The sequence below is a fragment of the Fulvivirga ulvae genome, assembly GCF_021389975.1.
In the GTDB taxonomy this organism is placed as follows: domain Bacteria; phylum Bacteroidota; class Bacteroidia; order Cytophagales; family Cyclobacteriaceae; genus Fulvivirga; species Fulvivirga ulvae.
Genome location: NZ_CP089981.1, coordinates 1,637,501 through 1,752,843, shown reverse-complemented (window position 1 = coordinate 1,752,843; position 115,343 = coordinate 1,637,501). Strand labels below are relative to the sequence as shown.

The 115,343-nt window shown below is 42.5% G+C and carries 71 protein-coding genes, 1 tRNA gene and 1 pseudogene (2 of these 73 running past the window's edge); 47 read left to right on the top strand and 26 right to left on the bottom strand.

Annotated features, from left to right (window positions below; translation table 11 throughout):
• The 12 genes from LVD17_RS07270 to LVD17_RS07215 form a co-directional block, all read left to right on the top strand.
• Positions 1-45 carry the 3' portion of a fatty acid desaturase family protein gene (locus LVD17_RS07270; protein ID WP_233765769.1) on the top strand. Its footprint begins 1,038 nt before the window's first position, so only the last 45 of its 1,083 coding nucleotides appear in the window; its start codon lies beyond the left edge, outside the window; the stop codon is at positions 43-45.
• Positions 46-60: 15 nt separating this feature from the next.
• Positions 61-11,994, top strand: a complete 11,934-nt coding sequence (locus tag LVD17_RS07265; protein ID WP_233765767.1) for a non-ribosomal peptide synthetase — start codon at positions 61-63, stop codon at positions 11,992-11,994.
• Complete coding sequence (locus LVD17_RS07260) at positions 11,991-17,636, top strand: non-ribosomal peptide synthetase (protein WP_233765765.1); 5,646 nt, start codon at positions 11,991-11,993, stop codon at positions 17,634-17,636. The genes LVD17_RS07265 and LVD17_RS07260 overlap by 4 nt, the downstream gene beginning before the upstream one ends.
• Positions 17,637-17,722: 86 nt before the next feature.
• Positions 17,723-20,773 (top strand): cyclic peptide export ABC transporter, encoded by a 3,051-nt coding sequence (locus LVD17_RS07255; RefSeq protein ID WP_233765764.1) that lies wholly within the window; start codon positions 17,723-17,725, stop codon positions 20,771-20,773.
• A 32-nt stretch (positions 20,774-20,805) separates the two neighbouring features.
• A complete protein-coding gene (locus tag LVD17_RS07250) occupies positions 20,806-22,128 on the top strand; it encodes a serine hydrolase domain-containing protein (protein WP_233765763.1) in 1,323 nt (440 codons plus the stop codon).
• 187 nt (positions 22,129-22,315) lie between these two features.
• Complete coding sequence (locus LVD17_RS07245) at positions 22,316-32,083, top strand: non-ribosomal peptide synthetase (RefSeq protein ID WP_233765762.1); 9,768 nt, start codon at positions 22,316-22,318, stop codon at positions 32,081-32,083.
• Positions 32,084-32,114: 31 nt separating this feature from the next.
• A complete protein-coding gene (locus tag LVD17_RS07240; protein WP_233765761.1) occupies positions 32,115-34,106 on the top strand; it encodes a glycoside hydrolase family 13 protein in 1,992 nt (663 codons plus the stop codon).
• On the top strand, positions 34,103-35,620 hold the full coding sequence (locus LVD17_RS07235) for a glycogen/starch synthase (RefSeq protein ID WP_233765759.1): 1,518 nt from the start codon (positions 34,103-34,105) through the stop codon (positions 35,618-35,620). Before LVD17_RS07240 ends, LVD17_RS07235 begins: the two co-directional genes overlap by 4 nt.
• Before the next feature lie 154 nt (positions 35,621-35,774).
• Entirely contained in the window at positions 35,775-36,491 is a 717-nt protein-coding gene (locus LVD17_RS07230; RefSeq protein ID WP_233765757.1) for a hypothetical protein, read from the top strand.
• A 170-nt stretch (positions 36,492-36,661) separates the two neighbouring features.
• Positions 36,662-38,419, top strand: coding sequence for a carbamoyltransferase family protein (locus LVD17_RS07225; RefSeq protein ID WP_233765755.1), 1,758 nt, complete (start codon positions 36,662-36,664; stop codon positions 38,417-38,419).
• 20 nt (positions 38,420-38,439) lie between these two features.
• Positions 38,440-40,518, top strand: coding sequence for an SGNH/GDSL hydrolase family protein (locus tag LVD17_RS07220; protein ID WP_233765754.1), 2,079 nt, complete (start codon positions 38,440-38,442; stop codon positions 40,516-40,518).
• Positions 40,519-40,526: 8 nt separating this feature from the next.
• Positions 40,527-40,904 carry a thioesterase II family protein gene (locus LVD17_RS07215; protein WP_233765753.1) on the top strand — a complete coding sequence of 126 codons (378 nt, stop codon included), beginning with the start codon at positions 40,527-40,529 and terminating at the stop codon, positions 40,902-40,904.
• 365 nt (positions 40,905-41,269) lie between these two features.
• Here LVD17_RS07215 and LVD17_RS07210 read toward each other — a convergent pair whose 3' ends face one another.
• Together LVD17_RS07210 and LVD17_RS07205 are read right to left on the bottom strand one after the other, a co-directional pair.
• Positions 41,270-41,494, bottom strand: coding sequence for a sensor histidine kinase (locus tag LVD17_RS07210; protein WP_233765752.1), 225 nt, complete (start codon positions 41,492-41,494; stop codon positions 41,270-41,272).
• 132 nt (positions 41,495-41,626) lie between these two features.
• Positions 41,627-41,869, bottom strand: a complete 243-nt coding sequence (locus tag LVD17_RS07205) for a hypothetical protein (RefSeq protein ID WP_233765751.1) — start codon at positions 41,867-41,869, stop codon at positions 41,627-41,629.
• 30 nt (positions 41,870-41,899) lie between these two features.
• Between LVD17_RS07205 and LVD17_RS07200 the strand changes: the two genes are divergently transcribed.
• The 7 genes from LVD17_RS07200 to LVD17_RS07170 all read left to right on the top strand — a co-directional run bounded on the left by LVD17_RS07200 (position 41,900) and on the right by LVD17_RS07170 (position 47,456).
• The gene (locus tag LVD17_RS07200) at positions 41,900-42,484 is read left to right on the top strand and encodes a hypothetical protein (RefSeq protein ID WP_233765749.1); all 585 of its coding nucleotides are present in this window, start codon (positions 41,900-41,902) and stop codon (positions 42,482-42,484) included.
• Positions 42,485-42,691: 207 nt separating this feature from the next.
• Positions 42,692-43,102 carry a hypothetical protein gene (locus tag LVD17_RS07195; RefSeq protein WP_233765747.1) on the top strand — a complete coding sequence of 137 codons (411 nt, stop codon included), beginning with the start codon at positions 42,692-42,694 and terminating at the stop codon, positions 43,100-43,102.
• Positions 43,103-43,118: 16 nt separating this feature from the next.
• On the top strand, positions 43,119-44,111 hold the full coding sequence (locus LVD17_RS07190; protein WP_233765745.1) for a multicopper oxidase domain-containing protein: 993 nt from the start codon (positions 43,119-43,121) through the stop codon (positions 44,109-44,111).
• A 61-nt stretch (positions 44,112-44,172) separates the two neighbouring features.
• Positions 44,173-44,835, top strand: a complete 663-nt coding sequence (locus tag LVD17_RS07185) for a multicopper oxidase domain-containing protein (protein ID WP_233765743.1) — start codon at positions 44,173-44,175, stop codon at positions 44,833-44,835.
• Between the two features lie 13 nt (positions 44,836-44,848).
• Positions 44,849-45,490: a DJ-1/PfpI family protein gene (locus LVD17_RS07180; protein ID WP_233765742.1), complete on the top strand. Its 642-nt coding sequence runs from the start codon at positions 44,849-44,851 to the stop codon at positions 45,488-45,490.
• Positions 45,491-45,520: 30 nt separating this feature from the next.
• The gene (locus LVD17_RS07175; protein ID WP_233765741.1) at positions 45,521-47,050 is read left to right on the top strand and encodes a tyrosinase family protein; all 1,530 of its coding nucleotides are present in this window, start codon (positions 45,521-45,523) and stop codon (positions 47,048-47,050) included.
• A 46-nt stretch (positions 47,051-47,096) separates the two neighbouring features.
• Positions 47,097-47,456, top strand: a complete 360-nt coding sequence (locus LVD17_RS07170; RefSeq protein WP_233765739.1) for a hypothetical protein — start codon at positions 47,097-47,099, stop codon at positions 47,454-47,456.
• 54 nt (positions 47,457-47,510) lie between these two features.
• Here LVD17_RS07170 and LVD17_RS07165 read toward each other — a convergent pair whose 3' ends face one another.
• The 4 genes and pseudogenes from LVD17_RS07165 to LVD17_RS07155 form a co-directional block, all read right to left on the bottom strand.
• Positions 47,511-47,756, bottom strand: coding sequence for a hypothetical protein (locus LVD17_RS07165; RefSeq protein ID WP_233765737.1), 246 nt, complete (start codon positions 47,754-47,756; stop codon positions 47,511-47,513).
• 290 nt (positions 47,757-48,046) lie between these two features.
• Positions 48,047-48,229, bottom strand: a pseudogene (locus LVD17_RS28665) (recombinase XerD); the annotation flags it as partial.
• 681 nt (positions 48,230-48,910) lie between these two features.
• Positions 48,911-49,909 (bottom strand): SMP-30/gluconolactonase/LRE family protein, encoded by a 999-nt coding sequence (locus LVD17_RS07160; RefSeq protein ID WP_233765735.1) that lies wholly within the window; start codon positions 49,907-49,909, stop codon positions 48,911-48,913.
• The gene (locus tag LVD17_RS07155) at positions 49,909-52,203 is read right to left on the bottom strand and encodes a glycoside hydrolase family 3 N-terminal domain-containing protein (RefSeq protein ID WP_233765734.1); all 2,295 of its coding nucleotides are present in this window, start codon (positions 52,201-52,203) and stop codon (positions 49,909-49,911) included. The genes LVD17_RS07160 and LVD17_RS07155 overlap by 1 nt, the downstream gene beginning before the upstream one ends.
• Before the next feature lie 146 nt (positions 52,204-52,349).
• Here LVD17_RS07155 and LVD17_RS07150 point away from each other — a divergent pair, with 146 nt between their 5' ends.
• The 4 genes from LVD17_RS07150 (at position 52,350) to LVD17_RS07135 (ending at position 62,237) form a co-directional block, all read left to right on the top strand.
• Complete coding sequence (locus LVD17_RS07150; RefSeq protein WP_233765733.1) at positions 52,350-56,480, top strand: two-component regulator propeller domain-containing protein; 4,131 nt, start codon at positions 52,350-52,352, stop codon at positions 56,478-56,480.
• Positions 56,481-56,674: 194 nt separating this feature from the next.
• On the top strand, positions 56,675-57,073 hold the full coding sequence (locus tag LVD17_RS07145; protein ID WP_233765730.1) for a hypothetical protein: 399 nt from the start codon (positions 56,675-56,677) through the stop codon (positions 57,071-57,073).
• Positions 57,074-57,599: 526 nt separating this feature from the next.
• Positions 57,600-60,692, top strand: coding sequence for a SusC/RagA family TonB-linked outer membrane protein (locus LVD17_RS07140; RefSeq protein WP_233765728.1), 3,093 nt, complete (start codon positions 57,600-57,602; stop codon positions 60,690-60,692).
• Between the two features lie 18 nt (positions 60,693-60,710).
• A complete protein-coding gene (locus LVD17_RS07135; RefSeq protein ID WP_233765727.1) occupies positions 60,711-62,237 on the top strand; it encodes a RagB/SusD family nutrient uptake outer membrane protein in 1,527 nt (508 codons plus the stop codon).
• A gap of 191 nt (positions 62,238-62,428) precedes the next feature.
• Here the strand turns inward: LVD17_RS07135 and LVD17_RS07130 are convergent, their stop codons facing one another.
• From LVD17_RS07130 to LVD17_RS07120, 3 genes are all read right to left on the bottom strand, one after another.
• Entirely contained in the window at positions 62,429-62,596 is a 168-nt protein-coding gene (locus tag LVD17_RS07130) for a hypothetical protein (RefSeq protein ID WP_185156077.1), read from the bottom strand.
• Between the two features lie 178 nt (positions 62,597-62,774).
• Complete coding sequence (locus LVD17_RS07125; RefSeq protein WP_233765725.1) at positions 62,775-63,185, bottom strand: hypothetical protein; 411 nt, start codon at positions 63,183-63,185, stop codon at positions 62,775-62,777.
• Between the two features lie 206 nt (positions 63,186-63,391).
• Positions 63,392-64,087 carry an aspartyl/asparaginyl beta-hydroxylase domain-containing protein gene (locus tag LVD17_RS07120; RefSeq protein ID WP_233765723.1) on the bottom strand — a complete coding sequence of 232 codons (696 nt, stop codon included), beginning with the start codon at positions 64,085-64,087 and terminating at the stop codon, positions 63,392-63,394.
• A gap of 109 nt (positions 64,088-64,196) precedes the next feature.
• Here LVD17_RS07120 and LVD17_RS07115 point away from each other — a divergent pair, with 109 nt between their 5' ends.
• Complete coding sequence (locus LVD17_RS07115; RefSeq protein ID WP_233765721.1) at positions 64,197-65,123, top strand: sulfotransferase family protein; 927 nt, start codon at positions 64,197-64,199, stop codon at positions 65,121-65,123.
• A 392-nt stretch (positions 65,124-65,515) separates the two neighbouring features.
• Positions 65,516-66,274, top strand: a complete 759-nt coding sequence (locus tag LVD17_RS07110; RefSeq protein ID WP_233765719.1) for a DUF4386 domain-containing protein — start codon at positions 65,516-65,518, stop codon at positions 66,272-66,274.
• Positions 66,275-66,328: 54 nt separating this feature from the next.
• Here the strand turns inward: LVD17_RS07110 and LVD17_RS07105 are convergent, their stop codons facing one another.
• From LVD17_RS07105 to LVD17_RS07065, 9 genes are all read right to left on the bottom strand, one after another.
• A complete protein-coding gene (locus LVD17_RS07105) occupies positions 66,329-67,252 on the bottom strand; it encodes a DUF808 domain-containing protein (protein WP_233765717.1) in 924 nt (307 codons plus the stop codon).
• Between the two features lie 275 nt (positions 67,253-67,527).
• Positions 67,528-67,758 carry a hypothetical protein gene (locus LVD17_RS07100; RefSeq protein ID WP_233765715.1) on the bottom strand — a complete coding sequence of 77 codons (231 nt, stop codon included), beginning with the start codon at positions 67,756-67,758 and terminating at the stop codon, positions 67,528-67,530.
• A 197-nt stretch (positions 67,759-67,955) separates the two neighbouring features.
• Entirely contained in the window at positions 67,956-68,291 is a 336-nt protein-coding gene (locus LVD17_RS07095; protein WP_370688791.1) for a DUF6686 family protein, read from the bottom strand.
• A gap of 25 nt (positions 68,292-68,316) precedes the next feature.
• Positions 68,317-68,859, bottom strand: coding sequence for a flavodoxin (locus LVD17_RS07090; RefSeq protein ID WP_233765711.1), 543 nt, complete (start codon positions 68,857-68,859; stop codon positions 68,317-68,319).
• 58 nt (positions 68,860-68,917) lie between these two features.
• On the bottom strand, positions 68,918-69,244 hold the full coding sequence (locus LVD17_RS07085; RefSeq protein ID WP_233765709.1) for a DUF6686 family protein: 327 nt from the start codon (positions 69,242-69,244) through the stop codon (positions 68,918-68,920).
• Positions 69,245-69,485: 241 nt separating this feature from the next.
• Positions 69,486-71,696 (bottom strand): PepSY domain-containing protein, encoded by a 2,211-nt coding sequence (locus tag LVD17_RS07080; RefSeq protein WP_233765708.1) that lies wholly within the window; start codon positions 71,694-71,696, stop codon positions 69,486-69,488.
• 10 nt (positions 71,697-71,706) lie between these two features.
• On the bottom strand, positions 71,707-72,198 hold the full coding sequence (locus LVD17_RS07075; RefSeq protein WP_233765707.1) for a DUF2271 domain-containing protein: 492 nt from the start codon (positions 72,196-72,198) through the stop codon (positions 71,707-71,709).
• Between the two features lie 7 nt (positions 72,199-72,205).
• Entirely contained in the window at positions 72,206-73,705 is a 1,500-nt protein-coding gene (locus LVD17_RS07070; protein ID WP_233765706.1) for an ankyrin repeat domain-containing protein, read from the bottom strand.
• Positions 73,706-74,196: 491 nt separating this feature from the next.
• Positions 74,197-75,771 (bottom strand): hypothetical protein, encoded by a 1,575-nt coding sequence (locus LVD17_RS07065; protein WP_233764647.1) that lies wholly within the window; start codon positions 75,769-75,771, stop codon positions 74,197-74,199.
• A gap of 225 nt (positions 75,772-75,996) precedes the next feature.
• Between LVD17_RS07065 and LVD17_RS07060 the strand changes: the two genes are divergently transcribed.
• From LVD17_RS07060 to LVD17_RS07045, 4 genes are read left to right on the top strand one after another with little or no spacing between them, the layout of a single operon-like run.
• Positions 75,997-76,566, top strand: coding sequence for a hypothetical protein (locus tag LVD17_RS07060; protein ID WP_233764648.1), 570 nt, complete (start codon positions 75,997-75,999; stop codon positions 76,564-76,566).
• On the top strand, positions 76,563-77,192 hold the full coding sequence (locus LVD17_RS07055; protein WP_233764649.1) for a hypothetical protein: 630 nt from the start codon (positions 76,563-76,565) through the stop codon (positions 77,190-77,192). The genes LVD17_RS07060 and LVD17_RS07055 overlap by 4 nt, the downstream gene beginning before the upstream one ends.
• The gene (locus LVD17_RS07050) at positions 77,171-77,971 is read left to right on the top strand and encodes a sensor histidine kinase (RefSeq protein ID WP_233764650.1); all 801 of its coding nucleotides are present in this window, start codon (positions 77,171-77,173) and stop codon (positions 77,969-77,971) included. The genes LVD17_RS07055 and LVD17_RS07050 overlap by 22 nt, the downstream gene beginning before the upstream one ends.
• Positions 77,958-78,593, top strand: a complete 636-nt coding sequence (locus tag LVD17_RS07045; RefSeq protein WP_233764651.1) for a response regulator transcription factor — start codon at positions 77,958-77,960, stop codon at positions 78,591-78,593. The genes LVD17_RS07050 and LVD17_RS07045 overlap by 14 nt, the downstream gene beginning before the upstream one ends.
• A gap of 106 nt (positions 78,594-78,699) precedes the next feature.
• Here the strand turns inward: LVD17_RS07045 and LVD17_RS07040 are convergent.
• A tRNA-Val gene (locus LVD17_RS07040) sits at positions 78,700-78,774 on the bottom strand.
• Positions 78,775-78,964: 190 nt separating this feature from the next.
• Between LVD17_RS07040 and LVD17_RS07035 the strand changes: the two genes are divergently transcribed.
• Positions 78,965-80,581 (top strand): tetratricopeptide repeat protein, encoded by a 1,617-nt coding sequence (locus LVD17_RS07035; protein WP_233765704.1) that lies wholly within the window; start codon positions 78,965-78,967, stop codon positions 80,579-80,581.
• Between the two features lie 3 nt (positions 80,582-80,584).
• On the opposite strand, the gene LVD17_RS07030 is transcribed toward LVD17_RS07035, so the two are convergent.
• The 3 genes from LVD17_RS07030 to LVD17_RS07020 all read right to left on the bottom strand — a co-directional run bounded on the left by LVD17_RS07030 (position 80,585) and on the right by LVD17_RS07020 (position 83,180).
• Positions 80,585-81,829, bottom strand: coding sequence for an NAD(P)/FAD-dependent oxidoreductase (locus tag LVD17_RS07030; protein ID WP_233765702.1), 1,245 nt, complete (start codon positions 81,827-81,829; stop codon positions 80,585-80,587).
• A 113-nt stretch (positions 81,830-81,942) separates the two neighbouring features.
• Entirely contained in the window at positions 81,943-82,161 is a 219-nt protein-coding gene (locus tag LVD17_RS07025; protein ID WP_233765701.1) for a DUF4287 domain-containing protein, read from the bottom strand.
• Between the two features lie 350 nt (positions 82,162-82,511).
• Complete coding sequence (locus LVD17_RS07020; RefSeq protein WP_233765700.1) at positions 82,512-83,180, bottom strand: class I SAM-dependent methyltransferase; 669 nt, start codon at positions 83,178-83,180, stop codon at positions 82,512-82,514.
• Between the two features lie 440 nt (positions 83,181-83,620).
• Between LVD17_RS07020 and LVD17_RS07015 the strand changes: the two genes are divergently transcribed.
• From LVD17_RS07015 to LVD17_RS06965, 11 genes are all read left to right on the top strand, one after another.
• Positions 83,621-86,665: a SusC/RagA family TonB-linked outer membrane protein gene (locus tag LVD17_RS07015; protein WP_233765699.1), complete on the top strand. Its 3,045-nt coding sequence runs from the start codon at positions 83,621-83,623 to the stop codon at positions 86,663-86,665.
• Between the two features lie 19 nt (positions 86,666-86,684).
• On the top strand, positions 86,685-88,238 hold the full coding sequence (locus LVD17_RS07010; RefSeq protein WP_233765698.1) for a RagB/SusD family nutrient uptake outer membrane protein: 1,554 nt from the start codon (positions 86,685-86,687) through the stop codon (positions 88,236-88,238).
• A gap of 12 nt (positions 88,239-88,250) precedes the next feature.
• The gene (locus LVD17_RS07005; RefSeq protein WP_233765696.1) at positions 88,251-89,372 is read left to right on the top strand and encodes a LamG domain-containing protein; all 1,122 of its coding nucleotides are present in this window, start codon (positions 88,251-88,253) and stop codon (positions 89,370-89,372) included.
• 43 nt (positions 89,373-89,415) lie between these two features.
• Entirely contained in the window at positions 89,416-91,377 is a 1,962-nt protein-coding gene (locus LVD17_RS07000; RefSeq protein ID WP_233765694.1) for a glucoamylase family protein, read from the top strand.
• A 7-nt stretch (positions 91,378-91,384) separates the two neighbouring features.
• On the top strand, positions 91,385-92,746 hold the full coding sequence (locus tag LVD17_RS06995; protein WP_233765692.1) for a glucoamylase family protein: 1,362 nt from the start codon (positions 91,385-91,387) through the stop codon (positions 92,744-92,746).
• Positions 92,730-93,515 (top strand): carboxylesterase family protein, encoded by a 786-nt coding sequence (locus LVD17_RS06990; RefSeq protein ID WP_233765690.1) that lies wholly within the window; start codon positions 92,730-92,732, stop codon positions 93,513-93,515. The genes LVD17_RS06995 and LVD17_RS06990 overlap by 17 nt, the downstream gene beginning before the upstream one ends.
• Before the next feature lie 2 nt (positions 93,516-93,517).
• Positions 93,518-95,749 (top strand): beta-glucosidase BglX, encoded by a 2,232-nt coding sequence (bglX, locus tag LVD17_RS06985; protein WP_233765688.1) that lies wholly within the window; start codon positions 93,518-93,520, stop codon positions 95,747-95,749.
• A gap of 138 nt (positions 95,750-95,887) precedes the next feature.
• Complete coding sequence (locus tag LVD17_RS06980; RefSeq protein WP_233765687.1) at positions 95,888-96,991, top strand: sulfatase-like hydrolase/transferase; 1,104 nt, start codon at positions 95,888-95,890, stop codon at positions 96,989-96,991.
• Positions 96,988-97,413: a sulfatase/phosphatase domain-containing protein gene (locus LVD17_RS06975; RefSeq protein WP_233765686.1), complete on the top strand. Its 426-nt coding sequence runs from the start codon at positions 96,988-96,990 to the stop codon at positions 97,411-97,413. Before LVD17_RS06980 ends, LVD17_RS06975 begins: the two co-directional genes overlap by 4 nt.
• An 11-nt stretch (positions 97,414-97,424) precedes the next feature.
• Complete coding sequence (locus tag LVD17_RS06970) at positions 97,425-98,327, top strand: formylglycine-generating enzyme family protein (RefSeq protein ID WP_233765685.1); 903 nt, start codon at positions 97,425-97,427, stop codon at positions 98,325-98,327.
• A gap of 107 nt (positions 98,328-98,434) precedes the next feature.
• Positions 98,435-99,316, top strand: a complete 882-nt coding sequence (locus LVD17_RS06965; RefSeq protein ID WP_233765684.1) for a glycerophosphodiester phosphodiesterase — start codon at positions 98,435-98,437, stop codon at positions 99,314-99,316.
• 84 nt (positions 99,317-99,400) lie between these two features.
• On the opposite strand, the gene LVD17_RS06960 is transcribed toward LVD17_RS06965, so the two are convergent.
• From LVD17_RS06960 to LVD17_RS06950, 3 genes are all read right to left on the bottom strand, one after another.
• Positions 99,401-101,614 (bottom strand): OmpA family protein, encoded by a 2,214-nt coding sequence (locus LVD17_RS06960; RefSeq protein ID WP_233765682.1) that lies wholly within the window; start codon positions 101,612-101,614, stop codon positions 99,401-99,403.
• Positions 101,615-101,708: 94 nt separating this feature from the next.
• On the bottom strand, positions 101,709-102,617 hold the full coding sequence (locus tag LVD17_RS06955) for a PorP/SprF family type IX secretion system membrane protein (RefSeq protein ID WP_233765680.1): 909 nt from the start codon (positions 102,615-102,617) through the stop codon (positions 101,709-101,711).
• Positions 102,618-102,631: 14 nt separating this feature from the next.
• On the bottom strand, positions 102,632-106,168 hold the full coding sequence (locus LVD17_RS06950) for a cadherin-like domain-containing protein (protein WP_233765679.1): 3,537 nt from the start codon (positions 106,166-106,168) through the stop codon (positions 102,632-102,634).
• A 489-nt stretch (positions 106,169-106,657) separates the two neighbouring features.
• Here LVD17_RS06950 and LVD17_RS06945 point away from each other — a divergent pair, with 489 nt between their 5' ends.
• From LVD17_RS06945 to LVD17_RS06935, 3 genes are read left to right on the top strand one after another with little or no spacing between them, the layout of a single operon-like run.
• Complete coding sequence (locus LVD17_RS06945; RefSeq protein ID WP_233765678.1) at positions 106,658-107,656, top strand: adenosine kinase; 999 nt, start codon at positions 106,658-106,660, stop codon at positions 107,654-107,656.
• 38 nt (positions 107,657-107,694) lie between these two features.
• Positions 107,695-109,056: a M16 family metallopeptidase gene (locus LVD17_RS06940; RefSeq protein WP_233765677.1), complete on the top strand. Its 1,362-nt coding sequence runs from the start codon at positions 107,695-107,697 to the stop codon at positions 109,054-109,056.
• Position 109,057: 1 nt separating this feature from the next.
• Positions 109,058-111,130 (top strand): insulinase family protein, encoded by a 2,073-nt coding sequence (locus tag LVD17_RS06935; protein ID WP_233765676.1) that lies wholly within the window; start codon positions 109,058-109,060, stop codon positions 111,128-111,130.
• Positions 111,131-111,204: 74 nt separating this feature from the next.
• Here LVD17_RS06935 and LVD17_RS06930 read toward each other — a convergent pair whose 3' ends face one another.
• Entirely contained in the window at positions 111,205-112,917 is a 1,713-nt protein-coding gene (locus LVD17_RS06930; RefSeq protein ID WP_233765675.1) for a M61 family metallopeptidase, read from the bottom strand.
• 232 nt (positions 112,918-113,149) lie between these two features.
• On the opposite strand from LVD17_RS06930, the gene rpmH reads away from it, so the two are divergent.
• The 3 genes from rpmH to LVD17_RS06915 form a co-directional block, all read left to right on the top strand.
• Positions 113,150-113,305 carry a 50S ribosomal protein L34 gene (gene rpmH, locus LVD17_RS06925; RefSeq protein ID WP_155170611.1) on the top strand — a complete coding sequence of 52 codons (156 nt, stop codon included), beginning with the start codon at positions 113,150-113,152 and terminating at the stop codon, positions 113,303-113,305.
• Between the two features lie 83 nt (positions 113,306-113,388).
• The gene (gene rnpA, locus LVD17_RS06920; RefSeq protein ID WP_233765674.1) at positions 113,389-113,763 is read left to right on the top strand and encodes a ribonuclease P protein component; all 375 of its coding nucleotides are present in this window, start codon (positions 113,389-113,391) and stop codon (positions 113,761-113,763) included.
• Between the two features lies 1 nt (position 113,764).
• Positions 113,765-115,343: the 5' portion of a S41 family peptidase gene (locus tag LVD17_RS06915; RefSeq protein WP_233765673.1), read on the top strand. Its footprint extends 77 nt past the window's final position; 1,579 of the gene's 1,656 nt are visible here — the first part of the coding sequence; its start codon is at positions 113,765-113,767; its stop codon lies off the right edge, out of view.

The following is a 115,343-nucleotide window of genomic DNA, read 5'->3' as shown; positions in this document are numbered from 1 at the left end:
TTGGGTGAATACCGGGGTCTTGTAAATAAAGGCGGACTGAGATAAGAAAAGGGGGTATTTATGTCAAAAGATAATAAGATAAATATGGTTGACCGTGGTTATTTTACAGGTCAGCTGGATCGTTGGGAATGCACGGATTATTTTGGTGATTATGAGGAGCGTCATCATGAAGGTTACGAATCAGGAAGTATAGAGATTGAAGTTTCAGAAGCTTTACTATCGTGTCTGAATAATGTATCAGACTCATTGCGTTCACAGCATATGGTATTGCTATGCGGATTACAGGTTTTAGCGAGCCGGTTATGCGGCAGTAGTCAGGCGCTGGTATTTACGGGTGCATATAACGATATAGACACATCAGTAGCGGCAGGTTACGTTATTCCCGTGATCAGTGAAGTTAGCACCAGCACCACTTTCCGGGACATTTTGTTCCAGGTAAAGACGAGAGTACTGGAGAGTCTCAGTCACCCCCATTGTAATGTTACCCTATTGCTTCGAGATCGTATAACAGGCATTTCATCAGGCAGCCTGTTGGGGTTAACCAGTGCAGGTATTCATCAGCCAAGTGACCTGTCAGGCTTATTATGTGATCTTCATTACCATTTTGAAGGATCGCAGGTACAGATTAGTTATAACAAGCTAAAATACAGAGAAGATAGCATTTTGAAGCTGTATGGTTTTTACGAGCGGTTGCTGTTGAACCTTTTAGCATTTCCTGACCAGCATTACAGTAAAGTGGAGCTGACCAGTGAGCTTGAGCGTGAACATCTGTTGAGTCAGTTTGATCACCGTTCGGTAAGCTATCCTGAATCGTCGACAATCGTTAGCCTTTTTGCCAGTCAGGTATCGTTGTATCCAGAACAAACGGCGATAGTTTACGGGGAAGTTCATATGAGCTATTCATCGCTTGACCAGGCATCAAACCGTGTAGCCCATATGCTGATGGCTCATGGCGGGCGTCCTGGCGACCTGATCGGATTGTTGACAGGTCGTAGTCATGAGACGATCATTGGAATACTGGGTATTTTGAAGATGGGAGGTGTTTACGTTCCCGTAGATGTAAACTATCCGGCTAAACGTATTCAATACATACTTGAAGACAGCGGCGTTGATCTGGTACTGTCCACGGAGCCAGTCGATGGCTTGGCTTATAAACATCAGATCATCCCGATAAGCAGATCGACAGACTATAGTGATTTACCAGTCGGGGTATGTCCGAAACCTGAAGACCTGTGCTATATCATCTATACCTCGGGTACAACCGGTAACCCCAAGGGTGTCATGATCCCTCACCGGAATGTGGTTCGCCTGCTCTACAATGACTCACTTGATTTTGAGTTCAGGAGCAGTGATATATGGGTAATGTTCCACAGCCCCTGTTTTGACATGAGCGTATGGGAGATCTTCGGAGCGTTGCTTTATGGAGGCGAGCTGATCGTTCTTTCTCGGGAGACCTCGATGGATACGCTTGCATTCATAGAGCTATTGAAAGAATCAGGCGTAACATGCCTATGTCAGACCCCTAGTGCCTTCTATAACCTGATTCGTCATAAAGATCACCATCCCGAAGCTGATTTTAAATTACGCTATATCACTTTAGGGGGCGAAGCCTTTAACCCCTCCCTGATGCGATCCTGGTATGAAAGCTACCCTGAGACAAAGGTTATCAATATGTACGGGATCACCGAGACGACGGTCCACAATACGTTTAAACATATAACAAGAGAAGATATAGAAAGGGGATCTAGTAACATCGGACGACCATTACCAACCCTTTCGATCTATATACTTGATGAACACAATTGTCTTGTTCCGAACGGAATGATCGGGGAACTTCATGTAGGAGGGATCGGCTTAGCCGATGGTTACTATGGCAAGGCTGAGTTAACGTGCAGTCGTTTTATAGAACACCCATATATAGAGGGGGAGCGCATTTACAAGTCGGGAGACCTTGTGCGCGTCATGGAAAACGGGGAGTTGGAATACCTGAGCCGGAAAGACAACCAGGTACAGCTTCGAGGCTACCGTATAGAGTTGGGATCTTTGGAGAACCACCTTCAGAACTACGAGGATATCAGACAGGCGGTGGTATTGGTACAGGAGCAGCAAGAGCATAAGATGCTGGCAGCCTTTTATGTGAGTGCTACTCCCTATAAAGAGTCGACCCTTCGAGCGTATCTATCCAGCCAGGTGCCGGATTATATGATACCCTCGGTATTTATCCATGTCCCGGTACTCCCTCTAACCCCTAATGGTAAGACTGATAAGCGGGCACTTCTGGCGTTATGTTCTGCTCCCAACCGCACATCCAGAGCGAGTAACCCAGAGAACGAAGAGGAGTTATACCTTCAAAATTTATGGAGTCAGGTACTATCCCAACCTGCGGATAGCCTGGGTACCCATACCAGCTTTTTCAGTGTAGGGGGCAACTCGCTGACCGTTGTTATGCTGAAGCACAGCATCTTAAAAGACTACCATGTCAATGTGAGTATATCCGCCTTATTTGAAAGAGACACCATATCCTCCCAGGCAACCCTGTTAAAGGAATCTGACCGGACCACACATAGCCAGATCCAACGAACAGCGCCCTGCTTGTCCTACCCATTATCTCCAGCCCAGCGTCGGTTGTATTTTGTACAACACCTGGAAGAAGATAATACGGCTTATAACATGCCCTTTGCCGTTAGGTTGCCCGTGATTCTGGAAGAAGATCGTTTGCGGAAAGCCTGCGAGGATTTGGTTGAGCGTCATGAGATCCTGCGTACTACATTTGACCTGGAGCAGGGGGATCCAGTTCAGAAAGTGCATGAAGAAGGGGCTGTATCCGTAAGGTTTTATCAACCAGATGAAGGAACAGATGAAGCACACCTTCTACAAGAGTTCAGGGAATCATTTTCTTTGAATAGCCTTCCATTGTTTCGGATAGGCGTAGTACCCGGCGATACAAGTAGCCTTTTGCTGTTTGATATCCACCATATCATCAGTGATGGCGTCACCCAGCGTCTTCTGGTCAAAGAGCTTTTGTCACTTTACCAGGGTGTTACCCTTGATCCGGTTCCATTGCAGTACCGTGATTATGTGATTTGGTACCACAGTTCAGAGAGGCAGGCAGAGCTTGTTAAACAAAGACAATTCTGGGAGAGAGAGTATGTGTCCCTTCCTTCCCCCCTGGAACTTCCCGGAGACTTTCCTCGTCCCCATTTCAGGAGTTTTGCAGGAGATACGCTTTCCCTGGAATTAGCGGATACAACTACCCAGGGGTTAAGAAATTATGCAGAGGAACACAGCAGTTCGGTTTACACCGTCATCTATGCCGCCTATTACCTTTTAGTCGGGAAACTGTCCGGCAGCGATGACCTGGTGATAGGTACCGTCACCAATGGCCGTAACCACCCCGACCTGTCAGACCTTTTCGGGATGCTGGCGAGTACCCTTCCGATCCGGATGCTATTAGACCGCAACCTGAGTTTTGAAGCGTTCCATGCTCAGGTAAAAGAGCGTGTATTGCAATGCATGGACCACCAGGACTTTCCCTACGAAGATTTACTGGAAAGCCTTGACGTAGCCCGTGATACCAGCCGGAACCCGCTGTTTGATATCTGTCTGGTTTATGAGCACCTGGAATCTGATCCTGAAGCCAGAGAGGAATACAAAGCAGTTCCGGTTCAACTGGACCACAAGCTGTCAAAATTTGACCTGACCCTGATTGTAAAAGAAACGCCAGAAGGTCTGTTGCTGGAGATGGAATACAGCACGGCACTATTTAAACCAGCGACCATACAGGTTTTTATGGAAGCCTACCAATACATATTGAATAGCGTCCTTTCCGATCCGGGGCAGTCCCTCCGTTCGGTTAGCCTTCAGGCAGAAGGTCCTGAGGTATATTTAAATTACCCCCTGACAGAGCCATGTTTTGCTCCTGATCAGACAGTAATAGATGCCTTTGAGATGCAGGTGTTAGCGCATGCGGATAAGTTAGCCGTTAGCTACGGAGAAGATAGATTGAGCTACAGCGCACTTAATGCGCGAAGCAACCGTTTGGCACGGCACCTTCAGATGTCAGGTGCCGGTCCGGGACAGTGCATCGGGCTATATTATAACCGATCGGTGGAGATGATCGTGGCGATTCTTGCGGTATTGAAAACCGGTTCGACCTATGTGCCGATCGATGACGAAGCCTCATCAGAACGGATCATGGAGATACTTTCAGACAGTCAGGCCCTGGTGTTACTGACCCATTCGGAGAAGGCATTGACTGGGTTAAACATTGAAGTAATAAGTTCGGACACCATTGATCTTGCAAGCTATAGTTCAGAGAACCCGGGTGTATCGATACCCTCCGAAACCCTGGCCTATATCATCTATACTTCCGGTACGACAGGGAAGTCCAAAGGAGTGATGATCAGCCATGAGAACCTGAAGAACCTGGTACTAAACCGGGATACCCCATTTGCCTTTAGCTCATCAGATACCTGGACAATGTTCCATCGTTATTGTTTTGATTTTAGTGTTTGGGAGATCTTCAGTCCCCTAACTACGGGAGGCCGTTTACTGGTGGTTTCACGAGAAGAACTTCTTGACCCGGCCCTGTTTTTGAGTCGAATAGTTAGCGATCAGGTAACGGTTTTGAACCAGACGCCGACCGCCTTTTATAACCTTATGCGTGTAGCTTTACAGGCACCTTCAGCAATAAAGCTCCGTTACATTATTTTTGGTGGCGAAAAGCTTCAGCCGGGAATGCTTTCAGACTGGAACGACACCTACCCAGGCGTGAAACTGGTGAACATGTATGGAATAACCGAGACGACGGTACATGTAACCTACAAAGAGATCACCCGCCCGATTATATCCAGGAATGAGAGCAATGTAGGAATTCCATTAGCAGGATACTTTGCGTGCGTGGTCAATAGCGACGGAAACATAGTTCCCCATGGCTTGCCAGGCGAACTGTATGTAGGCGGTTATGGCGTATCCCAGGGATATATTGGAAATGCTGATCTGACCGGCGAGAAATTTATCAGTCGTCCTGAGGTCTCCCCCTGGAAACTATACAGGAGCGGCGACCTTGTCCGTGTTGACGCTCATGGCGAGTTGATCTACTATCGTCGTATGGACCACCAGGTACAGCTAAAAGGTTTCCGGGTAGAGCTACAGGCCATAGAGAACATCCTGTCCACTTACAAGTTTATTGAAGAAGTAAAGGTAGTGTTCCGGGAGCGGTCACAGGATCAATACCTGGTAGCCTACTATATAGGGCCGGAAGAGATAGATGTAGTACAATTTCGCAGGCTTCTGGCTAATAAGCTACCCCTGTATATGATACCGTCATACTTTGTTCGCATAGATCACTTAAAAGTAACAGCTAATGGTAAGCTGGATGAGCAGTACCTGCCAGATCCTGTTCATCAGGTACATAGAGGTACACGATTAGCCCAGAGCTATTTAGAAAAGAAAGCCACATCTATTTGGAGTGCTACACTAGGTCTTGAAACAGTTGGTCTTGAAGACAACTACTTCAGTATTGGCGGGGATTCGATCACAGCGATTCGTCTGATCAGCCGAATGAATGACACGCTTCATACCAGGCTAAAAGTATCAGATCTATATAAATATCAGACGCTGGAAGAGCTGCTTGCCTATGCCCGTTCAGAAGATAGCCGAGGTCATGAGCGTTATTACCAGGAGGTACAGACCGAGCTGGCAGAGTTTTCAGCATCCTATCGCTCGAAGCATGCTGACCCGTCCATAGAGTCAGTTTATCCGATGTCCAATATAGAGCGAGGGATGAGCTTTATCCAGCTTCGGAACGAAGAAGCCCTGATCTATTTTGAACAACTGGTATGGGAGGTTACCTATGAGGACTTTGATATCCATGTTCTGGAACAAGCCTTAACCCTATTAACAGAAAAACAGACTGCCCTGCGTACCGCTCTTGATGTCGGGGAGAATGCCCATGTGATCTATAAACCCTTTTCAATAGAGGTTCCCTATGCGGATTTGAGAGGAAAACCAAAGCAGGAGCAGGAAGGGCATATCCGATCCTATATGGAGCACTCCCAAGAGCACCCCTTCGCCCTTGATAAGGCCCCCTTATGGCGGTTGAGTGCTTTTCGTCTTCAGGAAGACTTTCATGTACTGATCTTTGAGATCCACCATGCCATTTCCGATGGCTGGAGTATAGCCACCTTTATGACGGAGCTGAACAGGACCTATCGAGCCCTTCAGGAAGATAATGCATATCGTCCATCTCCATTAAGTACCGGCTACCGGGAGTTCATCATAGAAGAGATGGTTTATGACCGGATGGAAGAGAGCCTTGATTTTTGGAAAACGGAGCTATCGGGCTTTACCAAGTTCAGTTTGAATACCCCAGTGGAGGATAGTTCGTTCCGTTCGATAAAGGTTCCTTTTGACCAGGATCTTTTCGGGTCTTTGGAAGACCTGGCGTCCAGCCGAGGCACGACCGTCAAGAACCTGTTCTTTGCGGCGTATATGAGCAGCCTGAATATGATGAGCTACAGTTCAGACATCGTAGCCGGTTTGGTGACCTTCAACCGGTTGATCGGGGAGGAAGGTGTGGATGTATTCGGGAACTTTCTAAATACGATCCCGGTGCGTCTGGATCTGACAGAAGAGCTGACCGGCGAATTACTGTTGACAAAAGTAGAGGATAAGCTTCAAGAGATCAAAGCATATGACCGCACCTCCCTGTTCCGTATAGCGCGTGCGATGGGGGTAACCAATTTCACGGAAAACCCGATCACCGACCTGCTGTTCAACTTTACGAGCTTTCATGTGATCTATGAACTATCGATGGACCACTCGCGGTCGGTTACCGAAGAGGAGCGTGTAGCCATTGATAACTTCATCCGGGGTCATGGTTTGTTTGAAGTAAGTGTTAACGGCGTACGAAGCAACTGTTTTATCCAGTATGATTATGTGACCACCTTTATCTCTGATACAGATTTCAGGAGATTTACCCAAATCTATGAGAATACGCTTCGCCTGTTGGCTTACTCCCCTGACCGGAAGATCAACCTATCAACCGTATTGCCGGAAGACAATGTTTCTCTTCAGGGACTTCAGGGTGCTCATAGAGATATTCCCGAAGACTTTTCCATCCTTCCCCTGTTTGCCAGTCATGTATCATCAACCCCCGATGGCGTGGCGTTGATTTATGAGGGCGAAGAGATAAGCTACCGGGATTTGGATGCACGCTCAGACCAAATCGCATCGTCATTGCAGTCCTCCGGCGTTGTAGGTGGCGATGTAGTAGGAGTTTTACAAGAGCGCAGCCCAGACTTAATAGCCAGTATATTGGGTATTTTCAAAGCCGGGGGCGTATACCTTCCGGTGGATCCTGATTACCCCGCTTCACGGATCAGAGAGATCCTCGAAGACAGCGGAGCGGTATGTTTGCTTAGCGGCGCATTCCAGTCAGAAGCTATGGGGCTGCCTTCATCATGTTTTGTTATCAGAACAGCTACCCTGGCAAAAGATACATCGGCAGTGCTATGGACACCCGCCGACCGATCATCTACGGCCTATATCATCTACACCTCAGGATCAACAGGGCAACCGAAAGGTGTAGAGAACACCCACGGAGGACTGATCAACCGACTGCTATGGATGCAGGAAGAGCTTGGCCTTACCGCAGGCACTCGTTTTTTACATAAGACACCGGTCGTTTTTGATGTTTCTGTCTGGGAACTTATTTTACCGCTGATAACAGGGGGGACACTGGTGATTGCACGCCCTGAAGGTCATAAAGACCAGAGCTACCTCAGCACCACGATAGCAGAAGCAGGTGTTGAAGTCATACACTTTGTGCCCTCGATGCTGTCAGTATTTCTGGATACTATGCAGTTAGAAGGAGCAATGCTTCCCGGAGTGAGAGAGGTGATCTGTAGTGGCGAAGCGCTGAAAGGAGTGACCGTAGAATCCTTTTCGTCTGTTTTTACGCATGCACGACTCCATAACTATTATGGGCCAACCGAGGCAGCCATAGATGTGACCTCCATTTGCCTGGATGGCTACTCCGGGGGCGTGGTTTCTATTGGTCGTCCGGTGTTAAACACGCAGATCCACATCATGGATGACCAGAGCCGGTTATTGTCCCGTGGCAGCGTAGGAGAGCTATGCATAGGAGGAGTTCAGGTAGCGGCGGGTTATGTTAACCGTCCGGAGTTGACCTCGTCAAAATTCATTATTGGAGAAGGCGAGTTGGGGCGTTTGTATCGAACCGGTGATCTGGCCCGCTGGCGATCAGACGGAACCCTGGAGTACCTGGGTCGCATCGATACCCAGGTAAAACTTCGTGGTTATCGCATAGAGTTGGGAGAGATCAGCAATGTGCTGGAGCGTTGTGCGGGGGTTCGTCAGGCGGCTGTGGCCCTTCGTCATCGGGGAGAAGATGCTCACCTTGTGGGCTATTACGTATCCGATGTCCTCGTTAACAAAGAAGAGTTAAAGACCCATTTGTCAGCATATTTACCGGATTATATGGTTCCTGAGTATTATGTTGAGCTGGAGGCGTTGCCACTGACCCACAATGGTAAACTGGATTACAGCTCTCTGCCTGACTATCAGGTGGAGGTGGAGGAATATCAGGCACCTTCCAATGAGGTGGAGCGCCGTCTGGTAAGTATATGGTCCGAGATCCTCGAGCTTCCGCAGGATAGTATAAGTACCAATGCCGACTTTTTCCGTCTTGGAGGTAACTCTCTAAGTGCAATTACATTGGTGAACAGGATCAGTAAAGCCTTTGACGTAACTATACGGTTGAGCGAGTTGTTCAATAATACTACTATAGGAGCCCTAAACAACTTAATTGCAGAGGCAAATGAGCATATTGCCTTTGTGCATATACCAAAGGCAGAAATGATATCCGCTTACCCTTTGTCTTCTGCTCAAAAACGCATGTACCTCCTATATCAATTTGATAAGGGGAGCATAACTTATAATATGCCAGAACTGTTCATGCTTGGCGATAATTATGAGATCCATCGCATCAAAGAAGCCTTTGGCCAACTTATAGCACGGCATGAGATATTGCACAGTGTGTTTGAACTGCAGGGAGGCGAAGCGGTGCAGCGGGTACTTGAAGAATACGAATTTGAAATTGAGTATGACGAAGGTGGTCCCGAAGAAGAGTTGCAAACCTACAAATCCTTCTTACGGCCTTTTGATCTTGATAAGGAACTGCCCATAAGGGTTAATTTATTTAAAAACCTGTATGGAGAGTGTATACTCATGGTAGATATGCATCATATTGTGAGTGATGGAGTTTCCATGGATATATTACTTAGAGAGTTCTGGTCATTGTATAGAGGAGAAACCCTTGAGGCACTTCCATTACAATATAAGGATTATGCAATGTGGCAACAAAGCACGGCTTACCAGGAACAGGTAGCCATTCATAAGTCATATTGGTTAGATGTTTTTGCCGAATCAATTCCGGAACTGAATCTGCCCACAGATTATAAGCGACCACTTGAAAGAAGTGATAATTCCTGTAGCGCAACGTTATTACTAACCGGTGAGGAAAGTGAACAAATAAGAGGTCTGGCATCCGACCTTGGGGTGACCTTATATACATTGCTTCTTGGTGCATACTATGTACTCCTGCACAAGCTTTGTAACACCACGGATATTGTTGTGGGTACACCAACCGCTGGTCGTTCTCATGCTGATCTGGAAAATATGGTTGGTATGTTTGTCAATACACTTGCGATCCGTCAGCAGATTTCGGATAAAAAAGCTTTTGGTGAGTTTATCAAAAAGCTTCAAAAGGATACCCTTCAGGCTTTTGAGCATCAACTTTTTCAGTATCAGGACTTGGTTGATACATTAGAGATTCCTCGAGCGATTGATCGAAATCCGTTGTTTGATGTGTTCTTTACAATTCAGGAAGAAAAGGAAATGATCGACTTTAATATGAGAGCCATTGACCTCAGTGAACATGGGGAAGTTTCAGCAAAGGCAAAATTTGACCTGAGCCTGGAAGTGTTGGACTCACATAAAGGTTTGGGTTTTACGTTTACGGCACGAAACGATTTATTTCAGAAGTCAACACTGGAGAATTTCACAGCATATCTAAAACGCATCCTAAACAGCGTATCAGAGGATACCACCCAAAGAATAGCAGATATAAGCCTATTGTCTGATATTGAATGTAAAGAATTGCTTGAAGACTTTAATGATTCTGCGGTTGACTTTGGACTGCCCAATACAGTACTGGACAGGTTCAGAACTCAGGCACTTAAAAGCCCTGAAGCAATTGCGCTTATATATAAGGATAAGGAAATCAGCTATGGTGTGTTGGATAATCTATCAGATCAATGGGCTGGAAATCTGGTGGAGAAAGGGGTGAAACCCGGAGCGATTGTTGGTTTGCTTATGGAGCGTTCAACAGAAATGATTACAGCGATTTTGGCGGTGATGAAGGCAGGAGCGGCTTACGTACCCCTTAACCCCGACCAACCCATCAGGCGTAATTTATACATGATGGAAGAGTGCGGATGTAGTTACGTAATAAGTAATTTACCCGATATAGACGATGCGCTTAGGGCTTCTCGCATCTTCTTGACACCAGAAATACTTTCCTCTGAAAACCATACTGCCGGAACATCGCCAGGGGTAAATATTCAAAGTCTCGCTTATATTATTTATACGTCAGGTTCAACGGGAGACCCTAAAGGAGTTATGATTGAACATGAATCCCTGAGCAATTTTATTGCTCATGAAGAGCGGTTTCTATCTGTTAACCGTGAAGACCGTGTTCTACAATTTTCCCCATACTATTTTGATGTATCGGTACAGCAGATTTGGGTATCTTTAACAACCGGAGCGGGTCTCGTACTTATCGATAAGGAGACGCTGAGTAATCCGGAGTATTTTGTATCATACTTGTCTTCAAAGTGTGTGACCATCATGAATGTGACACCATCTTTCTTAGAAAGTATGACTATCCCTCCTATGGAAAAGCTCAGGAGTATTGTAGTTTCAGGAGAGGCATGCAAGGCTTCATTGGCGAAGCAGTATATGGAGCAATATGACTTTTACAACGAATATGGGCCTACAGAAGCTACTGTAATAGCCATTTCCTGTAAAGTGACTTCGGAGATGATCACTGCTGACAGAGTACCTATTGGAAAACCCATAGCTAATATGAGGGCTTATATCCTGAATGATGCCGGACAGGTTGTACCTCGTGGCAGCGCAGGAACACTTTATTTATCGGGTAAGGGAGTGGCAAAAGGGTACCTTAACAAAGCGGATCTTACAAAAGAGCGTTTTGTAGATAATCCATATGCAGGCGGAGTATTATATGACACCGGTGACTTAGCACGTTGGCTCCCTGAAGGAAATATTGAGTTTCTGGGGCGTGTTGATGATCAGGTAAAACTGCGGGGATATCGAATTGAACCGGGAGAAATTGAGAATTGTCTTGAAGAGCTCCCTGAGGTAAATAAAGCTGTTGTATGTCTGCGAGGGCAACCGGGTCAGGAGTATTTATATGCCTACCTTTCTGGCAAAGAGACATTGAAGCCGGAGATTATCAAGCTACATTTATCGAGACTCTTGCCGGATTATATGATCCCTAATGGTTATATGTGGATTGATAACATTCCATTGAACCCTAATGGAAAAGTGGATCGCAAAGCTTTACCCAAAGCCGATTTTACTCATGAAGGAGAAAGATGTGGACCACAAACAGCAACCGAGGTACTTCTCATGGATCTTTGGTCTGAGGTGTTAAATATAGATGTGGAAAGGATCAGTACAGATAAAAGCTTATTCGAAATTGGAGGAAACTCACTCACGGTTATTGTACTGACAAATCGTATATTGAAGACTACAGGATTGGATATCAGTCCCAGACAGATTTTTATAAAACCTACGATACAAAGCATGGCTGATTATATAGATACAGTCAGGCAACTGGAGACTTCTGAGGATGACGGAGAGTATAGCACAAAAGTAATCATATGAAAATAGACGAATATATAAGCTCTTTGAGACATAAAAGCATTATTGTCTCTGTGCAAGATGGAAACTTAGCAGTTAAGGGTGCTGATGGTGCTGTTACTCCTGAAATAATTGAAGAACTCAGGTCGAAGAAACTTGAAATACTGGAGTTTTTCAATGCAGTGAAAAAAAACAGAGGTACTGAACTTATCCCCCAGGCAAATATTCAGGATCATTACCCATTATCCAGAGGGCAGGTAAGGCTGTGGATACTGGACCAACTGGGAGAGGGGGAAGGGGTGTATAATGTTCCCTTAGATTTTGTGATTGAAAATATGGACGTCTCTGCTTTTGAAAGGGCATTGGAACTGATTGTTGAAAGACATGAAATATTAAGGACAGTAATTCATGTAATTGATGGGCAGCCGCGGCAGGTAATAAAGGGTATCTCGGCTGTTGACATGAAGGTTAATTATTTCAGTGCTGCTTCCGAAGAGCTTTTTAATGACATTATTGTCAGAGAATGTCGTTATCCATTTGACTTGTCAGAGTCTTCAATGCGCGTGTCGGTTATAGATCGTGGTGATGACACCTCGGTATTATGTTTTGTGTTTCATCATATAATAATTGATGAATGGTCTTCAGGCGTACTTATTCGAGAGTTTAAAGAACTATACGAGGGAATTGTTACAGGAAAGGGAAACCACCTGTCCCCATTAAAAATTCAATATAAAGATTATGCAGTATGGCAGAATGATTTAATTGATTCAGGCTCACTGGATCCTTCAAAGAAATTTTGGACGGATAGGCTCTCGGGGGAACTCACCAGGCTTATACTACCTTTGGACTTTGACAGGCCTGATGAGAGGGGTTATCAGGGCAGTAGAGTTGAATATGAAATCTCACGTGAAATTACAGATCAACTTGTTAAGCTTGGGCATCAGTATAAAGCGTCATTATTCATTGTGCTCCTAAGTGCTTTGAAAGCATTGTTGCATCGGTATACCGGACAGGAAGATATCATTCTTGGGTATCCGGTTAGTGGCCGTGATCATTATAGCCTGGAGAATCAGGTAGGGTTTTATAGCAATACGGTTGTTTTTCGTACACCGATTAAAGGCGACCTTTCATTTCGAGAGATACTGGAGTTGGTCAACACCAATTCTTTAGAAACTTTTGAGCATCAATCGTATCCATTTGATTTATTGGTAAATGATATTGATGATGGCTCAAACAATAAACAGAACCCTCTTTTTGATGTACTTATATCTTATCATGACTCTGCCTCCGAAGGTGGGATAATTGAAGAAAGTGAGACAGATAACGATACCATTATTTACAGAGAGAATACAGGAAGTAAGTTTGATTTATCTTATGATTTCAACCGGATATCGCGAGGTAGCATAACAGGAGCGATTAATTTCAATAATAACCTTTTTAAAAAGGAGAAGATCCTGAGAATGGTAGGTCATTTCAAAAACTTCTTAACGGAAGTTCTTAATAAGCCGGATAACCCGATCAGTACATTGTTCTTTTTAGAAAATGAGGAGATCAATCAAATACTGAGACTATTTAACAATACAAATAAGGGTTTTGACTTTTCGTGTGGAATCAAACACTTATTTGAAGCACGGGCTCAGGAATCGCCGGGATCAATATCTGTCCTTACAGAGGCAGGGGAGATAACTTTTGGAGAAATGAATGATCGAGCGAATCGTTTGGCTCATTATCTTCATACATCTTTCGGAGTTTCCGATCAAGATCATGTAGGGGTTTTGATGGACAATACGGTAGATCGTCTACTGACACTGCTGGCCATTATTAAACTTGGTGCTGCTTACGTTCCTTTGGATATGGATTTTCCCGCTGAGCGCATTTCCTTTATTTTAAAAGATACCAACGCGAAACTGTTAATTACTGATGGTATTGATATCATTCAAAAAGCCTCTATCGAATACCAGGGCCCCGTTTTTGAAACGGATCAACTAGATATGAAAATTGAAGGGTGTACCAATAGCAATCCACAAGCCGAAGTAGGATTGGAGAGTATATTTGCTATTTTGTATACGTCAGGATCCACAGGGAAGCCCAAAGGAGTATTGATAAAAAATGAGGGACTCATTAATAGAATAAACTGGTTCTGGAATCATTATAAATGTTCTCAGGAGGATGTAATATATCAAAAAACACCTTTTGTTTTTGATGTATCCATTGGTGAAATATTTATGCCTTTGTGTTTCGGCGCAAAACTTGTACTCGCAGAAAAGGAGACCTCTTTACAAATTACTGAGAATATCATACGGTTCGAGGTAACCTATGTACACTTTTCTCCAACCCAATTAAATAATTACCTGGATGCTATTGAAGGAGAACCTTTGAAAAATAGTGACCTTAGAATGATTGCGTGTAGTGGAGAAGAACTTACTAAAAACATTGTTAACAAGTACTATAGTAGATATAGCATTCCATTATCTAACCTTTACGGCCCCACCGAGGCATCTATTGAAGTAACGTATTATGATACTACACAGGAAGATACCAGAAGTGAAGAGTCAAGAATTCCAATAGGGAAGCCTATAGATAACGTTCAGATTTATGTACTTGATAGATATCATCAGTTATCCCCTATTGGCTTTAATGGTGAGATAGGTATTGGAGGGATTTGTCTTGCAAAGGGATATTTTAATGACCCAGAGAAAACAAAGAGGCAATTCATAGAATGCTCGTTTGATCAGTTGGATAAAACAAGAGTTTACAAAACCGGAGATGTGGGTAAATGGAGTGACGAAGGACTGGTGTACTTTTTGGGGAGAGTCGACAATCAGATTTCAATAAATGGCTCTCGTATTGAGCCTGGAGAAATTGAGAGTGCTATTTCTGATCATCCTGCAATACATGAGGTGGCTGTTGTCACCAGGCAGGATGAGTTCATGAACTGGCATTTGATCGCCTACTATACATTGAAAAAAGAGAAAAATAACTTGGCAGAGGTTGAAATACCTGAGTTATCGAAGCCTGTGGCCCGTGTTCGGGAGTTAGAAAATTCGCATTCACCTCTATCTGGTACCTCAACTGTGCAAAATGTTTACGAATTGCTTCATGAGTCACTTTTAAAACACCACGATCGCACGGCCTTGGTGTATGAAGATGTGTCTATGACTTATAAGCAGTTGTATGAAGAAGTTGAAAAATTTGCCACCTATCTAATAAAGCAATACGGGGTTTCGTTGGGAGATCATGTGGTTTTGCTGGCCGGCAGATCAGAGAGAACAATTATATCAATACTGGCTCTTTTGAAGATTGGTGCAGTGTATGTCCCTGTTGATAGAGAATATCCATTGGCACGTATGGAACAGATCGTCCGGGATAGTGCTGCAACACTCATTATCGCTGAACGGGATATTGACTTCAATGTACTTTCAGCCCTGGCGCCCATAGCTTTTAGTGAGGAACCTCAGAATAATCCCAATATGTCTGGTGCAAAGGAATATAAATCAGAAGCCTCTCAAGGAGATCTATGCTATATTTGTTACACGTCAGGGTCAACAGGAAAGCCTAAAGGGGTAATGATAGAGCAGCAATCTGTGGTTGATTATATCGAGACCTTTAGCAGGTATTTCAATATTTCTGGTGCTGATACGGTGATCCAGCAGTCGTCCATTTCATTCGATACATTTGTTGAAGAGGTCTTTCCGACGTTGTATGCCGGAGCAAAACTGGTAATCCTTCCTGATGGAGGAAGAAATGTAGAGGCCATGATAGACGCAATAAACCTCCATAAAGTTTCTGTATTGAGCACAACCCCATTAGTGATCAATGAACTCAATGCACAATATGATCGCCTTGATTATATGCCAAGAGTTATAATAAGCGGAGGAGATACATTGCAAAAATCATATGTAGACCGACTCCTGGCTTATACATCGATATTCAATACTTATGGCCCTACGGAATTTACTATATGCGCCACTTTTGGTCGCATAGAACAGGGTGAAGATTGTAACATAATCGGGAAACCCGTAAGTGATTACAAGGTGTTTCTTTTGGATGATAACTTGAAAGAAGTAGGCTCTGGGGAGATAGGAGAAATACACATTGCAGGAGCAGGGATGGCAAGAGGGTATTTAAATAATGATATTGAAACGAAGAAGTATTTTATTCCTAACCCTTTTGGAGAAGGAAGGTTGTATAAAACCGGTGATCTTGCCAGATGGAATAAAAAAGGAGAATTAGTGTTTTTGGGGAGGAAAGATAATCAGGTGAAGTTGAAAGGGTATCGTGTTGAACCCATTGAGGTGGATATGGCTCTCCAGACTTGTGACGGGATTACTAATTGTATCACTTTGGCCAGAGAAGATTACCGTGGGGAGAAACATCTGGTATCCTATTATTCAGCATCCAAAAAAATTGGGACAGAAGAAATAAGAGAGTTTTTAAATGCACTCCTGTCGCACTATATGGTACCTGATTATTTTGTGGAAATTAGTGAATTTGTTACAACACATAACGGAAAAATTAATACTGAAGCTTTACCTGTACCTGAACTTTTGCTTCAAGACCCTGCTTTTAATGCTGAACTCAAAGACTTTCTAAGGAAAAAGTTACCTGCTTATATGATCCCGGCTCATCTGATCGTTTTGAATGAGCTTCCAATGACTGTGAGTGGAAAAACAGACAGGAAATTCCTGGAGAATAGAGAACTTAAAAAGTTACGGAGTAACACGGTTAGTAAGCCAGTTAATAAGCATGAAGAAACCCTGCTTGAAATTTGGAAGGATGTCTTAAAGCTATCCGAGATCAGTACGGATACAAATTTTTTTGAGTTGGGAGGGAATTCTATTAAGGCGACTCAAATCATGTCAATGATTTATAAGCGGTTTGAGAAGAAAATTGCCTTAAAGGATATCTATAACAACCCAACCATTATAGAACTGGCCAGGTGTCTGAAAACAAATGAAAGGACGGAAACATTAATGATAAAATTAGGTAATGTAGTTCCCGACCACCCCTCTGTATTCTTTATACCCCCCATTCTTGGATCAGCTACGGTGTTTAGAGAGCTTGCCTCAAGCATAAATGACCAGGTCAATGTACTGGGTTTTCAATATCGGGGATTTGACCATGACGAACCTTTTGACCTTAGTATAGATGCTATGGCCATATCTTTTACAAGGGAGATAACCATGGTAAATCAGGCTGGCCAGCCAGTGGTTCTTATAGGATATTCTATGGGAGGTACGGTTGGTTTTGAAATGGCACGCATACTTGAAGGCCAGGGATATCCTGTTACCCTGATCATAATCGACCGCAATGTTTATGAAGATGAAGGCACTTTAGACGACGAAGATATTTCAAAAATGCTGAATCAGGAGTTGGCTCATTGGCATAAAGATTTAAAGGATCAGGATTTTGACAGGGTGAAACGACTAGTACTTCATAACGCAAAAATACTGGCAACCTACCAAATTCAAGGTAAAATACAGGGCAGTATTATTACCATTGAGGCAAAACGTGATACACACCAGATACATATGGAGGAATGGGGTAATTTTACCACTGGTTCATTTGAGCATCATTATGTCCAGGGAGATCATTACACTATTATTGATAATTTAGAAATACTAGCCCCTGTAATAAGAAGGGCATTATTGCAGCCTGTTTCCTGATTGCCCTGAGACTGTCATACCTTATTGTAAATCTGATAGACAGGAAAGCGATATTAAAACTCTTTTTAAACTCTTAAAACCATTTAATGAAGCATTTTAAAAGTATATTCATTCTCATTTTTATGATGAGCAGTACCTGGTTATACGGCCAGGAACCACAGCCCTTTCCTGTGGAAGAGATCGATAAAAAGGTACAGCAATTTATGGAGAATGGAGATATTCCCGGACTTACACTCATTGCTCTGAAGGGAGACCAGGAATATATAAAGAGCTATGGGTATGCCAATATAGAAAAAGGTATTCCGGTTTTGCTAGATACCCGCTTTGAACTGGCATCCTGTAGTAAAGCTTTTACAGCACTGGCATTTTTGAAATTTGTAAAGGAGAGAGACTTGTCATTGGATACCCCGGTGAATACACTCATTCCATGGTTTGAGGTAATGTTTGAAGAGCAAGAAGTTACGATCACCTTAAGGCAATTGCTGCATCATACAAGCGGAATACCCTGGCATACCTTGTCCTTAATACCAGAATCAAGTAAAGACGATGCACTAGAACAGACCGTACGAAAATTGATAGGGCAGGAGCTAGAGTTCAAACCTGGCTCCATGTACCAATATGCAACTATAAATTATGATATACTGGCCCTGGTTATGCAAAAGGTTACTGGAGAATCTTTTGAAGAGTTGATGCAGGATTTGTTTATAGAACTTGGCCTTTCAAATACAAGAATCAGTGCGAGTGAAAATGATACATTGAAGGCTCAAGGATACAAAATAGGCTTTTTCGAGCCTATTGCATACAGCGAACCGTCCTTTAGAGGAAACAACGCAGCGGCGTATGTCATATCTGATGCAAACGATCTGAAAAAGTGGATGAAGATACAGTTGGGTATGATAAATACCTCATTAGATTCATTGGTGGAATTAACCCATAACCGAGACGAAACAGTCTCTCCTCACAACAATAAATCGTATGCTATGGGATGGGAGGTCTCACTGGAAGGTGATGGGGATATTTTGCATAGCGGACAAAATCCTGACTTTACAGCTTATGCAGTATTGAGGGAAAAAGCTGGTACAGCATTGTTTCTGGTGGCTAACGCGAATAGCAATTTTACTGCCCCACTAGGACAGCAGATTTTTGATCTCATAAATGGTGAAGAAATCCCCGAAATGTATGATCCGGGGGATCAGAATGATACCACATATGCCATGCTAGCTATAGCGTTACTGTTCTATGTGTTGGTCGTGTTAGGGTTTATGATTTCTGTTTTTGTAGATATATTTCAGAAAAAGAGAAAATTTGAAACCCTTACCATCAAAAGGATGCTAGGGTTCCTCTTATCTCTGGTAGTAATATTACCGTTTACCTATGGGATTTATATTTTTCCCGAAGCCATTTTAGAACTTGATTGGAATACAACATTTATCTGGTCTCCCATGAGTCTGCGCGTGTTGTTGTGGGTCATGGTTCTGGCAGTTGGCGTATCCTATCTGGCTTCGGTTTTCACATTACTATTCCCCCAAAAAAATGAATATAAGAGATTCGCACCTAAGATATTGTTGCTTAGCATCCTTTCCGGATTTGCCAATGTAGGGGTAATCATAGTTATTACATCTTCTATAGGATCAGACGTACCCGTGCGCTATCTTTTGTTTTACTATTTTCTCATATTATCAATATACCTGCTGGGAAGAAGGTATGTTCAGATCAAATTGGTGCGATTTACCAGGGGATTGGTGTATGAGCTGCGTGTACAATTATTATCAAAAATCCTTTCTACATCTTATCAGCGCTTTGAGAAGATTAATATTGGAAGAATTTATGCAGCATTGAATGATGATGTTTCCAGGGTGGGGGATTCAACCAACGTCATTGTATTGTTGTTTTCAAGTACCATAACAGTAATAGGTGTCTTTGTATATCTCATTTCAATTGCATTTTGGGCTGCTTTACTTACCATATTTTTTATGTGTCTCCTGTTACTGGTTTATAATATCTCTGTAAGAAAATCAAACGTTTTTCTGGATAGAGCCAGGCATGAGACTAATATTTTTATGAGTTATATCAATGACCTTGTTCATGGATATAAGGAAATAAGTCTGCACCGGAATAAAAAACTAGAGTTCAGAGATGATGTTTCTCAAAGTGCAGAGCGATATAAATCAAAAGTTTTGATAGCCGATATTAAGTTGCTAAACTCCTCTTACATTGGAGAATTTATGTTGGTGGCTCTCTTGGGGCTGGTAGCTTACGGAATCCCCGAATTCTTTTCAAATATTGAAAATTTTGTGATCATGAATTTTGTGATCGTTTTACTTTATCTCATTGGGCCTATAAACCGTATTGTAGAGTCCATACCCTCGGTTCTTCAGATAAAGATAGCATGGAATCGCATTCAGGAGTTTATAAAGGAAATCCCTTATGATACATTACTCGATCAGCGGGAGGAAGTAAAACATACACTTATTGAATCCTTCAGTGCAAAGGGAATCTCATTTTGCTATGAAAGTGATAACACAAAGGAAAGTTTTTCAGTGGGGCCGATAGATCTGGACGTTCAGGCTGGAGAGATTCTCTTCATCATAGGAGGTAATGGCAGTGGCAAAACAACATTAGCAAAAATGCTGACAGGTCTATACAAACCAATTGAAGGGGAGTTTAGTGTCAATGGCAACCTGGTGAGTAGCGCTGACCTTGGAGAATATTTTTCTACTGTTTTTAGTCCTGCCCATCTGTTCCAAAAAATGTATGATATAGACCTTAACGGGCGTGAAGAGCAGTTTGATCACTACCTTAAATTACTACAATTAGATGAGAAAATTACGGTAACTGATAACAACTACAGTACCATCAAGCTATCGAGTGGCCAGCGAAAAAGGCTTGCTCTGCTCCAGTGTTTTATGGAAGACAGACCGATTTATTTGTTTGACGAATGGGCAGCAGACCAGGACCCCGATTACAGAAAATTCTTCTATAAGACCTTACTACCAGAGATGAAGAAAGCAGGAAAGATCGTGATCGCAATTACTCATGATGATAACTATTTTGATGTTCCTGACATGGTACTTAAAATGGAAACAGGAAAATTAAAGACCTACCGGGTGAATAAAACTCCTGTGGATGCTATTTAAACCAACCTCATAAACTATAAAATCAACTACTAATGAATACAATTACTATAACAGTTCAGCGCATTATTTTTTGTGTTTTACTAATTCTCAGTTCTGCGGCACTAGGGCAGGCTGATGGTTATTTTACCTCTAATGGCAAAGATGTTCATGCACTGACCTTTGATCTGGAAATCGAACAACTGATGAGCGAACTGGGTATCCCCGCCTTGTCAATTGCTATATTAGAAGATGGAAAAACAGCCTATTCAAATGTATACGGATACAAAAAGATGGGGACTGATGATGCAGCAGATCTCCATACAGCATTTGAGGCCTGTTCTTTATCCAAGATCTTTTTGGTCTTCAGCGTTTATAAGCTGGTAGATAAAGGCGTGCTGGACCTGGATGTCCCACTTTTCAACTATCATGGACGTTACAAGCCGCTAATGCATGATAAGCGTTATAAGAAGATTACAGCGCGGATGATTTTGAGCCATACCTCCGGAATTGAAAACTGGACATCGGAGAACGACCCGAAAGTGTTGGAAATTCTGGAAGAACCGGGAAAGACTTTTATATATTCTGGGGAAGGCTTTCTGTATCTTACTGAGGTAATGGAACACCTTTTGAGCGAGTCTTTTGTTGATTTTACAAATCGACTTGTGTTGGAACCGTTGGGCTTGAAAGATACCTATATGTGGGTATCGGATGGGATGGAGCAAACTACAACAGCAAAACTTACTACATCAAATTATGTGACCGGTCACGACATCTTTGGTAATGTGATGACTAAAGCAATGGATTACGATGCTGATAAATTGCCTGCTTCATATATACATACAACCGCTGCTGACTATGCAAAATTGGTGTTGAGTTTTTTTGACAAGGAGACTTTTTCAGAAACTATACACAAGGAAATGTTAGAATCTCTGGTACTGTTACAGCCGTTGGACAATTTTTCGGTTTATACAGGACCGGGGTTCAGTGTGTTGCGTTTTCAGGAAGAGGACCTTCTTTTCTTTAATGGAAGTAATTCCGGATTCAAATCAACAGTGATCTATTCGGACCAAAATCAAAGAGGGTTTATCTTTTTTACCAATAGTGATTCAGGTAAGCGGTTGATGTATAAGATTAACCAACTCACCACTGAGTTTGATCTGGAACTTGAAAATGGAAACCCTGATATGTATCCTAGTACTCCATGGATGCTCTTTCATGTTTATCGACGCAAAGGAAGTGAAGCCTTATTTAGGAAGCTGGATTACCTTAAAGGGAAGAATATGTTGCAGACCGGTGAACTGGAAGAACTGGCAAGTATTATTTCCAGGAAGGACGGAGATCTTTCAGAAAAGGTTCGTCAATACTTGGATCAGTAATCTGAGACCAAAATGGAATAGTAATAACAGATAGTGAATAGAGGTTCATTGTGCCGGCTTACCGGTTAGCGTAAAACTTTGATTTGCATGTCTGTCTAAACAAAATAGTATTAAAATAATACCGCATTTTTATTTGGAGAATACTGGATAAATAAAGGCGGATTGAGATAATAAAAAGGGAGTATTTATGTCAAAAGATAATAAGATACATATGGTTGACCGAGGTTATTTTACAGGTCATCTGGATCGATGGGAGGGCACGGATTATTTTGGTGATTATGAGGAACGTCATCAAGAAGGTTACGAATCAGGAGTTGTGGAAGTTGAAGTTTCAGAGGGTTTAATATCCGGTCTGAATAAGGTATCGGCCTCATTGCGGGCCCAGCACATGGTATTGCTATCCGGTTTCCAGGTTTTGGCGAGCCGGTTATGCGGCAGTAGTCAGGCGCTGGTATTTACAGGCGCTTATACCGACACGGGGACTTCGGTATCATCAGGTTATGTTATTCCCGTGATGAGTGAACTGGGGGCAACGACCACATTTCGGGACATTTTGTTGCAGGTAAAGTCATGTATACTTGATAGCCTTAGCCACCCGCATTGTAATGTTACCCTATTGCTTCGAGATCGTATAACAGGCGTTTCGTCCGGCAGCCTTTTGGGGTTAACCAGTGCAGGTATTCATCAGCCAAGTGACCTGTCAGGCTTATTATGTGATCTTCATTACCATTTTGAAGGATCGCAGGTACAGATTAGTTATAACAAGCTAAAATACAGAGAAGATAGCATTTTGAAGCTGTATGGTTTTTACGAGCGGTTGCTGTTGAACCTTTTAGCATTTCCTGACCAGCATTACAGTAAAGTGGAGCTGACCAGTGAGCTTGAGCGTGAACATCTGTTGAGTCAGTTTGATCACCGTTCGGTAAGCTATCCTGAATCGTCGACAATCGTTAGCCTTTTTGCCAGTCAGGTATCGTTGTATCCAGAACAAACGGCGATAGTTTACGGGGAAGTTCATATGAGCTATTCATCGCTTGACCAGGCATCAAACCGTGTAGCCCATATGCTGATGGCTCATGGCGGGCGTCCTGGCGACCTGATCGGATTGTTGACAGGTCGTAGTCATGAGACGATCATTGGAATACTGGGTATTTTGAAGATGGGAGGTGTTTACGTTCCCGTAGATGTAAACTATCCGGCTAAACGTATTCAATATATACTTGAAGACAGCGGCGTTGATCTGGTACTGTCCACGGAGCCAGTCGATGGCTTGGCTTATAAACATCAGATCATCCCGATAAGCAGATCGACAGACTATAGTGATTTACCAGTCGGGGTATGTCCGAAACCTGAAGACCTGTGCTATATCATCTATACCTCGGGTACAACCGGTAACCCCAAGGGTGTCATGATCCCTCACCGGAATGTGGTTCGCCTGCTCTACAATGACTCACTTGATTTTGAGTTCAGGAGCAGTGATATATGGGTAATGTTCCACAGCCCCTGTTTTGACATGAGCGTATGGGAGATCTTCGGAGCGTTGCTTTATGGAGGCGAGCTGATCGTTCTTTCTCGGGAGACCTCGATGGATACGCTTGCATTCATAGAGCTATTGAAAGAATCAGGCGTAACATGCCTATGTCAGACCCCTAGTGCCTTCTACAACCTGATTCGTCATAAAGATCACCATCCCGAAGCTGATTTTAAATTACGCTATATCACTTTAGGGGGCGAAGCCTTTAACCCCTCCCTGATGCGATCCTGGTATGAAAGCTACCCTGAGACAAAGGTTATCAATATGTACGGGATCACCGAGACGACGGTCCACAATACGTTTAAACATATAACAAGAGAAGATATAGAAAGGGGATCTAGTAACATCGGACGACCATTACCAACCCTTTCGATCTATATACTTGATGAACACAATTGTCTTGTTCCGAACGGAATGATCGGGGAACTTCATGTAGGAGGGATCGGCTTAGCCGATGGTTACTATGGCAAGGCTGAGTTAACGTGCAGTCGTTTTATAGAACACCCATATATAGAGGGGGAGCGCATTTACAAGTCGGGAGACCTTGTGCGCGTCATGGAAAACGGGGAGTTGGAATACCTGAGCCGGAAAGACAACCAGGTACAGCTTCGAGGCTACCGTATAGAGTTGGGATCTTTGGAGAACCACCTTCAGAACTACGAGGATATCAGACAGGCGGTGGTATTGGTACAGGAGCAGCAAGAGCATAAGATGCTGGCAGCCTTTTATGTGAGTGCTACTCCCTATAAAGAGTCGACCCTTCGAGCGTATCTATCCAGCCAGGTGCCGGATTATATGATACCCTCGGTATTTATCCATGTCCCGGTACTCCCTCTAACCCCTAATGGTAAGACTGATAAGCGGGCACTTCTGGCGTTATGTTCTGCTCCCAACCGCACATCCAAAGCGAGTAACCCAGAGAACGAAGAGGAGTTATACCTTCAAAATTTATGGAGTCAGGTACTATCCCAACCTGCGGATAGCCTGGGTACCCATACCAGCTTTTTCAGTGTAGGGGGCAACTCGCTGACCGTTGTTATGCTGAAGCACAGCATCTTAAAAGACTACCATGTCAATGTGAGTATATCCGCCTTATTTGAAAGAGACACCATATCCTCCCAGGCAACCCTGTTAAAGGAATCTGACCGGACCACACATAGCCAGATCCAACGAACAGCGCCCTGCTTGTCCTACCCATTATCTCCAGCCCAGCGTCGGTTGTATTTTGTACAACACCTGGAAGAAGATAATACGGCTTATAACATGCCCTTTGCCGTTAGGTTGCCCGTGATTCTGGAAGAAGATCGTTTGCGGAAAGCCTGCGAGGATTTGGTTGAGCGTCATGAGATCCTGCGTACTACATTTGACCTGGAGCAGGGGGATCCAGTTCAGAAAGTGCATGAAGAAGGGGCTGTATCCGTAAGGTTTTATCAACCAGATGAAGGAACAGATGAAGCACACCTTCTACAAGAGTTCAGGGAATCATTTTCTTTGAATAGCCTTCCATTGTTTCGGATAGGCGTAGTACCCGGCGATACAAGTAGCCTTTTGCTGTTTGATATCCACCATATCATCAGTGATGGCGTCACCCAGCGTCTTCTGGTCAAAGAGCTTTTGTCACTTTACCAGGGTGTTACCCTTGATCCGGTTCCATTGCAGTACCGTGATTATGTGATTTGGTACCACAGTTCAGAGAGGCAGGCAGAGCTTGTTAAACAAAGACAATTCTGGGAGAGAGAGTATGTGTCCCTTCCTTCCCCCCTGGAACTTCCCGGAGACTTTCCTCGTCCCCATTTCAGGAGTTTTGCAGGAGATACGCTTTCCCTGGAATTAGCGGATACAACTACCCAGGGGTTAAGAAATTATGCAGAGGAACACAGCAGTTCGGTTTACACCGTCATCTATGCCGCCTATTACCTTTTAGTCGGGAAACTGTCCGGCAGCGATGACCTGGTGATAGGTACCGTCACCAATGGCCGTAACCACCCCGACCTGTCAGACCTTTTCGGGATGCTGGCGAGTACCCTTCCGATCCGGATGCTATTAGACCGCAACCTGAGTTTTGAAGCGTTCCATGCTCAGGTAAAAGAGCGTGTATTGCAATGCATGGACCACCAGGACTTTCCCTACGAAGATTTACTGGAAAGCCTTGACGTAGCCCGTGATACCAGCCGGAACCCGCTGTTTGATATCTGTCTGGTTTATGAGCACCTGGAATCTGATCCTGAAGCCAGAGAGGAATACAAAGCAGTTCCGGTTCAACTGGACCACAAGCTGTCAAAATTTGACCTGACCCTGATTGTAAAAGAAACGCCAGAAGGTCTGTTGCTGGAGATGGAATACAGCACGGCACTATTTAAACCAGCGACCATACAGGTTTTTATGGAAGCCTACCAATACATATTGAATAGCGTCCTTTCCGATCCGGGGCAGTCCCTCCGTTCGGTTAGCCTTCAGGCAGAAGGTCCTGAGGTATATTTAAATTACCCCCTGACAGAGCCATGTTTTGCTCCTGATCAGACAGTAATAGATGCCTTTGAGATGCAGGTGTTAGCGCATGCGGATAAGTTAGCCGTTAGCTACGGAGAAGATAGATTGAGCTACAGCGCACTTAATGCGCGAAGCAACCGTTTGGCACGGCACCTTCAGATGTCAGGTGCCGGTCCGGGACAGTGCATCGGGCTATATTATAACCGATCGGTGGAGATGATCGTGGCGATTCTTGCGGTATTGAAAACCGGTTCGACCTATGTGCCGATCGATGACGAAGCCTCATCAGAACGGATCATGGAGATACTTTCAGACAGTCAGGCCCTGGTGTTACTGACCCATTCGGAGAAGGCATTGACTGGGTTAAACATTGAAGTAATAAGTTCGGACACCATTGATCTTGCAAGCTATAGTTCAGAGAACCCGGGTGTATCGATACCCTCCGAAACCCTGGCCTATATCATCTATACTTCCGGTACGACAGGGAAGTCCAAAGGAGTGATGATCAGCCATGAGAACCTGAAGAACCTGGTACTAAACCGGGATACCCCATTTGCCTTTAGCTCATCAGATACCTGGACAATGTTCCATCGTTATTGTTTTGATTTTAGTGTTTGGGAGATCTTCAGTCCCCTAACTACGGGAGGCCGTTTACTGGTGGTTTCACGAGAAGAACTTCTTGACCCGGCCCTGTTTTTGAGTCGAATAGTTAGCGATCAGGTAACGGTTTTGAACCAGACGCCGACCGCCTTTTATAACCTTATGCGTGTAGCTTTACAGGCACCTTCAGCAATAAAGCTCCGTTACATTATTTTTGGTGGCGAAAAGCTTCAGCCGGGAATGCTTTCAGACTGGAACGACACCTACCCAGGCGTGAAACTGGTGAACATGTATGGAATAACCGAGACGACGGTACATGTAACCTACAAAGAGATCACCCGCCCGATTATATCCAGGAATGAGAGCAATGTAGGAATTCCATTAGCAGGATACTTTGCGTGCGTGGTCAATAGCGACGGAAACATAGTTCCCCATGGCTTGCCAGGCGAACTGTATGTAGGCGGTTATGGCGTATCCCAGGGATATATTGGAAATGCTGATCTGACCGGCGAGAAATTTATCAGTCGTCCTGAGGTCTCCCCCTGGAAACTATACAGGAGCGGCGACCTTGTCCGTGTTGACGCTCATGGCGAGTTGATCTACTATCGTCGTATGGACCACCAGGTACAGCTAAAAGGTTTCCGGGTAGAGCTACAGGCCATAGAGAACATCCTGTCCACTTACAAGTTTATTGAAGAAGTAAAGGTAGTGTTCCGGGAGCGGTCACAGGATCAATACCTGGTAGCCTACTATATAGGGCCGGAAGAGATAGATGTAGTACAATTTCGCAGGCTTCTGGCTAATAAGCTACCCCTGTATATGATACCGTCATACTTTGTTCGCATAGATCACTTAAAAGTAACAGCTAATGGTAAGCTGGATGAGCAGTACCTGCCAGATCCTATACAGCATTTAACGTATGGTAGTAAGCCTGCAAAAACGTATATAGAGAAGAAAATATCATCTATTTGGAGTGCTACACTAGGTCTTGAAACAGTTGGTCTTGAAGACAACTACTTCAGTATTGGCGGGGATTCGATTACAGCGATTCGTCTGATCAGCCGAATGAATGACACGCTTCATACCAGGCTAAAAGTATCAGATCTATATAAATATCAGACGCTGGAAGAGCTGCTTGCCTATGCCCGTTCAGAAGATAGCCGAGGTCATGAGCGTTATTACCAGGAGGTACAGACCGAGCTGGCAGAGTTTTCAGCATCCTATCGCTCGAAGCATGCTGACCCGTCCATAGAGTCAGTTTATCCGATGTCCAATATAGAGCGAGGGATGAGCTTTATCCAGCTTCGGAACGAAGAAGCCCTGATCTATTTTGAACAACTGGTATGGGAGGTTACCTATGAGGACTTTGATATCCATGTTCTGGAACAAGCCTTAACCCTGTTGACAGAAAAGCAGAGTGCCCTGCGCACCGCTCTTGATGTCGGGGAGAATGCCCATGTGATCTATAAACCCTTTTCAATAGAAGTTCCCTATGCGGATTTGAGAGGAAAACCAAAGCAGGAGCAGGAAGGGCATATCCGATCCTATATGGAGCACTCCCAAGAGCACCCCTTCGCCCTGGATAAGGCCCCCTTATGGCGGTTGAGTGCTTTTCGTCTTCAGGAAGACTTTCATGTACTGATCTTTGAGATCCACCATGCCATTTCCGATGGCTGGAGTATAGCCACTTTTATGACGGAACTGAACAGGACCTATCGAGCCCTTCAGGAAGATAATGCATATCGTCCGGCCCCATTAAGTACCGGCTACCGGGAGTTCATCATAGAAGAGATGGTTTATGACCGGATGGAAGAGAGCCTTGATTTTTGGAAATCAGAGCTATCGGGCTTTACGAAGTTCAGTTTGAATACCCCAGTGGAGGATAGTTCGTTCCGTTCGATAAAGGTTCCTTTTGACCAGGATCTTTTCGGGTCTTTGGAAGACCTGGCGTCGAGCCGAGGCACGACCGTCAAGAACCTGTTCTTTGCGGCGTATATGAGCAGTCTGAATATGATGAGCTACAGCTCAGACATCGTAGCCGGTTTGGTGACCTTCAACCGCATGATCGGGGAAGAAGGCGTAGATGTATTTGGTAACTTCTTAAATACGATTCCAGTGCGTCTGGATCTGACAGAAGAACTGACCGGTGAATTACTTTTGACCAAAGTAGAACAGAAGCTACAGGAGATCAAAGCATACGATCGTACCTCCCTGTTCCGAATAGCGCGGGCGATGGGGGTAACCAATTTCACGGAAAACCCGATCACCGACCTGCTGTTCAACTTTACGAGCTTCCATGTGATCTATGAACTATCGATGGATCATTCCCGGTCCGTGACCGAAGAGGAGCGTGTGGCTATCGATAACTTCATCCGGGGTCATGGTTTGTTTGAAGTAAGTGTTAACGGCGTACGAAGCAACTGTTTTATCCAGTATGATTATGTGACCACCTTTATCTCCGATACAGATTTCAGGAGATTCACCCAAATTTATGAGAATACCCTTCGCCTGTTGGCAGACTCCCTTGACCGGAAGATCAACCTGTCAACCGTATTGGCGGAAGACAATGGATCCCTTGCGGAACTTCAGGGTGCTGATAGAGATATTCCCAAAGACTTTTCCATCCTTCCCCTGTTTGCCAGTCATGTATCATCAACCCCCGATGGCGTGGCGTTGATTTATGAGGGCGAAGAGATAAGCTACCGGGATTTGGATGCACGCTCAGACCAAATCGCATCGTCATTGCAGTCCTCCGGCGTTGTAGGTGGCGATGTAGTAGGAGTTTTACAAGAGCGCAGCCCAGACTTAATAGCCAGTATATTGGGTATTTTCAAAGCCGGGGGCGTATACCTTCCGGTGGATCCTGATTACCCCGCTTCACGGATCAGAGAGATCCTCGAAGACAGCGGAGCGGTATGTTTGCTTAGCGGCGCATTCCAGTCAGAAGCTATGGGGCTGCCTTCATCATGTTTTGTTATCAGAACAGCTACCCTGGCAAAAGATACATCGGCAGTGCTATGGACACCCGCCGACCGATCATCTACGGCCTATATCATCTACACCTCAGGATCAACAGGGCAACCGAAAGGTGTAGAGAACACCCACGGAGGACTGATCAACCGACTGCTATGGATGCAGGAAGAGCTTGGCCTTACCGCAGGCACTCGTTTTTTACATAAGACACCGGTCGTTTTTGATGTTTCTGTCTGGGAACTTATTTTACCGCTGATAACAGGGGGGACACTGGTGATTGCACGCCCTGAAGGTCATAAAGACCAGAGCTACCTCAGCACCACGATAGCAGAAGCAGGTGTTGAAGTCATACACTTTGTGCCCTCGATGCTGTCAGTATTTCTGGATACTATGCAGTTAGAAGGAGCAATGCTTCCCGGAGTGAGAGAGGTGATCTGTAGTGGCGAAGCGCTGAAAGGAGTGACCGTAGAATCCTTTTCGTCTGTTTTTACGCATGCACGACTCCATAACTATTATGGGCCAACCGAGGCAGCCATAGATGTGACCTCCATTTGCCTGGATGGCTACTCCGGGGGCGTGGTTTCTATTGGTCGTCCGGTGTTAAACACGCAGATCCACATCATGGATGACCAGAGCCGGTTATTGTCCCGTGGCAGCGTAGGAGAGCTATGCATAGGAGGAGTTCAGGTAGCGGCGGGTTATGTTAACCGTCCGGAGTTGACCTCGTCAAAATTCATTATTGGAGAAGGCGAGTTGGGGCGTTTGTATCGAACCGGTGATCTGGCCCGCTGGCGATCAGACGGAACCCTGGAGTACCTGGGTCGCATCGATACCCAGGTAAAACTTCGTGGTTATCGCATAGAGTTGGGAGAGATCAGCAATGTGCTGGAGCGTTGTGCGGGGGTTCGTCAGGCGGCTGTGGCCCTTCGTCATCGGGGAGAAGATGCTCACCTTGTGGGCTATTACGTATCCGATGTCCTCGTTAACAAAGAAGAGTTAAAGACCCATTTGTCAGCATATTTACCGGATTATATGGTTCCTGAGTATTATGTTGAGCTGGAGGCGTTGCCACTGACCCACAATGGTAAACTGGATTACAGCTCTCTGCCTGACTATCAGGTGGAGGTGGAGGAATATCAGGCACCTTCCAATGAGGTGGAGCGCCGTCTGGTAAGTATATGGTCCGAGATCCTCGAGCTTCCGCAGGATAGTATAAGTACCAATGCCGACTTCTTTGAACTGGGGGGACACTCGTTGACCCTCATGAAACTCATACAGCAAATTAACATGCGTTTGGGGATTATTATTTCCATGGATATCATATTCCGGAATACAACAATTGAGACCATTGCAAGTCATATCAATAACCGCTATAGCTGGGCGGCCGGTTTGGACGAAAAGTTTAAAAAAATAAAGCAGGCTGAGACCGTGAAAATTGCAGAAATAGCCAATTCTAATTCAACTAATAAATTGTTTTTCTGTGCGCCAATGGGGGGTATAATGCCTTCAACAAGTATTGTTGGAATATTGGACATGGGCCCCTACCTAACAGATATAACAGATTTCTTTGGTGTCCAGGCTCCTGCTTTATTCCCTGAAATGCTCGAAATGATCAATAATGATCAGGATGTAAATCTGAGGACGTGGGACTTCGAGTTTTCCAGGTTTAAGGATATTGTCGAGGAAACAACTCGGGCTATTCTGAAATATCAGCAGGATGGGACTTTTCTTATTGGTGGTTTTTGTTCCGGTTGTGTACTTGCACTTGAAGTATCTAAAAAACTAAGATCAATTGGGAAAAAAGTGGGACCTCTTGTATTGGTAGATCCTCCTCTCTGGATGACGGCACCTGTACTTCCTGAAAAAATAGCTCCTGCGTATACTCTTGGAGAAACTGCATCATTTATTGCAAAAGATATTGACTGGCAGGCAGGAATTGCCCCTACTGACATAGAAGACCTGATGAAAAATCAGCCTCTGGAAAATGTCTGGGAAATTGGAAGGAGAGTTTTAAGAGAAAAAGGTGCAATTAAAGATGAAACCAGGGCTGCTGATATAAAAAGGGCATTCGGACACAAATTTTATAATGACCAGGCTTTATCTTTATTTTTTGCCCATAACCAGTATAAGGTGCCTGTTATTGCTCCTGAGATTCCTGTTTTGTTATTGTTGCCAGAAGCTTCTTACAGTAACGATAGTGATACGGTAGCTTATGTCGAAAGCCATATTGCAGAGAATTGTCGTTTAGGAAAGTTTGAAGGCCAAAACCACACTCTTTTTCAGGAAAAATATCTTCGGGAATGGATTGAACGTGTTAAACAACACCTTTTACATCAAGAAGAACTAATTCCTGGCTGAACAAACAATTTCGTTTAATCAAAAAGATAACATGGACAAAGCCCTTATTCGCAAAGAAATTCTATATATATCCTCAGACCCAACGGTTACAGAAGTACATGTGGGGGTATTCCCGGTTAAAGGAAGGTATTTTAGAAAATCCATGGAGTGCAGACAATCGGGTATATTTGAGCTCAAGGTAGATCTGCCCCGAGGAAAATCATTCATACATTATTTTTTAAATAGAGATTTTACCAGACCAGTTAATAGTGAATTAACAATGATCTCAGTTTATGATTCTCATAAACGATCACCACTCATTCTTGAGACAGAGCCTTTTAGCCCACTTCAATTTGAAAACTCCTCGGCATATATAAGCCATATCAAAGATGATATATGGGAGATACGTGCTATTACGCATCATGGATGGATAGAGGAAGTTGTATTTGAAACCAGTGATAGGAGTTATTCACTAACACGGTTTTTTCAGTATAAGAATAAATCATTCTGGAAAAGCAGAGTACGTTTACAAGGAGAATACCTTCACTATTACCTTAAGATAGCGGGCGTTCGGCAGGTCAGATACTATCACCCGGGAAGTATATTGTCTGCCAATGTCCATCAAAATAACCTATTTGTTTTCAACCTTGAATCAAATCAAAAATCAGATTCAAGTGCTCATCTTTTGGGGTATCAGGTATTCCCGGACAGGTTCCATCGAACTAAGGAAGAACCTGTAAAAGATTACCTGGAAACCTGGGGAAAGACCCCTGACTACTATAAATTCTTCGGGGGCACAATCAAAGGTATCATTAACAAGCTGGATTATATAGCATCTGTTGGGGCTGAGTTTATATATCTGAACCCCGTGTTTCATTCAAAGTCATACCATCGATATGACTGTATCGATTATTTCAAGTTGGATCCACTTCTGGGCAGTGAAGAAGACCTGAAAAAATTAGTTGAAGAAGTACATTCCAGGGGAATGAAACTCATTCTGGATATTGGGTTGAACCATTGCAGCACTGATTTTTTTGCATTTAAGGATGTTCTGGAAAAAGGCAAAAATTCTGCATACCGAAACTGGTTTGAGATTAGTGGATTTCCTTTGATTGATGGTTTGCAGTATAACTATAGTTGCTGGCATGGTTACAAAGAGTTACCCCAGTTTAATCTGGAGAATCCGGAAGTTGAAGACTACTTCCTTAAAGTTGTAGAAAAATGGATAGGGCATTACTATATAGATGGGTGGCGGCTGGATGTTTGCACTGAGATGCCGGAGTCATTTATTCAACGTTTTGTAGCAAGGACCAGGGAAATCAATCCGGAGGCCTTGATAGTAGCAGAGAGTTGGCATTTTGATGAAAGTATTTTTTCCGGAATGTGTGCAATAGACGGATTTACAAATTATGCCCTATATCTGGATGTGCTAACTCCATTTTTTATAAAGGAGAGTATATCAGTGAGGATGCTGGTCTATAAGATGTTAGAAGTGTATTACAGAAATTCTTATCACTTTAGTAGAGACTCATGGAATTTCCTCAGTAACCATGATGTTGCTCGTTTTTACTCCTTGCTAAATATTAAAAACCTATATGAGCCTGCTCTAACCCTGCTTTTTGCATTGCCCGGTACACCGGTATTGTATTATGGCGAAGAAAAGGGAATGGAAGGGTTGGGGGATCCGCTCAATAGGAGATGCATGGAATTTGACGATATGGATGTTGAGTCAAAAACAAAGAGCTTTGTTACCTACCTGAGTCAGGTCAGGTCTGAGCATAGCGAAATTTTTAAGAGTGGGAGTCTTTCTTTTCCCTTGGTGGATTCAGCTAAAAGAAGTTTTATTCTGGAACGAAATTTTGAAGGAGAGTCGCTTTACTTCCTGTTCAATTTCTCTGATACAGCTACCATTTTTAGTAAAGATGGAGAAGAAATAAACTTGGAACCATACCAGGTTGAGATTGTATTTTCGGTAAATGGGAGCGTACCAGGGATGATTACTGATACTTTAAAAGACACAAGAAACCCTATCAATATTCTATGATTGTTCACTTAGCTTCTGAAGTAGCCCCCTTTTATAAGCGGGGAGGACTTGGTGATGTAGTGGGTACATTACCCAAATATTTGTCATTAAAAGAGCCCAACGTGGTTATTTCTTTTTATTACAAAACAAGAATGCACAAAGACTACTTGTTCAAGCAGGATTGTTTTGAAATTGAGATCCAAAATGTTAATTACACCTTTTACTATTATCATTATAAGGAAGACGGTGTAGATTTTTATTTTCTGAACATGTCTGATGAAATGCAGTTTAGCGACATGGAATCGGGAGAAGGAAAGACAACAGATGAAGATGGAGAAAAACCTTATGGACAAAACTTTCCCTTCGTAGTTTATCTCTATTTTGCCAAAGCCGCTTTGCACTTGATTAAGCTTAAAGATATGCAGCCAGGTTTTGTTTTTTTTCATGACTGGCATGTATGTGGAGGTTTCGTATACCCTGATTTGTTGGAAAGCCTTAGCCCTAACTGCAAAACAATACTCCTGATACATAACTATGAATTTCAAGGCGAAATATTTTTGGATCAGGTACATCTGCTGGAAGCAGAGACATGTGATCAGCTAATGGAAGTGCATAAAATCCACGGTATGCTGACGTTCTTTTCACTTGCCTTTAAAAATGCGGATTATGTGGCTACTGTCAGCGAAACATATGCTTTGGAATTACTTGAAAGTCAGGTTCCTCATTGTGGTATGCAATTTCTGGATTTGATAAAACGTAATAAGATATATGCGCTCCCTAATGGTATTGACGAAAAGCAGTGGTCTCCTAACCAAAGTCCATTCCTGGACAAGCATTATGACGTGTCTGACTATAAGGAAATAAAACCATACTGGAAAAACAGGATGTACAAAAAACTGAGCCTGACAGAAGATCAAGAGCCTGTTGTCTTGTTTATGGCCAGACTTACAGAGCAAAAAGGAATCAACTTGCTTATGAATCTTTGGAAGTCGGAGGCTGAAGCAATGGAGCAGATACAAACTATTTTGGATCAGGGATTAAAGTTAGTTGTATATGGAAGGCCGGCCAATGGAGTAAATGGCATTATACATAAAAGGCTTTCTAAGGCCATGGAGTTGTTTCCGGGAAAGTTTAGTTATGTATATGAATACACTGAAAAGCAGGCTCATGAATTTCTTGCCGGTGCTGATATGATATTATGTCCTTCATTGTTCGAGCCATGCGGACTTGTTCAAATGTATGGCCTCGCGTTCGGTTGTGTTCCTGTTGTAAGGCCCGTTGGAGGGTTAAAAGATACCGTAATTTCATACACTCATCTTCCACATAAGTGTACCGGTTTTTATATTCCTGATTTTGAGCATGAAAGTCTCGTAGAAACATTGAGTGAAGCAGTACAAGTATTTCATCGAAAGGCTGAATGGAATAGTATTGTTGAACGGGGTATGAAGGAAGATTTTTCATGGAAGCGGTCTATGGAGAAGTATTTAACATTTCTGGATATGGTTGAAGAAGAGAGTCAGGTTATGGTAGATTAAGAGTACCCATACAGTTCCAGGAAATTAAGGTTGTCAATGTTCTGGCAATTGGAATGAAGAGGATCATAGAGTATCCCTGCCGAATGATAAAAAAACTGATTTCAAATAAAGTATAATAATGATGAGGACAAAAATTGTAAAAATCCCGAATGATATGAATGATGAAGAGTTGATAGCCTTGGCTGATGCTTTTCGACACAACACTTTTGAAATAGAAACATTAGAACCGAACGAAGATAATATTCCGGAAAACCTTCCGGATCCGATGAAGGAAATAGATAGTTATAACGCGATGTTTAAAGAAACAACTGGAGGGTTTAACTACATAGCGATACGATTTATGGTTCCCTCTGGTACAAATGTACACGTTCCCATTGCTGTATTTGGTAAGGGAGAATCCAAAAAAGTAAGGTTCCCTCTCATTATGAATGGTTCCTGGTTTGCCATGTTAACGACTGATAAAAACACTTTTCAAATGGGATTGGGAGTGGGAGAAGAGGAGTGTCCCTTATATTTTTCACGGTTTGTGGATTGGAAACGCAATTTTATTGAGAAAATATTTGATCACTATCTTCAAAGTGAATATTGCTCAGCAATGTGTTGGGAAGTAAAGGAAAAATCAAGCAATACCCGAAAAATTGCAGAGCAGCTGGGTTTCTATCGCATTGTATTTGATAATCAGGAATTGTACACGTCTAAGGATATCACAAATGATCCGGAAATGATAAATTATTTTACCTCTGCATTTTCAATGTGGTTGGATTTAAACAAGACTGATAAGGAAAATGTACCTCCCCAAGGGCATAAGAACACTGTCACTCTTTTTGCCAAAACAGTTGGGTATGAAATCCCTGAAACAATAAAAGGGTAATTCTAATAATGAAAGACAATATTATTCTTCAAAGCTGAGAGACAGCTGCCGTGCTGGGGTTATGAAAAGAATTTTGCAAATAATGTTGAGCCAGTTGCCTTCATTAGTAATCGGTTCCATAGCTTCTTTTAGAGGCAATAAATATATTTTAACACTTATCTCTAATACATATGAATATCTTAGGAATATCTGCTTTTTATCACGATTCGGCTTGTTGCCTGCTGCAGGATGGTATACTGATCAATGCTATTCAGGAGGAGAGGCTGACCCGCATAAAAAATGACTCGTCGTTACCTAAAAAAGCATACCGATGGTGTCTGGAGCAGGCAGGATTATCACCATCTGATATAGATTGTATAGCTTATTATGAAGATCCTGTTAAAAAATTTGCAAGACAATTGTGGAGCAAAAACCAGAATATCCGTTTGGATAATCTGGCTGATTTTGATCCCAAAAATGTAGAATACAGTATTCGGGAGCAATTGGGATATGAAGGAAAGATCGTATTCGTTGATCATCACATGTCTCATGCTGCAAGCAGTTACTTCTTTTCTGGTTTTGAAGATGCAGGTATACTTACTGTGGATGGAGTGGGGGAATGGGCGACAACTACCTATGGGCGTGCCAAAGGGAAAAAAATAGACCTTTTTGAAGAGGTACATTTTCCCAATTCATTAGGACTACTTTATAGTACAATTACAGCTTATCTGGGGTTTGAGGTCAATGAGGGTGAATATAAGGTCATGGGACTCGCACCATATGGTACACCTCACTATGCACCTCAAATGCGTCAATTGATTACAATGGGAGATAAAGGGCAATACAGTCTCAATATAGAGTATTTTGACTTTATGAAAGGGAAGCGAATGTATTCAGAAAAACTGGTCGAACTGATAGGGGTACCGGTACGTGAGCGGAATGCATCTTTAGATACCTGCCATATGGATATAGCTAAAAGCCTTCAGGTTGTTTTGGAAGAGATTCTCATAGAGAAAGTTACTTACTTATATAATGAAACAGGGTCTGAAAACCTCTGCCTGGCAGGAGGTGTTGCTCTCAATTGTGTAGCAAACGGAAAAGTTTTGAAAAATACCCCTTTTAAAAACATGTTTGTTCAGCCAGCTTCTAACGATTCAGGAGGTGCTCTGGGGGCCGCCTGTCAGGCACATGTCCAGATTACAGGAGAACGCCCGGCCCAATCTAGTATTCATCAGATATATACAGGCCCTTCATTTTCAAATGATCAAATTTCAGATATTCTGGGAGATTTTACCAATGAAGCTCTGAATTATACGACCGATGAAGAGAGACTTCTTGATGAGGTGGCAACACGCCTGAAAGATGGAAAGGTGATAGGCTGGTTTCAGGGAAAAATGGAATTTGGCCCCAGAGCATTAGGGAACAGGTCCATACTGGCAGACCCCAGAAATCCGGATATGCGTGACATCATAAACAGTATGGTAAAGAAAAGAGAAGGTTTCAGACCTTTTGCTCCGGCGGTAATCAAAGAAAAGTGTGCTGAGTACTTTCAACTGGACCATGAATCGCCTTTTATGCTAGAAACCTGTCAGGTAAAATCAGGGATGGATATGCCAGCCATTACCCATGTGGATGGCTCAGCTCGAGTTCAAACAGTTAGTTTGGAGTCTAACCCCAGATTCTATAAACTATTATCGAAGTTTGAGACCTATAGTGGAGTACCCATATTACTTAATACATCATTTAATGTAAAGGGAGAACCTATTGTATGCTCTGTAGAAGACGCTTTGCTTTGCTTTATCAATACAGAAATCGATTGCCTCGTTCTTGGCGGATACATTTTTGACCGTAATGAGGAAATGGTAAAGAGAATTAAGAAAATTCTAGGGGAGAAATTCAGTACCGTACAACCAAGAAATGTAAACAGTGATGTCTACACGTTTGCATAAATAGCTTAAATCAATATATAATGGAACTAAAAGAGATTTCAAATAAAGTAGCTGAACTTGTTTACTCTGGAGCATCTATTGATCTTTCGGATGAGTTGGCACTATTCATAGAGGAACAACATGAGCCTGCAACTAAAACCATTGAACCTGAAAGCAGAGCGGAAAAAGTAGGGAGGTGGATTAAAGACGATATAAGCGGGAATTATGTGAAAAATCCGGAGTTTGATTCGGAAGATGATAATTGGTCTGAGGTGGAGTTTATCACTCCGGGAAGTGATGACGTATACCGTATAGTCCTTATTGGTGAATCTGTAGCTCGATGCACTCATTTCCCTCATGAATATTGTGCAGCCCGGGTTGTTGAAAAGATGTTGGCAGAATCTATACCCGATCGCAAAATAGAGGTAGTTGATCTGGCTAAAGAAGGGATGCGTTTTGAACAACTTATGGAAGTCGTTTCAGAAAGTGTACTGTTAAGCCCGGATATGGTTATTGTATTTGCTGGAAATAACTGGCAACCAGGAAGTTCTTTGGGTACCCCTTATAACTTTAATATGCTTCAGAAAACAGTTGGGACATCCGAGCAGACCCAATTTATCAAGGATACACTTACAGATAGCCTTAAAAGCAATATAAATGATTTTAAAGAACTCCTGACTGGAATTAATGCAGAATATAATATTCCTGTTCTATATGTGATGCCGGAGTTTAACCTTGGCGATTTTAAGCCAGCTCGTAAAGAGTATGTTTCCCATTTTTTACCTGGAAACAAAATGAAAATATGGAGTGAAGCCTATGATTCTTGCCTGCATGCTGAGGATTCAGGAGATTGGGAAGAGGTTAAAAAAATAGCTGGTAAAATGATGGATATAGACGTTGAGCATCCTTTTGCGTATGAAATGATGGCCAAATATTTCGAGCATAACGGAGATCTATATCAAAGGAGGATATTTCTTGAGCAGCTTAAAGACAAAGCTCTTATTAATGCTATAGGAACAAGTGCCCCCAGAAGATTTTCGATTATTAGAGAGTTGGTAAATGATATTTTAAAAGAAAGTCCTATAACGGTTGTGGACCTTCAGGAGGTACTTGCAAAACATAGTAAGGATGGTATTCCAGGAAGCGAATTTTTTCTGGATTATTGTCATCTTAATTTAAAGGGTATTCACTTGGCTATGGGGGCCGTGGCCTCTCAAGTAGCAAGTATACTTGGCGTGAGTATAGATGCAGGCAGTATGGCCGCAATAGAAAGTTCTGTTTCAGAAAGAGTACTTTCTATCACCCACTTTCAGGCGGCTATTCACAATTACTATGTAGGACAGCATTATCCATTACTTTATCACCACTGTTGCGAGGCATTGAGATATGCCGATAATGAACTTATTGAAGCATATCGTAAATCCTGTATACTATTTTCCAAGCGCTCTTCAATAATATTTTCTGATGAAGTGCGATTCCTTTCAGAAATTTATCCTTTTGAAAATTTCAGTATTTTTGGACACCCTCGAAATAAGAAGCTCATGTTTTTGGAGTTGGTAGATGCTATGTCGGAAGCACTAAAGGTGATAAAAGGTGTTGAAATAGAGGATGAGATAAAAAAAAATCGGATCAGCGAATATAGAATAACAGAGGAGCCCGTTTGTCTGCTCGAAAGTCCATATTCTGAAAGGTCGTTTCAGGAGTTTCTTTGTGATGAGGACTACGCATACTACAGGGCTCATGAAATGCATTCTGCATTTACTTTTGTAGTTGACGCCTTGCAAGATATTAAACTTGATATTACAGCGCGAATTCCCGATTTCGCTTTCTATGATGTTGATTCTACAGTGAAGATATACATCAATAGTCATTTATATAAAATCACGCGTGTGGGAAAAGAGTGGACAAGCATTAAGCTAATACTGAAAAGGGATTACATGCAGGCAGGTGTGAATAAATTGGAATTTGAGTGGCCAGTTCCTGGTAAACATGTAATAAGAAGACAACACAAAACATTAGGATTGCCAGGAAAAATTATTAATATGATCTACTACACATTTGCGGAGGTGTTTTCTATTAGGGCCACTGTTCACAACAGTGATATTAAATATATTGGATAACAAAAATAATGAGTACTTTGAAATTATTTGCTTTTCCTTATGCCGGAGGTTCATCTAATATTTATAATGGTTTAAAACCTCATTTAAATGAGAACATAGAATTTTTTCCTGTAGCCGGAAGAGGTAGGAGAATTGGGGAAGAGTTGTACGCAGATTTGGAGGCTGCCGTAGATGACCTTTATACAATTGTGTCATCTCAAATAGGTTTCTCACAATTTGCTTTTTTTGGACATAGTATGGGAGCACTATTGGTTCACCAGTTATCTAAACGGTTGAAAGAGAAACTAAAGGTCTCACCAGATCACATATTTTACTCAGGTAGAGGTGCTATACAGGGAAAAAGAGAAATTATATTAAAAAATGGATGGCCAGCAGTTCAAAGATGAGGTGGCTTTGCTAGGAGGAACACCCCCTGAGTTTTTTGAGTATCCGGAACTTATGGAGCTATTTTACCCCTGCTCAAAAATGATTTTAGAATTGCAGGAACGGACATTGATTTAGAGACTTTTAACAAAGTAGATTTTGGTATTACCGTATTTACAGGCCGCGAAGATGATCTAACAAAAGACCCGATAGCTGAGTGGAATCAGTATACAACAAATAGTTGTGAAATTCATACTTTTGAGGGAGGACATTTCTTCATTCATCATTATATGGAATCCATAGCTCATGTAATAAATAATACTGTGAACAAGGTTTCGGCCGCCTAAACAGCTTTCTTTCATTTAAGCTAACTTTTATGTCAAACTGATTAGTCCTGAATAACGGATATACAAGTTGCGTTGCTATGTTTGAGTGTATTATTCAGTACTTCCTGGAACATACGGAAAAGTATAATGGTTTTATTGGGATCAAGACTTACGTTTTTAGCGTCATTCTCGAATATAACCTTATGTATGCCAAGCCTTTTAATACGCTCTATTTCGTCTTTCAAACCCTCTAACAATCCTGTACTAACTACATAATCACTATTCAATGAAACACTGAGACATTTAATATCTGATATTAGCTTTCTAATTAATTTTTTTGTCTCATCCAGCTTTTCTTCGGCTTTTTCTCTAGCATTCAGGTCTATGATATTCAGGTTAATCTTTATCAGACTGGCTATCTATCCAAGATTGTCGTGTAACTCATATCCGATGGGTTTTAGCATCTGTTCACGTATTTCAAGCTGCGCCTCCAGCAGGTTCTTTGAGAATTGCTCTTTAATTTGCTGTTTTTGAATCTTGGGTTGTTGGCGCTTTCTTACAAATAAAAGTGTAAATGCCACAATAAAGACGCATAGGAGAAAAAACAATAATGAACCAGCAGGGATGGCTATAACTATATCCGATACAGGAAATTCTTTCATGGTCGTATGGTTTTTGTCTGCCTTCTATGATTGGCAAGAGAAATTCTGTTTACAAGTCTTGCTCCTTTTCAACTTAACGGAGAACAAGCTAAATTAATATACACAATAGAACCACGAGACAAAAAATACAACTTACAATCTTATAGCTCTGAAATTCTCTTTCCGGGAAAAACTAAAACCTTTTTTACTGTGGGAATGGCATTTTACGGGGCTACGTTATCTGACGAAGCATATTCTATAAGCACAGAAACTGCAGTTGATGGTACGATTACCCATCAACTGGTCAACGAGGACCTAAGCAAGATTGAGATGGGAATGGCAGCCTTGTTGAGAGGAGGGAAAAGGTTAGAGAACAAAAATCTCTCTTTACAATTTGCATTTGGGCCTGGGGTATCAATCACTAATAAGATGAGACCAAGGTTTTTGATTGGTGGAGGCTTTTCATATGGCAACAAACATCGAGTGGCGGTGGATACAGGTTTAATTATTGGGGAGGTGAATCGCCTAAGTCAACAAGTACGTAAAGGTGGAGTCAATAAATCCACATCCCAATTAACTGTCTCAGATCTAAAGGTTGGCGGCTTTCTGTCTTTGGGTTATCATTTTAACTTCTGACCTCCAACTTTATAATATCCCCTTTGATTCCATTGTAGGTTAAAAGGGAAACGCACTTAAAAAATTGCTACTTAAAAAACACCCAATACGACCAATACACGCTGATTTTGACAAAAATACCCAAGGTTGGGTATTGACCTGGCACTAAACTCTTTCTAATATACACTTCGAATCGGAGATAAAACACCTATTTAACCCGCAGTTGATATGATGGAAGCACATAAAATACTCACCGGTAAAACGTGGACTTACCGAAGCTTCATGAATGATGCCGACCAAAACACTACACCCGACGATCTGCTTTTTGGTCAGGGCAAAATGATATTTGAACAAAGCCCGATAGGCAAGGTCAATGGTTACTTCGATTTTGGAGAAGCCAGGCTTAATTTCAGGGGATACATCACTTATGGTAATCCTTTTACCTTAAGGTATCAGGGTACAGGTATTAATGGGACGGTCACTGAGGGCTGGGTCTATGACTATCTAGGATATTATATCCCGTACTGGCCAAACGGCATCGACCAGGTCGATGCCATCGCAGGTTCGGTGATACGAACTGCTCCACATAGCAACGGCCAGGCTAAAGCCGGATTAGTAGCATCATTTTACGCCTGTTAACGATAACTAACCACACATGAAAAAAAACCATATAATCTTAACATCAGTGCTACTTATTGGGACGCTTGCGTCCTGTGACAAGGATGAAAAGCCAAAAGACGGTTCTGCATTATTAAAAGCGGAGAAGGAAAACATTCTATCCTTCCTGAGAAAGTCTGCTGGTCAAAAAACTGCTTTTGAAAAAAATAAGAGGAGCACACAACTGGCTAGTACTACAAAACCAGTATATCAGGATCTTCAAAACCCGCAGGTAAGAACCGCTACAAACGGAATATTAGATACAGAACTCCGGGTGGCCTATAGTGATCAGGAGATATGGAATGTCAAAGACCACCAAACGCTAACAGTGAGGCTGCGAAATTATGAAGGACTTTTGGTACCGCCTACTTTAAAAGTCAAACCAGGAGATCTCCTGCGTGTCAAAATGAAAAACGACCTGCCTCCGCTCGGTCATGTCAGTTGCGATCCTTACGGTGGCATGCACCATACTTCCGACGATCCGTGCGAACAGAAGAACCCTCAGTCATTCAATACTACGAACCTGCACACTCATGGCCTGCATGTAAGCCCAAAAGATAGCAGCGACAATGTTCTGGTGCATATTATGCCGTCATGTGAATTTCAGAATCACATTCAGGTGCCTGAAAACCACCCTCAGGGCACCTTTTGGTACCATGGCCACGTACATGGCTCCACTGCAGTACAGGTTTCCTCCGGCATGGGAGGCGCCCTGATAGTTGAGGGGGGAATGGACACGATACCTGAAATAAAGGCAGCAGACGAAAAGATATTTGTATTTCAGCAAATCCCCTATACCCGGGGCTCTAACGGCCAATTTGGAGTAGAAGACTTTGATGCATCATTTGGGCCGGGCATGTGGGATAAGGGGGTTGATAGCTATGGATGGCGCACCATGATCAATGGACAGACGTATCCAATTATTCGCATGAAATCAGGAGAAGTGCAGCGTTCGGAGACTGATACACGCCGGGGTTCGGGAAAAGATTGAGCTTGAACTTGATGGACATCAGTTACATGAAATTGCGCTGGATGGAATAAGCCTCGGAAGAGTGGAGACAAAGGGTTATGTAGAACTACAGCCCGGCTACAGGTCGGATATACTCATAAAAGCCAATGAGGTATCAAAAACTGACACCCTGTTCCTCATTGATAGGGAGACTCAAAAGGAGAGTAGTTTGCTTGACGAATATGAGTCTCCGAAAGTCCTGGCGATAGTGATCATCTCCACGGAAAGTAAGGATATGAAATTACCCACCAGTGAGGAGTTGGCGGCATACCGTCCGTTTAAAACCATTAAGGAAAGTGAACTGGAAGGACCGGCACAGAAAGTGTGGTTCAATATCGATGTAAACAGCACTCCCACGTGTTTTACAGTTAATGGAAGACCGTTCAGCATGGACAATCCTCCCAGGGTCTTAAAGTTGAACTCCGCCAGTGAATGGAAAATCACCTCTCAGTTTGTGAATCACCCCTTCCACATACACGTCAATAGTTTCGAAATATTCCGAGTTAAAAAGGCAGGTGGACAGGAGGTAATATTTGATCCCCCGGTCTGGCGTGATACTTACCTGATCCAGCAGGGAGATACTGTATTTGCCCGTTCTCGTTATGAGGATTTTGATGGCAAATTTGTTTTACACTGCCATATCTTGGATCATGAAGACCAGGGTATGATGGAGCTTGTCAATATTGTAGGAACAGAAGCTTTATAAAACAGATACTAACATGGGACAAAATATTTATCACATTATTTATGACAGCGTGGAAGCCCTGGATTTTACCGGTCCCCATGACGTTTTTGCCATGGCTAATTACATAAGCCGGGAATCTTTACATTCAGATGATCTGCCATTTCAACAATATGTAATTGCATGTGAAAAAGGGCCTATTAGCACGGCAGGAGGCATAGCCATAACACCTGATTTTACTTTTGATGATGTCACACCCTACGCTGATATCATTTTCATTCCTGGTGGGCCATATATTAAGAGCATCAGTGCCTCTGACCCCATGATCAAATGGATACAGTCAAACTATTCAGATAAGAATCAGATTGTTTCGGTTTGCCTCGGCGCTTTTCCATTGGTCGTTGCGCTGGGACAAAAATTACAGGGTCATACAATCACAACGCACCACCAGGCCATTGAAGATCTCAGGAAAAAAATTAATTCCCTGAATATCGATGCTTTTGTAGCCAAAGGCCAACGGTATGTTAGTGAAGGGAATGTTTTGTGTTCTGCAGGAGTATCTTCCGGGATAGATGCTGCCTTTTATCTCTTATCAGATATTATGGGGCAGGAAATTGCAAGAAAGACATCCGAAATTATGGAGTATAACAGAACCATTAACTGGTCATTGGAACAATAATAAAATCACCTGACTATTAAATAAATCACTATGAGCGAAACAACCATTACGAATCCTACATGGTATGGCGAAATCAGTAAAATGTTTAACCAGACTGATATTGATCATATGGCACCTCAGGGTGTACAATTGGACAATTATGAATATGTGAAATCCAACGCAACCAATATTTACGGACAGGTAGCTTCCGGCAACATGCCTCCAGGCAACCCATGGCAGCCAAGTTGGGTGCAAACTTTTCTAAACTGGATCCAGACCGGGTGCCCTAAGGGAACAATAGAAACTACCGAAACGGCTTTGTCTGGCATGGCTTTGCGCAAGTCTGCAGAAAAGGTAGCAGGAAGGATCCGTAAAAATGTAGCCAGCCTCTCATCCGAGGAGCTGGAAAAACTTAAGAAGGCATTTAGTACCATTATGTCAATGGATCATAATGATCTTAACGGATATTTTGTGATTGCAGGGTGGCATGGATTACCAAAATCAAAGTGCATGCACCACATTCCACCTTACAATCCATGGCATCGGGCCTATCTGCTGTATTTCGAAAATGCCCTTCGTAGTGTTGAAGGATGTGAAGATGTAACACTGCCGTATTGGGACATCAACACACCGATCCCTGATGTTCTGAATCACGCACCTTTTGATAGTTACACATATCCTGTCGATTTAAATGCGCAATATAAAAAAGGGGACAAGACATCCCGGTACACATGGTCTCAGATTTCGTCGAACCTGGCGCAGTATGAAGTACTGGAAGATCTGTCGCGAGCTATGGGAAGGACTGACTGGGAAGACTTTCATGGTGGTCGCGCCTTTGATAATGCACCGAACAACACCAATATTTCAGGACATGACGGCGGCCATGTTTCGATAGGGGATACTATGCTTGACCAGAACGTAGCATCATTCGACCCGATTTTCTGGTTTTACCACTGCAACCTGGACAGGCTTTGGTGGACGTGGCAAAAGAAGATGAATGCTACCAATTTATCAGGCCTGCTCAAGACCATCCGGTCGGACTTCAGTAGAAGCTACTTCACTAACGAGTTTCTTACCACACTTGATCCATTTACGTCAATGCCAATAAACAGGACTACGGTTAATGTGGTAGATTCATTAAACGACCTGGATGTAGATTATCAGGAAACAGCTTTCGAGGGGCTGGCACTCGAAGCGCTTCCGACAATGAAAGGAAGCTCCTTACTTAGTGACAAGTTCAGCCTGAAACCGGACAGGGTCAATATCCGCGTCAAAAACCTTGACAGGATCAAGATTCCTGGCAGTTTTAAGGTACATCTTATGAAGAATGACAAGATACTTCGCAGCAGGGCTTTCTTTCAGCCGAATGAAGCCGAGAAATGTGAAAACTGTGTTCAGCATAGAGCTGTAAATTTTGATTTCGAACTTAATCTGGAGGAAGTGGCAGGAGCCAAACTGGAAATCTTGGTGGAGCCACTTAATAAGGATGCCCATGGTGAAAAATTCCCTGCAAAACTGATGGGCAACCCTACTGTAAATATGCGATTGCTAATGACAAATGACGTGATATTGCCTCAATAACAGGTCTGTAAATAACTGAAATTCAAAACCTCTAAAGGTGTACATTATGAAAGGTCATTTATCTGTAAATCAACCATTCATTATAGATCATCAGAAGGTAAATGTACGTGTAAAAGGCATTAACCGCCTCTCCATACCAGGGAGCTTTAAAATTTTGCTGAAAAACAGAGAGACGGTTATTGCTTCACGTGCAATGGCACAACCGGGTGATCCGGCGAAAGTTGATGAGTGTGTGAAACAACCACTCGTTGACTTTGATTTTGAACTTCCTGTTACAGCTATATTCGGCAGCCGTCTAAATATAGAGGTAGAACCTGTAAACAGGTTGGTATACGGACGTGTGATGCCTCCCAAACTACTCGGCAACCCCACTATTAATATCAGATTCCGGTTACAGGAAGTTTAAGATCGGTTTTGTCTTAACGCTATTCACTATGAAAAATCAATCATCCGCCCCCGGTTATGTAAGATTATCCCAGGTGTTTAGTCTTCTGGCGTTAATCCTACTACCCAAATGCTCACTGTGCTTGTTTGCTGCGGGTACAATTATTACCGTATGCGGAGGTGTATCACAAATACCCCCGGCATGGGAATACTGGCTGATAGGATCAACCGTGTTATGGGCTGTAGCAGTACAGATATACAGGATACGAGGGCCTTTTCTATTATTAACTTTGATATGTACCTTATCAGGAGGTTTAACCATTTTTACTTTTTTGTGGTTGAAATTAAGCCCGACTGTTTACTATACCGGTGTTACCATGATCCTGGTTTCGTCCGCAGTATTTGCTTTCAATAAATTCAGGAATAAGGGTTCAAATAAGTGCTGTACTCCAAAACATGAAAAATAAGCTCCGTAATTGGCCTCGATCTTTACACAAGGCCTAAATTATATTAGTATCAGCTTGTTGTCTTAACGATTTTCAATTAACACCGTTTTCAGATAAGAGCTTTGGGTGTCAGATTGTTTGACACCCATTAATTTATAGGCATTTCTCATTCACCAGGTATCAGAGAGAAAACAGAATCGGCTGCTTTATCAAAAACGTCATTTTCCAGATCAGCCAAATAAGCTTCTGTAGAGACATAATCAGTATGGCCAAGCATGTCACCAATGACATTTGTTGAAATGCCACTTTTTAAGCTTCCAGTGGCGAATGTGTGTCTTATTACATAACTTGTAAGCTTTAGTGGTAACTTACATCTTCTCCAATTCTGTTAAGACGCTTATTAAATGTAGCACGCCGATTATTATAGATTTCATACACCAAGCTTGCCTCAAGATAAATGAATTTTTCGAGTATATAATTTCTCCCGTTCTTTATTCTAGATACTTAATTAAAACCCTAAATACTTACTTCACAATCTTTTCGCTAGCTTTTAAAGGATATGCTTGGCTTGCCCATTATCCATCATATATAAAGCCAGTTTTTAACAAGGTAGTTCTTAAAGCTCTTGAAAGTAACGACTATCTTCAAAAAAAGAGTGGCCAAGATTAAATTTAGTAATCTGGGAAGTCCGGGCAATAGTATAATGGTTTCTACACTCTTGTACTGGAGAGGGGAAGAGACTGGCTTCAATGATAGCTAAAACAATAGATGCCTGACAAGTCTTACAAGATTAGGTCATTTTGTCAGTGACAAAAATTTTAGTATAATTATATTCGGGTTGAAAGGTATGACAATTTGCCAAATTTTAGGAAAAAAAATGAAAACTTGGCAAAAACTTGGCAAATCGTCATTTTAAGAATTCATATTCTTCATAAATTGTTGATTATCAATCATTTGAAATTTATCATTTACTGATTACCGATCACTTAATACCGATCACTACACATCGGTGTACTCAGAAACCGATCACCTAATCCGTTTTGAGTTCAAAGAAATTACCATTCACCCCTTTAACGCCCGGAACTGTGGCATAAACTGCACCTGCTCTTGAATATTTTGCTTTTTCATCGTCACTCATGCCTATACTGGCGGTGGTGATCAGCAGAGTATCAAGATTTGGCCCTCCGAAAGCGCAGGAGGTAACGTTTTTGGCGGGAACAGTTACCTTGTTTAGTAATTTTCCATTATCCGGGTCATAGCGGACCACGCTGGAACCACCCCAAAGAGCTATCCAAAGCTTGCCTTCGCTATCAATAGTCATACCGTCAGGAAAAGCATTTTCGTCTTCAATTTTGACAACCACCTTTCCATTTTCAATGGCTCCGGTTTCATTGTTATAGTCAAACGCTTTCACTGTCTGCGTGGGAGTATCAATATAATACATGGTTTTCTTATCGGCCGACCAGCATATACCGTTGGAAATAGAAATGCTATCCAGCATTCGGGTAAGTGTATCGCCATTGAAATTGTACAACGAAGCCGCTTTTGGTGTTTCATCAAGGGCCATAGAGCCAACCCAGAACCTGCCGGCAGGATCACACTTACCATCATTGAACCGTATTACCTTAGGGTCAAAAGGCGGTTTCTCCATAAGCTGTAGCTCTTCTGTCTCCAGGTTGAGCGAGTATATGCCATTTTGCAAGGCTACCAATACAAGCCCTTCTTGAGTTGAAGGCACTACCGTACCTACCCTTTGCCCTACGTCGATGGTTCTCATTTGTTCGGTCAGAGGGTCGAAAGTAAAAACTTTCCCTTTTTCGATATCTATCCAGTAATATTCCCTCGATTTATGGTTCCATATGGCCCCTTCGCCCAGGTCGGCAATAGTGTCTATATAAAGAAATGCCGATTCTACTGCTACACTATCTTCTTTCTCTGCTATAACCTCGTTCTCTTTCATGCTCTCTTGCTGGTTTTTGCAGCCAATGAGTGCAAATAGAGCCAGGACGGTAATTGTGATCCTTTTCATTAGTTCTCCTGTCCTGTTTTATATTCCACACTCACTACCTGGTCCTTCACTATAAATTCAAATGTTCCCGCCTCGGTCACTTTCTTGCCTTGTGCATTGATGAAAGCAAGCTCTTCGGGAGATACGGTAAAAGAGACTTGCTTCGATGCTCCGGCAGCAAGTTCTATCTTTTCGAATTTTCGAAGTCGCTTAAAGTTCGGAGTTATCGAAGCAAACAGGTCCCTGGAATAGAGTTCAACCGTTACTTTTCCTGCTCTTTTACCTGTATTTTTAACAGTTACTGTGAGATTAAGTTTTTCCCCTGCGCTAAAAGTTGCTTTGTCAGCCTTTAAATTGCTGAACTCAAAAGTAGTATAACTCAAACCATGACCGAATGCCCACTGCGGACGATAAGCTCCGTTGGTGTAGGTATTGGGTTCATCTTCACGAATACCTTCAGTGTATTTATGATCATACTTGATCAGGTCTCCCGTATGTTTAGGATATGTATAAGGAAGTATACCGTTAGGATTATATTCTCCGGTCAACACTTCGGCTATGGCCTGAGCGCCCATGGTTGAAGGCCTGTAAGCCAATAATATACCCGGTATGTCATTTTCGATAGAGGAGATCACTCTGGGACGACCCTCCACTAGCACGAGAATAACAGGTTTTCCGGTTGCTACAGCAGCCGAAGCCAAAGCAAGCTGCCTGCTGTCAAGCGTGAGGTCGTCGATGTTACCGGGAGTTTCTGCATAAGCATCTTCACCCAGGCAAAGTATAATGTAGTCAACATTTGCAGCATCTTTTTTCAATTGCCCTGCATCAAAATTAGCAGCATTGTTATAATCTCTTTGGGCAGCGCTGATCACATTGCCTTTACCAAGTTTAGCCTCCAGGCCCTCTTTTATGGTCAAAGTAGACTTTGGATATTGGCGGTCGTCATTGCCTTGCCACACATATGACCACGAGCTGTGGAGTGAAGTGAGGTTATTCGCGGCAGGACCAGCTACCAGCACTTTAGCACCTTCTTTTAGTGGCAGTACGGATTTTTCATTTTTTAACAAGGTAATAGTTTCTCTTGCTGCATTCAGGGCCACTTCCTGAGATTTTTTGGCATCCACTTTTGCCAAAGCTGCCTTTTCAGGGAATGGATTGTCGAAAAGTCCCAGCTTGTATTTTAACTTGATTATCCTGCGTACAGACTCGTCGATACGGCTTTCGGAGATGGCTCCATCTTTTACAAGCTCCAACAACAAGTCATAAAAAGAGTAGTCGTAAGGCACCATGCTCATGTCAAGACCGGCCTCTACGGCAAGTCTTACAGCCTCTTTAGGTGTATCGGCTACTTTGTGTCTGGTGTGCAGGCGGATTACATCTTCCCAGTCGGAAACAGCAACACCTTCAAAACCTAACTCTCCGCGAAGGAGGTCTGTTAAAAGATACTTGCTGGCATGGACAGGGACACCGTTGATCTCCCCTGAATTGATCATTACCGTCGACGTTCCCGCATCAACAGCACTTTTGAAAGGAGGCAACAAATATTCTCTTAGGGTATATTCAGGTATGTAAGCCGGGGTACGGTCCTTTCCGCTGGCAGGGATAGAGTAACCCAGGTAGTGCTTCATACACGATGCTACGGCCGTAGGGCTTTTGAGGCCGTCTTCTTCATAACCTTTGATGGCGGCAGTACCCATTGCTGTTACCAGGTGTACATCTTCACCAAAGGTTTCTTCAAACCTTGACCATAGCGGCTGTCTTCCCAGGCCCAGCACCGGGTCGAAATTCCAGCGGATACCGCTGGCGCGGGTTTCAATGGCTGTTATTTTGGCCGACTGCTTCACCAGCTCGGAATTACGGCTTGCAGCCATTCCTATGTTGTGAGGAAACAGTGTGGCGCCCTCAATATAGTTGGCTCCGTGAATGGCATCAATACCATAAAGCACAGGAATTTTATTAGGCGTTTCTTTTGTGGCAACCTCCTGGATACGTTTTTGTATCTTGTGCCACGTTTCCATAGTGTAGGCACTGCCTTTTACATTAAGTATAGAGCCGACTTTTTTATTAAGTATGGCCTCTTTAAGTTTTTTGTCATCGATAGCATCCAGTGAGCTGTCTTCAAGAATAAGATCAATAGTCACCTGAGTCATCTGCCCTACTTTTTCCTCGATAGACATTTTTGAAAGCAAAGCCTCCACTTTTTGGTCTACATCCTTATCACTGGCTTTTTGGGCATGGACTATGCCGCAACCCAGACCTGCAATAACCAGAAGTCCATGTTGCATGACCCTTCTAAAGCTGTTTCTGAAATTCATATGCATTTTTAAATTTTTAAACGAAATATGGGAACTGTAAAACTTGAAAATTAGGGGCGATATCAACCTCGGTAAATACATCAATTGAAGGTGGTAATTGTTTCATGCAATTGACTTTACGTATATTAATATGCTAATTCATATCCATGTTTAAAAGTCAACTGACCATAATCCTATTGTTTTTTTCTTTCTACTGTCGTGGACAGGAAAATGATGTAAGGTTCTACCCGGTATCAAAAGGGCTCTCGCAGCACTCCATTACCTGTCTTTTGCAGGACAGTAAGGGCTTCCTCTGGATAGGTACACGCCATGGGCTGAACAGGTATGACGGGCAGGATTACCTGACTTATGAACACATCAACGGAGATACTACTTTGATCAGCAACAGTACCGTACAGTGCCTCACTGAGGATAAACATGGTAACATCTGGATAGGAACGTATGGAGGTGGCTTAAACTATTACAATTATGATGAAGATCGCTTTTATGTATACCGGAATATTAAAAACAATCCTAATTCTTTGAGCGACGATTTTATAACTGCCGTTTTTGAAGATTTCAATGGCAACCTCTGGGTAGGTACCGAAAAGGGTGGCTTAAACCTGCTGAACAAGGAAAACGGTACATTTACACGTTTCATGTCCAATGAGGCCGACCCGTATAGCATCTCTTCAAACAACATCACATCTATCAACCAGGACCGTAATGGCAACCTCTGGGTAGGTACATACGGAGGTGGTATCAATCTCTTTGATGTAAACAAGAAAAATTTCATTGCTTTTAAAGCAGGATCCAGCGAGTCATTTGCCAGCAATGTGGTCCGGTATATTTACAAAACCTCCAAAGGCTCGCTGCTGGTAGGCACACATCAAGGACTTAAGCGACTGGTGTACACCAACGGGCGCTATATTTTTAAAGATGTGCTGACAAACCATTCCCTATCTAAAGCCCTTACGAAAGTACGGGTACTAACTATTTGCGAAGACCAGGAAGCCCGAATCTGGGTAGGCACCGAAAACGAAGGACTTTTCATGGTAGATCAGGCCAGGGGCACAGCAAAGCACTTTTTCCATACTCCTGAAAACAATTATGGGGTCAACAGTAATTCCATCTGGTCATTAAGCACCGGGCGGCATGGCACCGTCTGGATCGGAACTTATAATCAGGGGCTGTATAAAATGGATCCATACGAGGAAAAATTCGAAGGCCTTTATCAAAGTGGTATACCCAGCCATACGCTGAGCCATAATGTAATCAGCTCATTTGCTGAAGATAGCCTGGGCAACTTATGGGTGGGAACTGATGGCGGCGGCCTGAATTATTTTGACCGCAGAACGGGTAAGTTTAAAAGGTATAAACAAATACCCGGCGATAGCAGCAGCCTCTCAAACGATGCCGTAGTAAGTGTACTTATCGATAGAAAAAACAACCTGTGGGTAGCAACATGGGAAAGTGGCATCTCAATACTCAGGGAAGGCAAAGCCACATTCAAACACCTTATTCACCGACCTGATGATAATAACTCCCTCTCCGGGAATGATATTTACAAACTATTCGAAGATAACAAAGGAAGGGTCTGGATAGCTGCTTTCCGCGACGGACTGGATATTTATGATCCTGAAAAGCAAAAATTCTATCACATCAATGAAGAGACCACGCCAGGACTTAGTGGAAATAAAGTAAGGTCAATCCTGCAAGACTACGAGGGCAATATGTGGATAGGTACCGAAGGTGCCGGGCTCAACCGGATCAGGGTAGATGATGCGCTGAATATAACTGACAAGCATTTTTATTGTCATGGTGATGCCAACAACTCCGGGCTGAATAACAACACTGTCACCTACCTCTTTGAGGATTCTGACAGTGTGCTATGGGTAGGAACAGAGGGCGGAGGTATATACCACTACGATCGGGAGGCAGACCGGTTCCTGGTTATAGAGGGCAGCCAGCGCCTGCAAAACAATGTGGTTTATGGTATATTGGAAGATGACAACAGGAATATCTGGATAAGCACCAACAATGGCTTGGCCAGCTACTCCAAACAGGATGGTACTATAAAAATTTATAACGAGTCCGATGGCCTGCAATCATCCGAGTTCTACAAATCGGCCTGCCTGAAAACCCGCGACGGTCACCTGGTATTTGGAGGAATAAAAGGCTTCAACATGTTTAACCCGGAAAATGTGAAGAAAAACCCCAATGCACCTCCGGTTTATATTACCAAGTTCCTGCTTTCTGACGAGGTAGTTAGAACGGCCCCCAATTCACTGCTGGCCCAAAATATAGTCAATGCCCAAAAAATTCAACTTGACTATGATCAGAATGATTTCAGTTTTGAATTTGCGGCTCTTAATTTTTCGCAATCGGCCAAAAACGAATATGCCTATAAGCTCGAAAACTATGACGAAGACTGGCAAAAAGCCGGTACCCGCAAAGAGGCTTACTACACCAATGTGCCTCCGGGTACTTATACTTTTAAAGTAAGGGGTTCTAACAACGATGGTATCTGGAGCGAACAGGAAGCCTCCATCATTGTTGACATCAGCAAGCCGTGGTACAGCACATATTGGGCTTATGGAGCCTATGCATTGATCATCCTGGCTATGCTGCTTTGGGCCCGCCATAATATTATCTATAAAGAACGGTTGCAGGCTCAGCTTCAGTTGGAGCATCTGGAACTCACCAAAATGCAGGAGCTCGACCAGCTGAAATCACGGTTCTTTGCCAATATTTCTCATGAATTCCGTACACCGCTGACCCTGATCCTTAGCCCCTTGAAGTCACTCTACCTTGATGAAACCAAGAATGAGTACAAAAAGCAAATGCGGATGATGATCCGTAATGCAGAGCGGCTGCTCAGGCTGATCAACCAGATACTGGATCTTTCCAAGCTGGAATCGGGGAGCGTGAAGCTCAAAGCCAGTGAGCAGGACCTGGTTAAATTTTTAAAGCCTTTAGCCTTTTCATTCGCCACGTATGCCGACAAGCAGTTCATTACCTATAAAACCAACCTGCCCAAGGAGCCGATATACATGTATTTTGAGCAGGACAAACTTGAAAAAGTATTTACCAACCTGCTTTCCAATGCCATCAAATACACACCGGAGTTTGGAGAGGTCTGCCTGACGGTACAGCAAAAAGACAGTATGGTGGAGATCATCATTGCTGACTCAGGTATCGGCATACCTCAAGATCAGATTTCTTATATTTTCAATAGGTTTTACAGGGCCCAACATCATGTAAACCTTAAAGGTACCGGCATAGGTCTGGCGCTGACCCGGGAGCTGGTGGAGTTGCACAAAGGCCAGATCGAGGTTAGCAGTGTAGAAGGGCGGGGCACAACTTTTAAGGTGCAGTTTCCTCTGGGAAGCAAACACCTGGAGCCCTCCGAGATCTCCGAAGATCGCATCATCCACCATGCCAACACCGATAATTATGAGCATGATGAGCTATTGATCGACAAGAATCAGGAACCGGCTGCATCTGCGGAAAATATTAAAGCCGAAAACGACCTGCCGCTTGTACTCATAGCCGAAGACAATGCAGACATGCTATCATTTATCAGCAGCTATCTGGAAAGTGAATACCGGATACTGGAGTGTACCAATGGAAAGGAAGCCCTGGAGCTGGCACTGGAGCAAATTCCTGATATCGTTATCTCCGATATTATGATGCCCGGAATGGATGGCTACAAGCTCTGCTCCCGATTAAAAAGTGATGAAAAAACCAGCCATATTCCGGTAATATTACTTACAGCCAAAGCTTCCAATGAAAGCGTAGAACAGGGGTTTGAGTTAGGCGCCAATTATTATGTAACCAAGCCTTTTAATCCAAAATTGCTTGCTCTGCGCATAAAGAATATCCTTAAGAGCCGCAAAATGTTCAAGGATCAGGTACTTAATAACAAAACCATTAACCTGGAACCCAAGCATGTGGTTATCTCTACGGCAGATGAAAGCTTCATCAAAAAAGCTGTAGGCTTTGTGGAGGACAACATGGACAACTCCGAGCTGCAGGTGGAGGACCTCTGCTCACATTTGGGCATGAGCAAAATTCAGCTTTACAGGAAGCTAAAGGGCCTCATCGGCCAGTCTGCCAATGAGTTTATTCGTACCATCCGACTTAAAAGGGCAGCCCAGCTCCTGAAGCAACAAAACCTTACTATAGCCGAGGTCACCTACCAGGTAGGTTTTAACGACCTCTCTTATTTCAGGCAATGTTTCAAAAAGCAGTACGGAGTCAATCCATCGGAGTTTGCACAGCAGAGCAATACATGACAAAATCCTTAGTCACCCTTCCCGAGACTATTCGTAGTCTACCGAAGGGACTACGAATTGATAATGAGAACGAGTGTCTGCGATACGGTAATTGGAAAACGAAACTTCATAATTAATATTCTTTTTCTAAATTGCCAGTCATAACCAAATAAACGAGATATAAGACGTTCGTTTATAAGCTACAATTCAATATTATGCAAAGCAAAGTCGCCATGGTTGTTATCGTTCTTGTTGGGGTTTCCATGAGTTATACTTGTGCTCAAGAATCTGACAGTACTATGTTAGATAATGACATTTATGTGGGGTTATTTGAGCAGGATCCAACCTTTCCAGGAAGCTATGCAGGATTTTACGAATATCTTGACCGTAAAATTAAGTGTTCAAGGCAAGGCAAAAAGGTTTACGTTCACTTTGTTTTAGATTCAACGGGCTATGTAAGAAAAGGATCGGTATTTATAAATGAGTCGGTTTCTAAGAAATGTGCTGATCAAATTAAAAAAGCATTTGAAGAATCTCCTCAATGGGAACCAGGTGTTTCATTTGATAAAAAGGAGAAAGTAAATGTTAAGCTTTTACTACCTATTAATCTATAAAAGGACTATTGGTAATTGGACACTCTCATTACCAGCTTATGCTAATCTTTAGTTATTTCTTTTTCCAAATCATTTAAGATGTTTATCAAAAAGTACTCCACCTGAATCCGGTAAAGACTGGCTTTGTGGATGAGCCGGAGCACTACCGTTAGTCTAGCGCCAGGGATTATGCCGGCTCGTGCAGGTTGGTGAAAGTGGATTTTTTGTAATTAAAGTACTGCAAATTAAACCGTGTCACAGACACCCGTTTTTCATTTCAAATCCAAGTCACCCTTCGGTAGACTAAGGATAAATCAGGTGACTTAGTATAAGTTACGCATATGCTGATCGGTTTGACTATCCCTGATGCTTTGGATCTAATCACAAAACGCAATAAATAAAATATTCTGTTCGATTCTGTAAAATGCTGTTATTCAAGGGTTCAGGAAACGTTTGCAATAAATACCCATCTTAAAAGAAAGGTTTATCCCCGCAACATTTGCCCTTAGACGATGATATTGATCTAAACTAAAAACAATCATCGCTTATGAAGAACCTTAACCCCCTTAAAGTGATTATCCTGTTGGTTTGCCTGTGGGCACCAATAGTCCTTTACGGACAGGATAGACAGGTGTCCGGAAGAGTTCTGGACGCAGAATCAAACAGCGCCTTACCAGGCGTAAGTATTATTGTAAAGGGTACATCCACTGGTACCACTACAGACATAGAAGGTAACTATAGTCTGCAGGTGCCAGAAGGTAGCAGTACCCTTATTTTTTCATTTATTGGTTATGCCACGGAAGAGGTTAACATTCAAAACCGTTCCGTAGTGGATGTTAACCTGTCCACTGATGTAACCGCTCTGTCAGAAGTGGTAGTAATTGGTTATGGTGAGCAACAAAAAAGCTTACTGACCGGTGCTATATCCAGTATTGAGGCAGAGCAAATTACCAATACCTCAACACTTAGAGTGGAGCAGGCCCTTCAGGGTAGAACTGCCGGTGTTAACGTACTGGCTAACTCCGGCTCACCCGGTAGTGGCCTGAAGGTGCGCATCAGAGGTACCGGCTCTAATGGAGATGCTGGTCCGCTCTACATTGTAGATGGTATCAGAACCGGTGGCATAGAGTACCTCGATCCCAGCGAAATAGCCTCGATAGAGGTGCTGAAAGATGCAGCTTCGGCAGCTATCTACGGTGCTGAAGGTGCCAATGGTGTAGTCCTGATCTCTACCAAAACCGGTAAAGCAGGAAAACCGCAAATTAACTATAACTTTCAGTATGGTATCCAGACGGTCGGCGACCGTATGGACATGATGAATGCTCAGCAGTATGCCGAGTATCTTAACGAAGCCGGTGCTTCCGGAACTTTACCTAACCCTGCCGACTATCAGGGTGTGGAAGGAACGGACTGGCTGGATGAATTGTTCGAAAGCGCACCCCTCCAAAAACATAGCCTTAACCTTAGTGGCGGCTCAGAAAACTCAACCTATCTGATAGGAGGAAGCTTCTATACCCAAGACGGTGTTGCAGGTGGAGATAAAGCGCAGTTTGACAGGTATACAGCCCGATTAAACTCAGACCACCAGATCAAAGACTGGCTGAAGATCGGTAACAGGCTCTCTTATTCTCACTTCAAAAGAAGTACTATTGCCGAGGATGATGAATTTGGCTCAGTAGTAGGTAATGCCATACTCATGGACCCCACGACCCCGGTAATTTACACCGATGGGCTACCAGCACATGCGCAGGCTGCACTGGATGCCGGAGAAACACTTACGCAAGATGATGATGGCAACTACTATGGCATCTCCCGTTTTGTACAGGGAGAGATCGGTAACCCGCTGGCCATGATCCAAAATACCAGAGGAGAGATTGTACAGGATAAAGTAGTAGGCAATATCTATGCTGAACTGACTCCTATTAAGCATATTAAATTTACCTCTCGGTTTGGTATTGATGCGGCTTTTCAGCTTAATCATGAATGGTTCCCTACTTATTATTTCTCTAATGAGAGAAAAAACAACACGCCAACAGTAAGGGACAACAATGAAAAATGGTTCACTACTCAGTGGGAAAACTTTGCTACCTATACCAACAGTATTGCTGAGCATGACTTCTCCATCCTGTTAGGTACATCAGCCATTAACACCGTATACAACAAGCTCAATGGCTCTGGCGGTCCGATGTTTGATGAAGACGATAAATTCGCATACTACGATTATATTCCTGATGAAAGCGATCGTATAGGAAGCTCCAGAGAAGACAAAAGCCTTTTATCATACTTCGGGCGGGTTTCCTATACTTTCTCTGACAAGTATTTGCTCAATGCCACTTTCAGGTACGATGGATCTTCCTTACTTCCTGAAGACAACCGATGGGACCTTTTCCCGTCAGTATCTGCCGGCTGGGTAGTATCTGCTGAGAATTTCTTCCCTGAAACCTTCATTAACTTCTTGAAAGTAAGGGCAAGTTGGGGAGAAAACGGTAACCTCAGATCACTTACTCCCGGGCAGTATGCCTCTATCATTACTACCCAAGGTATACGATACCCTACAGGTACAGGAGGCTTCTATGTAGGTGCAGAACCAGACTTCCTTCCTAACCCGGACCTGGTATGGGAAACCAGTGAGCAGGTAGACCTTGGCCTGGATTTTGGCTTGCTTGACGACCAACTGAGAATAACTGTTGATTATTACAATAAAACAACCAAAGGCCTTCTTACTGCCAGTACGCCACCTCACTACATTGGTAACGATGGTGCCACTGTAAACGGGGGAGATGTAAGAAACAAAGGTTTTGAGTTTGAAGTAGCATACACCAAATCCGCAGGCGATTTCTACTATGAGATCTCTGCGAATATGACGACAGTGGATAACGAAGTTATCTTCCTGAACCCGCTGGTGCCTGACAAGATCCAGGGTGCCGGTGTAGGTACAGGTTGGACGGCATCATATTTTGAAGAAGGTTTGCCTATCTGGTATTTCAGAGGTTACAAGACTGATGGTATATTCCAGAACCAGGAGCAGATCGACAACTACATCAGTGACAACAACCTGTCGGAGTACAGCCCCGCTCCGGGTGAGCCGGTAGTGGTAGACGTTAATCAGGATGGGCGAATCACTCCTGAAGACCAGACTTATATAGGTGACCCTCATCCGGACTTTTTATATGGCGGGCGTGTCAACGTAGGCTACAAAGGTTTTGACCTGACCGTGTTCATACAAGGCTCAAAAGGAAATGACATACTCATGGGCTTCAACAGAACTGACCGAGGTACTGTGAATAAGCCTGAGTTCTTTTACGAAGATCGCTGGACTGGAGAAGGAAGCACCAATGACTGGTTTGCCGCTGATACTGATAATCCATACATCTACAACAGTGACTTGATGGTGTTTAACGGCTCGTATGCGCGTATTAAGCAGTTGCAATTGGGTTATACCCTTCCTGAAAACCTGATCAACAGGCTGAAGTTCAACTCTATCCGGGTTTATGTATCTCTGGAAGATTACTTCACATTTACCAAGTATCCCGGACTTGACCCTGAAGCTGGTAGTAATGATGACAACAGTCAGGGCATAGACAGAGGAGTATATCCTATCCCCAAAAAGTTCATGACCGGATTATCACTTAGCTTCTAATTACAAACCGACGAGATTATGAAAAAGAATTATATAAAAATATGGACAATGGGCATGTTAAGCTTACTGACGATCCTGGCTTCATGCTCTGACGACTACCTTGATAAGGAAATCTATGGAAGAAAGTCGACCGAAGAGTTTTACAAAACCGATCAGGATGCATTCAGGGCTACCATAGCCGTTTATGACATCCTGCAATACCATTACAATACGGGCTGGTCCAGCAACTACCTGGTAAAAACACTACCTTCAGATGAGGGGACTGCCGGTGGTGGAGGTAGTGGCGACCAGCCACAATATCAAAACCTGGATGACTATACATACGATTCTCAGAATGGGGGTGTACTGGGTACATGGAGAATGGCCTATTTTGGCATATTCAGGGCCAACAAAGTCATCAACCTGGTTGAGCCGGAGAATGATTTCAGAAAGGCTCTGATCGCTGAATCCAAAGCGCTTCGTGCGCACAATTACTTTGAACTGGTTTCTATGTTTGGAGATGTGCCTTTAATACTTGCCGAGCCTGACCAGTCAGCGTACGAACAGGAACGTGTGGCCAGTAATGTTGTTTACGATCAAATTGAGAAAGACCTCCGTGAGGCAATCGAACTATTGCCTCTGAAAAGCGAGTACAGTGCAGCGGATCAGTTCAGGGTTTCTAAGGGTACTGCCCAGGCACTGCTTGGCAAAGCTTATCTCTATCAGCAGCAGTGGGACAGCGCCGCATATTTTCTCGATGCCGTAATTGCATCCAACGAATATGACCTGCATGATAACTATGCAGACAACTGGACTGAAGCAGGTGAGTTGGGTAAAGAATCTGTTTTTGAGGTTCAGTTTGTGAGTTCCGTCGGCTTTGATTGGGGCAACTTCCCATGGGACAATGGCAGGCTTCAGGAGAGCAATATCCATATTCAGCTTATGGGGCCAAGAGGTGGTTTTTACGAACCTGCACCCGGAGACTCACTTATTGCAGGCTGGGGCTTCCTGTACCCTTCCGAAGAATTGTACGATGCCTTTGTCAATGCCGGCGATAGTGCCAGAAAAGTAAACACGCTTATGTCAGAAGCTGAACTGGTTGCTGCTGGTGGAGCATGGACAGGTGAGAACGTGTGGGACTACCATGGCTTTATCAGGCGTAAGTATGGTACTTACAGCAACCAAACCAACACTGATGCAGTGGCAGAGCTAAATTATGCCACCAACTGGAGATTGATCCGTTATGCCGATGTACTGCTCATGGCTGCCGAGGCTTTCTACAACGCAGGCAATGAAGGGCGGGCCCTCACTGAGCTCAATAAAGTGCGTGACCGGGCAGATCTGGAGGATGTGGCAGCATCGGGTACGGCACTTTTCGAAGCCATAGTTACTGAGCGACAACTGGAGCTTGCGTTTGAAGGTTTCCGCTTCCTTGATCTTATCCGCTGGGGCCGCGCTTCCCAGGAGCTTAGTGATCTGGGCTTTGTGGAAGGAAAACATAATTTATTCCCTATCCCATTTGATGACGTGATCCGTGGTAATTTAGGTCAGAATGATAAGTGGTAGCGGCAGGTTACTGGCTACTTGTTCACTGGTTTCTGGTGGCTTGTGCGGGTAATTATCCTGCTACATCTACGACAGTGAAATTAGAAGCTGGAAACCTTGAGCTAATAGCAATGAATTGAAAAATCCCGGCTGGGGAGACTAACTTGCCTCTTTAGCCGGGATTTCTTTAGAAAAAAATAATAGGGTTTACATCATGTGGGTATGTATGCTAAATTTCCTCTCAGCCATAGCTTAAGTTCGAGCGATTCGTCCTCAGTTAAGTAAAACAGTGCTTTTCTGTATTCTTTTCTGAAGAGCTGAGGATGAAAGCTAACTTTTCTCAGCACGATCTTATAGTATTCCAGCATTGATGTTTTCATTGCTTGTTTTTATTAGTTTGAAAAAATGCCCCTGGCCTTTTCGTTTAATCTATAGGCCATGAGAAACTACTATGGCCAAAGGGCTTTTTATAATCTCACAATCATTACTTGCCACATTTAAGCACACATTTCCGGTGGCTTAAGGCCTAATGGCAATAATGAGGTATAATGACGTTGATTACACTAAAGCCTTTGGAGGAGGAGGAATGACCTCCTTGATGTAGTTTCTAAAATCGACATTAAGAAATAGAGTACTATGTAATGGCTTGTCTGTACACATACAGGCTACCGGAAAGGGATCAAAGCTGTAGAACCAGTCTGTGTGGCTCTTTTTTGAATTCTGTTCTTCTTTTTTGGTGGTTTCGGTATCAGGAATAGCCTGGTAAATGTCCCATCCTACCTCCAGTACCTGCGTAAAGAAATTATCAGCATCCTCAGCATGGTGATACATAGAATCACAAGCAGAGATATCTGCAACCTTGCCGGCTTCCTGCTCAGACTGATCAGGAGCAAGGCTAACATTAAAGAATGCAATAGCGAAGAACAGAGCAACCAGTTTAAACGCTATATTTCTTTGCCTGTTTATCATATTGTAATAACGTTTGCCAACCAAATGTATTTTAGCATTAGCAGGTTAATAACAAACGACCTCTGATTTCGGGTAGGGAATTTACAAATAAAATGATAAAAATGCTATAGCAAAGGATTTATTCATTGCCTATGTAAGATAATTGGTGTTTATAAATACCCGGGAGCGATAAAATACCCCGCTCAAATGAGTAACCCAGGCAAAAATTATAGCTCTTTCCTGAGTTTGGCAGCCATTTCAAGCGCTACATGGGTTCCCTGAGCCTCCAACTGTTCAATAATCATTCTTTTTGTACCCTCGTCATACTGCTCCATTTCAGTAGGCGCTTTTTCTGTGCTTTCAACAATTCCATTTTCTATAAATAGCGTCTTCAGCCACTCATTTACCTGGCAATCAATAACCAGGTGTACCCGGTCAGTTTTTCCACCATTTTCCACACTGTGGGTTTGGCTAAAGTCGGCAAACCAGCATTCTCCGGATTGCATGTTAAGCAGGTTATCATTGAGCATAAATTTCACCTGGTCATTGGTAAGTATAGGAATGTGTAGCCTTACAAATCCATCCCAAAATACCAGATCATAATCTTTATGTGGCTTTATTTCTGATCCTGGGGTCAATCGCAGGTACCTGACGGAGCTTTTCGGTGCGTTGATAGTTTCAATCACCGACCGGGTATATGGCAAGTGTTCCAGCACCGGCTCATCTGCAAACTGCCTGCTATCGGCATGGCCTGCCGACAGGCCATGGCTCTCTCCCTGAGGTGACCGAAGGGGGATGCCACTCCACTCGCCAGAGTAGTATGCCGTGTTAAAGTGCCTGGTCCAGTTTTGCTTGCAAATCTCAAGCTCTTGCAGAAGCTGTGCAGGATCAAACTGAAAAGGCAATTTTGCATAGCTTTTCATTTAAAATGTTGTTTAAATTTAATGACTGGCCAAACATGGCTTTTCTAAAATTAACATTTTAGCAGTACAATTATCTGTTAAATAAAAAACTGAATGACTTAAATCAAAAATGCCACACACAATTGATGACTTCAACAAATGGATACCCGTCGCCTTTGATGCAGAAAAAGAAGAGGTACAATGGATATATGCTGGAGATAAAGATTTCAGGGAGCCATTTTTTGAAGACGATATAAGATTGATTAGATACGAGTCTCCGAAATCCAAAAATACTTCCCTGCACGAGTTCAATAAGCTTGGCGCATCAAAACGAACCGATACCATTAAACCCGCACTATTTATCTTCCATATTTCCCGGTGCGGCTCTACCTTGATTACTCAGATGCTTGCCCAATCCGCCAAAAACATTGTTTATTCCGAGCCACCGCTGACTGATGAAATTCTGAGCTCGGATCTCAGCCATGATGTTAAGATGAAAACATTAAGGGCAGCCATCATTCTTATGGGACAAAAAAGAAAGGCCCCACATCAATACCTTTTCATCAAATGGGACAGTTGGCACCTTGCATATTATGGACTGATCAGGCAGGCATTTCCCGGTGTGCCTGCAATATTTCTATACAGAGAACCGGTAGAGGTATTGCAATCACATCAACGCGTTCGCGGTATGCACATGGTACCCGGTTTACTCAAAAAGGATGTATTTCAGCTAAAGGGCATTCCTGCCCATGACCTTGATTTATATGCCGCTAATGTACTTTCAAAGCTTTATGGGTGGATGCTCCTTCATGCTGAGAATAAACTGGTGAGGTTGGTTAATTATTCTGAATTGCCTGGCCGGTTGTTTGATGTGATTACGGATATGCGGTTAGAATATTCGCCTGATGAACGGAAAGCCATGGAAGAAAGGAGTAAGAGGCATAGTAAGCAGGGTTGGTGTAATACCATTTATAACACTGAGGAATACGCTTACAAGCTACAAGGGTGGCTCCTGATTGTAAAAGAGCGTTATGAACGGCTTGAGGAAGTTAGATAAACTTGCGGTCAAATAAAGGACTCGTCAGGCTTTTAATTTGAAATTATCAGCAAAAGGCACCACCTTTTGTTAATTAATGGAGTACATGTAAGCCCTGAAGAAGTGGAATTTCTTCACTTAGCAGTATTGCTGCTGCCAGTACCTCCGAACAATTAATGTTTACCAAACTTTTAAAAGTTTAACTGATGCACTGGTAAAAATAAAAAAAAGACCATTTTTTTCATTAAACTATAAAGTTCTGTTATAAAGATACTTGCAAAAGAGGAGAGCCAAGCCGCATTATTTATTATCCACTTAACCTTGTATGGAAGAAAAACCTTTTCTAAAATGGGGTGTTTTCAGGGTTTAACAGCGTTATCAATATTTCCGAAACCAATCCAAAATAGCTCCTCATGGGTTCAGAAAAACTTAAAACAAGATTTGCAGGTTTATTTATGATAGTGGGTATGGCAGCCGGGCTTTTCAGTGTTGCTCCTGCTATTGACTCAAGGCATTATTTAACAGAAGCCGCGGCCCATTTTAATCAGGTGATTATTGGTGCAGTATTCCAGTTCATTATGGCGCTGTCTTACCTGGGAGTGGCCCTGTTGTTATACCCTATCATCAGAAGGTTCAGCGGTAGCCTGGCCATTGGTTTTTTAAGTTTCAGGATCATAGCAACCAATCTTGTAATATTTGGCACAATATTGCTATTGCTAATCCTGGCGTTGAGCAATGAATTTGTGAGTAACTCCCCGGAAAATGCCTCAAACTTCCAGGCTCTGGGAAACGCCCTCAAGATCACCCGGGATTATATCAATCATGTATTTATGGTTCTTATTTTATGCATTGGCAATTTCATACTCTATATCTTGCTGATCAGGTCAAAACTGATCCCTTTATGGCTTTCAGTCTGGGGTCTGGTGGGGACTTTGCTATCAGCGGTTGCCAGTATGCTTATACTCTTTCATATTGTAGAGGTTATCACCAGTGAATATCTGGTGTTAAATATGCCGACAGCTGTTTTGGAGCTGGTATTGGGCATGTGGCTTATAGTGGTAGGGCTTAATAAAAAAGTGCTCCGGGCCCATCGCACTAAAGTTAACAGCCGCCCCGAGAGGAGTTATAAAAGTAATAGAACGCACGATAAGAGCACTTCTGTTCTCAAATGATTGAGCTTTTTTTCTTTTGATCAAAACGGTAAGTGCAGGCGGACTACGCTCCCCTTATCTCTTATTAGTAAATGTTTTTATAGATAGCCTCACAATTTTCTCAATCACAAAACCTAAGATTAACCCACCAATACCACAGGCCAGAGCCTTGACCAGCCAGGCCATCAGGGGCGTTTCAGCCAAAGCATACTCCAAATCATGTAGCAAATGATTGGTAAAAGGAATGCCATGGGCAATAATTTCAGCACCTACCCAAAGCATGGCTGCTGTACCCACATAGCTGAGGATATTTAACAAGTGGGGCATAAACTTTACGATGTTACGACCAAATTTTTGAATGCCGGGAGGATATTTATGCTGCGCAAGATGCACTCCAATATCATCCATTTTGACGATCAGGCCTACAAATCCATATACTGCGACGGTAATAAAGACAGCTACGGCCAGCATTACTACAATCTGGTTTACTATAGCCTGCCCCGTAACCTGGCTATAGGCTATGGCAATAATCTCGGCCGACAGAATAATATCCGTGCGGACAGCACCGGTCACCCGCTCCTTTTCCAGTTCTTCCGGAGTCATAAGTTTTACCTGCTCACTGGCAACATTTTCATCGTGAGACTTGGCAAACATAGAATGCACCTTTTCATAACCTTCGAAACACAGGTAAGCACCTCCAAGCATTAAAATAGGCGTAATAGCCCATGGAGCGAAGTAACCGAGCAGCAGAGCCGCCGGGCTCAAAATAATTAGTTTGTTGATGAGGGACTTCCTGGCAATCTGATAAATAATAGAAAGCTCACGAGATGCATCAAGCCCCACAACGTATTTGGGTGTAACTGCTGTATCATCAATTACAATACCCGAAACTTTTCCTGTAGTTTTGGCTACCTGGGTAGGTACATCATCCAAACTGGAGGCACTTGCTTTTACCAAAGCAGAAATATCATCTAATAGCGCAAAAAAGCCTGAAGCCATATTCTATACTTTCTCTTCTGAATTATCCTTTACTGTTTGTCCTTTTCCTCTTGCAACCGGCACAATATGGCAGCTCTGTTTTTTAGGAATAGATTTACTGGAAGGTGCGAAATAGTTTTAAAAATCCTTAAATGCCAAACATATACATATTAAAACCAGAAAAGCCCTGGAAAGTTTTAATCAGATCGACAAGCTTTCGAATGAAACCAACCTCGTAAAATAAAACAATAGCCCGAAGGATTATACATTTTTGCGCCTTTGTTAAGCCCGGATCTCTATTTAGGGATGTAATGCGATCTGCCACTGGTATCATAGATGGATGATGTGTAACTGTAACGATCACTATTCCCTATGGCAGTACTAAAAGTGAAGCCAGGGTGATATTTGTCAATGTCCGGGAAAACCTGAAAGCCACTGCTAAGATTGCTGGCAATGTAGTAGTTTACGGCCCGCAATGCTTTTTTGCTCTTTAAATGAGGTTCTGATCTCAAAGGAGGATGAGTCATAAAATAAAACGGTGAATCATTTATACACTCCATCAAGTAAGAAGAAATGGGGGAAGTTCCGGTGATTAGAAAGACAGACTCATCTCCTTAAGCTGGACAGCAGCGATTATTATTGTGTCGCTTATACTGACTTATTTTCATTCCAATAAAACCGGTGCGTTGGCTCTTAAGCGCTCTGTAAGGAACCGGGTAGATCATTATGCATCATAATGATAAATAATCTTAAAAGCCTCAACCACAGTCTGGGCCTCCGCAATAAGTTGCTCCAGATCGTCTACCTGCTTTTTGGTAAGACAGATCCCCAGCGAAGCTCCATGATTCTTGATAAGTACCTGTCGTCCTCCCGGGAAATCATAATGAAAGTCTCCTTCGCTCAGATTTTTAAGAATATTCCTGAAATGACCGAGTTCAAAAGCAGAAAACGACAAGGCACAACTATTAAATATCACGGAATAACCCTGACAACCCTTGCACCAGCTAACCTGCGCATTGTCACATTCTGATAATATAATATGTTGGCTATAGGTACACATTAAGCAATTGGCCTGTCTTCTCGATTTATGCTTCTTCTACCATTTCCTCTATTTCCTGCTCTACCTGCTTTATCCAGGCCTCGAGACGTGGCTCATTGAGGTCATATTGGTTCTCAAAGTCAAGGGCCAATCCATAGAAATGATTTTCATCGTATAAACCTTTAGATTCGTCATACTCATACCCTTCATTAGGCCACATACCGATGATATAGCCGCCATTTTCAACAATTACCTCGCCCAGTATACCCAGTCCGTCCACAAAATATTCCGGATAACCAGTCTGGTCGCCCAACCCGAACATAGCTACAACTTTACCGCTAAAATCTATGGTTTTGAATTCTTCAAAGAAGTTCTCAAAATCACTTTGAAGGTCTCCGTCGTACCAGGTGGATAAACCAATGATTATAATGTCAAAACGGTCATAATCAGCAGCGGTCATATCACAGGCCTCTATTAGTTCGAGTTCTGATATTTTCCATAGTTCAGCCAGGTGGTGGGCAATCACTTCCGTATTTCCGGTATCCGTACCGTAGAAAAGACCTACCTTGTTTTCAATAGCAAATGACATAATTTTAATAGGGATAAAATGTTTATAAAATCTTTAAGCTCACTTATAGTTTAACCGGTTAATGATATAAGATGTGGTAAACTTCTTTCAGTGCTGTGCCCTGTTCAATGATTTCCAGCAGGGAGCTTACTTCCTGTTTGGTGAGGTAAACGCCCGGTGAGGAACGGTTATTTCTGAGCAGGGCCTTGTTTGTGCCAAAGTGATCGTAGCAGAAATTCCGGCTCTTAAGTCCTTCCAATACATTTTTGAAATTACTCAGGCCTTTTTTAGTTAAAGAAAGATAGCTCGTGCCAAATACCAGTGAATAGGTTTTACAATGCTTACACCAACTTATCCGAACGGGATCTTCCTCGGCTAATACGATATAATTTTTAGAGTCGCACATACCAAATATTTTGAATTTTGTGCCTCGCAAAGCCGCAAGTTCATTTAAACTTACGGCCCCGAGGACTTTATTTTAAAAGACAGAGGCCAAAGCATGTCCGTAAAAAGCTCCTGTCTAAATAAAATAGGTTATTTATTTAGAATAATTCTAAACAAGGCAATATTACAAACCCCTCAACTGCGAGACAATCGCTATTGCTAGGTATTTTTCCAGTACTACCTATAGTTACTATCAATGGTTACTAATAGCAGTCCATCAGCAGCTGGTCTTTTTGCTGGTAGTAGCTCAAGGGTTTATTATTGATTTCTGTTGTAATTTGTTCCAGTATATCAATCACCTCACGTTGCATGGCAATAGAGCCGCAGATCATGATGACACCATTATCCCTGAGTGTTGAAGCCATCAGCTCCCTATCTCTGGCTATATACTGCTGTACATATTCTTTACCGTTGCCTGCCTGGGAGTATACAGGTGTAAAGCAGCTCAGCTTTTGCGTGTTAAGGTTGTTGCTGATATAGTGCTGGTAAAGTTCAAAGGACTGCTCAGTTCTGCCACCCCAATAGAGATGCGTTTCCTTTTTGGCCTTATTTTGCTCCAGCATACCAAGGAACGGGGCTATGCCTGTGCCTGTACTGATCATTATTATTTGCGCGGCGTGTGAGGGAAAATGAAAGTTTTTGTTTTTCACGATACACCCTTCTATCAGGTCACCGGGTTGCAGGCTATACAAATAATTGGAGCAGATGCCCTGCTTATGCCTCTTAACACTCAGCAGAATCCTTTTTTCACCCAGGTAAGATATAGAGTAGAGCCTCTCATGCGGGTCATTTGGGGTATAGATGGCTAGCAGGTCTCCCGACTGTAATTTTCGGTGTTTAAAGCTCTCCACGGATATAAGAAAGGTATCATCCGGGTTTTCGAGGGCACTGGTTTTATCAATAACCCTGAACAACTCTTTTTTCTTTCTCTTATGAACTACCGGATTTTTGGCGGGAAGTTCTATGCTAATGCCCAGTTTATTGCCCAGCCGCCTGGCCCATTGCCGGTATGCCTCCCAGGACCGGTTATTGATAGCGGCAGTTTCCAGCAGTCGCTTGCTATTCTTGTCCTTATACATCAACTCATCCACATCATAGGCAAATTGACAAAAATCAGGATATGCCAGTGATCCGAAACCTGCCACCGCAAATGTAAAGTCGGTGTCAGGTTTATTTTGCCTGTATAGTTCGGGAAATTTACGGGCATTGGCTGGCGCTTCCCCCTGTCCATAGGTTGAAGTTATTACAATTAGATGCCGCATTTTTTTGAATGATGTGTACTTGTTCATTTCTGTGATAAAGCAGCTTTGGCCCTGCTCCAACAGGTGAAGGTGAAGCTGTACCGCAAAAGGGATGGTACTTCCTGTTTCGGAACCCAGAAGTATAATAAATTCGCAGTCATCTTTTCCCAGCTTGTTTTTTATCTTTGTTCTTCGCCGTTTAAGCGTCATGGCAAAGCCGGAATAAATAAAAAACAGGATGCTGCACGAGGCAAGCCCCAACACTACCGACCACCATATGCTTCCTCTTCCTGTGTGCAATGTCATACTCAGCTCAGAAAGCAACATAACCATTGGATAGACTGACTCCGCCATGACTTCTCCGTCGAATTGGTTTACAAGTAATTCTTTGGTTTTTAACTTCAGCGTGAAGTGATCTTCCTGATCATCTGAAAATGGGAATTCCAACGAGCGGATATCTGACAACATCGTATTTTGAAATATAGCGAAGTCTTGATACTCACGGACAGGACTGGCTCCAGTGTTCTCATGGTTAATGTCATAAGATGGTTTGTTGCCCTTGGGGATTATCTCAAAGCGCTGAAGTGACAGGTAAGTACCTGTAAGAGTAATGATAATGACCGGGACCAAAGCCAGCCGGCCCAGATAAACATGAGCGTACTGAAAGAAATTCTCCCTGATGATTCTGCTGAAAAATTTAAGAATGCCTTGCTGACGCTTGACAACTAATATAATCCCGGTGATGGCCATCAGGAGCAAAGAGAAAGAGGCGAGGCCCACAAAAAAGCGGCCGGCACTTTTGAGAAACAACGAACGGTGCAATGTGGTGGCAAATTCAAATATCGGGGACTGATCAATAAGTTCACCCGCCTTTTCACCGGTAAACGGATCTATGTAAAAATCAACCATGTTACCTTCCTTGTCGATGGCTGAGATCGCAACAAAACCATTGGCATCTACCTCCAGGCTAAATATTTCATCGTAGCTTTTTTTCAACTGAGGCAGCGTTTCGGCAAGAGAGAGTTCTGCCGCATGACTGACCTTAAAACCCTGCAATTGATTGGAGACTGGTTCAAATGCCAGGATTATGCCTGTTAAGGAAGCTATGAATATAAAAACAGAAGAAGATACAGCCAATAACAAATGGCTGTACCTCCAGATTGAAATAATCATGTTACGAACGCTAATTGGGCATCATACGGATATAGCGTATGTAACCCTGACCGTCAAATTTTCCTTTTACATTTTCCGTAGTAAGCGGTACTTCGACATCATTCAAGAAATATTTTTGATCTTCTACAGCTGTTTCAAAGCGCAGCTTGTATCCTGCATTTAGCTTGGTATCATCCAATTGTATTATGCAGACTGTGCGCTCGCCGCCGGCTATTGTTGCGCCGCTGATACCATCTACATCCTCATCACTTTTATCAAAAAACTTCCACCATTGTGTTAGGTCAGGGTACCATTCTTCATCCTGCCCCATCACATACAGCGTTTTTTCGTAGTTCCCGTCAGGGTCTATAAGTGAGATTATCATGTAGGCCCCCTCTCCCTGGTAATTGGTAAGCTGTACAAGGCACTTGTAAGCTGTTACATTATCCATTTCCCGCGAAGACCAGCTTATAAGTACTGCACTCATAAGGGCGAGAAGGCATATTTTAGAAACTTTACTCATGTAAATATTATTTTAGAAACTGGATATCTACTCCTTTTTTCTTTAACTGTTCATTTTCCTGAGCCAGATCAAAAACGGTTTCATCAAAATCGGTTACGACATTTTTATTCGCTCCGATCTCAAGTAAATACTTAAGAATCACATCGTCCGAGGCCTTCATTGCAGCGATCTGCAGTGGTGTTGCCCCGGCATCGTTGGCTTTATTGACATCAGCGGCATTGTCCTTTGCTTTTTTTACCAGGTAAAGATCATTGGCTTCTACCGCCAGGTGGAAAAGCGTTTTCCCTTTAGCCTGTATAGCTTTCATGTCAAGCCCTTTGGCTTTTAGCAGGTTAAGTTTTTTTTCAAACTGATCCTCCTGGCCGCGTCGGTAAGATTCCATAAGGTAGCAGGCCAGACTATTCCCTTCTTTATCTTTTACCTGCACATCAGCGCCCTTACTGATGAGATAGTCCACCACCTCATAGTTGTTGCGGGCTATCGCATGGCTTAAGGCTGTGTTTCCGCTTTCATTGGCTGCGTTGATATTTTTTGTCTTTTCAGCGATATATTTAACCACTTCGAGCTCATTGCCTCTTGCTGCATTCATAAGCGGTGTATTCCCATCATTATCAGCCTGATTAATATCCACCCCCTTACCAATAAAATAAGTCAGTACACTGGTGTCTTTCGTTCTTCCGGCAAGCAGGTGTAGCGGCGTTACCCCTTCGTGTGTAGTCACATTAGGGTCAATACCAAGTTTTTCGAGATGTTGGAAAACAGCCAGCGAATTGGGGCCATATCTTGTGCCCTGACCTGCGGCAATCATAGCGTTACCACCAACTTTGTTATTCTCTTTATAGGCAATACCCTTTTTTATGAGCTTGTCCATCATATCGATATTACCCGTTTTAGCCGCATAGTAAAATGCCCCGTTACCGTCATTATCATTGCTGTCGAGTTCCAGCCCTTTGGAAGTCAGGTAGTCAACCATAGTAAAGTCTTTCAGATGAGGGATCAGTAACAACAGCGCATTGGCTCCGTCGTGATTCGTATCGGTAATTTTTGAACCGTTGGCTAATAGAAAATCATAAACCGCCGCATTTTGCTGGCCGGTAGTGGCGGCAAAAGTTATCTCGGTGTAGCCATGATCATCTACTGCACCTGTTTTGATACCATTTTCTACCAGGTATTTCATTAGATCCACCTGACCACCCATAGCAGCCCAATGAAGGTAGGTTCGCCCGTCGTGAGTTATAACATCAATATCGTTGCCTTTCTGTTTCAACAAATAGATAATGGCCTCCGAAGACATACCACCGATAATGGCATAGACGGTAGCATTAAAATTATACTCATTAAGCTCTGCCGGATCATTGCCTTCTTTTATCTTCTGCTCTATAGCAGCTATTGAGGGGTTCGACTTCCAAAAGCTTCTATCCAGAAATATATTCTGGGCTTGTATCTTACCCAAAGCAGCCGTGCATATGATAAGCAGCAGCAGCCGGATGATATAGTTATGACGCATGTGGGATATGTTTATATTTATTATTTAGACTAATTATAAATAATGGCAAACATAAATAGTTTGATCATGTGATACAACTGCTGCTTTCAATTATTGATTAGAATTATGGGAACGGCAAATGTGGATATGTTATTGGTTTATAGACTGTCGAACATGGCCAATGATCGCTATTGATGGCATTTATGTGACATTCTCATAATTTTTCTTACTACCGTTAGGATAATAAAGCAGATATATCTTCATTAAATTTTTCTCTTAGCCCGAGGCTTCATAAAACAGCAATTAACAACATGGGGATAACGACCAACAGTTGCATAGTAGTTTCACTTATAGTTAGATCGACTGATTAGTTAATATGAAATGATACGAAAAAAAAAGACAGCCATTTCTGACTGTCTTCTGTGGACCCCAAGGTCTCAATTTCGAACTTTTTGAGGGAGGATATTAGAGCAATTTTAGATTTTAAAGTATAAAACCTTTAGTTTCAAAACTTAAAAAAACATAGCTATCAGTCCTAATACTTTTGGAGCATACTCAATAGCATCTGACCAAACATTCTTTGCCCATTCACGATCTGGCTCATCCTTTTTGAGCTCTTCACTAATAGATAATGCTATCTTGTCAAGATTTTCTTCAAAACCTATTTCCTCTAACTTTTCACAAATTTCCTTTTTCTTCTTGCCCTCAAACTGGTTCATATCAAGAATGGTTGCAGTAAAAATAACATTCTTGTCAGAAGGTACTCCTTCAACTTGAATACCAACTGCAATATTTCTCTTAAAGTTATCATCATTCATTGCTTCCGTGAATTCCTTAAGACTTTGATCATTTAAAGAAAACTCCTTTGTGAATATCTTATTATCGACAGATGACATAGAGAAACCATGACTATCTAAAAGTAACTCAACATCTGATTTATTTATTACGGGATATGTCAGTTCAGCGGTTATACTATAACCTGCTTTGCTTTCTTTAATATGAATGGATTTCCAGGTTATAGGTTTCTTTTTAAATGAATATTCCTTTACAATTAATGGTGTGTCTTCTACGGAAGTACCTGTAAATTTAATTGTATAGCTTCCAAAAGATATACTCTTATTTGAAGAGTTAATTTTCAGCCGCCATCTGTTTTCCCCAGCACCTTCCAGGTCATAATATTTAAGTGTTGCCGGAACAGAGGCTTCTAATATTTCCGCCTTTACTTCTTTGACTGGAGCCGATGTATTTACGAATACTTCCAAATCACTATTTCCGTATACTTCCAATTCGTGAACAGGTGCAACTACATAATACATCGACCTTTTAAGAGCCCTTAACCTTTTGCTAAAAGATTTAACTTCACTCCCGACTCTAATTTGACCTATTACAAAATACTCATTGTTAACGCTTAAACTTCGACCTGAATATGCGTGGAAACTCACTTCTGTATATTGATGGGGTCCTAAATATATATGACTCAACCCATCGCCAGCTGCCAAAACAGGGGCTTCATTGCTGTTTATTTCTTTGATGACTAAACTCTCTATACGTACCCCATCAATATTAGCTCCTAATTTTACCTTCGGAGTAATCGAATTTGTAAAGTAATATAATCCTTCACTAGATATCTTAATGTCAAGGTCAGGATCATTTTCAAATCGGAGTTGAAGGTGGACAGGCTTAGTATTATAGACTCGCCCTCCAATTATATATGTACAATAGAACTTGACCTCGTCTATCTCATCTATGTCATCATGTTTTACAACAAATTCATAAACAGGAGAAGCCACAGGGTTTAGTTGGCTATAAAATGGTGTATTTTGATCTAATTTAACAAAATGAAGCTTATCTATACTCGGCATCATATCTCTATGAAATGCGGTAGTATCGGAAGTCCAGTTAAAACCAAAGATAAAATGATAGTTATTATCTGCGTCCTTCCCAACCGCAGATAGCTGTATTACAGGACTTTCCATATCAATATAATAATCTACTGTATTAGCACTGGTAGAAGCAAGTAAATTTCCTTTGAGGAGAATTAATACGGATATGTACAATGCTTTGGTGTTTTTTAATAAATTTTTCATGGCATAATTGGTTTAAATACTTATGGATTCATTGATTATAACGCCCAAGTTATTCCAATAAAAGACTGATATTAAAGGTATTTACACCGTAACAGGAATATATTTTATCAGGGTATTTGGGGTTATCCCCGGAGATTGTGTTAAAAACACCCTTGTCGGCAGAAGGTATTATAACGAATATAGAGCTATATTATTAAACCATTTATTAACCAAAAACCTATAGTTATGGAAAATTCGAAAAGTCTGCTTGGAAAATTAAGAGTCTACATCGCATGTAATGAAGAGACTAATAAGGCATTTGGAAACAAAGTAGCTGAAAGAATTGATCTTTCTGAATGCGAAAAAATCATGAAACATTATTGTCAACGGGTTAGAAATATTAAGAGTAACCCAGAAACTAATATATCACATGAGCCGAATGGTGTTATAATAAGTAAAGCAGTGTTAAATGAGCTTTTGAAATTAGAGAGTTGTGATGCCTTAGTAATGCTGTATGGTGTTGATTATAATAAAAAAAATAATGATTTATTAAAAGGGCAAACTATTGCCGTAATTCCAGTTGATTCAGCTGGAAAAGCTGTACCCGCCATAAAAGAGTCTAAATTGTCTATTGTAGAAGAAAGGTGGCCAACCGTAGGTTCTATGGATGGTAAAATGACGGATTTAAAGGATCAAAATATTGTAGAGGCAATTACAGATTTTTTATCAATTCTTGAACTGAAAGAAGAAACGAAAAAGGAAAATGAGAAGGAAGAAGAAAAGAAAAAAGAAGAAAGAAGAAAGAAAACCCAATGACTTTATTCTTAGTTTATATTATTTTAATCATCGCCTGTTTGGTAGCATGTACTACCAACAGGCAATACCTTTTAGCTACCTACAGATATTTTCAAATCCTTTTCATTGCTGTCCTTCTCTTTGAGTTAAGTGGTTTGGCTATTGAAAGAGAGTATAACAATGTCATTGATCATTTTTATCAGCCTCTCGAATTCATTCTTATTACGCTCATTTATAAAAATATTTTACGAAACAAGGTACTCAACAGGTACTGGCTGGTTATCGTGCCGCTTTTCTTAATTACCTCCTTTTATTTATCCATTTTTATAGAAGGCCTACACATGCCCAATACTTATAGCTTCCTGCTAGGGTCCACTATTATTGTGCTATATGCCTTAATATATGTATATGAACTGTACGCTAACCCTCCTGAACACTCAAGTTTGTTTACAAACCCCTATTTCTGGATCAATACAGGCAACCTCTTTTTTTATTGTGGCACATTTTTCCAAATGGGACTAAGTGCATATATAGCCAGAGATAATGAGACACTGGCCAAGGAATTGAGCATAATTATAAAATTGTTAAATTATGCATTATACAGCTTGTATTTAATAGGTTTCCTATGCAAGAAAATATTCCTATAGCAGTACTCGTCATTTCCGGCACACTTCTTTTTATCATGCTAGTAGGTATTATAATTACCTCTTTACTGTTCTATCAGAAAGCTCAGAACAGACATAATGTACATGTCAAAGAACTCGAAAATAATTACCAAAAAGAGCTACTTAAAGCGCAGCTTGAAGTAAAGGAGCAAACTCTGACGTACATATCTCAGGAAATACATGATAATATTGGTCAGATATTATCCTTGGCCAAATTGCAGTTAAGTCAACTTCAAAAAAGAAGGGATCCTATACCAGATGAAAAATTTATTTTTTTAAAAGAGCTAATTTTAAAGGCTATCGGAGACTTACGAAATCTATCAAAAGAAATGAACTCCGATTTCATAGTACGCAAGAGTTTTTCAGAGTTATTACAACAAGAAGCTTCAAGACTTGAGCAATTAGGCAAACATAAAATCATTACCAAAATTGAAAAGCCAAATATAGTTTTAGCGCCAAGCATACAGCTTATAGCTTACCGGATAATCCAAGAAATTGTAAACAACATAATCAAACACGCAAAGGCTACAATAATCCAATTTCATTGTAGTTCTAATAGCCAAGGAATTTTGGTAATAGTAAAAGATAATGGAATAGGCTATGACATGAGTGAAACCTCCCAGGAAACAGGATTAGGAATGCTAAATTTACATAAAAGAGCTAAGGCAATTAATGCAACTATAGCATTCAACAGTGAAAAAGGGCATGGAACATCAGTTGAATTATTAATAAACCGAGAGCTAAAATATGAATCCGAGTAAATACACTGTAGCTGTAGCTGACGACCATAGCTTATTCAGAAAAGGAATAGTAGAGATAATTAATGGTTTCGTTGGATTTAACGTCATCTATGAGGGGAATGACGGTGAAGAATTAATAAGTCAGTTCAAAAATACATTACCTTCGGTAGCTTTAGTAGATATAAATATGAAAGGTTGGGATGGCTATAAAACAGCAAAACATATTAAAGCCAATTATCCAGAAATTAAAATATTAGCCCTTTCTATGTATGAAAATGAGTCAACTATTATTAAGATGTTAAAAGCTGGGGCAAGTGGCTATATTTTAAAAGAGGCCGACCCAGATGAATTGGAAGTTGCTTTAAACGAAATAATAAATAAAGGTTTCTATTACTCAAGCCAAGTTGGGCAGATTTTACTTGATCAGCTTCAGGTTGAGCAAAGACATAGTTTTAGTGAAAAAGAATTAGAGTTTCTTCAACTGGTTTGCTCAGAACTTACCTATAAAGAAATAGCAGATGAAATGGGCATGTCGGTTCGTTCAATAGATGGATACCGTGAGGCTCTTTTTGAAAGATTAGAAATTAAAAATAGAATTGGCTTGGCCATATATGCAATAAAAAATGATTTGGTTAATCTGTAATATCAAATACTGCACACTAAAAATTTAACTGACCTTCAGGGGTTCGAACTTCATAAATGTAAAAACCGGCTAAAATCGTCGATTTTTGACCGGTTTTTAACTTCTGTGGGACCTGAGGGATTCGAACCCACGACCTCCGCCCTGTCAAGGCGGCGCTCTAAACCAACTGAGCTAAGGTCCCGTGATTGATTGAACGGCAAATGTACTACTTCGGAATGATTCAGGCAAGATGATAATAATAGCATGATCTATTTAATTTACATTGACCACAAATTAAATCATAACTCCTGCCATAAGTGTCTATAAGTTGATATGTCAGTTTTGAAATTTAGCTAACTTTATAATTGACTGACAACTAATGTCTTAATAGCATGAATCCGTTCAAACTTTTATTAACAATACTTATTGGTATTGTAATAAACCTGCCTGAATGTAAAAGTTATTCGAAAGAACCAGATACGACATACAGTACTCTATATGATTCGATACTCATACTTCACAAATTTGATAGGGAAGAAGCATTTAAGATGCTGGATGCAGTGAGAAATCAACTGATAAAGCAACAGGATATAGATGCTATTCACCAATTCACATACCTCAAGGCATACCTCCACTTTCTTGACTTTGCTAACGATTCGGCGGCATTTTATCTTAATGTGCTGGATTCAGAAATTAAAAAATCAGGAATTGATTATAATGAAGGGAACATTTTATTATTGAAGGGCATGCTTGATACCAGGACGTATGCCCACAAAAGTACCCATCTACAGCAGGCATATCAGTACTTCTTAAATAAGAATGACAGCACCCAGGTAATACGATCTCTTAACAATATGGCAGTAAGGCTCATGAGTGATGGAGATTACCTTTCCTCAATGAGGATTCTTACAAGTGCCAGAAGCTTCTTTAATCAGGAACAAGCTTCTTCATCCTATATTTTGAGTAATATAGCGCATACTTATATGGTTTTAGGACTTTATGAGAGAGCTCTTGATGTTTGCAAAACATCTTTAGTATATGTCGATGAAGATGAATCCATAGTGGAACTCCTTACTATATCTGAGATCTACCTGATTCAGAACCAAACAGATAGCGCCTGGCATTATAACATGCTGGCAGAAAAGGTAATAGAGAAGTATCCCAACGCATATGGACGCAGCATGATATACCTTACCCAGGGTAATATCCTTTTGGCCAGGCTAAAACCGGAAAAAGCATTGGTAGTATTTGACAAGATAGAAATTTCTGATTCCAATTATTATTTAAAGTTTAAACAATTGTTCGGCAAATTTCAGGCCTATAAATACATGAATGATCACAAAAAAGCACTGAAATTGGCAAAGGAAACAGTAAACTTTCAATATGAAGTTTCAAGGCTGTCTGTAAAGCAAAATATGGAGGTTAACAACTGGCGATATATTGCTTACGATTATTTAAACGATTATGAAAATGCCCTGGCTGCACATGAAGCCTTTTTCGACCTTTACCGGAAAATCTATAATCTAAGTCAGGTTTCCGACATCATTAAAAATGACCTTGACAGGCAGCATCAATTCGAAATGGACAAGGCCAGGCTCGAAAAGGAGCTCCTGCAGTCTGCCGTTAAGCGAAACAGCGAAAAAGTGTATTATTTAACAGTTTTGCTTATACTATTAATTATAATTTTCATGTTGCTCATCTTTAGGTACCGATCCCGCAAGAAGATGACCCTTCTACTGGAAGAGAAGGTAAAGCAAAGAACCAGTGAGCTGACTATTCGTAACCGGCAACTCGAAGAGTATGCCTTTATCAACGCTCACCAACTCAGGGCTCCCGTGGCACGCCTGCTGGGCCTGGCCCATTTAGCAAATCATGTTCAGGATATATACGAGTTAAAAAGCTTTTATCATAAAATTGAACAGGAATGTCTAAGTCTTGATAAAGTCGTAGGAACTATTACAAAAGCCATTGATGAAAAAATCGTACTTAGCCGGGATGCCTTAGACTAGTTTTTATTTTCTTAAAGCCTCCAGAGTCTTTTTGTACATTGCTTCCTCCTCCTCCTTTCCCAGCAAAAGATTTGCAGCAATCAAACCATAGCACATACTTCCTTTGCCTCCTATACCATTCATGCCTCCTATGACTACCATGCTATTGTCTCCCTGGGTTGCAGGTGTAACAAAAGGTAGTCCGTTGACTGTCAGGGAATATACACATGACTGTTTATGAACATATTCCAAATCAGATTCTTGAATGGAAATGTTAAGCATCTTTAAGTACCTGTACAATCTCTCCCTGACCCATTCTACATTTTCATCAGTCGGCTGGGTATTCCAGCACTCATCCATATTCTCAATCGAATGATAAATGCCATGGGCGCCTGCTTTGAAAACCGGTAAACCGTCATCATCAATGCGGTCAATCATGGAGTAGAACAGGCCATCATACTGAAAATAGGAGGGTTGAGACTGCCTTATGGCTTCCTTTTCATCAGCGGAGTAGGTGAGATATACTGAGGCTTTTATTTTAAAGAAAGAAGTAAATACCCGCTTGGGCGTGATCAGCGTACCGAATTGAGGGGCAATGTGCTTTAACAACTCTCCGGTATAAGGCCCTGCCGCCACTACCAGTTTTTCTGTGAGAAATAATTTTGTTTCCTGCGTTTGAAGGTCAACGGCTTCAATTTCATAATGCCCATGCTTTCGGGATATGCCGGCTATTTTATATCCATACAAAATCCTGTTACCATATTGCCGTATGCCCTCATGTAGCTTCGCAATTAAAACTCTGGGATTAAAAGTTCCGCTATAGTCAGTGAACTCCCTGATCACCGTATCGGACGAAGGGATAGTCATGCCTAGAACCTCATGAGCATTGGTATGAGATGCTATTTTATAAGCGTCAGTCTGCTTTTCATGGCAAATGGCTTTCATCTCTTCGATACTCGTATGGTCAAACACATAGGTTACAGGCGAATGCGTGTAGATATCCTCCATGCTATGTGTGTTGCCATTTGATGCAGCGTTTAAAAACGAAATTAGCTGCTTTGCTTCAGCTACCGATTTGTTGTGAAGGTAGGAGAAAATGTCATCTTCCGGCCCAAGGCTCCTGGCAATACGCGACTCACCATAGCTTGATCCATTTTTATAAACGCTTTGTTGCTGCTCAATGAGCAATACCTGTTCTCCCTGCCGGGAAAGCTGCCAGGCCGCCGAGCTGCCCATCAGGCCGCCGCCTATAACAATTGTTTTTTCCATTAAACTTCTGATAGGTAATTAAGGGGGTCACCAATTTCATTGTTTTGCCTTTAATTACCTATAGAAGCTGCTAAAAACTAGCCGGGAAACAATCAATTAATGTGAGGCTCGGCCTACTCTCTCTTGCCTTTAATATAAGCATAAATAGCCATGGCATGACCATGCCCTAGCTCATACTCATCTTTTAACCAGTTGGTGATCTCCGTAGCTTTTACCCCTTGTTTAATTTGCCCATCCCGGGTGAATCCCTTTTCTGCTGCCAACGTTTCAAAATCTGTAGGTGTTTTCCCTGTTTTTGTTTGAATGTTGTCTAAATATGCTTGAAATGACATCGTCTTTATTTTTTAGTGCATGAATAATTAAAACCTTATACAATGCAAATGTGAAAATTATTCATCAACCGATAACAGTATGATAGCGGCTCTTATAGGGGCTGATACCGCCATTTATACTGCGCATGCCTCAACTGCTATAGCAGAGCCATCCGGCTTCAAGTGATTTTTACCTAAACAGCAACAAATGCGGCTCTGAAAAGAGAGCGACCTATCAGCAAAAGGGAGTAGAATTAATCAGTTTTGTAGTATTACTACAGTCGGTACTTCTGAGCAAGACCAGTTTTACCAAACATTTGGAAGTTTAGTAAGCAGTATTAATTATAGGTAGCTATTTCTTAGTTCTGTCACTATTTCTTGGCCAACTTCACCATAGAGTAAAATCTCTCCACACTTTCCCCTGCCTTACTTTTTACTTCTTCTGTTTTATCGAGGTATCCGGTGATCGCCAGACCCGATCCTTCCACCAGCTTTTCAATATCTCTTTGGTTGTACAAGGTAAAGTTTTCTCCTACAAACGGCAGGTTCTTCATAAAATCCTTTTGAGCAAAAGTTATAACCAAACAACCGTTTGGCTTCAACTTTCTCCCGATCTCATTAATAAACCCTTCAGGCTCTTTCCAAAAATAAATAGTATTTACCGTCATGATCCTGTCGAAATGACTTTCAGGAAACGGGATATTCTCACCATTATAAAGCTTAAAATCAACTTTGTGATCTGCAATTACCTGCTGATTAATTCTTTGAGCTTCCTCATGCATCAAAGTTGAAATCTCCAGCCCGTGGTATGCGAGGTTTTTTGCTTTCCCTAACAATTTCTCCAGATGGCTACAGTTTCCATGCCCTAGTTCGAGTACCAAATTGCCATCATGCAGGTCAAGGAATTCAATTGTGTTCAGAGTCATGCCGATATTAGTTTCATGCATGGTCACGCCTAGTTCTATACCCATCTCTCCGCTTGGGCACCCAAGTTGTTTTTCCAATTGCCGAAGTTCCGTTTCAGTCATTTCTTTTTTCATCTGCTTGTTATGGTTGGTTTGCGTTTGGTTAGTGTTACTAAACTATCAGTTTTACATATCAGTTTCAAAGGACCTTTGCAGATTTCCATCTGCGGCATAGAAAACGACCTGATCGTTCATTTTGTGAGTTGACATTACAAAACCCGAACTATCTGTATGATCCTCAGAAGTTTGATTTGACAGACATCTTTCGAGGCTAAATCTTCAAAATCCCCATTTCTGCTATTAATGCGATACATGCAATCGTTTCCAGTGACAAAAACCCTCTGATTCACTCGTATCATTGTTTTTTAAGCGCAACGGCGGCATGTTTTTTAAGCTCAAAAAATGCCTTGTTTTAACAGAAATCACTTCCTGTTTCTTGTTTTAGTATAGAATCCCGACTACCATTATTTCACGATTGGGTAACCAGTCGCAAATAATAACCTAACAATAACCTTATGCTAAAATATTTACTCTCTCTTATGCTAGCTCTGGCCGTTATATCCGGTGCAAGAGCACAGACAAATGTTAGTGGAAAGGTGACATCATCAGACGACGGCCAGCCGTTGCCGGGTGTCAATGTGCTTGTGGAGAATACAACTAAAGGTACAGTCACCGATATTGATGGAAATTATTCGCTGAGTCTTAATGAAGGTGAAAATGTCATCATCTTTTCATTTATAGGTTTTGCGACACAAAGTGTGAATGTGAGTGGCAGAAGTGTCATTGACATTAGTATGGAAAGTGATATTACCTCACTGGATGAAATTGTAGTAGTTGGGTATGGAACCCAGCAGGAAAAAGACCTTACTTCTGCCATTGCCACAGTAAAGGCCGAAGAGATACAGAAGACACCCACAAGTCAGGCAATGCAGGCCCTTCAGGGAAAAGTGGCCGGTGTACAGATCGTGAGCCGTGGTGAACCTGGGGAAGGCCCCAAGGTTAGGGTTAGGGGTGTAGGTTCTCTACAAGGAAAATCCGATCCACTTTACGTGGTTGACGGGATGTTCTTCGATAACATCGACTTCCTGAATACCGCTGATATCGCAAGCATCTCAGTGCTGAAAGATGCTTCTGCCGCTGCCATTTACGGTGTGCGTGCTGCTAATGGTGTAGTACTTATCGAAACGAAATCCGGATCATACGACCAGGCACCGCAAATTGTTTATGATGGTTACTATGGTGTGCAGGTACCTCAGAATGTATTGAAAATGGCTAATGCGGAGCAGTTTTCTCAATACGTCCGGGAAACCGGATCATCAGCTGATATTGCTTTTCTCAATGCCGCCTTTCAGCGATATGGGCGAAGCCGGGTAAACCCTAACGTACCTGATGTAAATACCGACTGGTATGATGAGGTACTGCAGACGGCACCCATTCAAAATCACTCTATTACCATCAGTGGAGGAGGCCAGAATTCGCGCTATGCTGTTGGGGCAAGTTACTTTGATCAGGAAGGTCTGCTACAGCATACCCGCAATGACTATGAACGTTTCAACTTCCGGAGTAAAGTGGACTTTGATGCTGCCAACTGGTTAAATGTAGGAGGTAATGTCAACATCAGCAATGCTACAAGATATGTTGCCGACAACGCCGTATGGTTCAAAACCTATTTTGCAGTTCCTATCCTGCCGGTTTATGATGATCAAAACACCGATGCGGAACCTTTTAGTCTGTCCAATGCCAAAATATTAGGCTATAGAAATTCGCAAAATCCGTTTTATGATCTGCTGTATAACGATGACAGATTCAAGGTCACTAAAATACTTGCAAATTTCTACGCAGATTTCGAGATCCTTCCCAACAAGCTATCATTTAAGACCTCCTACAATTATAACTTCGGCTCGGTAAATCAGCGAACCGTGGACTTTGCCTTTAATGATGGACTTTCACCGGTAGTATCGGGAATTAAAAAACAGAATACTACTTCCCTTGATGAGATATGGGATAACATTTTAACTTTCAATGAAAATATTGGGGCACATAGCTTCAGCATCATGGGAGGCTACTCTTACCGTAGCGAAACTGCTGATCTGCTTTTCGCTAAAGGTACTGAGTTAAACCCTTCTCCAAATCCTGATAATGAGGAGTATTGGTACATAGACAACGGAGCTATCGATGTGGGAGAAGTAGGGGATTTTGACGATGAAAATAGTGATCTGGGTAAATTCTATGGCACTTCCTATTTCGGGCGGATCTCCTACAACTATGATGACCGTTACCTGATCTACGGTACTTTCAGAAGAGATGGTACAAACAAATTCCAGGAGAAATGGGGCAATTTCCCTACCGTAGGTGTAGGCTGGGTGCTTTCAGAAGAGAGTTTCTTCGACTTTAAACCGGTTAATTTCCTGAAGATCAGGGCTAGCTGGGGTAAGTTGGGCAATGATTCATCGCCTGCAGCGGTTGGTAAGCCTACTTTGGTAGGCACAGAAACCGCAATAGGTGGAATACTTGTGTTGGGTAATGAAGCCGATGTTTTTTATGACCTGCTGGAGAAGTGGGAAACTACTGAAGAAACCAACATAGGTATAAGCGGAAGGTTCCTGGAAAACAAGCTTTCACTTGAAGCGGATTACTATATCAGGGATACCGAAGATGCTGCTCTCCCTATCGTGTTACCATTGGTTAGAGATCAGATTCGTAGAAACAGAGGTGTTATACGCAATTCAGGACTTGAGCTTGCACTTAACTGGTCTGACAACATTTCTGAGGACCTGTCTTACTCCGTTGGAGGAAACCTTGCCACCCTCAAAAATGAAGTTAGAGACCTCGGCGGACAGCCTTATCTGAATGCAGGACAAGGCGAGTTCCGTCAGAGATCAATCATTGGAGAGCCGATAGAAGCCTTTTTCGGGTATGAAGTGGAAGGTGTATTCCAAAACGAAGGGCAGATCAGCAGTAGCGGCCTGACCCAGGAATTTATTGATGCCAATAATATTATTCCCGGTGATTTCAGGTTCAAAGACCAAAACAATGATGGTGTGATAGATGACCTCGATCGTGTGGTGTTAGGCTCATATTTACCCAAGTTAACTTATGGATTCAATATCGGTGTTAATTATAAAAACATAGAATTGACAGCCAACTTCCAGGGACAGACCGGTCACAGTATACTTAACCGAAAGCGAGGCGAAATGCTGTTCACCACAGATACCAACATTGATGCCGACCTTGCCGATAACCTATGGAGAGGAGAAGGTACTTCCAACGAATACCCATCAGCGGCAGGTTTGAGAAAGGCCTATAACCTGAGCATGAGTGATTACTTTGTAGAGGATGGTTCTTACTTCCGTATCCAAAACGTAAGGTTGGCCTATAGCCTGATCAATAGAGAGCTGTTCGGGGCACCTATGCCGGATGTCAGGATTACACTTACAGCAGAGAGACCATTGACCGTATTTGATTACAACGGTTTCAACCCGGAGGTAGCCGATGGTATTGACCGCCAGACTTATCCTATTCCAGGTATTTACACCATAGGTCTGAACATAAAACTTTAAAATTTTTAAACTGATTGTTATGAAACCTATCAAGTTTTTAAAATATATAATGAGTCTGACACTGGCATCACTAATCGTGCTGTCGTGCGACGACTCTCTGAACGAGCCCCTCGAAAATGAGGTAGTGCTTGACGGCGTTGACTACACAAAAACCGAGGATATGTTCCGTCTTTTGACAGGTGCATACGCTAAGCTATATGAATTGCAATGGGAGACCTACCCGCTGATATCAGTAAGAGGTGATGATGTAGACCCGAATGGTGATCAGGAGCCTTTGCTGGCTACCGATGTGTACCGCTACGACAGGTCATTCTGGATGTACAATTCAGCCTGGCTTAACCTTTACTCCGACATCATCGACTACCATGCAAATATGGAGCAGATAGCCCTTTACAAGGAGTATGCACCAAATCCGGCTGAGGCTGATCAGTATATAGCCGAAATTAAGGTGATGAGAGCATTTTCTCTATTCCAGCTTTCACGGCTCTGGGGAGGCTTATTGATCACAACCAGTTCTTCGACTGACGAATTATACACCACAGAAGTATCTTCACGTGAGGAAGTGATGCAGCATATTTCTGCTGATATGGATGCAGCTATACCTTTGCTGCCCAATGTGCATCCCAACCAAAGGACGGACATCCCGGGTGGTATTACCCGCTATACCGCCCTTGCTGTAAAAGCGCTGGCCAACCTGGAGCTTAAAAACTATCAGGAAGTAGCCAATGCTACCGGACAAATCATTGAATCGGGCGCATTTACCCTATATCCTGATTTTTATGAGCTTTTCAAAATTCCGGGCAAGTTGAGTAGCGAAAATATTCTTGAGCTACAGTACTCAGACTTGGGGCAAGGCTCAGGGCAAAATTTCTCATACCTGTATGAATTCTTTGGCCCCAACGATTACGCTCCCGCAGTTGCGGGTGCTGGTGGAGGCTGGGGCTTCTGGGAGCCTACGGAGAAGTATATCAAGTTCATGCTGGATAGAGGAGAAACCGTAAGGCTGGAAACCAGCGTACTTTTCACAGAGGAAGGCATAGCGAAAATAAAATCTGACCCTGCTTATGCCACACTTCCGGCATGGGTCTCCAATGAAACCAGGGATGGTGATATTATTGGTAAAACTGACGGTTCACCAAACCCAAGGTCGATGTTTTCAAGTGGAAAACACTATCTGCCTTCCAACCAACTAACTCCCGGAAGGACTGTATATGGTACCAACAAAAACTTTATATGCATACGTTATGCAGAGATCTTGTTGATGCATGCCGAAGCCCTTACTCAAGGAGCTACGAGCAGTGTAATGAGTGCTGACGCTGCCTTGAATGAGGTACGCGACAGGGCTGGACTTGGAGATATCTCAGGAGTTACATTGGAAGATGTGCTGAATGAGAAGTATGCAGAATTTGCCATGGAGTGGGGCATCAGGTTTTATGACCTTGTACGTCACAACAGGACTGAGGAGCTTGATTATGATGTCAGAAATTACATCGAAGAAGAGGACAAATACCTGCCATATCCATTGGCTCAGCTTGATCTGTTGCCTCAGTTAGCGGAGTATGAACAAAATTAAACCTAAGCAAAAATGAAATTATATAAATTATACATAATGGGAGCCATATTCGCCTTTGGTTGCGATGACGGCTATATAGATGATATTTCGGCCGTAGATCCGGGACCGGATGAGTCTGCCCCTGTAGTTACCATCAGCAATCCGACGGGTGATATTTTTATTCCTTTCACTGAAAACACTGCCGATGTTACCTTTAAGTTCCAGGCTACTGATGACATTGAAGTGCAGTCTGTATCCATAGCGCTTGATGGAGCTGAGCTGGCTGATTTTTCTGACTTTAAAGACTACAGGAATGCCAACAATTCTTTTACCTATGAAGGCCTTCCGATTGGTGAACATACAGTTGCGGTAACAGCAACAGATCCTTCAGGTAAAGAAACTACCGAGTCAGTAACTTTTATAGTGACCAACGAATATTTCCCCAAGGATGGAGAGATTTTTTATATGCCATTTGAAGGAGGTGTCTTCCTTGACATTATCAGTGAAAAGAGCGCTACTACAAGTGGGGCGCCGGGTTTTGCCGACGGCATTAAAGGCAATGCACTTAGCTTGGATGCAGCTAATGAGTCATACATACTTTTCCCGGGAGATACATTAGCCGGAGTAGAGAATTTTACCCTGTCATTTTGGGCAAAGGTGGATTATGTAGGTGATGAATCGGGAATAGACGGTTCATTTGGGTTGGTCAGTCTGTCAAATGTAAGTTCCTTCTGGGGCAACATCGAGGTGCTCGTAGATGGTGGCAATTTGACTAATGGTGCAAATATGAAGGCACACGTTACCAATGGTGCAAGTGAAACCTGGGTTACTGGAATCACTAACTTAACTAATATTTTTGGTCAGTGGTCTAACCACACGCTAACTTATGACGCCACCTCTTCGGAAATCAAATACTACATCAATGGAGAGTTGAAATCCACAACTCCTGCCGCATGGACAGGCCCTTTGGCTTTCGAGAATGTAGGCTCTATGGTATTCGGAACATATCAGTTCCAAACTACACCCAGTTTAACTTCTGCTACTGGGTCACAGCCATGGGCCAGCTTCTTAACCGGCGAAATCGATGAAGTGAGAATATTTAACAGGGCGCTTTCGGCAGATGAAATTCAGGCGCTGGTAGATGATGTGGATTGATTATATTAAAAGATAAACCGTAAGCGATCCTTTGTTCCGGAATATGAAATTGAAAAGTTGTTTTTTGTTTACCGTGCTCATGATGAGCCTGCTTTCTTGCAACGATGATGATGCAAGCCAGGAGCCGTTTGGCTTAAAGCAGGCCTTTATGGGCTCAACAGCAATCAGTATCGACGGTAGTGAAACAACAGAAGGTTTACCTGTTGACAAGCCTATAACATTGATCTTTACCGGAGCTTTAGATGAAACATCTTTACTATCCGCCATTTCATTGACCTCAGACAGTAAGGACGTGGCATTTGAAGCTACACTTTCAGCACAGAATACTGTGCTAATTCATCCGGCTACCCTTCTGGAAAGTAGCACAGTCTATACCTTAAGTATATCCGAACAGCTCCATGGAGCCGGTGGAGGAAGTGCTACGGCCGTATCTTTCAGCTTTAAAACCAAACCGGAAGACCTGAAGCTTTTGTCAGTTGTAATAGATGGGAACACTATTGATCAAAAACCGCTGGTTACCAATGTCAAGGTAAACCCGACCTTCACATTCAGTTTTTCAGGTCCGGTGGATATGGAATCTTTTGAGGAAGCACTTCAAATATCAGGCACTGTTGCCCCGGTAATAACCTCTGAGGATGGCAAAATGGTTAGTGTGACCAGTTCCATTACCCTGGAATATCTGAAAAAATATAATTTGGAGTTAATGGAAACATTAAAAGGTACAGATAATGAGCCTTTCTTCGGTTACGAATTGACTTTTTATACACAACTCGATTCTACTTACAAATTCCCTGAAATAACGGATGAAGAATTGCTTACCAAAGTACAGGAGCAGACTTTCAAATACTTCTGGGATTTTGCTCATCCTACCAGTGGTCTTGCCAGGGAGCGTAATACTTCCGGTGATGTGGTAACCATTGGGGGTTCCGGATTTGGAGTGATGACAATCCTTGTAGGTATAGAGCGAGGGTTCATCACTCGCCAGCAAGGGATGGACAGGCTTGAGACAATAGTTGATTTTTTGTCCACCGCCGATCGCTTTCATGGGGTCTGGCCCCACTGGGTAAATGGTAATACAGGAGAAGTAATACCATTTAGTCAGAAAGATGATGGTGCCGATCTTGTAGAAACTGCATTCATGGTCCAGGGTTTGCTCACGGTGCGTGAATACCTGAATGATGGAGATACCCAGGAAGCTGCCATAAAATCTGCCATCACCCAACTATGGGAAGCGGTAGAGTGGGACTGGTTTACCCGAGAAGGCGAGGAGGTGCTTTACTGGCATTGGTCCCCCAACTATGGCTGGGATATGAACCACCAGATCAGCGGGTGGAATGAGTCTTTGATCGTCTACGTGCTGGCGGCATCTTCGCCCACACATGCCATTGATGCAGAAGTTTATCACCAGGGCTGGGCTGGCAACGGGGAAATGAAAAATGGCAATGAATATTACGGTATTGAACTCCCGGTGGGCAGTGCATACGGTGGGCCATTGTTTTTTGCACACTATTCTTTCCTTGGCCTGGATCCCCGCAACCTTGAAGACCAGTACGCAAACTACTGGATCCAAAATGTAAACCATACCTCCATCAACAGGATGCACTGCATAGCTAACCCGAAAGATTACGTAGGCTACAGCAAAGTAAGCTGGGGGCTTACGGCCAGTGATAATCATGAAGGGTATTCGGCACATTCGCCTGATAACGATCTTGGAGTGATTACGCCAACGGCTGCCATTTCTTCTATGCCTTATACTCCCGAATACTCAATGGAAGCCATAAAGCACTTTTATTATTTGCTTGGAGACAAGCTCTGGGGGACGTATGGGTTTTATGATGCCTTTAACTTTACGCGAGAGTGGACGGCCAGCTCTTACCTTGCCATAGATCAGGGACCGATAGTTACCATGATAGAAAATTATCGTACAGCACTGCTTTGGGATCTGTTTATGACTAACAAAGAAATTGAAAACGGATTAGATAAATTAAGTTTTACCTCATATTAAAATCAGGATGACCAAATATTTATACCTCTTTATAACTACTCTTTTAATACTGGCTGCTTCATGTAGCCAGAAGCCACAATCAACAGAAGTGGAATCCGGAGATATTACACGCATCATTTCCGACGATTCCCTGATGACATTGGTACAGTACCAGACATTTCAGTACTTCTGGGACAATGCCGAGCCGGTTTCAGGATTAGGCCGTGAAAGAACACATATGGATGGTGTTTACCCCCAGAATGATAAAAATGTGGTCACAACAGGAGGTTCAGGCTTTGGTCTGATGGCTATATTGGTGGGTATTGAGCGTGGCTTTATTACTAGGGAGCAGGGGCTGAAAAGGTTTCAGCAGATAGTTGATTATCTTGAAAAGGCCGACCGTTTTCATGGCGCATGGCCGCACTGGCTAATGGGAGAAACCGGTAAGGTAAAGGCATTTAGCCCCAAAGATGACGGAGGGGATTTGGTGGAAACCGCTTTTCTGGTACAGGGCCTGCTAACTGTACGGGAGTATTTTAAAGATGGCAATGAAGCGGAAAAAGCACTGGCAGCCAAAATAGATGAACTCTGGAAAGGTGTAGAATGGAACTGGTACACCAAAGGAGGCGAAAATGTATTGTACTGGCATTGGTCTCCCAACAATGGCTGGGATATGAACTTTCCCGTTGGCGGCTACAATGAGTGCCTGATCATGTACGTGCTTGCTGCTGCTTCACCTACCTTTCCGATAGAGCCTGAGGTTTATCATCAAGGCTGGGCACGCAACGACTCCATTACCAGCGATACCACCTACATGGGGTATGAGACCATTCTCGATCACTATGAGACTAATAATGATCCTGTTGGGCCACTGTTTTGGGCACATTATTCTTACCTCGGCCTTGATCCGCGAACACTTAAGGATAAATATGCCGATTACTGGAAGCTTAACCAGAACCATGCATTGATCCACTACGAGTATTGTGTGGAAAATCCTGAAAATTATGAAGGGTATGGAGAGAAGTGCTGGGGACTTACTTCAAGTTATTCTCCCAAAGGATATGCCGGACACCACCCTGGACACGACCTGGGTGTGATTTCACCAACTGCAGCACTATCCTCATTCCCATATACACCAAAACATAGCATGGACTTTTTGAGGTTTATGTACACCGAAGCAGATAGTCTTGTAGGAGAATATGGCCCTTACGATGCATTTAGTTTCGAAAAGAACTGGTATAAACCACATTACCTTGCCATTGACCAGGGACCTATCCCTGTAATGGTCGAAAACTACAGAACAGGGCTACTCTGGAAGCTGTTTATGAATGCCCCGGAAGTGAAAGAAGGACTAAACAAACTCGGCTTTACCTATGAAGACATGGATTAAGGTCATACTAGGCTTTTTACTTATGCATTCGGCTATGGCACAGGATAGAAGCGCTTTTAAAAAGGAATATTTTGTCTCTGGTGTAGATACACTGAAATACAGGGTATTATGGCCCGGCAATTTCAGCAAAACCACACAGTATCCGGTAGTGCTCTTTCTTCATGGTGCCGGCGAACGGGGGTATGACAATGAAAAGCAACTGGTTCATGGGAGTAAACTCTTTCTGGAAGAAAGGGATAACTATCCGGCCATAGTTATTTTCCCTCAATGCCCTGAAAACGACTACTGGTCAAATGTGGAGAAAAAGATAACCGATGACGGCAGGATTTTTCAATTTCAGCAGGGTGGTAGTCCTAATAAGTCACTGGCATTGGTTTCAGGCCTGCTGGATAAGTTCTTAAACGAATCCTATGTAGATAAGCGCCGGGTGTATGTTGGAGGGCTGTCTATGGGAGGTATGGGTACATTTGAGTTGGTGAGCAGAAGGCCCGATACTTTTGCTGCAGCTTTTGCCATTTGCGGGGGAGGTCATCCTGAAAGTGCAAAACGCTATGCCGGCAAAGTGCCGTTTTGGGTTTTTCACGGGGCTGAGGATGATGTGGTACCTCCGAAATACTCTGAAATTATGGTAGAAGCTATTAAAAAGGCAGGTGGCGATGTGAAATTTACCCTGTACCCCGACACCAATCACAATAGCTGGGACAAGGCTTTTGCCGAACCTGAACTTTTAAGCTGGTTATTTTCAAACAAAAAGCAGACAACAAATTAATAATGATAAAGAGATTTTTATTTGCAGGTATTGTATGCCTCAGCGTTGCGGCATGTACAAAAGAAGAAAAGAGCAAAACATCTGAAGCAGATGCCTTTATTGATTCTTTGATCAATGAAATGACGCTGGAAGAAAAAATAGGGCAAATGACCCTCTATACCAGTGGATGGGATGTAACAGGCCCTACATTGAATGAAAATTACAAAGAAGAGTTAAAGGCTGGCCGTGTTGGGGCACTGTTCAATGCACATACCGTAGCATATAATACCGACCTGCAGAAAATTGCCGTGGAAGAAACCCGACTGGGTATTCCACTGCTGTTTGGTTATGATGTTATCCACGGGCATAGAACCATCTTCCCGATTCCCCTGGCCGAGGCCTGTACCTGGAATATGGAAATTATCAAAGAAACAGCTCGCCTGTCAGCAAAAGAAGCTGCTGCTTCGGGGCTCAACTGGACATTTAATCCCATGGTCGACATTTCACGTGATCCGCGATGGGGCAGAGTGGCCGAAGGTTCGGGCGAAGACCCATACCTTGGCAGCCTGATTGCCAGAGCAAGGGTACAAGGGTACCAGGGAGATGACCTGAGCGACCCTTTCACCCTGATGGCTTGCGTCAAGCATTTCGCTGCCTACGGAGCAGCCCAGGCCGGACGCGACTATCATACCGTTGATATGTCAGACAGGGTACTCAGGGAAACTTACCTGCCACCATACAAAGCGGCTATCGATGCAGGTGCGGCTACAGTTATGACTTCTTTTAATGAAGTAGATGGCGTTCCTGCTTCAGGGAATAAATATCTGCTCACAGAGATACTTCGCGATGAGTGGGATTTTGATGGTTTCGTGGTCACTGACTATACATCCATCAATGAAATGGTACCTCATGGTGTGGTAGCCAACGAAAAAGAAGCTGCCGAGCTGGCTGTAAACGCAGGCGTTGACATGGACATGCAGGGAAGTGTTTTCAATGATCACCTGCAAAAACTGGTAGAAGAAGGTAAGGTAGAGGAAAAAAGAATTGATGAGGCCGTTAGGAAAATACTGGAAATGAAATGGAAGCTCGGCTTATTTGAAGATCCATACCATTACTTGGACGAAGCCCGTGAAAAAGAGGTGCTTTTCTCCAAAGAGCTGATGGATCATTCGCTGGCCGTTGCCAAAGAATCCATCGTACTACTCAAAAATGATCCGGTAAATGGTAAAAAACTATTGCCTGTTTCCAAAGAAGTGAAATCTATTGCGTTAATCGGCCCCCTTGGGGATAACCAACAGGATCTGTTAGGTACCTGGCATGCCTCTGGTGATGCCGGCAAAGTAGTAACCGTATTACAAGGCCTCAAAAATGAATTTCCTGATGCAAAAATCACCTACGCCCAAGGTGCAGGCTTTTCAGGAGACGATCGAAAAGGATTTAGTGAAGCCGTGGATGTTGCCAGGAAAGCTGATCTGGTGATCATGGCATTGGGAGAAAATTACCAGCAGAGTGGAGAAGCCGCCAGCCGGTCTGAAATCGGTCTGCCTGGTGTGCAGCAGGAGCTTTTAGAGGCCGTGAATAAAACAGGTAAGCCAATAGTAGCCCTGGTGATGGCAGGCAGGCCATTAACCATCGAGTGGATTGATAAGAATATTCCTGCTGTGGTTAATACCTGGCATCTGGGTACTATGGCGGGTCAGGCCATTGCAGAGGTACTGTCGGGTAAATACAACCCGTCAGGCAAACTCACTATGACATTCCCGAGAAATGTAGGGCAAATACCGATTTTCTACAACATGAAGAATACCGGACGTCCGTTTCAAGCCGAAAATAAGTACACCAGCAAATATATAGATGTACCCAATGAGCCATTGTACCCGTTTGGTTACGGCTTAAGCTATACCACTTTTACCTACAATGGCCTGAAACTAAGCAAAACAGAAGTTACCGGAAATGACAGCCTTGAGGTAGAAGTTACCGTGGAGAATACCGGAGAATACGCAGGAGAGGAGGTAGTACAACTTTATATCCAGGATCTGGTAGGAAGTGTCACCAGGCCGGTTAAAGAGTTGAAAGGCTTCAAAAAAATATCCCTGAAACCCGGAGAAAGTAAGTTAGTGCAATTTACCATCAATCCTGGCGATTTGAAATTTTATACACGCGATATGTCTTTCAAAGCTGAGCCTGGAGATTTTATGGTAACAGTTGGGCCGAACGCGGCAGAAGGAAATACTATTAAGTTTAGTCTAAAGTAAAACATATGATCGGTTGAAAATAGGTCATTCGCAAAGGGTCAGCGGGGTGAAATCGGAAAATTCATAGGGGTTTAGGTTTGACTATCCAATAAACCCCGCCCCCTTTGCTGAACGGCCGTTAACAGATTATTGATGCCTATGATACACCTTACAAAGTTTTTAATACCATCACTCCTTGCAGCATTTGTAGTAAGCTCTTGCCAACAACCTACGGAAGATGACCAGATAAAAAGCGCAGATAATGATTTGGAGCTGCGTAAGGACGCTGAAACCAAACCTATGAATGTGGTATTTATATTGAGTGATGACCATCGCTACGATTTCATGGGCTTTACCGGGAAGGTTCCTTTTCTCAAAACACCCCATATGGATAAAATGGCCCGGCAGGGCACACACATCCAAAATGCCTTTGTTACCACCTCACTATGCTCACCGAGCCGCGCCTCTATCCTTACCGGACAGTTATCACACCGGCACCAGGTTATTGACAACCAGTCTGCTGTACCGGACACTTCCGTATTCTTCCCTCAGTATCTTCAAAAAGTGGGCTATGAAACTTCCTTTTTTGGAAAATGGCACATGGGCGAACACCACGCCAACCCACGAAGAGGCTTTGATCACTGGGTTAGTTTCAAAGGACAGGGTGTTTATTATAATCCCGTACTTAACGTGGATGGTAAGGAAGAGGCGTACGAAGACAGCACTTATATAACCGACCTGCTTACCGGCAAAGCCATCAAATGGCTGGAAAACAGGCAAAAGGACAAGCCATTCTTTATGTATCTCTCACATAAAGGCGTTCATTCGGAGTTTGCACCTGCAAGGAGGCATAAAAATGTATACGAAGGAGAACCGTTGCAGTACCCGCCAACCATGTCTCCGGAAAATGCCGGAGCAAAAGGCTATAATTATGAGGATGTTCCTGAATGGGTAAAAAAGCAACGCTACAGTTGGCATGGAGTCGACTACATGTTCCATGGAGCGGTAACCTTCGATGAGTTTTATCAGCGCTACACTGAAACCTTACTTTCAGTAGATGAGAGCATCGGCCAGGTATTGGAGTACCTTGAGCAAAACGGATTGCTTGAAAATACCCTGGTGTTTTATATGGGTGATAATGGCTTCTCATTTGGAGAACATGGTCTGATAGACAAGAGGCACGCATACGAAGAATCAATGAGAGTACCGCTATTGGTTTACGGTGGCAACAACGTGCTTAAAAGGACAGTGTTGGACAATTGATTCAAAACATTGATATAGCACCAACTATCCTTTCGCTTGCAGGCCTGGATAAGCCGGTTAATATGGACGGACAATCCTTCCTGCCCTTGTTAAAGGGAGAAAACACTGCCTGGAGAGACAGGATATACTACGAATATTTCTGGGAGCGGCCGTTTCCGCAAACTCCTACAGTACATGCTGTAAGAACAGATAAGTATAAATACATCCGCTACTATGGTATCTGGGACATCAACGAACTCTATGACCTTGAAAATGATCCCATGGAAATGAACAATCTCATCCGGAGTCAGGAGCATCAGGCTGTAGCCAAAGAGTTGAGGGATGATTTATTTACCTGGCTAAAGGAAACAGGAGGGATGCAGATACCGCTAAAGGAGGACCGTGGTGCCAGATTTGATCACGGTTATCAAAAGACTTACTAAATATTCAGTTTTTGTCTGGTTTGGTCATTGTGAAGATGTGTATTAAACTTTCGTCAGCTATAGCCATACCGGCAGTTTTAAGCCTGTTCCTTTTTACGGGTTGCTCTCCCGAACCAACACCACCCGAAGGTATGGTCTATTTTAGCGGAGGAAAGATCACCATTGGTTCGGAAGAAGGCTTGCCCAATGAAGCTCCGGTGTTCCAAACCCGTGTTTCCCCATTTTTTATGGACAAACACCCGGTAACCGTGGAGCAATTCAGGGATTTTGTAAAAAGTACAGGCTACCAAACCGATGCCGAAAAATTTGGAAACTCTGCACTCTTTAATTTTCGAACCTTTCAATATGAGTTGATCGATAGTGTGAACTGGAGGTACCCATTAGGCAGAAATGCCTCACCTGCCGGTGACAATCATCCGGTAACTCATGTCAGTTGGAACGACGCCAGGGCCTATGCCTCCTGGGCTGGCAAACGTTTACCCACTGAGGTGGAATGGGAATATGCAGCACGCGGTGGTAAAAATTCTCCAGAACGCTATAGCTGGGGTCCGGAACTGGCTGATAGAGAAGGGAAATTCTTCGCCAATGTGTGGCAGGGTACTTTTCCCTATCGAAATACTGAAAGTGATGGTTACCGGTTTACCTCACCCGTTGGTGAATTTGGTATCACCTCATGCGGCCTTTCTGACATGGGCGGCAATGTATGGGAATGGTGTAGTGACACCTATCGGCTATATGAAGGCAATGGGCAATATTTTAAAGTTAAAGATAATTTAAAAACAATCAGAGGAGGCTCATTCATGTGCGATTCTCTTGTTTGCCATGGCTACATGGTCTCTGCAAGACAATATACCTCCGGGGAAACCTCTAATTTTCATCTCGGCTTTCGATGTGCCATGGATGCCACAAAATAGGTTAGTGCTTCGCAGGGTTATATTCGCACCTTAAGTTTAATAATAATTTAACCTTTCTGACCGTATATAATCGTAGATTAGTAATGGAATAAAACCTAACCGAATATATGTTCAGAATCATTTTTGCTGTACTTATTATGGCTCCTTTCATTTCAAACGCTCAAAAAGTAGACATTCAGGGCCATCGCGGGGCGCGGGGCATGATGCCTGAAAATACCATACCGGCTTTTAAATATGCCCTCGATCAGGGCGTAACAACCCTTGAACTCGATGTGGTGATCACTAAAGATAAAAAAGTGGTGGTTTCACACGAGCCATGGATGTCGCCGGAAATATGCCTGACTCCGGATAATGCTGAGTTTAAAGATGATAAGAAGTACAACATCTATAATATGACTTATGAGGAAGTAAAGGCATTCGACTGCGGCTATCTCAATAGCACGCGATTTCCTCAACAACAAAAACTTCATGTAAGCAAGCCCCTGCTAAGTGATGTGATCAAAGAGGTTGAAAAACATATAAAAAGCTACACGCAATACGAGGTTGACTACAACATAGAAATTAAAAGCACCCGTGATGGCGATGGCAAATCTCACCCTGAGGTACAGGAATTTTCAGACCTGGTTTATAAAACCATCGATCAGTACCTGCCCATGAGCAGGATTGTTATCCAATCCTTTGATTTCAGAGTATTGCAGTACTGGCATGAAAAATACCCTCAGGTTCGGCTTGCGGCATTGGTGGAAAACACCCGGTCAATAGAGACCAACGTTGCCAATATTGGTTTCAAACCGCATATCTATAGCCCTTATTATAAACTACTCACAAAAAATAAAGTTAAAGAGCTTCATGATATGGGTATCAAAGTCATTCCCTGGACAGTAAACGAAGCCAAAGAAATGAAGCAATTGATAGAATGGGGTGTAGATGGCATCATTACAGACTATCCCAACATTGCCAATCAGTTAGGTCTGACACGGCCTAATTGATTGAAATGAAGCAATAAATTAAAAACCAGCCTGCTTTTAAGCACAGGCTGGTTTTTTTATGGAACATTTGGTGAGAACTTAGTATTACATTTTGACTACCTTAAATTCAGTTCTTCTGTTGTTTTGATGTTGCTCTTCGGAACATTTAACACCATCAGCACATTCGTTGATCAATTGGCTTTCACCGTAACCTTTTCCGGTAATTCTACTCGCATCTATGCCTTGCGAAATAATGTACGCAGCAGATGCCTTCGCTCTTTTATCAGAAAGCTTTTCGTTGGATACGGCACTACCTCTGGAATCTGTATGAGCGCCTAGCTCAATTTGCAAGGATGGGTTTTCTTTCATAACCTTCACCACCTTATCCAGCTCCAGCGCAGCATCCTTTCTTATATTGGACTTACCCAGATCAAAATATATAGGCTTTAGGTCAACAAGCTTCCCTATATCCGTACCTACTTCTATTTTATCCATCGAGAGGTCTAGAAACTCCTTTAAGTAAATAGGGCCAGGTTCCTTTAGTAGATGATTGAATACAAAATTTTTGCCCAGATACCCATCCTTTTGCAACTGAATCTGATAGCTCACCCTGTCACCGGGTTTCTTATCCTCTAGCGGATTTACAAAACCCCCGGCATTGTCAGTTTGAGCAGTTAATATATTCTTACCGGTAAAGTTGTCTGTAATCTTTACCTGCACCCCGGGCAGGGCTTCATCCGTACCTTTTAAAACAACTTCACCTACTAACTGAAAACCATAGTCATTATTCAGATAAAGATCATTCTCCCATAAGCCTTCATCAGAGTTTGGGGTTTTAAATGATAATTCTGTTGGGAAGTAATTGTCCTTATCAGCCTTGATATTATATTTCTTTCCGGTATCAACGGCGAATGCATACTTACCATTCTTATCTGAGTAGATTGAATCTATAAGATTACCGCCCTCATCGTAAAGCTTTACTATTACATTATCGAGTATTGTTTTGGAAGTCTTGTCGTAAACCGTGCCACTGGCTATATAACTGGTAAGGAAAGGCCTCTCTGCTGTGAATGAGTATATGTCATCATGATTTTTCCCACCATCGCGATTTGAAGAAAAGTACCCCTCTTGCTTATCGATGATCAACCCAAAGTCATCCAGTGTTGAATTAATAGGTGCGCCAAGGTTGACTACGTTTTTATTCTTAATGACATCGAAGACGTAAATATCCAATCCTCCAAGACCCGGGTGGCCATTGCTGGCAAAGAAAAGCTCTTCATCATTATTTAAGAATGGGAACATCTCGTTACCCTCAGTATTTACGGGTTCTCCAAGGTTTACAGGCTTACCCCAGTTACCGTCTTTCATTTCACTTTTGTAAATATCAGTTCCACCTTTCCCTCCCGGCATGTCTGATACAAAATAAAGTGTGAGTCCATCCTCACTGATAGCAGGATGACCAACAGAATACTCATCGTTGTTAAAAGGCATTGGCTGTGTGTCTCCCCATTGGTCAGACACACTGTCTCTTTCGGCATAGTAGAGGTTTAACTTAGTGGTACCGTTTTTACTTGCTTTGAGCTTCCCTTTGTAGTAGTTATCGCGGGTAAATATCATTTTTCTTCCCTCATCATAAACTACCAGAGGCCCCTCATGGTATTTACCATTAACATTTCTGTTGAAAGACGCTACGCTTCCGCTGTCATGGACCTGGTATATATCCAGAAAATTAGAGCCATCCCATTTGAAGTCTTGCAAATTTTTCATTTTGCCGGGGCGAGCAGATACAAATAATAACTCATCGCCATAATATGCCGGACTAAAATCTGAGAATTCGGAGTTCCAGTCTACCTTGCTAATACTGACTTCAAACTCATTTTTGTTAAGCTTCTCAATGTCTTCAATGCCTCTGATCTTTTCTTTTACCCTTCCATCCTCAGGAGTCTGAGCACCGTATTTTAAGTACCAGTCCTTCGCTTCATCATATTTGCCGGCACTGGTCAGTACCTCTGCATAGTGGATATAATACGCTGCATCCATACCTGCGTTTTGAGGCAGCACTTCCCCATACCATTTTGATGCACTTTCAGGATCGTTCAGCAGTCGATAACTTTCAGCAATTTTAAGTTTTAAGGTGTCATTATCCTTGTTGTTTTTCAAGGCAAGCAGATAAGCGTCCAATGCAGGGACAAAAGCGAGTCGCTCGAAAAGCTTATCCCCTACCTTTTCGTTGCTGCTAAACAAAGAGGTTACCGAGCTTTGGCCAAAGGCACAATGGGTAATAACCATTAAGTAAATTATAAATTGAATATGTTTCATCTGTTTATTTTTTTAGAGACCAGTATCTGTTTCAGGCATCCCGCAAAACCGCGTTGCAGGATGCCTGAAATTGTATTGATTCTTACTGGTACAGTTAAAAATATCTAGGGGTTAGTATTTTGTCTTTTGACAATTTAAGCCTGTAATTGAGCATAAACTCATGAGTTCCGCCGCTTACCTTGTTAAGGTCAGTTACCGTCTGGTCATAAGCATAGCCTATTCTAAACTGCTCAGATAAAACTAATTCCATAAGAAAATCAAAAGAGTCTAAAGAGCGGTATGAGGCACCTAACCACAATACTTCCCTGATTAAAAGATTCGCATTCACATCAAACTCCATTGGAGCACCCTCTACTGCCTTTAACAAAACATTGGGTTTTAGCTTTAGGGATGGAGAAAAGTCGATCAGGTAGCCTGCCGTAGCAAAATAGTGCTGCCTGAGCTTTGAGGAAGACCCTTCATTGCCAAACGAATTGTTTAGTAAAAAGGGAGATGAAAGCCCTGCGTAAAATCTGGAGTTTTCGTAGTATAAACCTGCTCCGAAATTTGGGGCAGACTCAGTTATATTTTGGCTGAAAGCGTTGTCAGTACCATTGTTATTGGCCAGGTCATTAAAATTTTCTTTATACTGAACAAAGCTACCCTGCAAACCAAACCTCAGGCTCCCATTGTTAAATTTAATTTTATAAGAATAAATACCCGTAACATTTAATTGATTAGTTGGTCCTATTTCATCGTTAGATACCACCAGGCCTACACCAACTTTATCATTAAATACCGGAGAGTGAGCTGAAAAAGTTTGTGTATTAGGAGCTCCATCTATACCCGTCCATTGATACCTGGCCAGAGCTGTGAGACTTAACGTCTCATGGCTACCGGCGTATGCAGGATTCAATACCAGTTGATTAAACATATATTGTGTGAACATAGCCTGCTGCTGGGCATAGGAGTGGTTCACAATCACCGAGGTGATTAAGGTAAAAGCTATTATAAAATACCTCATTTTGAATCTCTATTTTAATTGTTTTTTAACACGATATAACCTGATTTCAGCGCACTGCCATCTCCCAGATCTATGACGTAGAAATACGTCCCGGAAGGAAGCCTGTCGCCAAGAAGTAGTAATCCGGAATTGGAGTTGCCGGTCCAGACTTTATCAGCATTATTATATCCGTCTTGCTCAAAGATCAGGTTGCCCCACCTGTTGTATAGTTTCACGTTATTGAGAGGATATTTCTCAATACTTTCTATTTCCCAAAAGTCATTTACACCATCCCCTTCAGGAGAAACTTGTTGATTGATAAAGACCTCAGTATCCGTATCCTCCAGAGGGTCCCTGTAGTCAGGAAGGCCATCATTATCAGAGTCTACAGGGTTTGCGGGGTCACTACCGGCCTCTTCACTATCAGGTATCCCATCATTGTCACTGTCTTCATCCAGATAATCAGGTGTACCGTCATTGTCTGTATCTACAGGGTTATTTCCGTCATCGCCCGCTTCCACATCGTCAGGTATTCCATCATTATCACTATCAGTATCCTGGAAGTCAGGTGTACTATCCCCATCAGTATCTCCGGTTCCTTCCACGTCGTCCGGAATCCCGTCATTATCAGTATCATCACTGGTTACTGTGATTGTAACCGTGGCCTGTGTACAGACAGTACCATCGCATACTTCATAAACAAAAGTGATTGTGCCACTAAAATTTTCAGGAGCAGTATAGGTATAACCACCATCGCCATTAAGGACGAGCGTACCATTGGTTGGTGATGTTACAAGGCCAAAAGTCAGGGCATCTCCATCCGGATCGGTGGCCAGTGGTGCTATGGTGCCTGTAACAGTTTCTCCGCTTTCAGCTTGAATCGTGCCATCCTCGGCAATTGGAGCCTTGTTTACAGGATTTACAACGATGTCAAGTGTGCCTTCATCTGAATCCAGACCGTCACCTACCGTGTAAGTTACCTGAGGTACTGAACCGGTGAAATCTTCAGCGGGAACAAAAGTATAACTGCCATCAGCGTTGACGGTAAGGTCGCCCTGGGGAAGATTGGCAGTAGTGCCGGCCGGGAAAGTTTGTCCATTCACTACAAACTGGGAAACGGATAGGGCATCTCCATCAGCATCAGTATCATTGGCTAAAACTCCATTGGCTGCAGATACACTCAGGGTATTACCTTCATCAACGTTGTTGGTATCATCTACTGCTACAGGAGTATTATTGGCGATCTCGGTAACATTGATAGTTAAAGTTCCTTCATCTGTAGCCACGTTATCACTTACAGTGTAGGTAATTTGAGGTATTGTACCAGTGTAGTCGGCCGCAGGTACAAACGTGTAACTGCCATCTGCATTGATGGTTAAACTACCCTCGGTTAGGTTGGCAGTAGTACCAGCCGGATATGTTGTACCATCAACCTCAAACTCAGTAACTGTAAGTGCATCCCCATCAATATCAGTGTCATTAGATAGGACACCATTGCTGGCAGAAACAGTTAATGTGGTATTTTTTACTGTGCTTTTAGAATCATCAATAGCGACAGGTCCGTCATTGACAGGATTGATGCTGATAGCTAAAGAACCTTCATCGGTCAGTACACCATCACTCATGGTATAAATTACCTCCGGCAGCGTTCCGTTATAACCTGAGGCAGGAACAAATGAGTAGCTGCCATCCAAATTAATAGTCAGGTCACCTTCATTTAAATTAACAGTGGTTCCGGCAGGATACGTTGTGCCCTCAACATTAAACTGGGTTATCGTAAGTGCATCCCCATCAATATCAGTGTCATTTGTCAGTAATCCATTGGCCGCTGTCACTGTCAGGGTAATGTCCTCGTCAACATTTTTAGAATCATCAACAGCTAGTGGTGCGTCATTTACCGGCCTAATGGTAATGGTGAAGGTTTGCGTCTCATAGGTATCGTCGCCACCATTAGAAGTGCCACCATCATCTTTCAGAATTACGGTAACTGTTGTGGTACCATTTGCATTTTCAGCAGGAGTATAAGTCAATACGCCGTTTGCATCTATTGTGGGTTGAACGCTAAATAAGCCATTATTATCATTCGTGACTATAAATGATAAGGTTTGGTCACTTTCATTAGAGGCCCCGTTGTCCAGAGATGTTCCCCATCCTGTAACTGTTTGTGTTCCGGCATCTTCGTCCACAGTTTCATTTCCGCCTTTGGTAAATGACGGCTCGTCATTAACAGGGGTTACTGTGATAATCAGGGTATCACTAACACAATTAACAACACTAATATTATCGCAGACTGTATAAAATAAAGTGTCCTGACCAAAATAATTTGCGGGAGGAGTATAATTAATAGTGCCGTTACCATTGTCAGTTATGGTTATTCCTGTTGTGGTAGTTGTGCCTTCCGGAAAAGAAACAGCAATGGGGTCACCGTCAGGGTCAGCGTTGTTACTAACCAGATCAAACACTGAAAGGCCACTGTCTTCGTTAATGTTAACCTGTTCATTGCCCTGAGCAGGAGCACAATTTAAGTTCAGCGTCAGAGGAGTAGCTATATTTTCAGAGATCATACTTCCCCACGCCTGGGTGCAGGAAGCACTTGTTTTAGCAAGTGTGATTGATGTGTATCCAAAGTCAGCACCATTTGTACATTTGTTTCTGCTGGAAACCACAATACGGAAAAAGTAAGGCCTTCCACACACTAATGAAAAGTCAGGGGTATTTACCGTGCCGCCTCCATTCCATTGAAACTCTTCACCTACCAAATTCATATTGGTAGGGTCTAACACATCACCACTTTCGGGGTCGAAATTGTCAGTTATCCATGCCGCCCAGCCGTCATCAATAGCAGTACCGCAGAATGTATAATTGGTAGTTTCATCAGGTACTATAATGCCGTACCATTCCCATGTAATCCTGTCGCCCGCACCGGAATAGCTGCTAATTTTCGAATCAAATGAGGTATTATCATTATCATAGAAGAATTCGATATCTGCAGAAGTCGCTGTCCCGGTGTTTGGACTACAGGTAGATGTTGGGTTTGACTGGCCCAAAGGGAAATAATTTGAGATTTTATCAGCCTCGACGTCTTCACTGCCGCCGACTCCCCAGTGCGACCATTCTTTGAATCTGAGAAAACCCGGAGAAAGCTCAGCGCCTCCCGAAATCGTGAGGCTCCCCTCAGGAGTAGAGCAGGTTTCTCCTCCTCCGATTTTTGATCCGGGGCATGCGCCTTCCTCTATCTCGAAGCACATGGTGTATGTAACCGATGAGCCAACTGCAATTGAGCCGCTATGGATTCCTGAAACAAGCCCTGCGGATTCGGAAAATATACCACTTGAGCCCGATGTTCTAAAGCTTAGCCTTTCGGGGAGTTCATAATTAACCGTAATATCATTAATAGTGGCATCGGGACCTATATTATGTAAATCGAATGATATACATACCTGACTACCGACAGGATAGTCTCCCGCAGGGTTGTTGATGTTGTCGATCACCACTACCGAGGTTTGGGCATAGCCTAGCCCAAAAGATAGTATGCCCAGCACTAATAGTGCTAAATGGGTAAAAATTCTCATAGTTATTAATTTCAGGTTTTAAATTGGACTGGCATATGCGCCAGAGTTTAATATAGGGCGCACTTAATCTGTCCTTGAATTAAGGCTGCTCTTCATACTTCAAAGGCTTGTCTACAAGCTCCTATATTTGAAATGGTATTGTTGCCATCCTCTTAGCCTGGGAACATGCAGGCATGGGTGGCTCTTCGGATGTGTTAAAAGTGCTTTAGGTCCAACTATTTGACAATTCATTTTTATAAACTTATATGGATTTAACTAAATAATTTTACGAGGATAAGTATTATAAACTTATGAGGTGGAAAAACCTGAGGGACAAATAGGTGGACAATTATTTTAGGCATAGGTAATTTGTTGGCAGTCAGAGTGTATATCAAACAAACACTTTACACAACTTGTAAGCTTAGCAGTTAGTAAGGATTTGATAATTTGCGTTCAATTTCATTAATGCCTAAAGAGTTTTAACTTAGCACCCCTCAAAAATTATGACATATGAGTAAAAAATATGATGTTTATGGCATTGGTAATGCCCTTGTAGATATTGTTACAGAAGTAGGTGACGATTTTTTCGAGAAATACAAAATTGAAAAGGGATTGATGACCCTCGTGGATGAGCAAAGGCAATTTGAGCTTGTTGAAGCCATTCACCTCCCTAGTAGTAACCTGGCCTGCGGGGGCTCAGCAGCAAATACAGTCATAGCAGCCAGTCAGTTTGGTAGCAATTGTTTCTATTCGTGCAAAGTGGCTAACGATGATATGGGCAAGTTTTACCTGAAAGACCTTAGGGAAAATGGTGTCGATACGAACCTGACAGATGGTACTGCACCGGAAGGTATAACCGGCAAGTGTCTGGTAATGACAACCCCTGATGCCAACAGGACCATGAATACTTTCTTGGGGATAACCGCTACATACTCCACGGACCAGATAGATGAAGATAAGCTTAAAGATTCTTCATACTTATATATTGAGGGCTACCTGGTAACCTCAGAAAATGGTCAGGAAGCTATGAAACATGCCAAAAAACTGGCTGAAAAGCATGGAGTGAAGACGGCCCTTACCTTCTCCGACCCAAGTATGGTTAAATATTTTAAGGAACCTATGGAACAAGTTGTGGGAGCAAGTGTTGACCTGTTGTTCTGCAACGAAGAAGAGGCTATGCTCTTTACAGGTAAAAACAATCTGCTCGAAGCCCGTGAAGAATTAAAGAAGGTAGCTAAGAAATTTGCTATTACCCAAGGAGCAAACGGAGCCATTATATTCGATGGAGATACTTTTATTGATATTGAGCCCTACAAAGTAATGGCTGTAGATACCAATGGTGCCGGTGATATGTTCTCAGGAGCATTTTTATATGGGATCACACATGGGCATAGTTATGCTGAGGCAGGAAAGATTGCAAGTCTTGCATCATCAAAGATCGTGTCCAAATTTGGACCACGTTTGGAGTGGCACGAATCCAAAGAAGTTTTGAATCATCTTTTTGATTAATCGATAAAATAACCATTTTTTAACCCAACCGAACAAATATGAGAAAAGCGATCATCGCGTATTTTCTTTTTGTCGCGCTGGCGTCTTCATTGTACGCTCAAAAAAGCAACAAAATAGAATATACAGAATTTGATTTGGATAATGGGCTGCACGTTATCCTCCATCAGGATAACAGCACACCTATTGTTGCAGTTAGTATCATGTACCATGTAGGCTCAAAAAATGAAAATCCGGAGAGAACAGGGTTTGCCCATTTTTTTGAGCATTTACTATTCGAAGGTTCTGAAAACATCAATAGAGGAGAATTTGACAAGTACATTACCAATGCCGGTGGTGTAAACAATGCCAACACCTCATTTGACCGGACCTTTTATTACGAATTACTTCCTTCTAATCAACTCGAACTGGGCCTTTGGCTGGAGTCCGAAAGGCTAATGCATGCCAAAATTGAAGACATTGGTGTAGAAACTCAGCGAGAAGTAGTAAAGGAAGAAAAAAGACAACGATACGACAATCAGCCCTATGGAAGACTGATCATTGAAGTATTCCAGAGAGCATATAACAAGCACCCTTATCAGTGGATGCCCATTGGCTCACTTGATCATTTGACCTCAGCTTCACTGGAAGAGTTCATTCAGTTTTATGAGACTTTCTATGTGCCTGAAAATGCCACCTTGTCGATAGCTGGTGATATCTCCATCGAAGAAACTAAAAACCTGGTTAAAAAATACTTTGCGGATATCCCAAGGGGAGGAAAAGAGATCCCAAGGCCTGACATCGTAGAGCCAAAGCAGGAGAAAGAAGTAAGGGATGTAGTTTATGATCAGGTGCAGCTTCCTGCAGTCGTTCAGGCCTATCATATTCCAGCACAAGGTACCGATGATGCCTATGCATTAAGCATGTTAAGCACACTGTTGAGCGATGGACAAAGCTCCAGAATGTACAAGAGCCTGGTAGACGAGCAGCAGAAAGCAGTTACAGCCGGATCTTTCCCTCTGGCCCTTGAAGACCCAGGGTTATACCTTGTGTATACCATTGCCAATATGGGAGTAGGGGTAGAGGAACTTGAGAAAAGTATTGATGAGCAAATCGACCGCGTGAAGAATGAATTGATCACAGAAAGGGAATTTCAAAAGATCAGAAACCAGGTTGAAAATGATTTTGTAACACAAAACAGTACCATGGCCGGAATAGCAGAAAATCTGGCAAACTACCATGTGTACTTTGGTGATGCCAACCTTATCAACACCGAGATAGAGAAATATATGAATGTGACGAGAGAAGATATTAAGAGAGTGGCCAATCAGTATTTCACTAAAGATAATAGGGTAGTACTATATTATCTCCCCGAATCACAAAGAGATCAATCTGCTAACACTGAACCTAAATCTGAGAACTAATATGAAAACCATACATTTCAAACTATTACTGGCTTTGGTTTTTATCTCATTCAGCGCAGTTGCTCAGGTAGATAGAACTAAGGCTCCTAAACCCGGACCGGCTCCGGAAATACAGATCGGCGAGTACCAGTCCTTTGAATTGAAGAACGGGCTTAAGGTATTTGTAGTTGAAAACCATAAAATCCCAAGAGTTGCTTTTTCCTTAACCCTTGATAATGAGCCTATCCTTGAAAGAGATAAAGCAGGCTATGTTAATATCATGGGGCAGTTACTAAGAAACGGCACCACGAACCGCAGCAAAGCAAAACTCGATGAAGAGATCGATTTTATAGGAGCATCCCTTTCCACATCCTCCGGGGGCGTCTATGCCGCATCTTTGACCAAACACAAAGAAAAGTTGCTGGAGTTGATGACAGATGTACTGTTTAACCCTGCCTTCCCTCAGGAGGAGCTGGAGAAGATCAGAAAGCAAACCTTGTCCGGCCTGGCCGCAAGCAAGGATGACCCTAACGCCATTGCAGGTAATGTAAGGAGCGTGCTCGTTTATGGTAAAGACCATCCGTATGGAGAGATAACAACAGAAGAAACTGTTGAAAATATCACCATCGAAGATGCTAAGACATACTATAACAAGTACTTCAAACCTAATGTAGGATATCTGGCAGTGGTTGGAGACATCAAGTTTAAAGATGCCAAAAAACTGGTAACGAAATATTTCAGCAAGTGGGAAAAAGCCGAAGTTACCCAACCCACCTACAAAGTGCCTGATGCCCCAAAAGAAACCTTTGTGGCCATGGTTGACAGACCAACAAGTGTTCAGTCTGTTATTAATGTAACCTACCCTATTCAACTTGAGCCGGGAAATCCGGATGTGATCAAGTCAAGAGTACTTAATCAGATATTGGGGGGAGGATTCTCATCAAGGTTGATGCAAAATCTGCGTGAAGACAAGGCATTTACTTACGGAGCCAGGTCATCATTATCCAGTGACGAACTGGTTGGTAATTTCAATGCTTCGGCAAGTGTAAGAAATGAAGTTACTGATAGCGCAGTTCATGAATTTCTACATGAATTGAAGAGGATCAGGAGTAAAGAAGTAGAAGAAAAAGAGTTATTGGCAGCCAAGGCATCCGTGATAGGTAGCTTTGCACGTGCTCTGGAGCAACCTTCGACAGTGGCAAGCTTTGCCATCAACACTGCCAGGTATAACCTGCCTGAGGACTATTATGCCAACTACCTGAAAAATGTTTCAAACACCACTTTGGCCGATGTTAAAGCCATGGCCGACAAATACATCAAGCCTGACCATGCCAACATAGTGGTGGTAGGAAAAGCCTCAGACGTAGCCGATGGACTTAAAAAATTCGGCCCTGTAAAATACTACGATATCTATGGAAATGAATATGATCCCGGCACCTCCAAAAAGTTACCTGCCGGACTTACTGCCGGTAAAGTAATTGACAATTATTTGAAGGCTATAGGAGGCAAGGACAAACTATCCACTGTTAAATCACTTAAAATGGATATGGGAGTGGATATGATGGGCAATTCCATTGATATGAAAGTGTACAAAAAAACTCCAAAAAAATTGCTTGTGGAAGTAGGTATGGGAGGCAATGTTATGAGCAAGCAGATGCTTAATGAGAATGAAGCCGTTGTTGCACAAATGGGTAACAAAATTCCTGTTAATGAGGAAATCAAGGAAGAATTGGTGATTGGTAGCTATCCATTTCCGGAATTGAAGTATGATGAGATTGGTGTAGAAACAAAGCTGATAGGAATAGAAAAAGTGGACGCCTCGGACGCTTATGCGGTTGAAGTTACTTATCCATCAGGCACCAAAGTTACTCAGTATTATGATACGGAATCTGGCTTTAAGATCAGACAAACAAGAGTGGCCAAAACTCCGCAGGGAGAGATGCCCATGTCAACTGAGTTTGGTGATTACAAAGAAGTAGATGGCATTTATTTTCCGCACCTTGTCGTACAGCCGATGGGAGGAGGAATGAAAATGAATATCAAAACAGAAAGCATTGAAGTTAATCCTGAAATCAGCGACGATACTTTTAAGTAATAATGTTTTAAAGAAAATAAGAAGGCTGCCCAAAAACCGGGCAGCCTTCTTTGTATACACAGCCTGTCAATATTTTAAACAAGCTCGCAGCCAGTCCATTTTTCAAAAGATGTTTTTTGCTGCATTGATGGCTCGGGAAGAGGCTCAATAGTATACTGATGAAAATACTTGTTCTCTCCTGGTTTAAGTTTTATAGTGATATCTTTATAGTTTCTGCGTACCAGAAATTCATAACTACTTGCGCCAAACTGGTTTATGTTTTCAATATCAAGCTTTTGATCATTGATTGACAAAATCTCATCATTGAGAGAGAAATAATTTTCACCGACCGAACCAGGTGCAATTTGAGTGATTTTCAGTGAGCCATTAGGTTCCGCTATTCGAATACCAAAGTACTTCTCAAGGTCATTCTCAGAATCTTTTTCAAGCAATTGGCAGCCAACATAATTTAATAGGTCATTAATAAGAACCTTCTTGGACTCCTTGCCCTTAACGTGCGCATCAAAGAAATCACTCAGGTCAGCGCTGTATACGCTCTCACTAACCTCTTTGATATTTTCATAGCTATATCCTTTTCCTGTTTTACCATACAAGCTCCAGAGTTTCCTCATAATATCATCAAGAGATTTTTGATCCGCCGACTTTTGTCTGATCATTAAGTCAAGGCAAAGGGCAACCATAGCACCCTCTACATAAATAGAACTCTTACGTTCTGGAGTGGTAATGGCATAGCCGTCTATCCATAAGTCCAGCGAAGAGTCAACAACAGAATAATTTAATCTCCCGTAATTGGAGAAATGCCTGCGGAACAGCGTGTTCAATTCACTGAAATACCATTGTCTGTCAAATACCCCGCCTCTGGCCAAAAACAAGTCACCATAATAAGTGGTGAACCCTTCGGCAACAAAGCCGGTAGGAAAGACTACAGATTTATTGAACTGATACGGCATCATTTCCTGAGGCCTGATTTTTATAATATTCCAGGCATGGAAAAGTTCATGGGAACTCACGCCGAGCAGTTGACTATAATTATCCTCTGTATTGAGTGCATGGCCCGGGCCTAGACAAATTACGGTAGAATCATGATGTTCAACACCATGATAAAATTTATATGGAAGGACCTCAATCAAAAAATGATATTCCTTTTCCGGAAACTCCTCCATCTCCTTAACCTGTACCTGAGTAAATTTTTTAAAATCGCTGACAAGCTTCTCCGGCTTAATCGTATGCTCACCGTTGAGCCAGATGTGAAAGTTGTATCCATCCACTTTGTATTCATGATGCTCAAGGTTAGCCCCGGCCATTAACGGACTGTCAACCAGTTCATAGTAATCCTGCGCTACAAAGGACTGCTGATCATGTTCAAGCCCGCACGCAACCTGATAGTTTTTTGGTATATCAATGGATACTTTACATTGTTCGTTGAGCCTTGCTGCATCATAAACCATACAGTTAATGAAATTAATATAAATATGTGACTCGTCGTACCAGCTATTCCCGGCATCCATTTTAAAAGCGAAATAATCGTAACTTACCACGATAGATCCGGCACCTGCCGTGTCGACCCTCCAGGTACTCGGGTTGACCTTTGTGTAATTTAAAGGCTCTCCATCTTCGTTTTCAATGTTGAAACCCCTGATATTCTTGGCATAGTTTGCTGCTTCATACCTGCCTGGTCTCCATATTGGCAATTCTAATAGTACACTTTCAGAATTTACCTTGTCCAGTTCAAGCTTTACAGTGAAAAAATGGGTTAGAGGGTTTTTAAGATGAATGGAATAGTTCATGTTAGTAAGTTGTTTTAATTTTACAACACCGAATGGGTAAGAGCCCCCAATAGGTTGGCAAAGTATTTTTTATAAAGTTAACGTAACAACTCATATTGTTACAGTTTTTAGCATTGCTTCAAACAAAATTGGGAGACTATTTGCAAATACAAAAAAGCTCGTTATCTTTGCAGCCCGATAAAAACTTAAGTGACAGACCAGTCCTGTTTTAAAGGGCTAAAAGAATATAACAATGAAAAGAACATTCCAACCTTCGCAAAGAAAGAGAAAGAACAAGCACGGTTTCAGATCAAGAATGGAATCTGCTAATGGTAGAGCGGTTTTAGCCAGAAGAAGAGCTAAAGGAAGAAAGAAACTTACTGTTTCTGACGAAAAGACTCACAAATAATCTTTTGCCGATACAAGTAAGGCTGGCAGCAGCCTAAATTTGGACTGTTTTTTTCGGCAAGAGCATTGAAAAAAACTACCGAAATGGCATCAATGACTTTTAAAAAGTCAGAAAGGCTTGCACATAAAAAAATAATTCAGGAACTCTTCACCCAGGGTTCCTCTTTTTATTTATATCCATTCAAAGTCATTTTTAGAGCAGGTGAGGATATTCCTGCTCACCAGATTCTCATATCCGTTCCCAAAAGATCTTTTAAAAAAGCCGTGCTGCGAAATAAGTTGAAGCGTAGGATACGTGAGGCTTACCGGCTAAATAAGCATCTTCTCGATACCAGTGTTAAATATCAAATTGCATATATTTATACTTCTAAGGACCTTATGGAGTTTAATGATATCGAAAGGAAACTGATTGCTGTCTTAGAACGTTTAAAAAATCAGTTGGCTAAGAAAAGTGAATAATATGCTAAGGAATAATAAAGTTAAAATTACAGGGGTATTCGTAATCCTGGCGTTTACCCTTTTTTCGTTTGTTGGCCCTACCGAAAGGTACTTTGAGATAGCCAAAAACCTCGATATTTTCGCCACCCTCTTCAAGGAAGTCAATGCCTACTATGTTGATGAAGTAGATCCCGACAAAATGATACGTGTTGGTATTGATGCCATGCTGGAATCCCTTGATCCTTATACTAACTATATCCCCGAAGATGAAATAGAATCCTTCAGGACAATGACAACAGGACAATATGCCGGGATAGGAGCCTTAATCGGGACTATTAACAGCAAAACTATTATCACCATGCCCTACGAAGGATATGCCGCGTATAACGCTGGTCTTCGTATCGGAGACGAGCTGCTGGAAATAGACGGAAAAGATGTGACCGGCAAAGATGTTTCTGCCATTAGCACGCTTTTAAAAGGACAGGCAAGAACAGAGCTACAGCTAAAGGTTCGCAGATACGGTCATGAAGAACCGCTGACCTTTGCTTTTAAGAGAGAAAAAATTACCGTTACCAATGTCCCGTTTTATGGCATGGTAAGCAATGACATCGGGTATGTGAAGCTAGAGGATTTTACCAGTGATGCCGGCAAGGAGGTAGCCAAAGCCGTAGAAGAGTTAAAAGAGAAAGGAGCTACTAAAATTATTTTGGATTTAAGAAACAACCCTGGAGGATTATTGAGTGAAGCAGTTAATGTTTCCAATGTCTTTATCCCTAAGAATAAGGAAGTGGTTTCGACCAAGGGCAAAGTAACCGAATGGAACAAGGTTTATAGGACATTAAATAATCCTGTGGATACAGAGATACCGCTGGTAGTGCTAACCAATGGAGGTAGTGCCTCTGCTGCCGAGATTGTGTCAGGTGTTATTCAGGATTATGATCGTGGAATACTGATAGGTGGTAAAACATATGGGAAAGGATTAGTACAAACTACCAGGCCGCTCACTTATAATGCTCAGCTAAAAGTAACCACTGCTAAATATTATATTCCCAGCGGAAGATGTATTCAATCTCTTGATTACACGCACCGCGATGAGGATGGTAAAGTACACAAAATAGCGGATTCTTTAAAAATGGAATTTAAAACCGCTAATGGACGCCCGGTCTATGATGGAGGTGGCCTTGACCCTGATCTGGAAATAGCACCGGAGTATTATGCACCTATTACTGTTAGTCTCATATCTAAAGGACTAATTTTTAACTATGCCACGGGCTACGCCTATGATAAGGGCAGCATTCCACCTGCAGTGGAATTTAAACTAAGTGACACAGAATATAATGCATTCAAACAATGGCTGGACGATAAGGATTATGATTACACTACCAAAGTGGAACAGGATTTAGTGAAGCTTGAGGAATCAGCTAAGAAAGAGAAATACTTTGAAGACATACAAAACCAGCTTCATGAGTTGCAACAGAAAGTGAAACATAATAAAGAGCAGGATCTCGAAAAATTCAGAGAAGAAATAAAACAAGTGTTAGAAGAAGAAATTGCTTCAAGGTTCTATCTTCAAAAAGGCAGTATTGAAGCCTCCTTCGATA

Bases quoted from the DNA above. Each gene is read 5' to 3' on its own strand.
- LVD17_RS07190 (WP_233765745.1), top strand. From the start codon at position 43,119: ATGAAAAAAAACCATATAATCTTAACATCAGTGCTACTTATTGGGACG.
- LVD17_RS07015 (WP_233765699.1), top strand. From the start codon at position 83,621: ATGCTAAAATATTTACTCTCTCTTATGCTAGCTCTGGCCGTTATATCC.
- LVD17_RS07265 (WP_233765767.1), top strand. From the start codon at position 61: ATGTCAAAAGATAATAAGATAAATATGGTTGACCGTGGTTATTTTACA.
- LVD17_RS07110 (WP_233765719.1), top strand. From the start codon at position 65,516: ATGGGTTCAGAAAAACTTAAAACAAGATTTGCAGGTTTATTTATGATA.
- LVD17_RS07050 (WP_233764650.1), top strand. From the start codon at position 77,171: ATGCAAGAAAATATTCCTATAGCAGTACTCGTCATTTCCGGCACACTT.
- LVD17_RS07250 (WP_233765763.1), top strand. From the start codon at position 20,806: ATGAATACAATTACTATAACAGTTCAGCGCATTATTTTTTGTGTTTTA.
- LVD17_RS07005 (WP_233765696.1), top strand. From the start codon at position 88,251: ATGAAATTATATAAATTATACATAATGGGAGCCATATTCGCCTTTGGT.
- LVD17_RS07090 (WP_233765711.1), bottom strand. From the start codon at position 68,859: ATGTCATTTGCTATTGAAAACAAGGTAGGTCTTTTCTACGGTACGGAT.
- LVD17_RS07225 (WP_233765755.1), top strand. From the start codon at position 36,662: ATGAATATCTTAGGAATATCTGCTTTTTATCACGATTCGGCTTGTTGC.
- LVD17_RS07060 (WP_233764648.1), top strand. From the start codon at position 75,997: ATGGAAAATTCGAAAAGTCTGCTTGGAAAATTAAGAGTCTACATCGCA.
- LVD17_RS07115 (WP_233765721.1), top strand. From the start codon at position 64,197: ATGCCACACACAATTGATGACTTCAACAAATGGATACCCGTCGCCTTT.
- LVD17_RS07030 (WP_233765702.1), bottom strand. From the start codon at position 81,829: ATGGAAAAAACAATTGTTATAGGCGGCGGCCTGATGGGCAGCTCGGCG.
- LVD17_RS07085 (WP_233765709.1), bottom strand. From the start codon at position 69,244: ATGTGCGACTCTAAAAATTATATCGTATTAGCCGAGGAAGATCCCGTT.
- LVD17_RS07205 (WP_233765751.1), bottom strand. From the start codon at position 41,869: ATGAAAGAATTTCCTGTATCGGATATAGTTATAGCCATCCCTGCTGGT.
- LVD17_RS06960 (WP_233765682.1), bottom strand. From the start codon at position 101,614: ATGAAACATATTCAATTTATAATTTACTTAATGGTTATTACCCATTGT.
- LVD17_RS06945 (WP_233765678.1), top strand. From the start codon at position 106,658: ATGAGTAAAAAATATGATGTTTATGGCATTGGTAATGCCCTTGTAGAT.
- LVD17_RS07235 (WP_233765759.1), top strand. From the start codon at position 34,103: ATGATTGTTCACTTAGCTTCTGAAGTAGCCCCCTTTTATAAGCGGGGA.
- LVD17_RS07255 (WP_233765764.1), top strand. From the start codon at position 17,723: ATGAAGCATTTTAAAAGTATATTCATTCTCATTTTTATGATGAGCAGT.
- LVD17_RS07120 (WP_233765723.1), bottom strand. From the start codon at position 64,087: ATGAAAAGCTATGCAAAATTGCCTTTTCAGTTTGATCCTGCACAGCTT.
- LVD17_RS07080 (WP_233765708.1), bottom strand. From the start codon at position 71,696: ATGATTATTTCAATCTGGAGGTACAGCCATTTGTTATTGGCTGTATCT.
- LVD17_RS07125 (WP_233765725.1), bottom strand. From the start codon at position 63,185: ATGATAAACAGGCAAAGAAATATAGCGTTTAAACTGGTTGCTCTGTTC.
- LVD17_RS07155 (WP_233765734.1), bottom strand. From the start codon at position 52,203: ATGAATTTCAGAAACAGCTTTAGAAGGGTCATGCAACATGGACTTCTG.
- LVD17_RS07240 (WP_233765761.1), top strand. From the start codon at position 32,115: ATGGACAAAGCCCTTATTCGCAAAGAAATTCTATATATATCCTCAGAC.
- LVD17_RS06940 (WP_233765677.1), top strand. From the start codon at position 107,695: ATGAGAAAAGCGATCATCGCGTATTTTCTTTTTGTCGCGCTGGCGTCT.
- LVD17_RS07025 (WP_233765701.1), bottom strand. From the start codon at position 82,161: ATGTCATTTCAAGCATATTTAGACAACATTCAAACAAAAACAGGGAAA.
- LVD17_RS07180 (WP_233765742.1), top strand. From the start codon at position 44,849: ATGGGACAAAATATTTATCACATTATTTATGACAGCGTGGAAGCCCTG.
- LVD17_RS06980 (WP_233765687.1), top strand. From the start codon at position 95,888: ATGATACACCTTACAAAGTTTTTAATACCATCACTCCTTGCAGCATTT.
- LVD17_RS07135 (WP_233765727.1), top strand. From the start codon at position 60,711: ATGAAAAAGAATTATATAAAAATATGGACAATGGGCATGTTAAGCTTA.
- LVD17_RS07010 (WP_233765698.1), top strand. From the start codon at position 86,685: ATGAAACCTATCAAGTTTTTAAAATATATAATGAGTCTGACACTGGCA.
- LVD17_RS07160 (WP_233765735.1), bottom strand. From the start codon at position 49,909: ATGAAAAGGATCACAATTACCGTCCTGGCTCTATTTGCACTCATTGGC.
- LVD17_RS06935 (WP_233765676.1), top strand. From the start codon at position 109,058: ATGAAAACCATACATTTCAAACTATTACTGGCTTTGGTTTTTATCTCA.
- LVD17_RS07000 (WP_233765694.1), top strand. From the start codon at position 89,416: ATGAAATTGAAAAGTTGTTTTTTGTTTACCGTGCTCATGATGAGCCTG.
- LVD17_RS07230 (WP_233765757.1), top strand. From the start codon at position 35,775: ATGAATGATGAAGAGTTGATAGCCTTGGCTGATGCTTTTCGACACAAC.
- LVD17_RS07215 (WP_233765753.1), top strand. From the start codon at position 40,527: ATGAGTACTTTGAAATTATTTGCTTTTCCTTATGCCGGAGGTTCATCT.
- LVD17_RS06950 (WP_233765679.1), bottom strand. From the start codon at position 106,168: ATGAGAATTTTTACCCATTTAGCACTATTAGTGCTGGGCATACTATCT.
- LVD17_RS06990 (WP_233765690.1), top strand. From the start codon at position 92,730: ATGAAGACATGGATTAAGGTCATACTAGGCTTTTTACTTATGCATTCG.
- LVD17_RS07070 (WP_233765706.1), bottom strand. From the start codon at position 73,705: ATGCGTCATAACTATATCATCCGGCTGCTGCTGCTTATCATATGCACG.
- LVD17_RS06995 (WP_233765692.1), top strand. From the start codon at position 91,385: ATGACCAAATATTTATACCTCTTTATAACTACTCTTTTAATACTGGCT.
- LVD17_RS07055 (WP_233764649.1), top strand. From the start codon at position 76,563: ATGACTTTATTCTTAGTTTATATTATTTTAATCATCGCCTGTTTGGTA.
- LVD17_RS06955 (WP_233765680.1), bottom strand. From the start codon at position 102,617: ATGAGGTATTTTATAATAGCTTTTACCTTAATCACCTCGGTGATTGTG.
- LVD17_RS07075 (WP_233765707.1), bottom strand. From the start codon at position 72,198: ATGAGTAAAGTTTCTAAAATATGCCTTCTCGCCCTTATGAGTGCAGTA.
- LVD17_RS07130 (WP_185156077.1), bottom strand. From the start codon at position 62,596: ATGAAAACATCAATGCTGGAATACTATAAGATCGTGCTGAGAAAAGTT.
- LVD17_RS07145 (WP_233765730.1), top strand. From the start codon at position 56,675: ATGCAAAGCAAAGTCGCCATGGTTGTTATCGTTCTTGTTGGGGTTTCC.
- LVD17_RS07260 (WP_233765765.1), top strand. From the start codon at position 11,991: ATGAAAATAGACGAATATATAAGCTCTTTGAGACATAAAAGCATTATT.
- LVD17_RS07195 (WP_233765747.1), top strand. From the start codon at position 42,692: ATGATGGAAGCACATAAAATACTCACCGGTAAAACGTGGACTTACCGA.
- rpmH (WP_155170611.1), top strand. From the start codon at position 113,150: ATGAAAAGAACATTCCAACCTTCGCAAAGAAAGAGAAAGAACAAGCAC.
- LVD17_RS07020 (WP_233765700.1), bottom strand. From the start codon at position 83,180: ATGAAAAAAGAAATGACTGAAACGGAACTTCGGCAATTGGAAAAACAA.
- LVD17_RS07105 (WP_233765717.1), bottom strand. From the start codon at position 67,252: ATGGCTTCAGGCTTTTTTGCGCTATTAGATGATATTTCTGCTTTGGTA.
- bglX (WP_233765688.1), top strand. From the start codon at position 93,518: ATGATAAAGAGATTTTTATTTGCAGGTATTGTATGCCTCAGCGTTGCG.
- rnpA (WP_233765674.1), top strand. From the start codon at position 113,389: ATGGCATCAATGACTTTTAAAAAGTCAGAAAGGCTTGCACATAAAAAA.
- LVD17_RS07095 (WP_370688791.1), bottom strand. From the start codon at position 68,291: ATGTGTACCTATAGCCAACATATTATATTATCAGAATGTGACAATGCG.
- LVD17_RS06930 (WP_233765675.1), bottom strand. From the start codon at position 112,917: ATGAACTATTCCATTCATCTTAAAAACCCTCTAACCCATTTTTTCACT.
- LVD17_RS06965 (WP_233765684.1), top strand. From the start codon at position 98,435: ATGTTCAGAATCATTTTTGCTGTACTTATTATGGCTCCTTTCATTTCA.
- LVD17_RS07045 (WP_233764651.1), top strand. From the start codon at position 77,958: ATGAATCCGAGTAAATACACTGTAGCTGTAGCTGACGACCATAGCTTA.
- LVD17_RS07150 (WP_233765733.1), top strand. From the start codon at position 52,350: ATGTTTAAAAGTCAACTGACCATAATCCTATTGTTTTTTTCTTTCTAC.
- LVD17_RS07245 (WP_233765762.1), top strand. From the start codon at position 22,316: ATGTCAAAAGATAATAAGATACATATGGTTGACCGAGGTTATTTTACA.
- LVD17_RS07175 (WP_233765741.1), top strand. From the start codon at position 45,521: ATGAGCGAAACAACCATTACGAATCCTACATGGTATGGCGAAATCAGT.
- LVD17_RS07035 (WP_233765704.1), top strand. From the start codon at position 78,965: ATGAATCCGTTCAAACTTTTATTAACAATACTTATTGGTATTGTAATA.
- LVD17_RS07140 (WP_233765728.1), top strand. From the start codon at position 57,600: ATGAAGAACCTTAACCCCCTTAAAGTGATTATCCTGTTGGTTTGCCTG.
- LVD17_RS07100 (WP_233765715.1), bottom strand. From the start codon at position 67,758: ATGACTCATCCTCCTTTGAGATCAGAACCTCATTTAAAGAGCAAAAAA.
- LVD17_RS07170 (WP_233765739.1), top strand. From the start codon at position 47,097: ATGAAAGGTCATTTATCTGTAAATCAACCATTCATTATAGATCATCAG.
- LVD17_RS07220 (WP_233765754.1), top strand. From the start codon at position 38,440: ATGGAACTAAAAGAGATTTCAAATAAAGTAGCTGAACTTGTTTACTCT.
- LVD17_RS07165 (WP_233765737.1), bottom strand. From the start codon at position 47,756: ATGGTTAAACCTCCTGATAAGGTACATATCAAAGTTAATAATAGAAAA.
- LVD17_RS07065 (WP_233764647.1), bottom strand. From the start codon at position 75,771: ATGAAAAATTTATTAAAAAACACCAAAGCATTGTACATATCCGTATTA.